107 protein-coding genes and 2 pseudogenes (1 of these 109 only partly in view) are annotated in these 112137 nt (G+C 61.0%); 59 read left to right on the top strand and 50 right to left on the bottom strand.

The window, feature by feature from the left end; all coding sequences use genetic code 11:
• Window positions 1–160 precede the first annotated feature (160 nt).
• The 3 genes from BFP93_RS13510 to BFP93_RS13520 are packed head-to-tail and all read right to left on the bottom strand — an operon-like array spanning window position 161 to window position 2196.
• Window positions 161–1000 carry a cache domain-containing protein gene (locus tag BFP93_RS13510; RefSeq protein WP_065886298.1) on the bottom strand — a complete coding sequence of 280 codons (840 nt, stop codon included), beginning with the start codon at window positions 998–1000 and terminating at the stop codon, window positions 161–163.
• 56 nt (window positions 1001–1056) lie between these two features.
• Window positions 1057–1527 (bottom strand): cyanase, encoded by a 471-nt coding sequence (cynS, locus tag BFP93_RS13515; protein WP_065893501.1) that lies wholly within the window; start codon window positions 1525–1527, stop codon window positions 1057–1059.
• A 27-nt stretch (window positions 1528–1554) separates the two neighbouring features.
• A complete protein-coding gene (locus BFP93_RS13520) occupies window positions 1555–2196 on the bottom strand; it encodes a carbonic anhydrase (RefSeq protein WP_065886300.1) in 642 nt (213 codons plus the stop codon).
• A 113-nt stretch (window positions 2197–2309) separates the two neighbouring features.
• Here BFP93_RS13520 and cynR point away from each other — a divergent pair, with 113 nt between their 5' ends.
• Window positions 2310–3176: a transcriptional regulator CynR gene (gene cynR, locus BFP93_RS13525; protein ID WP_065893502.1), complete on the top strand. Its 867-nt coding sequence runs from the start codon at window positions 2310–2312 to the stop codon at window positions 3174–3176.
• On the opposite strand, the gene BFP93_RS13530 is transcribed toward cynR, so the two are convergent.
• Window positions 3151–3924: a transporter substrate-binding domain-containing protein gene (locus tag BFP93_RS13530; RefSeq protein ID WP_065886302.1), complete on the bottom strand. Its 774-nt coding sequence runs from the start codon at window positions 3922–3924 to the stop codon at window positions 3151–3153. The two genes, cynR and BFP93_RS13530, sit on opposite strands and share 26 nt — an antisense overlap.
• 168 nt (window positions 3925–4092) lie before the next feature.
• Here BFP93_RS13530 and BFP93_RS13535 point away from each other — a divergent pair, with 168 nt between their 5' ends.
• The 4 genes from BFP93_RS13535 to BFP93_RS13550 all read left to right on the top strand — a co-directional run bounded on the left by BFP93_RS13535 (window position 4093) and on the right by BFP93_RS13550 (window position 7293).
• Window positions 4093–4692: a class I SAM-dependent methyltransferase gene (locus BFP93_RS13535; protein ID WP_065893503.1), complete on the top strand. Its 600-nt coding sequence runs from the start codon at window positions 4093–4095 to the stop codon at window positions 4690–4692.
• A gap of 137 nt (window positions 4693–4829) precedes the next feature.
• Window positions 4830–5963 (top strand): ribonuclease D, encoded by a 1134-nt coding sequence (rnd, locus tag BFP93_RS13540; protein WP_065893504.1) that lies wholly within the window; start codon window positions 4830–4832, stop codon window positions 5961–5963.
• Window positions 5960–6253: a YcgL domain-containing protein gene (locus BFP93_RS13545; RefSeq protein WP_057723020.1), complete on the top strand. Its 294-nt coding sequence runs from the start codon at window positions 5960–5962 to the stop codon at window positions 6251–6253. Before rnd ends, BFP93_RS13545 begins: the two co-directional genes overlap by 4 nt.
• 107 nt (window positions 6254–6360) lie before the next feature.
• On the top strand, window positions 6361–7293 hold the full coding sequence (locus BFP93_RS13550; protein WP_065893505.1) for a D-2-hydroxyacid dehydrogenase: 933 nt from the start codon (window positions 6361–6363) through the stop codon (window positions 7291–7293).
• 176 nt (window positions 7294–7469) lie between these two features.
• On the opposite strand, the gene BFP93_RS13555 is transcribed toward BFP93_RS13550, so the two are convergent.
• Window positions 7470–8054: a nitroreductase family protein gene (locus BFP93_RS13555; RefSeq protein WP_065893506.1), complete on the bottom strand. Its 585-nt coding sequence runs from the start codon at window positions 8052–8054 to the stop codon at window positions 7470–7472.
• 153 nt (window positions 8055–8207) lie between these two features.
• Here BFP93_RS13555 and BFP93_RS13560 point away from each other — a divergent pair, with 153 nt between their 5' ends.
• Both BFP93_RS13560 and BFP93_RS13565 read left to right on the top strand, forming a co-directional pair.
• Window positions 8208–8657, top strand: a complete 450-nt coding sequence (locus tag BFP93_RS13560) for a YcgN family cysteine cluster protein (protein ID WP_003172524.1) — start codon at window positions 8208–8210, stop codon at window positions 8655–8657.
• 12 nt (window positions 8658–8669) lie between these two features.
• Window positions 8670–9890 carry a hypothetical protein gene (locus BFP93_RS13565; RefSeq protein WP_065893507.1) on the top strand — a complete coding sequence of 407 codons (1221 nt, stop codon included), beginning with the start codon at window positions 8670–8672 and terminating at the stop codon, window positions 9888–9890.
• Window positions 9891–10031: 141 nt separating this feature from the next.
• Here BFP93_RS13565 and BFP93_RS13570 read toward each other — a convergent pair whose 3' ends face one another.
• From BFP93_RS13570 to BFP93_RS13585, 4 genes are all read right to left on the bottom strand, one after another.
• A complete protein-coding gene (locus tag BFP93_RS13570; RefSeq protein ID WP_065893508.1) occupies window positions 10032–10382 on the bottom strand; it encodes a YgaP family membrane protein in 351 nt (116 codons plus the stop codon).
• An 81-nt stretch (window positions 10383–10463) separates the two neighbouring features.
• The gene (locus BFP93_RS13575; RefSeq protein WP_003189607.1) at window positions 10464–10931 is read right to left on the bottom strand and encodes an RNA methyltransferase; all 468 of its coding nucleotides are present in this window, start codon (window positions 10929–10931) and stop codon (window positions 10464–10466) included.
• 174 nt (window positions 10932–11105) lie between these two features.
• Window positions 11106–11480 (bottom strand): YajD family HNH nuclease, encoded by a 375-nt coding sequence (locus BFP93_RS13580; RefSeq protein ID WP_003210675.1) that lies wholly within the window; start codon window positions 11478–11480, stop codon window positions 11106–11108.
• Window positions 11481–11539: 59 nt separating this feature from the next.
• Complete coding sequence (locus BFP93_RS13585; RefSeq protein ID WP_065893509.1) at window positions 11540–12226, bottom strand: spermidine synthase; 687 nt, start codon at window positions 12224–12226, stop codon at window positions 11540–11542.
• A 78-nt stretch (window positions 12227–12304) separates the two neighbouring features.
• On the opposite strand from BFP93_RS13585, the gene BFP93_RS13590 reads away from it, so the two are divergent.
• The gene (locus tag BFP93_RS13590; protein ID WP_065893510.1) at window positions 12305–12583 is read left to right on the top strand and encodes a hypothetical protein; all 279 of its coding nucleotides are present in this window, start codon (window positions 12305–12307) and stop codon (window positions 12581–12583) included.
• 65 nt (window positions 12584–12648) lie between these two features.
• On the opposite strand, the gene BFP93_RS13595 is transcribed toward BFP93_RS13590, so the two are convergent.
• The gene (locus BFP93_RS13595) at window positions 12649–14691 is read right to left on the bottom strand and encodes a S9 family peptidase (RefSeq protein ID WP_065893511.1); all 2043 of its coding nucleotides are present in this window, start codon (window positions 14689–14691) and stop codon (window positions 12649–12651) included.
• A gap of 24 nt (window positions 14692–14715) precedes the next feature.
• Here BFP93_RS13595 and BFP93_RS13600 point away from each other — a divergent pair, with 24 nt between their 5' ends.
• The 3 genes from BFP93_RS13600 to BFP93_RS13610 are packed head-to-tail and all read left to right on the top strand — an operon-like array spanning window position 14716 to window position 16603.
• Window positions 14716–15243, top strand: coding sequence for an MFS transporter (locus BFP93_RS13600; RefSeq protein ID WP_065893512.1), 528 nt, complete (start codon window positions 14716–14718; stop codon window positions 15241–15243).
• 30 nt (window positions 15244–15273) lie between these two features.
• Window positions 15274–16050, top strand: a complete 777-nt coding sequence (locus BFP93_RS13605; protein WP_065886314.1) for a class II glutamine amidotransferase — start codon at window positions 15274–15276, stop codon at window positions 16048–16050.
• Window positions 16051–16060: 10 nt separating this feature from the next.
• Window positions 16061–16603 (top strand): DUF2937 family protein, encoded by a 543-nt coding sequence (locus tag BFP93_RS13610; RefSeq protein ID WP_065886315.1) that lies wholly within the window; start codon window positions 16061–16063, stop codon window positions 16601–16603.
• Between the two features lie 62 nt (window positions 16604–16665).
• Here the strand turns inward: BFP93_RS13610 and BFP93_RS13615 are convergent, their stop codons facing one another.
• The gene (locus BFP93_RS13615; RefSeq protein ID WP_065893513.1) at window positions 16666–17580 is read right to left on the bottom strand and encodes a LysR family transcriptional regulator; all 915 of its coding nucleotides are present in this window, start codon (window positions 17578–17580) and stop codon (window positions 16666–16668) included.
• A 177-nt stretch (window positions 17581–17757) separates the two neighbouring features.
• Here BFP93_RS13615 and BFP93_RS13620 point away from each other — a divergent pair, with 177 nt between their 5' ends.
• The 3 genes from BFP93_RS13620 to BFP93_RS13630 are packed head-to-tail and all read left to right on the top strand — an operon-like array spanning window position 17758 to window position 20104.
• Window positions 17758–18498, top strand: coding sequence for a 5-oxoprolinase subunit PxpA (locus BFP93_RS13620; RefSeq protein WP_065893514.1), 741 nt, complete (start codon window positions 17758–17760; stop codon window positions 18496–18498).
• A complete protein-coding gene (locus tag BFP93_RS13625; RefSeq protein ID WP_065893515.1) occupies window positions 18495–19199 on the top strand; it encodes a 5-oxoprolinase subunit B family protein in 705 nt (234 codons plus the stop codon). Before BFP93_RS13620 ends, BFP93_RS13625 begins: the two co-directional genes overlap by 4 nt.
• On the top strand, window positions 19196–20104 hold the full coding sequence (locus tag BFP93_RS13630; RefSeq protein ID WP_065893516.1) for a 5-oxoprolinase subunit C family protein: 909 nt from the start codon (window positions 19196–19198) through the stop codon (window positions 20102–20104). The genes BFP93_RS13625 and BFP93_RS13630 overlap by 4 nt, the downstream gene beginning before the upstream one ends.
• Window positions 20105–20237: 133 nt before the next feature.
• Here the strand turns inward: BFP93_RS13630 and BFP93_RS13635 are convergent, their stop codons facing one another.
• From BFP93_RS13635 to BFP93_RS13645, 3 genes are all read right to left on the bottom strand, one after another.
• Window positions 20238–21416, bottom strand: coding sequence for a vWA domain-containing protein (locus BFP93_RS13635; RefSeq protein WP_065893517.1), 1179 nt, complete (start codon window positions 21414–21416; stop codon window positions 20238–20240).
• Complete coding sequence (locus BFP93_RS13640; RefSeq protein ID WP_003189627.1) at window positions 21416–22261, bottom strand: AAA family ATPase; 846 nt, start codon at window positions 22259–22261, stop codon at window positions 21416–21418. The genes BFP93_RS13635 and BFP93_RS13640 overlap by 1 nt, the downstream gene beginning before the upstream one ends.
• A gap of 148 nt (window positions 22262–22409) precedes the next feature.
• Window positions 22410–23486, bottom strand: coding sequence for a DUF748 domain-containing protein (locus BFP93_RS13645; RefSeq protein WP_065886322.1), 1077 nt, complete (start codon window positions 23484–23486; stop codon window positions 22410–22412).
• 125 nt (window positions 23487–23611) lie between these two features.
• Between BFP93_RS13645 and cysK the strand changes: the two genes are divergently transcribed.
• Both cysK and BFP93_RS13655 read left to right on the top strand, forming a co-directional pair.
• Window positions 23612–24586 carry a cysteine synthase A gene (cysK, locus tag BFP93_RS13650; RefSeq protein ID WP_065886323.1) on the top strand — a complete coding sequence of 325 codons (975 nt, stop codon included), beginning with the start codon at window positions 23612–23614 and terminating at the stop codon, window positions 24584–24586.
• A 250-nt stretch (window positions 24587–24836) separates the two neighbouring features.
• On the top strand, window positions 24837–25775 hold the full coding sequence (locus BFP93_RS13655; protein WP_065886324.1) for an aspartyl/asparaginyl beta-hydroxylase domain-containing protein: 939 nt from the start codon (window positions 24837–24839) through the stop codon (window positions 25773–25775).
• Window positions 25776–25844: 69 nt separating this feature from the next.
• On the opposite strand, the gene acnA is transcribed toward BFP93_RS13655, so the two are convergent.
• On the bottom strand, window positions 25845–28586 hold the full coding sequence (gene acnA, locus BFP93_RS13660; RefSeq protein ID WP_065893518.1) for an aconitate hydratase AcnA: 2742 nt from the start codon (window positions 28584–28586) through the stop codon (window positions 25845–25847).
• 191 nt (window positions 28587–28777) lie between these two features.
• On the opposite strand from acnA, the gene rlmM reads away from it, so the two are divergent.
• Both rlmM and tusA read left to right on the top strand, forming a co-directional pair.
• Entirely contained in the window at window positions 28778–29854 is a 1077-nt protein-coding gene (gene rlmM, locus BFP93_RS13665) for a 23S rRNA (cytidine(2498)-2'-O)-methyltransferase RlmM (protein WP_065893519.1), read from the top strand.
• A 126-nt stretch (window positions 29855–29980) separates the two neighbouring features.
• Window positions 29981–30226, top strand: coding sequence for a sulfurtransferase TusA (gene tusA, locus BFP93_RS13670; RefSeq protein WP_065893520.1), 246 nt, complete (start codon window positions 29981–29983; stop codon window positions 30224–30226).
• A 107-nt stretch (window positions 30227–30333) separates the two neighbouring features.
• On the opposite strand, the gene BFP93_RS13675 is transcribed toward tusA, so the two are convergent.
• Entirely contained in the window at window positions 30334–31737 is a 1404-nt protein-coding gene (locus BFP93_RS13675) for an MATE family efflux transporter (RefSeq protein WP_065893521.1), read from the bottom strand.
• Window positions 31738–31913: 176 nt separating this feature from the next.
• Between BFP93_RS13675 and pdxB the strand changes: the two genes are divergently transcribed.
• Window positions 31914–33056, top strand: coding sequence for a 4-phosphoerythronate dehydrogenase PdxB (pdxB, locus tag BFP93_RS13680; RefSeq protein ID WP_065893522.1), 1143 nt, complete (start codon window positions 31914–31916; stop codon window positions 33054–33056).
• Window positions 33057–33110: 54 nt separating this feature from the next.
• Here the strand turns inward: pdxB and BFP93_RS28895 are convergent, their stop codons facing one another.
• Window positions 33111–33284, bottom strand: a complete 174-nt coding sequence (locus BFP93_RS28895) for a PA1571 family protein (protein ID WP_163001695.1) — start codon at window positions 33282–33284, stop codon at window positions 33111–33113.
• A gap of 245 nt (window positions 33285–33529) precedes the next feature.
• On the opposite strand from BFP93_RS28895, the gene BFP93_RS13685 reads away from it, so the two are divergent.
• On the top strand, window positions 33530–35296 hold the full coding sequence (locus BFP93_RS13685; protein ID WP_065893523.1) for an ABC transporter transmembrane domain-containing protein: 1767 nt from the start codon (window positions 33530–33532) through the stop codon (window positions 35294–35296).
• A 64-nt stretch (window positions 35297–35360) separates the two neighbouring features.
• Window positions 35361–36116: pseudogene (locus BFP93_RS13690) on the top strand (Fic family protein); the annotation flags it as partial.
• A gap of 86 nt (window positions 36117–36202) precedes the next feature.
• Here BFP93_RS13690 and BFP93_RS13695 read toward each other — a convergent pair.
• On the bottom strand, window positions 36203–38131 hold the full coding sequence (locus tag BFP93_RS13695) for a transglycosylase SLT domain-containing protein (RefSeq protein WP_065893525.1): 1929 nt from the start codon (window positions 38129–38131) through the stop codon (window positions 36203–36205).
• A gap of 213 nt (window positions 38132–38344) precedes the next feature.
• Here BFP93_RS13695 and BFP93_RS13700 point away from each other — a divergent pair, with 213 nt between their 5' ends.
• Window positions 38345–40264, top strand: coding sequence for an ATP-binding cassette domain-containing protein (locus BFP93_RS13700; RefSeq protein ID WP_065893526.1), 1920 nt, complete (start codon window positions 38345–38347; stop codon window positions 40262–40264).
• A gap of 181 nt (window positions 40265–40445) precedes the next feature.
• Here the strand turns inward: BFP93_RS13700 and BFP93_RS13705 are convergent, their stop codons facing one another.
• The gene (locus tag BFP93_RS13705; protein ID WP_065893527.1) at window positions 40446–40892 is read right to left on the bottom strand and encodes a universal stress protein; all 447 of its coding nucleotides are present in this window, start codon (window positions 40890–40892) and stop codon (window positions 40446–40448) included.
• Window positions 40893–40999: 107 nt separating this feature from the next.
• Between BFP93_RS13705 and BFP93_RS13710 the strand changes: the two genes are divergently transcribed.
• The 7 genes from BFP93_RS13710 to BFP93_RS13740 all read left to right on the top strand — a co-directional run bounded on the left by BFP93_RS13710 (window position 41000) and on the right by BFP93_RS13740 (window position 49498).
• Window positions 41000–41437 carry a hypothetical protein gene (locus BFP93_RS13710; RefSeq protein ID WP_065893528.1) on the top strand — a complete coding sequence of 146 codons (438 nt, stop codon included), beginning with the start codon at window positions 41000–41002 and terminating at the stop codon, window positions 41435–41437.
• Window positions 41438–42008: 571 nt separating this feature from the next.
• Window positions 42009–44156 (top strand): fatty acid oxidation complex subunit alpha FadB, encoded by a 2148-nt coding sequence (gene fadB, locus BFP93_RS13715; RefSeq protein WP_065893529.1) that lies wholly within the window; start codon window positions 42009–42011, stop codon window positions 44154–44156.
• A gap of 29 nt (window positions 44157–44185) precedes the next feature.
• On the top strand, window positions 44186–45361 hold the full coding sequence (gene fadA / locus BFP93_RS13720; RefSeq protein ID WP_024074080.1) for an acetyl-CoA C-acyltransferase FadA: 1176 nt from the start codon (window positions 44186–44188) through the stop codon (window positions 45359–45361).
• Between the two features lie 96 nt (window positions 45362–45457).
• Window positions 45458–45694: a DUF1653 domain-containing protein gene (locus tag BFP93_RS13725; protein WP_065886336.1), complete on the top strand. Its 237-nt coding sequence runs from the start codon at window positions 45458–45460 to the stop codon at window positions 45692–45694.
• A gap of 114 nt (window positions 45695–45808) precedes the next feature.
• Window positions 45809–48430 carry a type I DNA topoisomerase gene (gene topA / locus BFP93_RS13730; RefSeq protein ID WP_065893530.1) on the top strand — a complete coding sequence of 874 codons (2622 nt, stop codon included), beginning with the start codon at window positions 45809–45811 and terminating at the stop codon, window positions 48428–48430.
• A gap of 249 nt (window positions 48431–48679) precedes the next feature.
• Window positions 48680–49201 (top strand): DUF6586 family protein, encoded by a 522-nt coding sequence (locus BFP93_RS13735; RefSeq protein WP_065893531.1) that lies wholly within the window; start codon window positions 48680–48682, stop codon window positions 49199–49201.
• Between the two features lie 63 nt (window positions 49202–49264).
• Window positions 49265–49498, top strand: a complete 234-nt coding sequence (locus tag BFP93_RS13740; RefSeq protein ID WP_026136850.1) for a hypothetical protein — start codon at window positions 49265–49267, stop codon at window positions 49496–49498.
• Window positions 49499–49521: 23 nt separating this feature from the next.
• On the opposite strand, the gene sulA is transcribed toward BFP93_RS13740, so the two are convergent.
• Window positions 49522–49995 carry an SOS-induced cell division inhibitor SulA gene (gene sulA, locus BFP93_RS13745; RefSeq protein ID WP_065886339.1) on the bottom strand — a complete coding sequence of 158 codons (474 nt, stop codon included), beginning with the start codon at window positions 49993–49995 and terminating at the stop codon, window positions 49522–49524.
• 10 nt (window positions 49996–50005) lie between these two features.
• Window positions 50006–50614, bottom strand: coding sequence for a transcriptional repressor LexA (gene lexA, locus BFP93_RS13750; RefSeq protein ID WP_017137423.1), 609 nt, complete (start codon window positions 50612–50614; stop codon window positions 50006–50008).
• Between the two features lie 264 nt (window positions 50615–50878).
• Between lexA and BFP93_RS13755 the strand changes: the two genes are divergently transcribed.
• Together BFP93_RS13755 and nagZ are read left to right on the top strand one after the other, a co-directional pair.
• Window positions 50879–51586: a TetR/AcrR family transcriptional regulator gene (locus BFP93_RS13755; protein WP_065886340.1), complete on the top strand. Its 708-nt coding sequence runs from the start codon at window positions 50879–50881 to the stop codon at window positions 51584–51586.
• A 135-nt stretch (window positions 51587–51721) separates the two neighbouring features.
• A complete protein-coding gene (gene nagZ / locus BFP93_RS13760; RefSeq protein ID WP_065893532.1) occupies window positions 51722–52732 on the top strand; it encodes a beta-N-acetylhexosaminidase in 1011 nt (336 codons plus the stop codon).
• Between the two features lie 101 nt (window positions 52733–52833).
• Here the strand turns inward: nagZ and BFP93_RS13765 are convergent, their stop codons facing one another.
• From BFP93_RS13765 to mfd, 3 genes are read right to left on the bottom strand one after another with little or no spacing between them, the layout of a single operon-like run.
• Window positions 52834–55524, bottom strand: coding sequence for a DEAD/DEAH box helicase (locus BFP93_RS13765; RefSeq protein WP_065893533.1), 2691 nt, complete (start codon window positions 55522–55524; stop codon window positions 52834–52836).
• A gap of 9 nt (window positions 55525–55533) precedes the next feature.
• Window positions 55534–56100: a CsiV family protein gene (locus BFP93_RS13770; protein ID WP_065893534.1), complete on the bottom strand. Its 567-nt coding sequence runs from the start codon at window positions 56098–56100 to the stop codon at window positions 55534–55536.
• Between the two features lie 11 nt (window positions 56101–56111).
• Complete coding sequence (gene mfd / locus BFP93_RS13775; RefSeq protein ID WP_065893535.1) at window positions 56112–59561, bottom strand: transcription-repair coupling factor; 3450 nt, start codon at window positions 59559–59561, stop codon at window positions 56112–56114.
• Between the two features lie 340 nt (window positions 59562–59901).
• Here mfd and BFP93_RS13780 point away from each other — a divergent pair, with 340 nt between their 5' ends.
• Window positions 59902–61365 (top strand): glyceraldehyde-3-phosphate dehydrogenase, encoded by a 1464-nt coding sequence (locus BFP93_RS13780; protein WP_065893536.1) that lies wholly within the window; start codon window positions 59902–59904, stop codon window positions 61363–61365.
• A 174-nt stretch (window positions 61366–61539) separates the two neighbouring features.
• On the opposite strand, the gene BFP93_RS13785 is transcribed toward BFP93_RS13780, so the two are convergent.
• A complete protein-coding gene (locus tag BFP93_RS13785; RefSeq protein WP_065893537.1) occupies window positions 61540–62073 on the bottom strand; it encodes a chalcone isomerase family protein in 534 nt (177 codons plus the stop codon).
• A 215-nt stretch (window positions 62074–62288) separates the two neighbouring features.
• Between BFP93_RS13785 and sthA the strand changes: the two genes are divergently transcribed.
• On the top strand, window positions 62289–63683 hold the full coding sequence (gene sthA, locus BFP93_RS13790) for a Si-specific NAD(P)(+) transhydrogenase (protein ID WP_065886348.1): 1395 nt from the start codon (window positions 62289–62291) through the stop codon (window positions 63681–63683).
• A 42-nt stretch (window positions 63684–63725) separates the two neighbouring features.
• Here the strand turns inward: sthA and BFP93_RS13795 are convergent, their stop codons facing one another.
• Together BFP93_RS13795 and BFP93_RS13800 are read right to left on the bottom strand one after the other, a co-directional pair.
• The gene (locus BFP93_RS13795) at window positions 63726–64448 is read right to left on the bottom strand and encodes a glycerophosphodiester phosphodiesterase (RefSeq protein ID WP_065893538.1); all 723 of its coding nucleotides are present in this window, start codon (window positions 64446–64448) and stop codon (window positions 63726–63728) included.
• Window positions 64449–64492: 44 nt separating this feature from the next.
• Entirely contained in the window at window positions 64493–65071 is a 579-nt protein-coding gene (locus BFP93_RS13800) for a PilZ domain-containing protein (protein ID WP_065893539.1), read from the bottom strand.
• A gap of 94 nt (window positions 65072–65165) precedes the next feature.
• Here BFP93_RS13800 and BFP93_RS13805 point away from each other — a divergent pair, with 94 nt between their 5' ends.
• The 3 genes from BFP93_RS13805 to BFP93_RS13815 all read left to right on the top strand — a co-directional run bounded on the left by BFP93_RS13805 (window position 65166) and on the right by BFP93_RS13815 (window position 68413).
• Window positions 65166–66416: a lipoprotein-releasing ABC transporter permease subunit gene (locus BFP93_RS13805; protein WP_065893540.1), complete on the top strand. Its 1251-nt coding sequence runs from the start codon at window positions 65166–65168 to the stop codon at window positions 66414–66416.
• Window positions 66417–66423: 7 nt separating this feature from the next.
• Entirely contained in the window at window positions 66424–67107 is a 684-nt protein-coding gene (gene lolD, locus BFP93_RS13810; RefSeq protein ID WP_167400612.1) for a lipoprotein-releasing ABC transporter ATP-binding protein LolD, read from the top strand.
• A 61-nt stretch (window positions 67108–67168) separates the two neighbouring features.
• Entirely contained in the window at window positions 67169–68413 is a 1245-nt protein-coding gene (locus BFP93_RS13815) for a lipoprotein-releasing ABC transporter permease subunit (RefSeq protein WP_065886353.1), read from the top strand.
• A gap of 108 nt (window positions 68414–68521) precedes the next feature.
• On the opposite strand, the gene BFP93_RS13820 is transcribed toward BFP93_RS13815, so the two are convergent.
• On the bottom strand, window positions 68522–69874 hold the full coding sequence (locus tag BFP93_RS13820; RefSeq protein ID WP_065893542.1) for a heavy metal sensor histidine kinase: 1353 nt from the start codon (window positions 69872–69874) through the stop codon (window positions 68522–68524).
• Window positions 69871–70551 carry a heavy metal response regulator transcription factor gene (locus tag BFP93_RS13825; RefSeq protein WP_065893543.1) on the bottom strand — a complete coding sequence of 227 codons (681 nt, stop codon included), beginning with the start codon at window positions 70549–70551 and terminating at the stop codon, window positions 69871–69873. Before BFP93_RS13825 ends, BFP93_RS13820 begins: the two co-directional genes overlap by 4 nt.
• Window positions 70552–70707: 156 nt before the next feature.
• Between BFP93_RS13825 and BFP93_RS13830 the strand changes: the two genes are divergently transcribed.
• Both BFP93_RS13830 and queF read left to right on the top strand, forming a co-directional pair.
• Window positions 70708–71220 (top strand): copper-resistant cuproprotein CopI, encoded by a 513-nt coding sequence (locus BFP93_RS13830; protein ID WP_065893544.1) that lies wholly within the window; start codon window positions 70708–70710, stop codon window positions 71218–71220.
• A 66-nt stretch (window positions 71221–71286) separates the two neighbouring features.
• Complete coding sequence (gene queF, locus BFP93_RS13835) at window positions 71287–72117, top strand: NADPH-dependent 7-cyano-7-deazaguanine reductase QueF (protein ID WP_065893545.1); 831 nt, start codon at window positions 71287–71289, stop codon at window positions 72115–72117.
• A gap of 138 nt (window positions 72118–72255) precedes the next feature.
• On the opposite strand, the gene BFP93_RS13840 is transcribed toward queF, so the two are convergent.
• Window positions 72256–72522 (bottom strand): DUF4404 family protein, encoded by a 267-nt coding sequence (locus BFP93_RS13840; protein WP_065886358.1) that lies wholly within the window; start codon window positions 72520–72522, stop codon window positions 72256–72258.
• A gap of 111 nt (window positions 72523–72633) precedes the next feature.
• Entirely contained in the window at window positions 72634–73242 is a 609-nt protein-coding gene (locus tag BFP93_RS13845) for a phosphatase (protein WP_065893546.1), read from the bottom strand.
• 247 nt (window positions 73243–73489) lie between these two features.
• Here BFP93_RS13845 and BFP93_RS13850 point away from each other — a divergent pair, with 247 nt between their 5' ends.
• A complete protein-coding gene (locus BFP93_RS13850) occupies window positions 73490–74128 on the top strand; it encodes an MlaA family lipoprotein (protein ID WP_370737799.1) in 639 nt (212 codons plus the stop codon).
• A 63-nt stretch (window positions 74129–74191) separates the two neighbouring features.
• On the opposite strand, the gene BFP93_RS13855 is transcribed toward BFP93_RS13850, so the two are convergent.
• Window positions 74192–74488, bottom strand: a complete 297-nt coding sequence (locus BFP93_RS13855; protein WP_065886361.1) for a PilZ domain-containing protein — start codon at window positions 74486–74488, stop codon at window positions 74192–74194.
• Between the two features lie 276 nt (window positions 74489–74764).
• On the opposite strand from BFP93_RS13855, the gene rssB reads away from it, so the two are divergent.
• Both rssB and rssC read left to right on the top strand, forming a co-directional pair.
• Window positions 74765–75946: a two-component system response regulator RssB gene (gene rssB, locus BFP93_RS13860; RefSeq protein ID WP_057722957.1), complete on the top strand. Its 1182-nt coding sequence runs from the start codon at window positions 74765–74767 to the stop codon at window positions 75944–75946.
• Window positions 75946–76428, top strand: a complete 483-nt coding sequence (gene rssC, locus BFP93_RS13865) for an anti-sigma factor antagonist RssC (RefSeq protein WP_017848891.1) — start codon at window positions 75946–75948, stop codon at window positions 76426–76428. Before rssB ends, rssC begins: the two co-directional genes overlap by 1 nt.
• Window positions 76429–76624: 196 nt before the next feature.
• Here the strand turns inward: rssC and tal are convergent, their stop codons facing one another.
• Together tal and dusA are read right to left on the bottom strand one after the other, a co-directional pair.
• Window positions 76625–77551 (bottom strand): transaldolase, encoded by a 927-nt coding sequence (gene tal, locus BFP93_RS13870; protein ID WP_065893548.1) that lies wholly within the window; start codon window positions 77549–77551, stop codon window positions 76625–76627.
• Between the two features lie 299 nt (window positions 77552–77850).
• The gene (gene dusA / locus BFP93_RS13875) at window positions 77851–78837 is read right to left on the bottom strand and encodes a tRNA dihydrouridine(20/20a) synthase DusA (protein ID WP_065893549.1); all 987 of its coding nucleotides are present in this window, start codon (window positions 78835–78837) and stop codon (window positions 77851–77853) included.
• Between the two features lie 172 nt (window positions 78838–79009).
• Between dusA and BFP93_RS29685 the strand changes: the two genes are divergently transcribed.
• Both BFP93_RS29685 and BFP93_RS13885 read left to right on the top strand, forming a co-directional pair.
• Window positions 79010–79285: a BrnT family toxin gene (locus BFP93_RS29685; protein ID WP_065893550.1), complete on the top strand. Its 276-nt coding sequence runs from the start codon at window positions 79010–79012 to the stop codon at window positions 79283–79285.
• Window positions 79263–79571 (top strand): BrnA antitoxin family protein, encoded by a 309-nt coding sequence (locus tag BFP93_RS13885; protein ID WP_065893551.1) that lies wholly within the window; start codon window positions 79263–79265, stop codon window positions 79569–79571. Before BFP93_RS29685 ends, BFP93_RS13885 begins: the two co-directional genes overlap by 23 nt.
• Before the next feature lie 145 nt (window positions 79572–79716).
• On the opposite strand, the gene BFP93_RS28430 is transcribed toward BFP93_RS13885, so the two are convergent.
• On the bottom strand, window positions 79717–80790 hold the full coding sequence (locus BFP93_RS28430) for a hypothetical protein (protein ID WP_141687973.1): 1074 nt from the start codon (window positions 80788–80790) through the stop codon (window positions 79717–79719).
• A 129-nt stretch (window positions 80791–80919) separates the two neighbouring features.
• Here BFP93_RS28430 and BFP93_RS13895 point away from each other — a divergent pair, with 129 nt between their 5' ends.
• Window positions 80920–81285 carry a DUF6124 family protein gene (locus BFP93_RS13895; RefSeq protein WP_065893553.1) on the top strand — a complete coding sequence of 122 codons (366 nt, stop codon included), beginning with the start codon at window positions 80920–80922 and terminating at the stop codon, window positions 81283–81285.
• Between the two features lie 147 nt (window positions 81286–81432).
• Window positions 81433–81651, top strand: coding sequence for a hypothetical protein (locus BFP93_RS29260; protein WP_083205664.1), 219 nt, complete (start codon window positions 81433–81435; stop codon window positions 81649–81651).
• Between the two features lie 100 nt (window positions 81652–81751).
• Here BFP93_RS29260 and BFP93_RS13900 read toward each other — a convergent pair whose 3' ends face one another.
• A complete protein-coding gene (locus tag BFP93_RS13900) occupies window positions 81752–82939 on the bottom strand; it encodes an MFS transporter (RefSeq protein WP_065893554.1) in 1188 nt (395 codons plus the stop codon).
• Window positions 82940–83364: 425 nt separating this feature from the next.
• Between BFP93_RS13900 and mqo the strand changes: the two genes are divergently transcribed.
• A complete protein-coding gene (gene mqo / locus BFP93_RS13905; protein WP_065886373.1) occupies window positions 83365–85011 on the top strand; it encodes a malate dehydrogenase (quinone) in 1647 nt (548 codons plus the stop codon).
• Between the two features lie 63 nt (window positions 85012–85074).
• Here the strand turns inward: mqo and BFP93_RS13910 are convergent.
• Window positions 85075–85912 (bottom strand): annotated as a pseudogene (locus tag BFP93_RS13910) (LysR family transcriptional regulator).
• A 99-nt stretch (window positions 85913–86011) separates the two neighbouring features.
• On the opposite strand from BFP93_RS13910, the gene BFP93_RS13915 reads away from it, so the two are divergent.
• Entirely contained in the window at window positions 86012–86911 is a 900-nt protein-coding gene (locus BFP93_RS13915) for a DMT family transporter (protein WP_065893555.1), read from the top strand.
• Between the two features lie 132 nt (window positions 86912–87043).
• Window positions 87044–87373, top strand: a complete 330-nt coding sequence (locus BFP93_RS13920; RefSeq protein ID WP_065893556.1) for a YXWGXW repeat-containing protein — start codon at window positions 87044–87046, stop codon at window positions 87371–87373.
• A gap of 127 nt (window positions 87374–87500) precedes the next feature.
• Here BFP93_RS13920 and BFP93_RS13925 read toward each other — a convergent pair whose 3' ends face one another.
• The 4 genes from BFP93_RS13925 to BFP93_RS13940 all read right to left on the bottom strand — a co-directional run bounded on the left by BFP93_RS13925 (window position 87501) and on the right by BFP93_RS13940 (window position 90665).
• Window positions 87501–87896: a PIN domain-containing protein gene (locus tag BFP93_RS13925; RefSeq protein WP_065893557.1), complete on the bottom strand. Its 396-nt coding sequence runs from the start codon at window positions 87894–87896 to the stop codon at window positions 87501–87503.
• Complete coding sequence (locus BFP93_RS13930) at window positions 87893–88150, bottom strand: AbrB/MazE/SpoVT family DNA-binding domain-containing protein (RefSeq protein WP_065893558.1); 258 nt, start codon at window positions 88148–88150, stop codon at window positions 87893–87895. The genes BFP93_RS13925 and BFP93_RS13930 overlap by 4 nt, the downstream gene beginning before the upstream one ends.
• Window positions 88151–88317: 167 nt before the next feature.
• Entirely contained in the window at window positions 88318–89691 is a 1374-nt protein-coding gene (ppnN, locus tag BFP93_RS13935; RefSeq protein ID WP_065893559.1) for a nucleotide 5'-monophosphate nucleosidase PpnN, read from the bottom strand.
• 149 nt (window positions 89692–89840) lie between these two features.
• Window positions 89841–90665, bottom strand: a complete 825-nt coding sequence (locus BFP93_RS13940; RefSeq protein ID WP_065893560.1) for an aspartyl/asparaginyl beta-hydroxylase domain-containing protein — start codon at window positions 90663–90665, stop codon at window positions 89841–89843.
• Window positions 90666–90928: 263 nt separating this feature from the next.
• Here BFP93_RS13940 and fabV point away from each other — a divergent pair, with 263 nt between their 5' ends.
• Window positions 90929–92122 carry an enoyl-ACP reductase FabV gene (gene fabV, locus BFP93_RS13945; protein WP_065893561.1) on the top strand — a complete coding sequence of 398 codons (1194 nt, stop codon included), beginning with the start codon at window positions 90929–90931 and terminating at the stop codon, window positions 92120–92122.
• Between the two features lie 36 nt (window positions 92123–92158).
• On the opposite strand, the gene BFP93_RS13950 is transcribed toward fabV, so the two are convergent.
• Window positions 92159–93361, bottom strand: coding sequence for an anthrax toxin-like adenylyl cyclase domain-containing protein (locus BFP93_RS13950; protein WP_083205665.1), 1203 nt, complete (start codon window positions 93359–93361; stop codon window positions 92159–92161).
• A gap of 207 nt (window positions 93362–93568) precedes the next feature.
• On the opposite strand from BFP93_RS13950, the gene BFP93_RS13955 reads away from it, so the two are divergent.
• On the top strand, window positions 93569–94192 hold the full coding sequence (locus tag BFP93_RS13955; RefSeq protein ID WP_065893562.1) for an HAD family hydrolase: 624 nt from the start codon (window positions 93569–93571) through the stop codon (window positions 94190–94192).
• Here BFP93_RS13955 and BFP93_RS13960 read toward each other — a convergent pair.
• Entirely contained in the window at window positions 94189–95094 is a 906-nt protein-coding gene (locus BFP93_RS13960; RefSeq protein ID WP_065893563.1) for a LysR family transcriptional regulator, read from the bottom strand. The two genes, BFP93_RS13955 and BFP93_RS13960, sit on opposite strands and share 4 nt — an antisense overlap.
• A 101-nt stretch (window positions 95095–95195) precedes the next feature.
• On the opposite strand from BFP93_RS13960, the gene BFP93_RS13965 reads away from it, so the two are divergent.
• Window positions 95196–96365 carry an aspartate aminotransferase family protein gene (locus tag BFP93_RS13965; protein ID WP_065893564.1) on the top strand — a complete coding sequence of 390 codons (1170 nt, stop codon included), beginning with the start codon at window positions 95196–95198 and terminating at the stop codon, window positions 96363–96365.
• A gap of 168 nt (window positions 96366–96533) precedes the next feature.
• Here the strand turns inward: BFP93_RS13965 and punR are convergent, their stop codons facing one another.
• The gene (gene punR, locus BFP93_RS13970; protein ID WP_065893565.1) at window positions 96534–97442 is read right to left on the bottom strand and encodes a DNA-binding transcriptional activator PunR; all 909 of its coding nucleotides are present in this window, start codon (window positions 97440–97442) and stop codon (window positions 96534–96536) included.
• Window positions 97443–97564: 122 nt separating this feature from the next.
• On the opposite strand from punR, the gene punC reads away from it, so the two are divergent.
• Both punC and BFP93_RS13980 read left to right on the top strand, forming a co-directional pair.
• The gene (gene punC / locus BFP93_RS13975; RefSeq protein ID WP_065893566.1) at window positions 97565–98749 is read left to right on the top strand and encodes a purine nucleoside transporter PunC; all 1185 of its coding nucleotides are present in this window, start codon (window positions 97565–97567) and stop codon (window positions 98747–98749) included.
• Window positions 98750–99022: 273 nt separating this feature from the next.
• On the top strand, window positions 99023–100525 hold the full coding sequence (locus BFP93_RS13980) for a nucleobase:cation symporter-2 family protein (protein ID WP_065893567.1): 1503 nt from the start codon (window positions 99023–99025) through the stop codon (window positions 100523–100525).
• Window positions 100526–100621: 96 nt separating this feature from the next.
• Here BFP93_RS13980 and BFP93_RS13985 read toward each other — a convergent pair whose 3' ends face one another.
• Both BFP93_RS13985 and BFP93_RS13990 read right to left on the bottom strand, forming a co-directional pair.
• The gene (locus BFP93_RS13985; protein ID WP_065893568.1) at window positions 100622–101554 is read right to left on the bottom strand and encodes a proline iminopeptidase-family hydrolase; all 933 of its coding nucleotides are present in this window, start codon (window positions 101552–101554) and stop codon (window positions 100622–100624) included.
• 92 nt (window positions 101555–101646) lie between these two features.
• Window positions 101647–102411 (bottom strand): LuxR family transcriptional regulator, encoded by a 765-nt coding sequence (locus tag BFP93_RS13990; RefSeq protein ID WP_065893569.1) that lies wholly within the window; start codon window positions 102409–102411, stop codon window positions 101647–101649.
• 182 nt (window positions 102412–102593) lie between these two features.
• On the opposite strand from BFP93_RS13990, the gene BFP93_RS13995 reads away from it, so the two are divergent.
• The 6 genes from BFP93_RS13995 to BFP93_RS14020 are packed head-to-tail and all read left to right on the top strand — an operon-like array spanning window position 102594 to window position 108751.
• Entirely contained in the window at window positions 102594–103481 is an 888-nt protein-coding gene (locus BFP93_RS13995; RefSeq protein ID WP_065893570.1) for a proline iminopeptidase-family hydrolase, read from the top strand.
• Between the two features lie 3 nt (window positions 103482–103484).
• Window positions 103485–104432, top strand: a complete 948-nt coding sequence (locus tag BFP93_RS14000; RefSeq protein ID WP_065893571.1) for an ABC transporter permease — start codon at window positions 103485–103487, stop codon at window positions 104430–104432.
• Window positions 104429–105286: an ABC transporter permease gene (locus tag BFP93_RS14005; protein WP_065893572.1), complete on the top strand. Its 858-nt coding sequence runs from the start codon at window positions 104429–104431 to the stop codon at window positions 105284–105286. The genes BFP93_RS14000 and BFP93_RS14005 overlap by 4 nt, the downstream gene beginning before the upstream one ends.
• Window positions 105283–106239, top strand: coding sequence for an ABC transporter ATP-binding protein (locus tag BFP93_RS14010; protein ID WP_065893573.1), 957 nt, complete (start codon window positions 105283–105285; stop codon window positions 106237–106239). The genes BFP93_RS14005 and BFP93_RS14010 overlap by 4 nt, the downstream gene beginning before the upstream one ends.
• Entirely contained in the window at window positions 106236–107255 is a 1020-nt protein-coding gene (locus tag BFP93_RS14015; RefSeq protein ID WP_065893574.1) for an ABC transporter ATP-binding protein, read from the top strand. The genes BFP93_RS14010 and BFP93_RS14015 overlap by 4 nt, the downstream gene beginning before the upstream one ends.
• Window positions 107237–108751 carry an ABC transporter substrate-binding protein gene (locus BFP93_RS14020; RefSeq protein ID WP_065886403.1) on the top strand — a complete coding sequence of 505 codons (1515 nt, stop codon included), beginning with the start codon at window positions 107237–107239 and terminating at the stop codon, window positions 108749–108751. Before BFP93_RS14015 ends, BFP93_RS14020 begins: the two co-directional genes overlap by 19 nt.
• 132 nt (window positions 108752–108883) lie before the next feature.
• On the opposite strand, the gene BFP93_RS14025 is transcribed toward BFP93_RS14020, so the two are convergent.
• From BFP93_RS14025 to BFP93_RS14040, 4 genes are all read right to left on the bottom strand, one after another.
• The gene (locus BFP93_RS14025; RefSeq protein WP_065893575.1) at window positions 108884–109624 is read right to left on the bottom strand and encodes a YciK family oxidoreductase; all 741 of its coding nucleotides are present in this window, start codon (window positions 109622–109624) and stop codon (window positions 108884–108886) included.
• 87 nt (window positions 109625–109711) lie between these two features.
• Entirely contained in the window at window positions 109712–110383 is a 672-nt protein-coding gene (gene mupP, locus BFP93_RS14030) for an N-acetylmuramic acid 6-phosphate phosphatase MupP (protein WP_065886405.1), read from the bottom strand.
• Between the two features lie 4 nt (window positions 110384–110387).
• The gene (gene ubiG, locus BFP93_RS14035; protein WP_003189760.1) at window positions 110388–111086 is read right to left on the bottom strand and encodes a bifunctional 2-polyprenyl-6-hydroxyphenol methylase/3-demethylubiquinol 3-O-methyltransferase UbiG; all 699 of its coding nucleotides are present in this window, start codon (window positions 111084–111086) and stop codon (window positions 110388–110390) included.
• Between the two features lie 29 nt (window positions 111087–111115).
• Window positions 111116–112137: the 3' portion of a TRZ/ATZ family hydrolase gene (locus BFP93_RS14040; RefSeq protein WP_065893576.1), read on the bottom strand. It continues 310 nt past the right edge of the window; only the last 1022 of its 1332 coding nucleotides appear in the window; its start codon lies off the right edge, out of view; the stop codon is at window positions 111116–111118.

Below are 112137 nucleotides of genomic sequence, written 5' to 3' on the forward strand. Positions count from 1 at the left end.
CGTCAGGGCGGAACCCTAAGTGGCCGTGACCGCAGAAACGGATATGTACTCGATCTGATCCAACATCCTGGTCGGCCCAGAGGCCGCCATCGGGAGCAAGCCCCCTCCCACATAAAGCCAACAGCGTACATATCCGTTAGATAGGTACTCGCCAGACGCATCAGGGACTGTAATACCCCACCGCCACCATCAAATGCCCGGCCTTGCGCACATAAGCATGCTTATTCTCAATCTTCCCGGTTACCGGGTTCTTCCAGCGGTATTTATATTCGCCCTGATCCTGTTCCCCCATCAACGCAAGGATCGGCTCCCCGACAGGCCGGCCATCCGGGTCGTTGACCTTGGCGAAATCGGTATTGATCAAACGCAGGTTGGTGCCGTGCGCCACATAGCGCCGGGTATCCAGGTCAACCACGAACACGTAGAGATCATCCTGCAGGAAACCACCCTGCAATGAGTTGATCGCCTTGAGCGTCCCCGCTTCGTCCTTCACCAGCGCGTTCACCGCCTTGTTGCGCAGCGCCCGCGCCTGCTCCGGCGTGGCCCGTGGCAGGTAATAGCCGACCGCCAGGATACGCTCGCCCACCCGCTGGTAAAACACGTGCTTGTGTTCGACCTTGCCGTCATTCCAGTTCTGCCAGCGATAATCGGCCTGCTGGATACCCTGGCCTTCGGGTGCGCTGATGGCGTGTTTGAACGAGGCTTGCAGGTCAGGCCCGAGGACTTCGGACACGTCGCGTCCGATCAAGGCCGAGGAGGGGCCGCCGCTGGCCAGCAGCACGCCTTTGGTGTCGACCACGAAGACGTAACGGTCCTGGTCGATGAATTCGCCCTGGCGGCTGAAAGCGGCCAACGCCTTGTCGCCATTGTTCTGGTAGTAAACCAGGGCCTTGTCCAGCAACGCCTTGGCCGCTTGAGCGTCGGCGTCATTGGCCGTGTCGGCGTGCACCTGGCTGCCGCACAACAGCAGCAGCCAGGCGAGTCGTAGCAGTGCGTTCATCTACCCGTCCCTCGGTCTTGTTGGAATGACAAGAGCGTAGACGGTTCGGCGAACGATCAGAAGGGTTTGGTTGGCAGATATTTACCGTCCAGGGTGATTACCGCGCGTGAACCTCCGTCCGGGTCTTCGACTTTCTTGATGTCGAGCTTGAAGTTGATCGCGCTGATGATGCCGTCGCCAAACTGCTCATGCACCAGGGCCTTGAGGGTGGAGCCGTAGACCTGCAGCATTTCGTAGAACCGGTACATCGTCGGATCGGTCGGCACGCCGCCGGGGAAGCTGCCGCGCAGGGGCACGCTTTGCAGCAGGCGGCTGGCGTCCTCGTCCAGGCCGAGTTTGGCGCACACCACGTCGGCGGCGTCCCTGGGCAGCGGATGCTGGCCGAGCAGGGCGGCGGTGACGAAGGCCAGGCTCAGGCCGGTGCCGTCGGCGAGGTCCTGCCAGGACAGGTCCTTGCGCGCCTTGAGGTCGATGACGGTGTCGGCCAGGGCCAGGCGAGGGGTTTGGGAAAAGTTCGATTGCAGCATGATGAAGTCCTCTTGGGTTGAATGGGTTCAGGCGGCGTGAGCGCGGGTGGTCGGGTGTTCGAGCAGGGACACGAAGCGTGCGCTGCGTCCGTCCAGTGCGTCGATGCCACCGGTTTCGATGTCGTATACCCAGCCGTGCAGGTTCAGCCGGCCTTGCTCCAGCGCCAGGGCGACGGACGGGTGAGTCTTGAGGTTAGCCAATTGAGCGACCACGTTTTCACGCACCAGGGCATCCAGGCGCGCCGCGTCCGAGACGTGCTGGCGGGCGGCGTTGATCACCTTGGCCGACTCGGCATGGCGCAACCAGTTGGCTACCGCAGGCAGGTGGTCCAGGCAGGTGCAGGTGGAGATGGCGGTCATTGCGCCGCAGTCGGAGTGGCCGCAGATCACGATGTCGCTTACGCCCAGTACCGCCACCGCATATTCGACCGTGGCCGATACGCCGCCCGGTTCCGGCCCGTAGGACGGCACGATATTGCCGGCGTTGCGGATGACGAACAGGTCGCCGGGTTCCTGCTGGGTCAGCAGTTCCGGGACCACACGGCTGTCGGAGCACGACACGAACAGCGTGCCGGGGTTTTGCGTGGTGGCCAGGTGTTTGAACAGGTCGCTGCGTTGGGCAAAGGCTTCGCGCTGGAATTTGCGAAAGCCGTCGATGAGGTGCTGCATGAGGGTTTCTCCTTGCGTGGCTGATGGGGCAAGGATGGAAGTTTTCGTCTATAGCGTCCAAGACCGGCTTATTATGGTTTCTATAAGCCCTGCCTATAGTTGGAGCGTCGTTGATGCTGTTGCGCCATATCCGTTATTTGCTGGCCGTTGCCGAGCACCGCAATTTCACCCGCGCGGCCCAGGCGCTGCATGTGTCGCAGCCGACCTTGTCACAACAGATCAAGCAACTTGAAGACACCCTGGGCGCGCCGCTGCTCGATCGTTCCGGGCGCAGCGTCAGCCTGACGGATGCGGGGCAGGCTTATGTACGCTTTGCCCGACTGGCCTTGCAGGACCTGGAGGCCGGCACCCGTGCGATGCATGACGTGCAGGACTTGAGCCGCGGGCATCTGCGCCTGGCGATGACCCCGACCTTTACCGCCTACCTGATCGGCCCGTTGCTGGCGCAGTTCCATGGGCTGTACCCGGGCATCACCTTGAGCGTCGAAGAGTTGACCCAGGACCGCATCGAAGCCGCGCTGGGCGAGGATTTGCTGGATATCGGCATCGGCTTTGCCGGCGAGCACGGGCCGGATATCGAGTGTGAGGCATTGTTTGCCGAGGCCTTGAGCGTGGTGGTGCGGGCGGATTCGCCCGCGGTGAATCGGTCGGCAGGGTTCGAGCAGCCGCTGGTCCTGCTCGATGCGGGGTTTGCCACGCGCCGCTATATCGATGACTACTGCCGCCGGCAGGGCGTAACACCGCGCATTGTCATGGAGGCCAACTCCATCGGCGCGATCATTGAAATCGTGCGTAACACTTCACTGGCGACCATCCTGCCCAGCGCCCTGGCCCAGGCCCAGGCCGGGTTGCACGCCGTGGCCATCGAGCCGCCGCTGCCGCACCGCACTGTAGGGCTGCTCAGCCGCAGGGGCGCCTATCGCAGCGCCGCGTGCGCGGCTTTTGTCGAGTTGATCAAGGCGCCGCCAGCCACTGACTGACAATGCCGTCATACACGCCGGTCGCCACGCTCAAGTGCAACCATTGGTCGACGTAGCTTTTCCAGGCCACATCGTCGCGCGGCAGCAGGAAGGCTTTCTGGCTGTACTGCATCTGCCGATCGGGGTTGACCGCGCACAGTCCCGGTTTTTGCTTTTGCTGGTAACGCGCTTCGCTGGCGTCGGTGATCATCACGTCGGCCTTGCCCGCCAGCAGTTCGTCGAAAATGCTTACGTTGTCGTGCAGGCGTATCTGCGCCTTGCCCAGCCGGGCGCGGGCAAACGCTTCATTGGTGCCGCCCGCCGGTTCGATCACGCGCACCTGGGGCTGGTTGATTTGCTCGACGCTCTGGTAGCGCTGCACGTCGGCGCAACGTACCAGCGGGATCTTGCCGTCGACACCGAGCGGCTGGCTGAAGAAGGCTTTTTTCTGGCGCTCCAGTGACACCGAAATCCCGCCGACGGCGATGTCGCAGCGTTGGGCCAGAAAGTCCGGCATCAGGGTCTTCCAGGTGGTCGGCACCCAGGTGACCGTCGCGTTGAGGCTCTTGGCCAGGGACTCGGCCATGGCGATATCAATGCCCTGGTAGCGGCCATCGGCACGCAGCGAGGTGTAGGGCATGTAGTCGCCGGTGGTGCACACCGTCAGCGTGCCACGCTCGATGACCTCGTCCAGGCGTGACGGGCTGGTATCGGCCAAGGCGGTGGTGGCCACGCTCGCCAGTACACACAGGGCTAGAGGAGCTTTCATGCGGTCGAGTCCTTGGGGCAGGTCGGGCGCACATTATTTCCAGCGCGGGGCAGGGTGGCAAGGTGCGGGATTGACGGCGTTGCGGCTTTCGACCTTTTTTTCACGTTGCAGTGGTTAAGCTGCCGATCAAGGTCGTTTTACTTCCGTTTTGTCCACCATGAGCCCGCGATGTCGCCACAACCTCCATCCTCCATCGAGACCGAATTCACCGAGCGCTATGACCGTGAGCATGCCAGGGTCTGTGGTGATACCGTTCCGCCTGGGCTGTTGCAGCGTCTGGCCGCGTGGCGCGATGCACGGTTGGTGCGCCATGCGTTGAAGGTCGCCGGGGAGCCCGGATTGATCCTCGACCTGGCCTGCGGCTCCGGGCGGTTCTGGCCGGTGCTGGCTGAGCACGTCAATCGGGTGATCCTGGCCTCGGACCCTTCCCAGGACATGCTCGACCACGCTCGCACCCATCACTCGGCGGCGTTGCTCAAACGCGTCAAGACATTCCCGGGCTCAGCGTTTTCCATTGGTCTGTCGGCGAATGCGGTGGATTGCATCTTCTGCCTGGAGTTGTTTCGCCATGCGCCCGATACCGAGGTGCGCCTGGCCTTGCTACGGGAATTCCACCGAGTCAGCCGCGACACGGTGATTGTGTCCGTGGACGCGCGTATCCCGGTTGAGGAAGAGTTTCGCCAGGCCGGTTTCAAAGTCTTGAATCAGCGGGAGTTCCTGCCCGGCTCCAAACTGTGGTGTGTCTACGTCCTGCGTAAGAGGGGATAGCTTCAGAGGGGATAGCTTCCGCCTGTCGGATTATTCTTCCTTTTCTGTCTGAGTTTTCGCGGTTGCCTGTGCACTGCGGATGCTCGCAAGTCCCTTTCGCGATATATACTGCGCGCCATTCTTCAAGGGAGAGCCGTGTGGCCATCGATATTCACTGGATCTGCGACAACGATAGCCTCGGCCAGCATTGCGCCCAATGGCAGCAGTTGCCATTCGTCGCCCTCGACACCGAATTCATGCGGGTCGACACCTTCTACCCCATTGCCGGGCTGATCCAGATCGGTGATGGCGTGCGCGCGTATCTGATCGATCCCCTGACCATCGACAACTGGCAACCCTTGGCCGCCTTGCTGGAAAACCCGGGCGTGATCAAGGTGGTACATGCCTGCAGCGAAGACCTGGAAGTGCTGTTGCGTCTGACCGGCAGCCTGCCGGCGCCATTGTTCGACACCCAGTTGGCTGCGGCTTACCTGAACCTCGGGTTCTCCATGGGGTACTCGCGGCTGGTGCAGGCGGTGCTCGATATCGACCTGCCCAAGGGCGAGACGCGCTCGGACTGGCTGCAGCGGCCCTTGTCCGAAACCCAGGTGAGCTATGCCGCCGAAGACGCCGTGCACCTGGCCGAAGTCTACATCCGCCTGCGTCCGCGATTGAGCGATGACAAATACGCCTGGGTACTGGAAGACGGCGCCGAACTGGTGGCCAACCTGCGCCGCGAAGTCGACCCGTACGAGGTGTACCGCGACGCCAAGCTGGCGTGGAAGCTGTCCCGCGCCCAGCTCGCCGTATTGCGTGAACTGTGCGCCTGGCGCGAGCAGCAAGCCCGCGCCCGTGACCTGCCGCGCAACCGCATCGTGCGTGAGCACTCGTTATGGCCCCTGGCCAAATCCCAGCCGGATAACCTCGCCGCCCTGGGCAAGATCGAAGACATGCACCCGCGCACCGTGCGTCAGGACGGCCAGTTCCTGCTTGACCTGATCAAGCGTGCGGGCAGCGTGCCCATGGACCAATGGCCGCCTGCCGTGCCTGAACCGCTGCCGGTCGATGCCGCCGCGCTGATCAAGCAACTGCGCGCCCTGGGCCAGACGTTCGCCGAGCGCCTGGACATGGCGCCGGAACTGATGCTGCGCAAGAAAACCCTCGAAGCCCTGGTTAAAAGTGGCTATCCCGATGGGCCTTACCAATTACCCGATTCGCTGCGTGGCTGGCGTCGCGAATTGATGGGCCAGGCGCTGCTCGACAGCCTGGCCAATGCCGGAGAACAGCCTTGAAACGTATTTGCTCGATTTATCGCAGCCTGAAAAAAGACGGCATGTACCTTTATGTGCTCAAGAGCGACGCCCTGGAGCGGGTGCCGGAGCCGTTGATGGTCGCCTTCGGCAAGCCGCATCACGCCTTCGACATGGTGCTGACACCCGAGCGCAAACTGTCGCGCGAGGACATCGCCGTGGTGCTGGAAAACCTCGACAAGCAGGGCTATCACCTGCAAATGCCGCCCGCCGAGGACGAGTACATCGAGCACCTGCCTGAAGAGCTGCTGCGCCGCAACGACCCGATGTGATCGATCAGCGCCCGTCTCAGGGCGCAGGCTTGAATGGAATTGTATTAGAGGACGGTGGCCGTAAGGATGCGGGCGGCCGTCAGCACTGTTTTTGAAAGGTTTGAACCATGCGTGTTCTGATTGCTGAACAGGATCACCCGCTCTACGCCCGATTGCTTCGCGAAACCGCGCCTGACCTTGAGGTACTGACCAGCGGCGACTCGGCCGAACTCTCGCGCCTGGCCGCCGATTCCCCGGTATGGCTGGGCCAGCCGGACCTGCTGGCGACGCTGTTGCGCCAGGGCCATCATCCGCAATGGTTGCAGTCGACCTGGGCTGGCATTACGCCCCTGTTGGCCGAAGGCCTGCCGCGTGATTATCGCCTGACCCGCGCGGTCGGCATCTTTGGCCAGGTCATGGCCGAATTCGTCCTGACCTACATGCTCGGCCACGAGCGTGAAGTGCTGGCGCGGCTGGTCAGCCAGGTCGAGCGCAAGTGGGACAGCCGCCAGGGCCAGAGCCTGGCCGGGCGCAAGGTGCTGGTGGTCGGCACCGGCGACATTGGCCAGCGTGTGGCGCAGTTCCTGCTGCCATTTGGCGTCAAGCTGTATGGCATCGCCAGCCAGGCCCGCGAGCAGGCGCCGTTTATCGAAGTCGCCGGGCTCGATCAATTGGGCCGGCTGGTGGGAGAGGTGGATTATGTGATCAACCTGCTGCCCAACACCCCTGACACCCATGACCTGTACGACGCCGCACTGTTCAAGCAATTCAAGCCGACCGCCTTGTTCATCAACGTCGGACGTGGCGTGGCGGTGGTGGATGCCGATCTGGTCGAAGCCCTCAAGGAGGGACACCTGGCCGGAGCGGTGATCGACGTCTGTCGCCAGGAGCCGCTGCCGCAACGCCACCCGTTCTGGACGGCGTGGGGCTTGTTATTGACCGGGCACAGTTCGGCCCCGACCTCGCCGGCAATGATGGTGGAGTTGTTTGTGCAGAACGTGCGTGCGTACCAGGCTAAACAAGCCCTGCGCGGGGAAGTGGATTTCGAGCGCGGCTACTGATACGACACGGTAAAAAAATGTGGGAGGGGCAAGCCCTAATGCCAGCCTGTAGGAGCGAGCTTGCTCGCGAAAAACTCATAGGCACCGCGTTCATGCAGAAAGCACGCGTTATCGTTGACGTTTTTCGCGAGCAAGCTCGCTCCTACAAACTGGCATTCATGGGTTCTGCGCATAACTCAGAGGTTGAAGTCACCTTCCGAAACCAGCTCGCTCAGCGGCTTGCGCGGGCTTGGCGCTTCGCGGCCTTGCAGGTACTCGGGCAGGCTCGACTTGTCGCCCAGCTTGCCCACCGCCACGGCGGCGTGCAGCGCATAGCCTGCGGGGATCTTCAGCGCCTTGCGGGTCAGGTCCTGATCGAAGCCGGCCATGCCATGGGTGTGCCAGCCGGCGAGGCTGGCTTGCAAGGCCAGGTGAGCCCAGGCGGCGCCGGTGTCGAAGGTGTGCCACAGGGCCGGGGTTTCTTCCGTGGCGCCGGGGGCGATGAAGTCGGTCTTCGAGGCGATGATCACCAGTGCCGACGCATGCTGCGCCCAGCCCCGGTTGAACTCATTGAGCAAACCCAGGAAGCGCTCCCAGTCCGGCGTGTCGCGGCGGGCGTAGAGAAAGCGCCAGGGCTGCGAGTTGTAGGCCGAAGGTGCCCAGCGCGCCGCCTCGAAGAAGCTCAGCAGGGTTTCCTGGGAAATGCTCTCGCCGGTGAAGGCGCGAGGCGACCAGCGTTCGGTGAACTGGGTGTGGATCGGATAGTCGGCAACACGGGTCATGAGCAGTTCCTGATCGTCAATTCGGCGCTCAAAACTACTGCGCAACTCCTAGACTGACAAGCGTTGTTACACCGCCAGTCGCAAGCGCTTGGCCCCAAGGGGCTTGGGCACTAGACTGGCGGCCTTTGAACCTTCCGATACTGATGCAGAGCCATGGCCGCCAAAGTCGAACCTTTCTGGATACGCAAAACCCTCGAACACCTCGACCAGGAGGAATGGGAATCGCTGTGCGACGGCTGTGGCCTGTGCTGCCTGCAAAAGCTCGAGGATGAAGACGACAACAGCGTCTATTACACGCGCATCGCCTGCAAACTGCTGGACCTGAAAACCTGCCAGTGCACCGACTATCCCAATCGTCGGGCGTCGGTGCCGGACTGCATCCAGCTCACGCCCGGGCAGGCCGACCAGTTCAAGTGGCTGCCGCCCACCTGCGGTTATCGCCTGGTCAGCGAGCGCAAGGATTTGCCATTGTGGCACCACCTGGTCTGCGGCGACCGCGACGCCGTGCACCACGAACGCATTTCCCAGTCCGGGCGCATGCTCAGCGAAGGCAGCGTGCCAGAGGACGACTGGGAGGATTACCTGATCTTCCGCGCGGGTTAACCAGGAGTGCGTATGAAGGTGGGATTCAAGCTGGCGGCATCGGCGCTGTTGCTGGCGCTGAGCACGTCGGCGTGGTGCGCCAGGAAAGTCGACCTGGATTACCACGTCAAACTTCTGCCCCAGAGCGATCAGGCCGAGGTGCGCGTGAGCCTGTCCCAGGGCTCTGCGGTGCGCAGCCTGGATTTCGACCTTGGCCGCGACGGCGACTACAGCGATTTCAAGGCCGATGGGCAATGGAAGGTCGATGGTCGTCGGGGTCACTGGCAACCCAGCGCCGACAAGGCCAGCCTGACCTACCGCGTACGTCTGGGCCACGCGCACAAACCCGGCACCTACGAAGCGCGCATGACGCCGGCCTGGGCGCTGTTTCGCGGCGACGACCTGGTGCCCACCGCACGGCTGGACCAGCAGGAGGGTGTCGAGCTGGTCGCGCGCCTGATCTTCGACCTGCCGCCGGGTTGGAACAGCATCGAGACCGCCTGGCCGCGTATCGGCAAGAACAAGTTCCGCATCGACAACGTGTCCCGCCTGTTCGACCGCCCCACCGGCTGGATGCTCGCCGGTAGCCTGGGCAGCCGGCGCATGCGCCTGGGGCAGACCGACGTCACCGTGACGTCGCCCAAGAGGCAGGGCATGCGGCGTATGGATGTGCTGACGCTGCTGACCTTCGTGTGGCCGCAAGTGGAAGCCGCGTTCCCGCGCCACCCGGCCAAAATTTTGGTGGTGGGCGCCAGCGACCCGATGCGCCGTGGCGCCTTTTCGGCGCGTGACTCGGTCTACCTCAACAGCCGCACGCCGCTGATCAGTGAAGACGGCAGCAGCCCGTTGATCCGCGAAGTGGTGCAGGCCATCGCCCGATTCAATGACCACGACAGCAGTGACTGGATCAGCGAAGGCCTGGCCGGGTACTACGCCATTGAACTGGTGCGTCGCGCCGGGGGAATCACCGATGAGCGGTATCAGGCGATACAGACGCGCCTGACGAAGGAGGGCAAGGCTGTGACCAGCCTGCGTGGCGAACACGTCAGCGGCGCAACAGTGTCACGGGCGGTGGTGGTGTTGCAGGAACTGGATCGCGAGATCCGCGTGAAAACCCATAACAAGCGCTCGCTGGATGACCTGGCGCAAGCGGTGATGCGCGCGGGCAGTGTGACCACGAAAGACTTTGTGCGACTGGCCGAGAATATCAATGGCGAGTCGTCGGTGGTGCTCGATAGCAAACTGCTGCACTGATCTCTGTAGGAGCGAGCTTGCTCGCGAAAAACTCACAGGCACCGCGATCATTCAGAAAGCACGCGTTATCGTTGACGTTTTTCGCGAGCAAGCTCGCTCCTACAAAAAGCCTTGACTGACTGGCATTAGGGCTCGCTGAACTCAGCCCGTGGTTTTCACCGCTTTTTCAGCCGCCACTTCAGCCTTGGTCTTCAAGTTCTTCAACTCCGCGCCCGCTCGCTCGATCTTGGTACGTACGCTGTTCATTTCCTGGCGGCCTTGCTCCAGCTTGTCCTTGAGCGAGCTGTGGCCGGTGAAACCGCGTGCCAGCGCCACGCCGCCAATCGCCACCTGGATCAGCCCGAAGAGCCCGCCACGGCGCAGGCCTTTGCCGACCATCATCACGCCACCGGCTACCGAGCCGATGCGTTCCCAGCCGTGCACATTCTGGGGGCGCTGCTCGTCCGGCTGCAGGTGTTCAATCACAGGTCGCAGGGTTTTGCTGTCGCTCATGATCCGTCTCCAACAAAGATAAGTGTCATTAGCTGACTGTTGGCGATGGCCGGATGTTCCCGCTATTTGCGTCCCCGGCTTTCAGTATTTGGGGCCCGAGCGGGTGTTATTGCCCTTGGCCAGGCGGTCGTAGAGCACCACATTGACGGTGGCGGCGAGGTTCATGCAGCCGGTGGTCGGGATGTAGACCACGTCCTCGCACCAGTCGCGAATCTCTTTGTCCAGCGAGCCGTCTTCGGGGCCGAAGATGTACAGCGCGCGGTCGGGGTGGGTGTATTCGGGCAGGGGGCGGGCGCCTTCCACCAGTTCCACGGCGACGGGGATGCAGCCCAGGGGCAGGATCTTTTTCAGGTCATCGATGCCGATCAGCGGAATGTCGTGATGCACCTTCTTGGTATCGGTGATGAAATCCCGCGCGCGCTCGTAACGCACGCCGGTATAGAACACCGAAGCCACGCCGTAGCAGCCGGCGGCGCGCATCACCGAGCCGACATTTTCCGGGGATTTGGGGTTATACAGACCGATGCAGCTGTAGCGTTTATTGCCCACGGGGAAGGGTGCCTTGCAGGAAAAACCGCGATTATACGGTCTTGGGCAGTGTGGTGCTTGGGCGATCGCTATCGGCGGCAAGTCGAATCGTCGCACCGCCCTCCCACAGGGGAATGCATTCCAAATGTGGGAGGGGGCTTGCCCCCGATGAGGCCGGTACAGCCAACGATGATCTCAGTCGTCTTTCTTCATCAACCCCGCCAACGCCGCAAACGGGTTGTGTGTCGCCTTGGCAATCGTCGGGCTGCTGGTGGAGCCTTCGCCGAAGTACTGCTGGTCGGTGTAGCGCGAGTGCTCGTTGTCATGGCAGTACAGGCACAGCAGTTCCCAGTTGGAGCCGTCCTGGGGATTGTCGTCATGATTGTGGTTGCGGTGGTGCACGGTCAGTTCGCTCAGGCGCTTGCCGGCGAATTCACGGGCGCAGCGGCCGCACACGTGGGGGTACATTTTCAGGGCTTTGTCGCGGTAGCCCATTTCCCGGTCGCGCTGGGCATCGGCAAGGATGCGGTCCAGCTTGGCGGTGTGGGAGGGCGGGTTGGTCGAGCTCATCATGGCTCCTGGCTATTGGGTGGTCACGGACAGGTTGATTCTAGCTAATCACAGCGCAATTAGCCCTTGAGCTTTTCCGCAATCCAGATGGTGTGCCGCGTGCCTTTGTTGCCATGGGCGAATACCTGCACTTCTTCGGCCTTGAAACCGGCCTTGCGCAGTTTGTCGCTGAACAGTTTGTCGGCGCTGGCCGACCACACGGCAAGCACGCCCTTGGGGCGCAGGGCCTTGGCGCAGGCGGCCAGGCCACCGGCGGAATACAGCCAGCTGTTGGCTTTTTGCGTGAGGCCTTCAGGGCCGTTATCGACGTCAAGCATGATCGCATCAAACCCCTGGGGCTCAGCCTGCAGCACCTTGGCCACGTCTTCCATGCGCACCACCGTGCGCGGGTCGAGCAAAGGGCGGCCGGACTTTTCGCCGAGCGGCCCACGGTTCCACTCCACCACGCCCGGCACCAATTCGGCCACCACCACTTCGGCGCTCTTGCCCAGGTGCTTGAGCGCCGAAGCCAGGGTAAACCCCATGCCCAGGCCACCAATCAGCACCCGTGAACCCGGGCGACCGGCGACCTTGCGGCACGGAATTTCCGCCAGGGCATCTTCGGAACCGTGCATGCGCGTGTTCATCAACTGGCCGCCGTCACCGCCCTGGATCTTGATGACGAAGTCCTCACCGTATTCGAACAGGCACAAGGCACCGCCGTTGTCGGGGATCGGAGTGGTGTCCAGCAGAACGAAACGTTTCATGGAAATCTCATTGGGAAGGGCATTCTTGCGCGGTTGGGAGTAGCCTTGTGACATTCCGGTCAGGCCATGGAGCCATCGATGAAGTGCAGCATTCTAACGGTCATTGTGCTTGGCGCGCTCACATTGGGTGCGGCGCAGGCGCAGGAGTTGCAAACCGTACCGGTCGCACCCGCGCCAACCCCCGGCGCGCCGGGCACGCCAACGCCCACGTTGTACCCGCAGGTCACGCCGCCCGCTGTGCCGAAGACCAACGGCTCGCCGCCCCTGGCGCCGATCGTGCTGCCGGCGCCGCCCAAGGACCAGACGGTCCCGGGGCTGCAGCAGAACGACAGCAAGCCGAAGACGCCCGGCGGTTAAAGCTGTTGCGAGGGCGTCCTGTGTTCAGACAGGGCCGCCCGACTAAGCTCTTCAATCATACGTTCCTAAATCAGCTCGAGCGCCTTGAACACGAAGGCATATTCGAGCGCCACGTCACGTAATCCCTGGTAACGACCGCTCATGCCGCCGTGACCGGCGCCCAGCTCGGTCTTGAGCAGCAGCAGGTTGTCGTCCGTCTTCGTGTCGCGCAGTTTGGCCACCCACTTGGCCGCTTCCCAGTACTGCACGCGACTGTCGTTGTAACCGGCAATCACCAGCATGTGCGGGTAGGCCTGGGCACGCACGTTTTCGTACGGCGCATAGGCCTTGATGCGCGCATACACCTCGGGCTCCTGCGGGTTGCCCCATTCGTCGTACTCGGTGACGGTCAGCGGCAGTTCCGGGTCGAGCATGGTGTTGAGCACATCGACAAACGGCACTTCGGCGATCGCCGCCTGGAACAGCTCCGGGCGTTGGTTGAGTACGGCACCGATCAACAGGCCGCCGGCACTGCCGCCGCTGATCGCCAACTGGTTGGCGGTGGTCAGGCCCTGGGCGATGAGGTGATCGGCGCAGGCGATGAAATCGCTGAAGGTGTTCTGCTTGTGTTCCTGCTTGCCGTTGCGGTACCAGGCTTCACCCAGCTCGCCACCGCCGCGCACGTGCGCGATGGCAAACGCCACGCCTCGGTCCAGCAGGCTCAGGCGTGCATGGGAGAACCATGGGTCCAGGCTCGAGCCATAGGCGCCGTAGCCATACAGGTACAGCGGCGTCGGCTGGCCGAGCTGGTCACGCTTGACCACCAGGCTGATCGGCACCTGGGTGCCGTCGGCGGACGTGGCCCACAGACGCTGGCTGACATAATCGTCGGCGTTGAACACACCGAGTACCGGGGTTTCCTTGAGCACCTGCTGTGCCCCGCTGGCCAGTTCCAACTGACGCACCTGAGCCGGACGGTTCAGTGCTTCATAGCGCAGGCGAATCCTGTCGCTGGCAAATTCCAGGCTGTTCTGTACGTAGAGGCTGTAAGCCGCGTCAGGCAGTTCCACGCGATAGGGCGGCACGCCCTCGGGATGCACTTCGATCACCGGAAGGCCGCCGATGCGCAGGCTCAGGGTCATGGCGCTGGCGTTGAGGCTGACGCCGTCGAGCATCACCTCGTCGCTGTGGGGGATCAGGTTCTGCCAGTCGGCTTCGGTCGGGGGCGTGCCGCTGTCAGGCGCGACGAACAGCGCGTAGTTGATACCGTCGCGGTTGCTGCGGATAAACCAGGTCCACTGGCCGTTCAACTGGCCGTGGTCGACATCGTATTCGTGATCTTCCACCCGCGGCGCCAGGCAGGTGAAGTCCAGGTGCGGCTGGTCGGCGTCGAGGGCCCAGATCTCGCTGGTGGTCTTGCTGCCCAGGGCCAGCAGCAACTGGCGCTCGGAGCTGGAGCGGTAGCAATGCAGGAAGAAGCGTCCGTCGGGTTCGTGGAACACTTCCTGCGCCGCCGTGCCGTCCAGGCGGTAGCGGTAAAGCTTGTGCGGACGATGAGTGTCGTCCAGTTCGCCGAAAAACAGCGTGATGCTGTCGTTGGCCCAGGTCATGCTGCCGTCGCAGTTGTCGAATGCCAGCTCACTGACCTTGTCGGTCGCCAATTCCTTCACGTACAGGGTGTAGATCTCTTCACCCGTGGTGTCGAGGCTGTAGGCCAGGCGCTGATGGTCGGGGCTGATGCTGAACGCGCCGAGGGAGAAAAAGCCGCCATTGGCCAGCACGTTCGGGTCCAGCAGCAATTCTTCGCTGCGCTCATCCACCTGGTTGCTGTCATCGGCCGGGCGCCGGCAGCGGTAGTGACGCGCGTATTCGTCACCGGCGGTGGTGCGCGTGTAGTACAGGTACGGGCCCCAGGGGGAGGGCAGGGACAAGTCGGTTTCCAGGATACGGCCCTTGATCTCCTCGAACAGCGTCTCGCGCAGTGCCTGCTGATCGGCCAGTTGGGTTTCCTGCCAGGCGTTTTCCGCTTTGAGGTAATCGAGGACTTCAGTGCTGTCACGTTCCTGCAGCCAGGCGTACGGGTCTGGGCCTGGGGCTTTGCGGGCAATCGGTGCGGTCGAAATAGGCATGGATAATTCTCTATCGGGCGGACGGTGGCCGGCATTGCAGCCGCGACACGCAAAAGCCGTTATCATAGCCGCCTCTTTGCCAGCCTTGCCATGGACACCATGACCGAGAACGACTATCTGACCGCTTGGGGCCTCTACGCCTTCGCCGCTTTGGGCTGCCTGTTGGTGTGGTGGCGCATGACCCGCTGGATCTGGCGCTGGCTGCGTGAGCCGCTGCAGTTACTGATGGCGGTGCTGTTGCTCAGCCCCACCATTGTCGACCCGATCAAGACCCAGTTCGCGCCCGCCGTGGCGATCACTGCCCTGGACCTGCTGCTCAAGGTCGGCAATAACGCCTGGCGCGCCATCTCCGACCTGTTCATGTACACCATGATCGTGTTTGCGCTGTACATCGTGTTCGTGCTGATCCGCTGGCCCATCGAGCGCGCCGCCAACGCCCGCCGTGAGCGCAAGGCCGCCACGGATGCCGCGCTGGCCGCGGAGCCTGAGGAAGACGAACCGTTCCGTCGCCCGGCCCCCGCCTCCGGCATGCGGGTCGAACCGCGCCTTTAACGTTGTCCGCCCTGCAGCGAGAGCCCTGGCATGTGTGAATTATTGGGCATGAGTGCCAACGTCCCCACCGATATCGTGTTCAGCTTCACCGGGCTGATGCAGCGGGGCGGGCGAACCGGCCCCCACCGCGACGGTTGGGGCATCGCCTTCTACGAAGGCCGTGGCCTGCGGCTGTTCCAGGACCCGGCCGCGAGCAGCGAGTCGGAAGTCGCCCTGCTGGTGCAGCGCTATCCCATCAAGAGCGAAGTGGTGATCGGCCATATCCGCCAGGCCAATGTGGGCAAGGTGAGCCTGGCCAATACCCACCCGTTCGTGCGCGAACTGTGGGGGCGCAACTGGTGTTTTGCGCACAATGGCCAACTGGCCGACTTCAGCCCCCGCGCCACCTTCTACCGGCCGGTGGGCGACACCGACAGTGAAGCGGCGTTCTGCGACTTGCTCAACCGCGTGCGCGAAGCCTTCCCGGAACCGGTGGACATTGAGCAGATGCTGCCGGACCTGATCGCCGCCTGCGCCGAATACCGCAGCAAAGGCGTGTTCAACTGCCTGCTCAGCGATGGCGACTGGCTGTTTTGCTATTGCTCGACCAAACTGGCGCAGATTACCCGGCGCGCGCCATTTGGCCCGGCCCGCTTGAAAGATGTCGACGTGATCGTCGATTTTCAGGCCGAAACCACCCCCAATGACGTGGTAACGGTCATCGCCACCGAACCGCTGACCGACAACGAAAACTGGACCCGCTACGAACCGGGCCAATGGAGCCTGTGGCGACGCGGAGAATGCGTCAGCCAGGGCGTTACCGAATAAGGAATCGACCATGTTGCTCAGCTATCTGCGGTTGGTGCTGTTTGCCATAGGCTTGTTGGTCGGCGTGCAAGTGCCGGGGTTCATCAACGATTACGCCAAGCGCGTCGAAGCCCACCTGATCGAGGCCCAGACGGGCCTGCGCGGGTTCGAGTCCACCGCGCAGCAGTTCTTCAACGGTGACATGCAAGCCCTGGTGGCGCATTACCGTGCCAGCGATGACCCGGTCTTCCAGAGCGACGCCAGCAGCCTGGGCGCGATGCTTGACCGTCAACTGGCGTTGGACAAGCAATTCCAGGCCATGCAGGGGCCTTGGTACATCCGCGCCCTCCAGGTGGCGGTGGCGGCTGATCCGGATATTCGCCTGGAAACCTGGAATGGCTACAGCTACCAGATCCTGCTGACGCCCGAGGCCATGGGCTGGGGCCTGGGCGGGGCGATGCTGCTGTCGTTCGGTATCGAATGCCTGTATCGCCTGATCGACTGGGTGGTGCTGGGCGGCCGGCGCCTGCGCCAGAGCCGGCCGATTGAAGAGCGGGATTTGAAAGGGCTCTAAGTCTTGACAATAATCCAGTGTGGGAGGGGGCAAGCCCCCTCCCACATTTGGACCCGGTTCAGTCAGTTGCTCAGTACCATCCGCTCTTTACCGACTTCCTCGGCATAGCGGGCGACGACCTTCTGGCACAACCCCACAATCTCCTCCACCAACTCCACCCCCACGCGCCACGACACTACCACCTGCAGGTTCGGCAGTTGCTGCGCCATCGCCAGCATCACCAGCTCGCCCCGTGCCAGCTCTTCGCTGACCAGCACCGGCGGCAGCGCGCCAATGCCAAAACCATCGCGCAGTAGCCGGGTGATGGCTGATACCGAGTTGACGCAGTTCATGCGCGGTGCGGCGACGCCGTTGGCTTGCATCAAACTCAATACATCCTGATGGGGGCAGGAGTTTTTCGAGTAGGTGATGATGCGTTCCTGGGCCAGTTCGGCGAGGGAGGCGTAATCGCGGTTATAGATCGACTGGCTGGCGACAATCCAGGCCATGGGGTGACTGCCCAGTTCCAGGCTGCGCACGCTCTCCAGGCGCAGCAGGTCGGTTTGCAGGATCAGGTCCAGGAAGCCTTTTTGCAGCTGATCGCTGAGGTTCAGCGCAGTATCGGCGACCAATTCGATTTCAACCCGCGGGAACAGGTTCATCAGTTCAGCGACCAACGGGCTGAGCCAGGTATGGATCACGGTGTCCATTGCGCCGATCCGAATGCGTCCGACCTTGCTGCTGGTGGTTTCCAGGGACTGCTTCAAGCCCTGCAGGGTCACCATCATCTGCTCGGCATAATCGAGCACCTTCAAGCCTTCCGGGGTCAAGCTCACACCGCGCGAATCGCGCAGGAACAGCTTTACCCCCAACTCGCTCTCCAGCACCGCAATGCGGCTGGAGATCGACGCCTGGGTGGTGAACAGCTTTTCGGCGGTCAGGCGGAAACTCTTGAGCTTGGCCACCCAGACGAAGGTTTCGAGGAACTTCAAATTCATGGGATCAACTTTTTCTTATGCATGGATCGGTTTTTATTAGTTGGACGCCGCGGCGTGCCGGCGCCAAAAATCGAGCCGTTCCACGATAAGCGTCGTTGGGGTTCAGGACAACATCGTTGCGAGATGTTGGTAAAAGATCCCACACTACAAAAAAACAAAGCCTACAGGAGCGACCCCGTGAGCCGCCTGCTATTGAATTGCGACATCGGCGAAAGCTTCGGCAACTGGACCCTGGGTCTGGACGCCGAAGTCATGCCGTTCATCGACTGCGCCAACGTGGCGTGCGGCTTCCATGCCGGCGACCCGAGCATCATGCGCAAGACCGTCAGCCTGGCACTCAAGCATGGCGTGCAAGTGGGCGCGCATCCGGCCTATCAGGACCTGCAAGGTTTCGGCCGCCGCTCCATGCAGTACACCCCCCAGGAAATCCAGGACCTGATGCACTACCAGATCGGTGCGCTGGACGGCATCTGCCGCGCACAAGGCGGGCGCGTCAGCTACGTGAAACCCCATGGCGCGATGTACAACGACATGATGGCAAACCCCGCCCAACTGCGTGCGGTGATCCAGGCCGTGGCTGCCTATGGCGACCTGCCGCTGATGCTGCTGGCCACGCGCGACGACAGCGCTGCCCAGGCCCTGGGCGACGAGTACGGCGTGACCCTGTGGTTCGAAGCCTTCGCCGACCGCGCCTATGATAGCCAGGGCCATCTGGTTTCGCGCCAGTTGCCGGGCGCGGTGCATCATGACGCCGAGACCATCGTCCAGCAGGCCCTGACCCTTTCCCGTGGTGAGCCGCTGGTCGCCAGCGATGGCAGCGCGCTGGTGCTGCAGGCCAATACCTTATGCGTGCATGGCGACAACGCCAGCTCGGTCGCGGCGGTGCAGCGTATTCGCCAAGCGTTGAAGCCAGCATGAAACCACGGATTGAAGTGGTGGCCATCGACTGCCTGATGGTGCGCCTGTTTGACGCGATTGCCGAAGCCAACATGCCGTGGATGCTCGCCGCCACCGAGCGCCTGCGCAGCGGGTTCGGCGCAGCATTAGTGGACTTGGTGCCGTCCTATACCACCTTGATGGTGCATTACGACCTCACGGCGTTGACCCCGACCCAGGCCCGGGCGTTGATCGAGCATGCCCTGACCGACCTGCAGCCCCAGGCCCAGGGCGCTGGCCGGTGCCATGTGCTGCCGGTGTGGTACGACCTGAGCGTCGGGCCGGAGCTTGGCTTGCTGTCGCAGCGCAGCGGGCTGGCGGTTGCTGAGGTGATTCGTCGCCACAGCGACCACCTGTATCAAGTGTTCGCCCTGGGGTTCGCCCCCGGTTTTGCCTTCATGGGACTGGTGGACGACATCCTCGCCACGCCGCGTCTCAACACCCCGCGCAAACGCGTAGCGGCCGGCAGCGTGGGCATCGCCGAAAGGCAAACCGCTGCCTATCCGGTCGTATCCCCCGGCGGCTGGAACCTGATCGGGCGCACCCCGGCGACACTGTTCGACCGCGAACGCGACGGCTACAGCCTGATGCAGCCCGGCGATACGGTGCGTTTCGAGGCGGTCGGCCACGCTGAGTTCGTCAACCTGGGCGGCGATGACACGCCTCTGGAGGCGCAGGCATGAGCCGCTTGATCATTGAGGCCAGCACACCGCTGTGCCTGTTGCAGGACGCCGGTCGTTTCGGCGTACGCCACCTTGGCGTGACCCAGGGCGGGGCGCTGGATTGGGTGTCGATGTCATGGGCCAATTGGCTGCTGGACAATGCCCTGGATGCGCCGGTAATAGAAATTACCCTGGGCGGTTTTACCGTGCAGGCCGAGGACTACTGTTTGTTGGCCCTGGCCGGTGCGGACCTGGGCGCCTTTATTGATGAACGGGCGATCAGCCCGGGGCGCAGCTTTATCCTGCAAAAGGGCCAGCGCCTGCGCTTCACCCAACCGTTCAAAGGCGCGCGGGCTTACCTGGCGGCACCGGGCGGGTTCGACGCGCCGGATGTGTTGGGCAGTTGCGCCACCGTAGTACGTGAGGAACTGGGTGGCGTAGACGGTTTCGGCAAGGCGTTGGCTGAAGGCGGGCGCCTGGCTTATTCCGGTACGGGCGGCGCAATGAAGGTGCAGGCCAAGCCGGATTTGCCATCCGGTGCATCACTGGACGTGATCATCGGCGCTCAGATCGGCCGGTTCAGCGGCCAAAGCCTGTTCGATGCGTTCAACACCGAATGGGCCCTGGACAGCCGCGCCGACCGCATGGGCATGCGCTTGCTGGGCACGCCGCTGCAGTACCAGGGGCCATCGTTGATTTCCGAAGGTATTCCCTTGGGCGCCATCCAGGTACCGCCGGACGGGCAGCCGATTGTGTTGCTCAATGATCGGCAGACCATTGGTGGTTATCCCCGCTTGGGCGCATTGACGCCGTTATCCTTGGCACGCCTTGCGCAGTGCCTGCCGGGCGAGAAAGTACGCTTGGCGCCGGTGGTGCAGGAGGTAGCGCATCGCCGTCACCTCGATTATTTGCACCGATTCAAATAACGCCGAGTTTCCAAATGTGGGAGGGGGCTTGCTCCCGATAGCGGTGTGTCAGTCAACACATCTGTGACTGAACCACTGCCATCGGGGGCAAGCCCCCTCCCACATTGATCTCCTGCGCTATCGGGATCGGCGTTTATTTGGACAAGAAGCGCATCCCTTCCTCAAGGCCGCGCAACGTCAGCGGATACATCTGATCCTCCACCAACTCCCGCACAATCGCCGTCGATGCCGTATAGCCCCACGTGTCCTTCGGATAGGGGTTTATCCAGATCAGTTTCTTGTACTTGGCCATGAACCGCTGCATCCACACATACCCAGGCTCCTCGTTCCAGTGCTCGACGCTGCCGCCGGCCTGGGTGATCTCATAGGGCGCCATGGACGCATCGCCGATGAAAATCACTTTGTAATCAGCGCCGTATTTGTGCAGCAAATCCTGGGTGGAGGTGCGTTCCGAGGTGCGCCGCTGGTTGTTCTTCCACACCGACTCGTAGACGAAGTTGTGGAAGTAGAAGTACTCCAGGTGCTTGAACTCGGTTTTACACGCCGAGAACAGTTCTTCGCAGATTTTCACGTGGGCGTCCATCGAGCCGCCGATGTCGAACAGCAACAACAGCTTGATGGTGTTGCGCCGCTCAGGACGCATCTGGATATTCAGCAGCCCGGCGTCGCGTGCGGTGTGGTCGATGGTGCCGTCGATGTCCAGCTCTTCGGCCGCGCCCTGGCGGGCAAATTTGCGCAGGCGGCGCAGGGCGATCTTGATATTGCGCGTGCCCAACTCAACCTGGTCGTCGAGGTTCTTGTACTCGCGCTGGTCCCAGACCTTGACCGCCTTGCCCTGGCGTTTGCCGGCATCGCCCACGCGGATGCCTTCGGGGTTGTAGCCACCGGAACCGAAGGGGCTGGTGCCGCCGGTGCCAATCCACTTGTTGCCGCCGGCGTGGCGTTCCTTCTGTTCTTCCAGGCGCTTTTTGAATTCCTCGATCAGTTTGTCGAGGCCGCCGAGGGACTGGATCTGCGCGCGCTCCTCATCGCTCAGCGAGCGTTCGAACTCCTTGCGCAGCCAGTCTTCGGGGATCAGCGCCTGCAAATGGTCATCGAGCTTTTCCAGGCCGTTGAAGTAGGCACCGAAGGCCCGGTCGAACTTGTCGAAATGCCGCTCGTCCTTGACCAGGATCGCCCGGGCCAAGTAGTAGAACTCGTCCATGTCGGCGAAGGTCACGCGCTGTTTCAGCGCGTTGATCAGGTCGAGCAGCTCACGCACCGACACGGGCACCTTGGCGGCACGCATTTCATTGAACAGGTTGAGCAACATTATCGATTACCGCGACGGCTCATGAATGCCAGACGTTCCAGCAACTGCACGTCCTGCTCGTTCTTCACCAGGGCCCCGGCCAGTGGGGGGATGGCCTTGGTCGGGTCGCGTTCGCGCAGCACCGCTTCGCCGATGTTGTCGGCCATCAGCAGCTTGAGCCAGTCGACCAGTTCGGACGTGGAGGGCTTTTTCTTCAGGCCCGGCACCTTGCGCACGTCAAAGAACACATCCAGCGCTTCGCTGACCAGGTCTTTCTTGATGTCCGGATAGTGCACATCGACGATTTTCTGCAGGGTCGTGCGGTCGGGAAAGGCGATGTAATGGAAGAAGCAGCGGCGCAGGAAGGCGTCCGGCAGCTCTTTCTCGTTGTTGGAGGTAATGATGATGATCGGGCGTTTTTTCGCCTTGATGGTCTCGTCGATTTCGTAGACGTAGAACTCCATCTTGTCGAGTTCCTGCAACAGGTCGTTGGGGAACTCGATGTCGGCCTTGTCGATTTCATCGATCAGCAGGATCACCCGCTCTTCGGACTCGAAAGCCTCCCAGAGCTTGCCCTTTTTCAGGTAGTTGCGCACGTCATGCACTTTGTCCACGCCCAGTTGCGAGTCGCGCAGGCGGCTGACCGCATCGTACTCGTAGAGACCCTGGTGGGCCTTGGTGGTGGACTTGATGTGCCAGGTGATCAACCTGGCGCCGAAGGACTCGGCCAGTTGCTCGGCAAGCATGGTTTTGCCGGTGCCCGGTTCGCCCTTGACCAGCAGTGGCCGCTCCAGGGTGATGGCGGCGTTGACGGCCAGTTTCAGGTCATCGGTAGCCACATAGGCCTGGGTGCCTTCGAACTTCATCGGTCATTCCTCGAATTCATCAATGCCCGACTATACCGCGCAGCCCCGGCGACTGTGAACGCAGACGGGTTATTCAGTCTCTGAATGGCCGGTCACTTCAATCTCCCGGCCAATGGGTAAATGTGGGAGGGGGCTTGCTCCCACAGTTTTAATCGGCGCTGGGCTTGGGTTGTTCGTAGCGGGCATTGAAGGCCTGGATAAAGCCGTTGCGCAGAATGGCAATAACCGCTGAAAACGCACTGACATTCTGCTGGTGCACGCTGCCGCTCAGTTCAACCCGGGTCGCGAACTGGTTCTTGCGCTGGTTCTTCAACACCGTCTCGCTGGCGCCGACCACGGCCTCCCAGATCGAGCGGAAGATGTTCTTGTCTTTGTTTTCCACATCCTGCTGCCAGTCGAAGACTTCGACATCGCGCAGCAGTGGCTTGATATAGCCGCGCAATTGGCCTTTTTCGGCCTGGGCTTCGATGACCACGTCGCCGGTACCGGCCTTGAAGTCGAATTTGCCGTAAGCCGAGGCGAAGTCATTCATGCGCTTGAGTTGCAGGTCGCGGGCACGAAAGCGGAACTCGAACTCTTCGAAATCACTCAGCGGGTCAAAGGTGGCGCTGGCTTCCAGCGGCGCCTGGCCTTGCAGCAGCGCCTTGCCCTCAAAGCGCGCGTCGCGCTTGCCCTCAACGTCCACCACGTTGGTCAGGTTGTAGAGGCTGGCGTTGACCCCGGTGGCGTTGATATTCACCTCAGGCTTGGAACTGAAGTTATGAAAGGCGATCTTGCCGTCTTCGATGCGCACTTCGTTGAGGGTGATCGGCAACAACTTGCTCAGTTGTTCCTGCCAGTCGGTGCCCTTACCGGTCTGGGACGCCTGCTTGTTGGCGCCGCCGTCGACGAAGTTGATTTCCGGGCGTACGAAATGCCCTTCGGCCACGACGGCATGGTCGTACCACAGTGAATGCCAGCTCACCGCGAACTCGATCAGCGGTGCCTTGACGAACGGCACCGGCACCTTGCCGTCCACCTTGACGATCTGCAGCCCGTTGATCCGGTAAGCGCCGCGCCACAAGGCCAGGTCCACATCGGCAATTTCGCCACGGTAATCGCCCATGTCGGCGAGCTTTTCATTCAGGTAGTTGCGCACCAGGTAAGGCAGCGCGATGTTTGCGGCAACCAGGACCAGCACCAGCCCGGCGACGGTCCAGAGCGGCCAACTGTAGCGACGTTTCATGGGGTAGTTCTCCTTGCTCGTAGGAGATGGACTGCTGCAAGCGGCGCAACGTTCCTGCGACTGGACGCCTAGTGGCACGAGGCATACCCTTGGGGCCTTTCCGACATTGCCAAACAGGACCCGTCATGAGCCGCATTTTTGCAGACAACGCGCACTCCATCGGTAATACGCCCCTGGTGCAGATCAACCGCATCGCACCGCGCGGGGTCACCATCCTGGCCAAGATCGAGGGGCGTAACCCCGGCTACTCGGTGAAGTGCCGCATAGGCGCCAACATGATCTGGGACGCGGAAAGCAGCGGCAAGCTCAAGCCGGGCATGACCATTGTCGAACCCACCTCCGGCAACACCGGCATCGGCCTGGCGTTCGTGGCGGCGGCACGGGGCTACAAACTGCTGCTGACCATGCCCGCGTCCATGAGCATCGAGCGCCGTAAAGTGCTCAAGGCCCTCGGCGCCGAGCTGGTGCTGACTGAACCTGCCAAGGGCATGAAGGGCGCCATCGACAAAGCGGGCGAAATCGTCGCCGGCGACCCGAGCACCTACTTTATGCCGGCCCAGTTCGAAAACCCGGCCAACCCTGCCATTCACGAGAAAACCACCGGCCCGGAAATCTGGAACGACACCGACGGCGCCGTGGACGTGCTGGTCGCGGGCGTGGGCACCGGCGGCACGATCACCGGTGTGTCACGCTATATCAAGCACACCGCAGGCAAGCCGATCCTGTCGGTGGCGGTGGAACCCGCCGTGTCGCCGGTGATTACCCAGGCGCTGGCCGGTGAAGAGATCAAGCCCAGCCCGCACAAGATCCAGGGCATTGGCGCCGGTTTCGTGCCGAAAAACCTCGATTTGTCGATGGTCGACCGCGTCGAGTTGGTCACCGACGACGAATCCAAGGCCATGGCCCGGCGCTTGATGCAGGAAGAGGGCATTTTGTGCGGCATTTCCTGCGGCGCCGCCATGGCCGTGGCGGTGCGCCTGGCCGAGAAACCGGAAATGCAGGGCAAGACCATCGTGGTGATTCTGCCGGACTCGGGCGAGCGTTACCTGTCGAGCATGCTGTTCAGTGACCTGTTCACCGACCAGGAAAACCAGGCGTGAATCGGCTGTAGGAGCGAGCTTGCTCGCGAAGAACGTCAACGATAACGCGGGTTTACTGATTCAACGTGGCGTTCTCAGGTTCTTCGCGAGCAAGCTCGCTCCTACAGGGGGGAGGCGTGTTGATCCAGGTCAGCCGGTCGGCAGGGGCCTTCTGCATAATGCGCCAAGTGTTTATCATGGCCGGCTGCTACGTCTGGTTTCCCCGCGACGGGAAGCTGTCGGCCAGGCGCTTATTTTCAGGAGTTGCTGCATGACCTTTTCTTTGGCCGCCAAACTGTCGGTGTTGCTGCTGTTTATCGGCAGTACGCTGTATGTGCACCTGCGCGGCAAGGCCCGTTTGCCGATGTTGCGTCAGTTCGTCAACCATTCGGCGCTGTTCGCCCCGTATAACGCCTTGATGTATCTGTTTTCCGCAGTGCCGTCCAAGCCCTACCTGGACCGCAGCAAGTTCCCGGAACTGGACGTGCTTAAGGACAATTGGGAAGTGATCCGCGAAGAGGCCATGCACCTGTTCGACGAGGGTTATATCCGCGCCGCCGAAAAGAACAACGACGCCGGTTTCGGCTCGTTCTTCAAGAAAGGCTGGAAGCGCTTCTACCTCAAATGGTACGACAAACCCCTGCCATCGGCCGAAGCCCTGTGCCCGAAAACCGTGGCGCTGGTCAGCAGCATTCCCAACGTGAAAGGCGCGATGTTTGCGCTGTTGCCGGGCGGCAGCCACCTGAACCCGCACCGTGACCCCTTCGCCGGCTCCCTGCGCTATCACCTGGGGCTGTCCACGCCGAACTCCGACGACTGCCGCATCTTCGTCGATGGCCAGGTGTATGCCTGGCGCGACGGTGAAGACGTGATGTTCGACGAAACCTACGTGCACTGGGTGAAGAACGAGACTGAAAAGACCCGTGTGATCCTGTTCTGTGACATCGAGCGACCGTTGAGCAATCGCCTGATGACCCGCATCAACCGTTGGGTCAGCAAGCAACTGGGACGCGCGACCGCACCGCAGAACCTGGACGACGAGCGCGTGGGCGGGATCAACCAGGCGTATGCCTGGAGCAAGACCTTCAGCGACAAGTTCAGCGGCCAGGTCAAACAGTGGAAGCGCAAGCACCCCAAGGCCTACCGCATTGCGCGGCCGGTACTGGCGGTGGTTGTGCTGGTGCTGCTGTGGAAGTGGCTGTTCGGCTGATCTGAAATCTGGAATGCCATCAATGTGGGAGGGGGCTTGCCCCCTCCCACATTTGGTCTGCAGCGATCTTTAGCTGGCGATCAACTGGCGCAGCACATAGTGCAAGATCCCACCCGCCTTGAAATATTCCACTTCATTCAAGGTATCAATCCGGCACAGCACCTCAACCTTCTCGCTGCTGCCATCTTCGCGCGTAATCACCAGCGTCAGGTTCATCCGTGGCTCGATCTCGGCATCGGTCAGCCCGAGGATATCGATCTTCTCCTTGCCGGTAAGCTTGAGCGCCTTGCGGTTCTGGTCCAGCTTGAACTGCAGCGGCAGCACGCCCATGCCCACCAGGTTGGAGCGGTGGATACGTTCGAAGCTCTCGGCGATCACCGCCTTGACCCCCAGCAGGTTGGTGCCCTTGGCCGCCCAGTCGCGGCTCGAACCGGTGCCGTATTCCTGGCCGGCGATCACCACCAACGGTGTGCCCGATGCCTGGTACTTCATGGCGGCATCGTAGATCGCCATCTTCTCGCCGGTGGGGATATACAGCGTGTTGCCGCCTTCTTCGCCGCCGAGCATTTCATTGCGGATACGGATGTTGGCAAAGGTGCCGCGCATCATCACTTCATGGTTGCCGCGACGTGAGCCGTAGGAGTTGAAGTCCCGTGGCTCCACGCCTTGTTCGCGCAGATAACGGCCGGCCGGGCTGTCGGTCTTGATGTTGCCGGCGGGGGAGATGTGGTCGGTGGTCACCGAGTCGCCGAGCAGGGCCAGCACGTTGGCGCCCTTGACGTCTTCGATCACCGGCAGCGGGCCGGCAATATCGTCGAAGAACGGCGGGTGCTGGATATAGGTGGAATCCGCTTGCCACACGTAGGTCGCCGCCTGCGGTACCTCGATCGCCTGCCACTGCTCGTCGCCGGCAAAGACTTCGGCGTATTCCTTGTGGAACATCCCCGTGGTGACCTGGGCCACCGCGTCGGCGATCTCCTGGCTGCTGGGCCAGATGTCCCTCAGGTACACCGGGTTGCCCTGCCGGTCGTTACCCAGCGGCTCGCTGCTGATGTCGATACGCACCGTACCGGCCAGCGCGTAGGCCACCACCAGGGGCGGCGAGGCCAGCCAGTTGGTTTTCACCAGCGGATGCACACGGCCTTCGAAGTTGCGGTTGCCGGACAGCACCGATGCCACGGTGAGGTCGGCTTTCTGAATGGCTTTTTCAATCGGCTCGGGCAGCGGCCCGGAGTTGCCGATGCAGGTGGTGCAGCCGTAGCCCACCAGGTCGAAACCGAGTGTGTCCAGGTAGTGAGTGAGGCCGGCCGCGTTGTAGTAGTCGGTGACCACTTTCGAGCCCGGCGCCAGCGAGCTCTTGACCCACGGTTTGCGCGTCAGGCCTTTTTCCACGGCCTTCTTCGCGAGCAGCCCGGCCGCCATCATCACGCTGGGGTTGGAAGTGTTGGTGCACGACGTAATGGCGGCGATGACCACGGCACCGTTTTTCAGGCGATAGGTGTTGCCTTCGTATTCGTAGTCGGCCTCGCCCACCAGGTCGGCATTGCCCACGGCGACGCCACCGCCGCCTTCGCTTTCCAGGCGGCCTTCTTCCTTGCTGGTGGGTTTGAATTGCAGGTCGAGGAAATCACTGAACGCCTGGCCCACATTGGGCAGGGCGACGCGGTCCTGCGGGCGTTTCGGCCCGGCGAGGCTGGCTTCGACGCTGCCCATGTCCAGGGCCAGGGTGTCGGTGAAGATCGGCTCCTGGCCGGCGTTGCGCCACAGACCCTGGGCCTTGGTGTAGGCCTCGACCAGCTTGACGGTTTCTGCCGGGCGACCGGACAGGCGCAGGTAGTCCAGCGTTACCTCGTCGACCGGGAAAAAGCCGCAGGTGGCGCCGTATTCCGGCGCCATATTGGCGATGGTGGCACGGTCGGCCAGGGGCAGATCGGCCAGGCCGTCGCCATAGAATTCGACGAATTTACCGACCACGCCTTTTTTGCGCAGCATCTGGGTCACGGTCAGCACCAGGTCGGTGGCGGTGATACCTTCCTTCAATTTGCCGGTGAGCTTGAAACCGATCACTTCCGGGATCAGCATCGACACCGGCTGGCCGAGCATCGCCGCTTCCGCTTCGATCCCGCCCACGCCCCAGCCGAGTACGCCGAGGCCGTTGATCATGGTGGTGTGGGAATCGGTGCCTACCAGGGTATCGGGGAAGGCGTAGGTGCGGCCGTCTTCCTCCTTGGTCCACACCGTGCGGCCCAGGTATTCCAGGTTGACCTGATGGCAGATGCCGGTGCCCGGTGGCACCACGCTGAAGTTATCGAAGGCGCTCTGGCCCCAGCGCAGGAAGGCGTAGCGTTCGCCGTTGCGCTGCATTTCGATATCGACGTTCTGCTCGAAGGCGTCGGCGTTGCCGAACTTGTCGACCATCACTGAGTGGTCGATCACCAGGTCCACCGGCGACAGCGGGTTGATGCGCTGCGGATCGCCCCCGGCCTTGGCCACGGCGGCGCGCATGGCGGCCAGGTCGACCACGGCGGGCACGCCGGTGAAGTCCTGCATCAGCACGCGGGCGGGGCGGTATTGGATTTCGCGGTCGGACTGGCGTTCCTTGAGCCAGGCGGCGATGGCCTTGAGGTCGGTGCCGGTGACGGTTTTGTTGTCCTCCCAGCGCAGCAGGTTTTCCAGCAGCACTTTGAGCGACATCGGCAGCTTGTCCAGGTCACCCAGGCTCTTGGCGGCTTCGGGCAGGCTGAAGTAGTGGTAGGTCTTGCTGTCTATTTGCAGTGTCTTAAGGGTTCTCAGGCTATCGAGGGATGACATTACATGACTCCTTATGATCCGCACGGCCACGGACCTGACGGGACGAACAGAGCGTTCAACTTAGCGCTGTTTTCATTAGCAGGCTAATAACTGGACTCTATCGCTGAGTCCAAGGTTCCGAACTCGGCTATCATGCGCGCGTTTTCATGACAGGTATTGCGATAGAGCAATCCAGTTGCCAGGAGATTCAATTGAACACCCTTTTTATGCACTGCCGCCCGGGTTTTGAAGGCGAAGTCTGTTCCGAGATCGCGGAACACGCCGCGCGCCTGAACGTGTCCGGCTACGCCAAGGCCAAGACCGGCAGCGCTTGCGCCGAATTTGTCTGCACTGAAGAAGACGGCGCGCAGCGCCTGATGCACGGCCAGCGCTTCGCCGAGCTGATCTTCCCAAGGCAGTGGGCGCGCGGGGTGTTTATCGACCTGCCGGAAACCGACCGCATCAGCGTGATCCTCGCCCACCTGCGCGCGTTTCCGGTGTGCGGCAGCCTGTGGCTGGAGATGGTCGATACCAACGACGGCAAGGAACTGTCGAACTTCTGCAAGAAATTCGAAGTGCACCTGCGCAAAGCCTTGCTTAACGCCGGCAGGCTGGTGGACGACCCGAGCAAGCCGCGCCTGCTGCTGACGTTCAAGAGCGGCCGCGAAGCGTTCATGGGCCTGGCCGAGTCGAACAACTCGGCAATGTGGCCCATGGGCATCCCGCGCTTGAAATTCCCGCGTGACGCGCCCAGCCGCTCGACCTTGAAGCTGGAAGAGGCCTGGCACCACTTCATCCCCCGCGAGCAATGGGACGAACGCCTGCACGGCGACATGACCGGTGTCGACCTCGGCGCGGCCCCCGGCGGCTGGACCTGGCAACTGGTCAACCGGGGCATGCTGGTGACCGCCATCGACAACGGCCCCATGGCCGAAAGCCTGATGGACACTGGCCTGGTGCAGCACTTGATGGCCGACGGCTTCACCTTCGTGCCCAAGCAGCCGGTGGACTGGATGGTGTGCGACATCGTCGAGAAGCCCGCGCGTAACGCCGCGTTGCTGGAAACCTGGATCGGCGAGGGACATTGCCGCGAGGCGGTGGTCAACTTGAAGTTGCCGATGAAGCAGCGTTATGCCGAAGTGAAGCGTTTGCTCGAGCGCATCGAAGAGGGCTTCAAGGCCCGTGGCATTCGTGTGGAAATCGGCTGCAAGCAGCTGTACCACGACCGTGAGGAAGTGACGTGCCACTTGCGCCGGTTGGTGGACGTAAAGAAACCCAAGAGACACTGATATCCAATGTAGGAGCTGGCTTGCCTGCCATGGCGGTATCACTGTCGAAATTGATGTTGAATGTGCCCCCGTCATCGGGGGCAAACCCCCTCCCACAGGAGAGCGGGTTGGTTTTAGGAGTGAAGTATGAGTCTTGAATTGCCTGTCGACGGCACCCTCGACGCCACCGGCCTCAACTGCCCGGAGCCGGTGATGATGCTGCACCAGCAAATCCGTGACCTGCCGCCGGGCGGCCTGCTCAAGGTGATCGCGACCGACCCGTCGACCCGCCGCGATATTCCCAAGTTCTGTGTGTTCCTTGACCATGAACTGGTCAGTCAACAAGAAGAGGCCGGCACGTACCTTTACTGGATCCGCAAAAAAGCCGATTGACCGCCGAACCCCTGTAGGAGCGAGCTTGCTCGCGAAAAACGCTGACGATCACGCAGCGCTTCTGGTTTAACCAGGCGTTCTCAGGTTTTTCGCGAGCGAGCTCGCTCCTACAGTGCGCGCGTGAGCGCGGTGCCTGCCCGGATGCGTCGGCGCGCACTGCGCGCCAGGCGAACCAGCAGCATGCCCGCCGCGCAACTCAGGCCCACGATCAGGCCCTGCCACAAACCGCTTGGGCCGCTGGGTTCGCCCAGCCAGTCGGTCAACCCCAGGGCGTAACCCACCGGCAACCCCACGCCCCAGTAGGCGAGCAAGGTCAGCAGCATGGTCACCCGCGTGTCCTGATAGCCGCGCAGCGCACCGGCGGCGGTCACCTGGATCGAATCGGAGAACTGGAACAGCGCCGAGAACACGATCAGCATCGATGCCAGGTGGATCACCACCGGGTCGGGGGTGTAGATCGCCGCAATCTGTTCGCGAAACACCAGCATCAGGCTGCAGGACAGGCAGGCATAGGCCAGCGCCGTACCCATGCCGACGCCTGCGGCAAAGCGTGCTTCACGCGGTTCGCCACGGCCCAGGGCCTGGCCGACGCGCACGGTGACGGCCATGCTCAGGGAGTAGGGAATCATGAACACCAGCGAGCTGACATTCAGCGCGATCTGATGGCCGGATACCACCGTGGCGCCCAAGTTGCCCAGCAGCAGGGCGATGACCGCGAAGATGCTCGATTCGGCAAAGATCGCCACGCCAATCGGCAGGCCGATTCCCAGTACGCGTTTGATCACCGCCCATTGTGGCCAGTCGAAGCGCTTGAACAACTCGCTGCTCTGATACGCCGCGCCCCAGCGCGTCCACCCGGCCATGCCGAGCATCATCACCCACATTGCAATCGCCGTGGCCCAGCCGCATCCCACGCCGCCCATGGCCGGCAGGCCGAGATGGCCGTAGATGAAGATGTAGTTCAGCGGAATATTCAGCGCCAGGCCAATCAGGCCCATGACCATGCTCGGCCGCGTACGGCCCAGGCCGTCACTGAAGCAGCGAAACACGTAATACAGCGCAATGGCCGGCATCCCGGCCGCGATGCCATGCAGATAGCCCATGGACGGCTCGATCAGGTCGGGCTCGACCTTCATCGCATGCAGTATCGGCTCGGCGCACAGCAACAACAGGCCGCCGCACAGGCCGACCACTACGGCCAGCCACAATGACTGACGCACCAAAGGCCCGATTTCGTTGAGCTTGCCCGCGCCAAAGCGCTGCGCGACTTTCGGTGTGGTGGCCAGCAGGGTGCCAGTCATCAGCAGGTACACCGGGATCCAGATCGAGTTACCCAGGCCCACCGCCGCCAGGTCCTTGGGGCTGACCCGCCCGGCCATCACCGCGTCGACAAAGCTCATCGCGGTGGTTGCCAGTTGGCCGATCATAATCGGCAGGGCCAGCGTCAGCAGGCCGCGCACTTCCCGACGGATGCGGGCGGGGCGGGTGAGGGTAGCGGTAGCGATGTTCACGTACAGGTGTCCAATCAAAAAGGCAGTCGCAAGGGCGGCGGATTCTACGCCTTGACGCAACGGTCAGGAAAAAACCTGTGTTGCTGATTTGTAATGCGACTACACAGGCACCCCATAACCCATGTGTCACTTCAATCCCATGCCTGTACACTGCTGATCCGCCAAAGGAGCCCGCCATGCTGATTGTTGCCGACGAAAATATTCCGCTGCTCGATGCATTTTTCCAGGGATTTGGCGAGATTCGCCGCGTACCCGGCCGTTCGATTGACCGCGCCACGGTGGAGCAGGCCGATGTGCTGCTGGTGCGTTCGGTGACCAACGTCAATCGCGCCTTGCTTGAGGGCTCCAAGGTGGGTTTTGTCGGCACCTGCACCATCGGCACCGATCATCTGGACCTCGATTATTTCCGCCAGGCCGGTATCCAGTGGTCCAGCGCACCCGGCTGCAATGCGCGGGGCGTGGTGGATTATGTGCTGGGCAGCTTGCAGACCCTGGCCGAAATCGAAGGGGCCGACCTCACCCGGCGTACTTATGGCATCGTGGGCGCCGGTGAGGTTGGCGGGCGGCTGGTCCAGGTGCTCAAGGGCCTGGGTTGGAACGTGCTGGTCTGCGACCCGCCACGACAGATCGCCGAAGACGGCGACTACGTGAGCCTGCAACAGATCATCGAGCAATGCGACGTGATCAGCCTGCACACGCCGCTGATCAAGTCCGGCAATGGCGCCACCTGGCATCTGTTTGATCGCCAGCGCCTGGAACAACTCAAGCCCGGTACCTGGCTGATCAACGCCAGTCGAGGCGCGGTGGTGGATAACGCCGCCCTGCGCGACGTATTACTTGAGCGCGAAGATCTGCAAGCGGTGCTGGATGTGTGGGAGGGCGAGCCGCAGGTGGATGCCGACCTGGCTGACCTGTGCGTACTGGCCACCCCGCATATCGCCGGCTACAGCCTCGACGGCAAGCAGCGCGGCACGGCGCAGGTCTATCAGGCGTTCTGTGCCCACCAGGGCCTGGAGCCGAGCATCCACTTGAGCGACCTGCTGCCGCAACCGTGGCTGGCCGAGGTGCACCTGAACGCGTCGACCGACCCGGCCTGGGCGTTGGCGACCTTGTGCCGCAGCGTGTACGACCCGCGCCGCGATGATGCGGATTTGCGTCGCAGCCTTGTGGGAACGGTGGACGAGCAGCGCAAGGCCTTTGACTTATTGCGCAAGCACTACCCGGAGCGCCGCGAGATTGATGGCCTCAAGGTGCGCATCAACGGCGAGTCGGCCGTGTTGTCCAACATCGTGACCGCACTGGGCGCGGTCTGCGTTTAGACAGCCGATAAAAAACCCGGCCACCTGGGCCGGGTTTGAAAGAGCGTCGGCGTTTCAGCCTTGCTGCGCAGGCTTGACCAGGCGCTGTTCCAGTTCGCTGCACGCTTGCTGGATCATTTCTTCGGTAATCTGCACTTCGCGGCCCTTGGCATCGATGTAAGAGCAAGGCAGCGCCTGCGGTTGGCGGATCACTTCAATCTTGGCATTGCTGCTGTTTTGCAAGGTCATGGCCTGTCTCCTCATCAGGTTGTGTACCTACTTTAATTCCCCCGCGTGACCGAGCTGTTACAACTCCATACACGTTCACCGGTTCGGACACCCAGTCCACCAGAAACCGGCACATATTTCCAGATCAGTCTTAGACCGATAGCCTCTAGCGGCCTCTATCGGCGGGCATAATTAACCTGACTCATTGTTATTTGCGCAAGTTCCCCCAATGTTGAGGGTTAGACTCCGTCAGTGGTGAAGCCCGTATGTTCTCAACCCGTCAACGCCGCGCGATCCGCCTGGCCAGCCGCTTTATCGCGCCCTACCGCTGGCAGGCGCTGGGCGCCCTGTTGGCGCTGATCGTCACCGCCGGTATTACCTTGTCCATGGGGCAAGGCATTCGCCTGCTGGTCGACCAGGGTTTCATGACCCAGTCACCGCACCTGCTCAACCAGTCCATCGGCCTGTTCATGCTGCTGGTGCTGGGCCTGGCGGTGGGCACGTTCACGCGCTTCTACCTGGTGTCGTGGATCGGCGAGCGCGTAGTGGCGGACATTCGCCGGCAAGTGTTCAACCACCTGATCTACCTGCACCCCGGTTTCTACGAGAACAACCGCAGCTCGGAAATCCAGTCGCGCCTGACCACCGACACCACCTTGCTGCAATCGGTGATCGGCTCATCACTGTCGTTGTTCCTGCGCAATGCCTTGATGGTCATTGGCGGTATCGTGCTGCTGTTCATCACCAACCCCAAGCTCACCAGCATTGTGGTGGTGGCGTTGCCGCTGGTGCTGGCGCCGATCCTGATCTTCGGCCGGCGTGTGCGCAGCCTGTCACGGCAGAGCCAGGACCGCATCGCTGATGTCGGCAGCTACGTGGCCGAGACCTTGGGCCAGATCAAGACCGTGCAGGCCTATAATCATCAGGCGCAGGACGAACAGCGTTTTGCCCTGACCGTGGAAGAGGCGTTTGCCACCGCGCGCAAACGCATCCTGCAGCGGTCCTGGCTGATTACCCTGGTGATCATGCTGGTGCTCGGCGCCGTGGGCGTGATGTTGTGGGTGGGCGGCATGGACGTGATCAGCGGGCGCATTTCCGGCGGTGAGCTGGCGGCGTTCGTGTTCTACAGCCTGATCGTCGGCAGCGCCGTCGGCACCTTGAGCGAAGTGCTTGGCGAATTGCAGCGGGCCGCCGGTGCGGCAGAGCGGATTGGCGAGCTGTTGCAGTCGAGCAACGACATCCAGGCGCCGGCCAGCGGCAGCGTACGCTTGCCGGAGCGTGTCAGCGGGCGCATGACGCTTGAGGACCTGCGCTTTTCCTACCCGTCGCGGCCAGACAGCTACGCCATCGATGGCCTGAACCTGACGATCAACCCCGGTGAAACCCTCGCGCTGGTGGGCCCTTCCGGCGCAGGCAAATCGACGCTCTTTGACCTGCTGCTGCGCTTCTACGACCCCCAGCAAGGCCGCATCCTGCTCGAAGGCAGGCCGCTGACCGAACTCGACCCGCTGGACCTGCGCCGCCACTTTGCCCTGGTCTCCCAGAGCCCGGCGCTGTTTTTTGGCAGCATCGAAGACAACATCCGCTACGGTAACCCCACCGCCACCCACGAACAGGTCGAGGCCGCTGCGCGTATCGCCCATGCCCATGACTTCATCCTGCAAATGCCCGACGGCTACCAGACCCACCTGGGCGACGGTGGCCTGGGCCTCTCCGGTGGTCAGCGGCAACGCCTGGCCATCGCCCGTGCCTTGCTGGTGGATGCCCCCATCCTGCTGCTCGACGAAGCCACCAGCGCCCTTGATGCCCAGAGCGAACACCTGATCCAGCAAGCCCTGCCGCAATTGATGCAGGGCCGTACCACCCTGGTGATCGCGCATCGCCTGGCCACGGTGAAAAACGCCGACCGGATAGCGGTGATGGACCAGGGCAAGCTGGTGGCCGTGGGCACGCATCAGCAGTTGATTGCGAGCAATCCGCTGTATGCGCGGTTGGCGGCGTTGCAGTTCAGTGATGGCGGGCAGGAGGAATGAAGCTGCAGTGTGCTTGCGCCTTAGGGCATCATAGGGCCTTTCGATAAATGATCTGGATGAGGATATGAGCCGTTATCAACCTCCGTTGACGCTGACGACAAAGATGCTGGCGCTGGTAGCCGATATCAGTGAGCAGATCGGTCAGCTCTCGGCGGGCAACGATAGCCGCCAGACGCCTCAGCTGAGGCGCGGTAATCGGATTCGCACCATTCAGGCTTCGCTCGCGATCGAGAACAATACGCTCAGCGTCGAGCAAGTCACCGCTGTCTTGGAGGGTAAGCGAGTACTGGGCCTGCCACGGGAAATCCAGGAAGTGCGCAACGCCTTTGCAGCCTATGAGGCGATGCCGCACTGGACGCCGAGTAATCGTGCTGACCTGCTCAAAGCCCACGAACTGCTGATGTTCGGATTGATAGACGATGCCGGACGGTTTCGTCACTCGGGGGTTGGCATTTATCGCGGCGAGCAATTGGTTCATATGGCGCCGCCTGCGAGTCGCGTTGCGCATCTGATCGATGATTTGCTGCAATGGCAGTCAGCTTCAGATTGGCACCCCTTGATCGCCAGTTGTGTATTCCATTACGAGTTCGAATTCATCCATCCCTTTGCAGACGGCAATGGACGAATGGGGCGGCTCTGGCAGACGTTGATACTCAGCCAATGGCGCCCGGCGCTGGCTTATCTGCCAGTGGAGGCGGTTATTCGGGATCAGCAGGATGCCTACTATGCTGCGCTGTCGGCGGCGGATCAGCAGGCAGAAGCGACGCCCTTTGTTGAATTCATGTTGCAAGCCCTGAGCCTGGCGCTGGCTGAGGCGGTGTAAAGCCGACTCTAAAAAAATGCCCGCATCTCTCAATACGGGCATTCCTCTTGAAGCTTCAAACTTGCCGCTTGAAGCTGCCCCTCTTACTGGTCATCAAAATACCGCTCATGCCAATCCACCAACGGCTGCGGCGAATTGAGCTTCTGCCCGTAGATCACCGAATAAGACAGCACGTTCTGCACATACTGGCGGGTTTCGTCGAACGGGATGCTTTCCACCCACACGTCGAAACTCAGGTGATCGGCACCGCGCAGCCATTGACGCACGCGGCCGGGGCCGGCGTTGTAGGCGGCGGAAGCGAGCACACGGTTGCCATTGAACTGGCTGTGCACCTGGCTCAGGTAGGCGGCGCCGAGTTGGATGTTTTTGTCCGGGTCCAGTACCTGGGCCGGGGAAGCCAGGGGAATGCTGAACTTGCGCGCGGTTTCCTTGGCGGTGCCGGGCATCAGTTGCATCAGGCCGCTGGCGCCGACGCCGGAACGGGCATCGTCCATGAAGGCGCTTTCCTGGCGGGTAATTGCGAACACCCAGCTTGAATGCAGGCCGCGCACCTTGGCTTCGCGCACCAGGGTGTCGCGGTGGGCCATCGGGAAGCGGATGTCCAGGTCGTCCCAATATTGCGCCTGGCTGATCGTGCGGATCGCCGGGAAGTACCACTTCATGTCGTAGGCCAGCTTCGCCTGCGCGACCATTTCATCACGGTTGAAGTGACGGCTGACGTGGTACCACTCGCGGCGGCCATCGACGATCTGGCCGCGGGCGTAGAACTCCAGGGCACGGCGCACGCCTGGGGTGTTGCGCACTTTATTGACCAGCGCCTGGCTCATCACCAGCGGCTTGTTGTTCAACTGGTAAGGGGTCTTGGAGCGGTCGGCGGCGAGGAAACCGTAGAAGTCGCGTTCCTTGGCGACGTTTTTATACAGCACCAGCGCCTGCGGGTTTTTCGGTTCGGCCAGCTCCAGGCTACGCGCCTGCCAGTAGCGCCAGCGGTTGGTGGTGGCCAGGTCCTGGGGCAGCTTGCGGGTCAGTTGGTAGGCATCTTCCCAGCGCGCCAGGCGCAGCAGCAGGCGCAGGCGCCATTCCGAAACGGTGTTGTCGCGCAACTCCGGGTCGTATTGGGTCATTACGTCCAACGCACGAGGGTCGTAGCGACGGGCGAGCGTCAGGCCGATTTCCCGGGCAATCGAAACTTTTTCGTCACGGGAGAAGTGCATGCTGCTGGCGTAGCCGTCCAGCAGGGCCATGGCCTTGTCCGGGTCCTGGCGGGCCAGGCGGCGCAGGCCCAGGCCCACGGCGTCGGACATGGCCTCGGTGGCCGGCAGGAAGCGCGCCGGGTCGCTGAGCATGTCGGGTTTTTGCGCCACGTCGATCATCAGGCGGCCCTGGGCGCCGAGCGTCGGCAGGGTTTTCACCAGGCTGTTGGCCAGTGCGTAGTTGCGTGCTTCGGCGGCAAGCTTGGTGCGGTCCCAGATTTTCTGCTCGGTCAACTGACCGTCAGAGGCCCACTGGCCGAAGGTCACATCGCAGGCGGCCGGCTGGGATTTGCCGGTCATCCACAGCTTCTCGGCGGTCTTGTAGCCTTCGGCCTTGAGGTTGTGGGTCAGTTGGTACTGGCCATGCAGGCAGTCCAGTTCGACGAAATTGAGCTTGGTATCGTAGTACTTTTCAAAGGTCTGCCAATCACCCCGGTCGGCCAGCCAGCGCAACCAGCGCAGCTTCATCCAGTTGGCCTGGGGCAGGTCGCCGTTTTTGGCGAGGAACTGTTCGATTTCCTGGTTGCTCGCGGTTTTAAGGCGTGCGGTCAGTTCGTCATACGCCAGGTACGGCGTCAGCGGGTAGTCGGCCAGGGCCTGGCTGTATTGCATGTAGGGGCCGCTGTCGCCCTTGGCGAGGGCGCGCTTGGCTTCATCGTAATATTGACGTTGGGTGGTGAGGTCCACGGCCTGGGCAGATTGAACGGCGGTGGTGGAAAGAAGCAGACAGGATAAAAAGTTGAAAAGGCGACTGCGCATGAGACGTCCGTGCAGAGAAATCACGACTAGCACCGGCATCGCCGACACTGATTGCCCCTAGCTTAGCCTTTTGCCAGCGACCGGCGAAAGCTTTGCCGGCCGGTTGGTTCAAGTTCGCGGCAAATGTCCTGCAGAACGTGTCGGCAGCGAAAATGCAGGCCGCATCCCACCCTCAACTCAGGTAGAATGCGCGCCCAGTTTTTGGAGAAGCGTATGACCCTGCTCAAATTCAGCGATGTGTCCCTTGCTTTCGGCGCTATGCCGTTGTTGGACAAGGTGTCCTGGCAGATCGCCCGTGGTGAGCGGGTGTGCATCATCGGCCGCAACGGCACCGGCAAGTCGAGCATGATGAAGCTGGTAAAAGGCGACCAGAAGCCCGATGAGGGCTCTGTCTGGCGCGCTCCGGGCCTCAAGATTGGCGAATTGCCGCAGGAATTGCCGGTAGCCGACGAGCGGACAGTGTTCGACGTGGTCGCCGAAGGCCTGGACGGCGTTGGCGAATTGCTTGCGCAATACCATCACCTGGCGCAGAACTGCGTCACCGAAGCCGACCTGGACAAGCTGATGCACGTCCAGCAAGACCTCGAAGCCCGCGATGGCTGGCGCTTGCAGCAACTGGTCGACAGCACCCTGAGCCGCCTGCAACTGCCGGCCGACAAGACCCTCGCCCAGTTGTCCGGCGGCTGGCGTCGTCGCGTGCTGCTGGCCCAGGCCCTGGTGTCCGAACCGGATCTGCTGCTGCTCGACGAGCCGACCAACCACCTGGATATCGGCGCCATCGCCTGGCTGGAAGAAGCCCTCAAGGATTTCCAGGGCGCCGTGCTGTTCATCACGCACGACCGTTCCTTCCTGCAAAACCTGGCCACCCGCATCCTCGAACTGGACCGTGGCGGCCTGATCGACTGGAACGGCGACTACGCCAGCTTCCTGGTGCACAAGGAAGCCGCACTCTCGGCTGAAGAGACCGCCAACGCGCTGTTCGACAAGAAACTGGCCCAGGAAGAAGTCTGGATCCGCCAGGGCATCAAGGCGCGTCGCACCCGTAACGAAGGCCGTGTGCGCGCGTTGAAAGCACTGCGGGTTGAGCGCAGCGAACGTCGCGAGCGCACCGGCAAGGCCAATATCCAGCTCGACACGGCCGACAAGTCGGGCAAGCAGGTCATGGTGCTGGAGAACGTCAGCTTCCATCACCCGGAAGGTCCGTTCCTGATCAAGGACTTCTCCATGGTCCTGGCGCGCGGCGACCGTATCGGTCTGCTGGGCGCCAACGGCACCGGCAAGACCACCTTGCTCAAGCTGATGCTCGGCGGTCTGCAGCCGACCAGCGGCACGGTGGAAGAGGGCACGCGTATCGACGTCGCCTACTTCGATCAGTTGCGCCACCAGTTGGACCTGGAGAAAACCGTCATCGACAACGTCGCCGAAGGTCGCGACTTTATCGACATCGACGGCCAGAGCCGCCACGTCCTCAGCTACCTGGGCGACTTCCTGTTCAGCCCGCAACGTGCGCGTACCCCGGTGAAAGCCTTGTCCGGTGGCGAACGCGCGCGCCTGCTGCTGGCCAAGCTGTTCAGCAAGCCGGCGAACCTGCTGGTGCTCGACGAACCGACCAACGACCTCGACGTGGAAACCCTCGAGTTGCTCGAAGAAGTGCTGTTGACCTTCAACGGCACCGTATTGATGGTCAGCCACGACCGGGCATTCCTCGACAACGTGGTCACCAGCACCCTGGTCTTCGAAGGCGAGGGCAAGGTGCGCGAGTACGTCGGTGGTTATCAGGACTGGCTGCGCCAGGGCGGCTCGCCGCGCCTTTTGGGCGTGACCGAAAGCAAATCCGGCAAGGCCGACCTGACCTCTGCGGTCGTCGCGCCCGTGGCCGCCGCCGCTCCGGCACAGGAAGCTGCGCCTTCGGCCAAGAAAAAGCTCAGCTACAAGCTGCAGCGCGAGCTGGAAGCCTTGCCGGGTGATATCGACGCCAAGGAACAGCAGATTGCCGCAGTAGAGGCAGAGATGGCTGACGCCGGTTTCTACCAGCGCCCGGCGGCGGAAACCGCCAACGTCATCGCCACCCTGGAGACGTTGAACCAGGAGTTGGAAGCGCTGGTTGAGCGTTGGGCCGAGTTGGATGCCTGAGTAATTTCAACGTATTAAAAAACCCGGTGCTCACTTGATGAGCACCGGGTTTTTTATATGAAATGCGATCCAAATGTGGGAGGGGGCTTGCCCCCGATAGCGGTGTATCAGTCACCAGATGCATCAACTGACAGAATGCTATCGGGGGCAAGCCCCCTCCCACATTTGATCTTCATCGGTCTTACTTGCTGGTGTCTTTAACCAACTTGACGGCCAGCACATCACACGGCGCGCCATGCAGCACATCATTGGCAGTAGAGCCCAGCAGCAGCGCCAGGCCATGGCGACCATGGCTACCCACCACGATCAAGTCGCAAGCCTTTTCCTTGGCCAAGTGATGGATTTCCTGGCGCGGTTGGCCGTATGTCAGGTGGCAGTCTTCCTTTTTCAGGTGCGGGTATTTGAGAATCAAACGATCCAGGCGCTCCTTGGCCTGGTCAAATTGTTGTTGCTGCAACTGGGAAAGGTCCATCGGCACGTCACCGCCAAAGGCCATGGCCATGGGCTCGACGATATGCACCAACGACAGTATGGCGCCATTGGCCAATGCAGATTCCTGCGCACGCTTGATCACTGGATCGCACTCTTCGGTCAGGTCGACGGCGACCAGAATATGTGTGTAGGGCATGGGGCGTTCCTCCAGGGGGACTGCAATAAGTTCAGTATGGCTGCTTTCCAAGCGGATGCGGTTGCGTCAGGTCAAATCCGCTCATCTAGAAATTCGGGAGTACACATATGACGGTCTGGATAGTGGTGTCAATCCTTGTCGTGGTGCTGAGCCCTTTGGCATGGCTGCGTCCCTCGCGCCATCAGAGCGGGCGCATGGCGCTGCGCATGGAGGCGCGCCGCATCGGGCTGGCCATGCAACTGGCGCCCCAGGCGTGGCCGCACTGGCTCAAGCAAGAGCCGCCGAGCCCCTGCGCGCAGTACTGCCGGCCACGACGCGGCAGCTCGCCGGCCATCTGGAGTTACTGGCAGTGGGAGCCGGGGGTATGGGTCAACCAATGGCGCGAGGTGTGCGTGGACGAGAAGTTGTTGCCGTATTTTTCAACGCTGCCGGCCAACGTCTACAAGGTCGAGGCGGACAAGCAGATGATCGCCTTGTACTGGGGCGAGAAGGGCGATGCGAGTGTGTTGAAGGATATTGATGCGCTGCTCAAAGCCCTGGCCTGACATAACCCACTCATTGTAGGAGCGAGCTTGCTCGCGAAAAACCCGAGAGCGACGCGTTAAACCTGAGTCCGCTGCGTTATGGTTGGCGATTTTCGTGAGCAAGCTCGCTCCTACAGAAAACCGGAAGGCCGGGCAATAAAAAGCCCGACTCATCATCGGGCTGGAGTTGGCCAGGCAGGCCGGTAAATCCTCAAGTTGCGGTTAGCCTAGCCGTCTATCCCTTTCTGTACAGGCTTTTCTCCTATCTTTCCTATTATTGATTCTGTGAATAGTTAAATATTGACGGGTTGCTATCCTGCGCTTCGGGTTCTGAACTGACTGGAAAGTCGCGTTTTTCCTAGTCTTTGGAGCGATTGACAATTGCCCGGAATTGGATGAAGGTGGCGTACCCAAATCAAACGGGCGTATGAATTGAGCGTTTGTCCTACAGACAGCTCTGACATAACCCCGACTATCGCACTGGCGGGTGTGCCTGGCGGATTGGCGTGAGCATTGATGCAGGTGTCAATGTCCAACCAGAGGCCAGCGTCCGGTGTGTACTGTTCAGCTTCCATATCGTGGAGATCAGTTGATGATTTACGAAGGTAAAGCCATCACGGTTAAGGCTCTTGAAAGTGGCATCGTCGAATTGAAATTCGACCTCAAGGGTGAGTCCGTCAACAAGTTCAACCGTCTAACCCTGAACGAACTGCGTCAGGCCGTAGACACCATCAAAGCAGATGCTTCGGTCAAGGGCGTGATCGTCTCCAGCGGCAAGGACGTGTTTATCGTCGGCGCTGACATCACCGAATTCGTCGACAACTTCAAGCTGCCCGATGCCGAGCTGGTGGCTGGCAACCTTGAAGCCAACAAGATTTTCAGCGATTTCGAAGACCTCAACGTACCCACCGTGGCTGCGATCAACGGTATCGCCCTGGGCGGCGGCCTGGAAATGTGCCTGGCGGCGGACTTCCGCGTCATGTCGGCCACTGCCAAAATCGGCCTGCCTGAAGTCAAGTTGGGTATCTACCCGGGCTTTGGCGGTACCGTGCGCCTGCCGCGCATCATCGGTGCCGACAACGCCATCGAATGGATTGCCGCCGGCAAGGAAAACCGTGCTGAAGACGCGCTGAAAGTCGGTGCTGTCGATGCAGTGGTTGCCCCGGACAAACTGGCCGAAGCCGCGCTGAACCTGATCAAGGGCGCCATCAGCGGCGAATTTGACTACAAGGCCAAGCGTCAGCCGAAGCTGGAAAAACTCAAGCTCAACGCCATCGAACAAATGATGTCGTTCGAAACCGCCAAGGGTTTCGTGGCTGGCCAGGCCGGCCCGAACTACCCGGCGCCGGTTGAAGCGATCAAGACTATCCAGAAAGCCGCGAACTTCGGTCGCGACAAGGCGCTGGAAATCGAAGCTGCCGGTTTCGTCAAACTCGCCAAGACCTCTGCTGCGCAGAGCTTGATCGGCCTGTTCCTGAACGATCAGGAACTGAAGAAAAAGGCCAAGGCCTACGACGAAATCGCCCGCGACGTGAAACAGGCCGCCGTACTCGGCGCCGGTATCATGGGCGGCGGTATCGCCTATCAATCGGCGTCCAAAGGCACGCCGATCCTGATGAAAGACATCAACGAGCACGGTATCGAGCAGGGCCTGGCGGAAGCCGCCAAGCTGCTGGTAGGCCGCGTTGATAAAGGTCGCATGACTGCTGCGAAAATGGCTGAAGTGCTTAACGGCATTCGTCCTACGCTGTCCTACGGCGATTTCGGCCACGTCGACCTGGTGGTCGAAGCGGTTGTCGAGAATCCGAAGGTCAAGCAGGCGGTATTGGCTGAAGTCGAGGCCCAGGTCAAAGACGACACCATCCTGGCCTCCAACACCTCGACCATTTCCATCTCGCTGCTGGCTCAGGCCCTCAAGCGCCCGGAAAACTTCGTCGGCATGCACTTCTTCAACCCGGTGCACATGATGCCGCTGGTGGAAGTGATCCGTGGCGAGAAGTCCAGTGAACAGGCGGTGGCCACCACCGTTGCCTACGCCAAGAAAATGGGCAAGAACCCGATCGTGGTCAACGACTGCCCGGGCTTTTTGGTCAACCGCGTGCTGTTCCCGTACTTCGGCGGTTTCGCCAAGCTGGTCAGCGCCGGTGTGGACTTCGTGCGCATCGACAAGGTCATGGAGAAATTCGGCTGGCCCATGGGCCCGGCGTACCTGATGGACGTGGTCGGCATCGACACCGGCCACCATGGTCGCGACGTCATGGCTGAAGGTTTCCCGGACCGCATGAAAGACGACCGTCGTTCGGCGATCGACGCGCTGTACGAGGCCAAGCGCCTGGGTCAGAAGAACGGCAAGGGTTTCTACGCCTACGAGGCCGACAAGAAGGGCAAGCAGAAGAAAGTGGCCGACCCGTCGGTGCACGAAGTGCTGGCCCCGGTCATCTACGAACAGCGTGAGGTGTCGGACGAAGACATCATCAACTGGATGATGATCGCCCTGTGCCTGGAAACCGTACGTTGCCTGGAAGACGGCATCGTCGAGACCGCCGCCGAGGCCGATATGGGCCTGGTGTACGGTATCGGTTTCCCTCCATTCCGTGGTGGTGCGCTGCGTTACATCGACTCGATCGGTGTGGCCGAGTTCGTTGCCCTGGCTGACAAATACGCTGATTTGGGCCCGCTGTACCACCCGACCGCGAAGCTGCGTGAGATGGCCAAGAATGGCCAGAGCTTCTTCGGTTAAGCGCCCAATCGACTAGAGCGAGAATATTTATGAGCTTGAATCCAAGAGACGTCGTGATTGTCGACTTCGGTCGCACGCCGATGGGCCGCTCCAAGGGCGGCATGCACCGCAACACCCGCGCCGAAGACATGTCGGCGCACCTGATCAGCAAGCTGCTGGAACGCAACGTCAAGGTTGACCCGAACGAGGTCGAAGACGTGATCTGGGGCTGCGTCAATCAGACCCTGGAGCAGGGCTGGAACATCGCGCGCATGGCGTCGTTGATGACCCAGATCCCGCACACCGCGGCCGGCCAGACCGTGAGCCGCCTGTGCGGTTCGTCGATGAGCGCGCTGCACACCGCTGCGCAAGCGATCATGACCGGCAACGGCGATGTGTTCGTGGTCGGCGGCGTGGAGCACATGGGCCACGTCAGCATGATGCACGGCGTCGACCCTAACCCGCACATGTCGCTGTACGCGGCAAAAGCCTCGGGCATGATGGGCCTTACCGCGGAAATGCTCGGCAAAATGCACGGCATCACCCGTGAAGCCCAGGACGCGTTCGGCCTGCGTTCCCACCAACTCGCCCACAAGGCGACCGTGGAAGGCAAGTTCAAGGATGAAATCATCCCGATGAACGGCTATGACGAGAACGGTTTCCTGAAACTGTTCGACTACGACGAGACCATCCGTCCGGACACCACCCTGGAAAGCCTGGCGGCGCTCAAGCCGGCGTTCAATCCCAAGGGCGGCACCGTGACAGCCGGTACGTCGTCGCAGATCACCGATGGCGCTTCGTGCATGATCGTGATGTCGGCGCAGCGTGCCCAGGACCTGGGCATCCAGCCGCTGGCGGTGATTCGCTCGATGGCCGTAGCGGGTGTGGACCCGGCGATCATGGGCTATGGTCCAGTACCGGCCACGCAAAAAGCCTTGAAGCGCGCAGGCCTGACCATCTCCGATATCGACTTCTTCGAGCTCAACGAAGCCTTCGCCGCACAGGCCCTGCCAGTGCTGAAAGATCTGAAAGTACTCGACAAGATGAATGAGAAGGTTAACCTGCACGGCGGCGCGATTGCCCTGGGCCACCCATTCGGTTGCTCCGGTGCCCGCATCTCCGGCACATTGCTTAACGTGATGAAGCAAAATGGCGGCAACCTTGGGGTTGCAACCATGTGCATTGGTCTCGGCCAAGGCATTTCCACCGTCTTCGAACGCGTTTAATCGTTCGCTTGACGGAAGCCGGGGCCCAGTGCCCCGGTTTTTGTTTTTTGGAATTTTTAATATTTTTTTCAACAAATTTTGTACGAGGGCCAGAGCATGAAAGTCGAACCGGGGCTCTACCAACATTACAAGGGGCCGCAGTACCGCGTTTTCAGCGTGGCACGGCACTCCGAAACCGAAGAAGAAGTGGTGTTTTACCAAGCACTGTATGGCGAATACGGCTTTTGGGTGCGTCCCTTGAGTATGTTCCTGGAGACCGTCGAAGTTGACGGCGAGCAGGTCCCGCGCTTTGCTTTGGTCCAGGCCGAACCCAGTCTTTTTTCAGGGCAATAACGGCAGGTCGCGCAGAATGCTGCGCTTGACCTCATCTTGTTGCCACTATATATAGCGTTGCCGCGACAGGCGCCAACTGCCTCTCACTTCTCGAATTCAGGAATTTTCCGATCCATGGGCAAATCGCTGGTCATTGTGGAATCCCCGGCTAAGGCCAAGACCATCAACAAGTACTTGGGCAACGAGTACGTGGTGAAGTCGAGTATCGGCCATATCCGAGACCTGCCCACCAGCGGTTCGGCTAGCGCCAGCAAGGAGCCTGCCGCCAAGCGCGGCAAGGCGGCTGCGGGCGAAGGTCCGGTGCTCACCCCTAAAGAGAAAGCGCGCAAGCAGCTGGTCTCACGCATGGGTGTTGACCCGGACCATGGCTGGAAGGCCAAGTACGAAATCCTTCCGGGCAAGGAAAAGGTCATCGAAGAGCTGCGCCGGCTCGCCAAGGATGCCGACACCATCTATCTCGCAACGGACTTGGACCGCGAAGGGGAGGCTATTGCCTGGCACCTGCGGGAAGCCATTGGCGGCGACGACAGCCGCTACAAGCGCGTGGTGTTCAACGAAATCACCAAGAAAGCCATCCAGGAAGCCTTCTCCAAGCCGGGCGAACTGGACATCGACCGTGTCAACGCCCAACAGGCCCGGCGTTTTCTCGACCGCGTGGTGGGCTACATGGTCTCGCCGCTGCTGTGGGCGAAAATCGCCCGTGGCCTGTCGGCCGGCCGTGTGCAGTCGGTTGCGGTCAAGCTGGTGGTGGAGCGTGAGCGCGAAATTCGTGCGTTCAACCCCGAAGAATACTGGGAAGTCCACGCTGACCTCGGCACCGCCAAGGGCAACAACGTGCGCTTTGAAGTGGCCCGCGAGAACGGCGAGGCGTTCAAGCCGCTGAACGAAGCCCAGGCCATGGCTGTACTGGAGAAGCTCAAGGCCTCAAGCTACAGCATCGTCAAGCGTGAAGACAAACCGACCAGCAGCAAGCCGTCGGCACCGTTCATCACCTCCACTCTGCAACAGGCCGCGAGCAACCGCCTGGGCTTTGGTGTGAAGAAGACCATGATGATGGCCCAGCGTCTGTACGAAGCGGGCTACATCACGTACATGCGTACCGACTCGACCAACCTGTCGCAAGACGCGGTGGCGATGGCGCGTACTTATATCGAAAGCGAATTCGGCAAGAAGTACCTGCCGGAAAAGCCCAACGTCTACAGCAGCAAGGAAGGGGCACAGGAGGCTCACGAAGCGATTCGCCCCTCCGACGCCAACACCGAGCCGAGCAAGCTCAGCGGCATGGAGCGCGACGCTGAACGCCTCTACGAGCTGATCTGGCGCCAATTCCTGGCCTGCCAGATGCTGCCGGCGCAATACTTGTCCACCACGGTCAGCGTGGGGGCGGGCGACTTTGAGCTGCGTGCCAAGGGCCGTATCCTCAAGTTCGACGGTTATACCCGCGTAATGCCGCAAATCGCCAAGCCAGGCGACGACGATGTACTGCCGGATATGGCGCAGGGCGATACGTTGAAGCTGATCAAGCTTGATCCGTCGCAGCACTTCACCAAGCCGCCGGCGCGCTATTCGGAAGCCAGCCTGGTCAAGGAGATGGAGAAACGCGGTATCGGTCGTCCTTCCACCTATGCGGCGATCATCTCCACGATTCAGGACCGTGGCTACGTGGCGCTGCACAACCGCCGCTTCTATTCGGAAAAGATGGGCGATATCGTCACCGAGCGTCTGTCCGAGAGCTTCTCCAACCTGATGGACTACGGCTTCACCGCCGGCATGGAAGAGAACCTCGACGACGTGGCCCAGGGCGAACGCGACTGGAAAAACGTGCTGGACGAGTTCTACGGCGACTTCAAGAAGAAACTCGAGGTGGCCGAGAGCCCCGACAGTGGCATGCGCGCCAACCAGCCGGTCATGACCGACATTCCTTGCCTCACCTGCGGCCGGCCGATGCAGATCCGTACGGCATCCACCGGCGTGTTCCTGGGGTGCTCGGGCTACAGCCTGCCGCCGAAAGAGCGCTGCAAGGCTACCGTCAACCTGGTGCCGGGCGATGAAATCGCCGCGGACGACGAGGGCGAATCCGAGTCGCTGGTACTGCGTGGCAAGCACCGTTGCCCGATCTGCAGCACGGCGATGGATGCCTATCTGCTGGATGAAAAGCACAAGCTGCACATCTGCGGTAACAACCCGGATTGCAACGGCTACGAGATCGAAGAGGGCACCTACCGCATCAAGGGCTACGAGGGTCCGAGCCTGGAGTGCGACAAGTGCGGCAGCGAGATGCAGCTCAAGACCGGGCGTTTCGGCAAGTTCTTCGGTTGCACCAACCCGACCTGCAAGAACACCCGCAAACTGCTGAAAAGCGGTGATGCGGCGCCGCCGAAGATGGACCCGGTGAAGATGCCCGAGCTCAAGTGCGAGAAGGTCAACGACACCTATATCCTGCGCGACGGTGCTTCGGGCCTGTTCCTGGCCGCCAGCCAGTTCCCGAAAAACCGCGAGACCCGTGCACCGCTGGTGCTGGAGATCGTGCCGCACAAGGACGAGATCGATCCCAAGTACCACTTCCTGTGTGAAGCGCCGAAGAAGGACCCGGATGGTCGCCCAGCCGTGATCCGCTATAGCCGCAAGACCAAGGAGCAGTACGTGCAGACCGAAGTCGACGGCAAGCCTACCGGATGGAAAGCGTTCTACGACGGTGGCAAGTGGAAGGTCGAGGACAAGCGCCAGGGCGCTTGATCCATCGGATGTTCTGAGGAGTCAATGTGGGAGGGGGCTTGCCCCCGATAGCGATATATCAGTCGATATCTATGTGACTGACACACCGCCATCGGGGGCAAGCCCCCTCCCACATTTGGATCTGCCTGGTCCTTAAGAGTGGAGGTTTGATCTGCCTGAGCGGCCGTTTATTGCACTTGCAGTAGTCTTGGCTGATCCGTGACACTGTTCAGCCAGCATCAGGCCTAATTCGTTGTGGAGATTGCCGTCATGGCCAACGAACTCTATACCCGTACCAATCAGAAAATTTACTTTGCGGGTTTGTCCCTGGAAGCCCTTGGCCGTGCCGAGGTGGGGAAGGAGATGAATGCCATTGCGCTGGTCCAGGCGGGGCGTGAAGCCGCTTTGTTTCACCTGTACGGCGCCTTGCTGGGTCTATGCCATGAAATCGCCGGGTTCTACCGTCTGCCCCAGGCAGGTTCGCCCCGTGCTGAAATGATCATGACCCGCGAAGTGTTGGAAACCATGGCTATTCCGGAATTGGCCGAGCTGGTGGAAATGGCCCAGAGTCCGGACAGTTGGCTGGCACGCCTGCTCAAGGCACATGCCGACATGTTCCAGCCGCCCCGCGTCCCCCATGTACCCAAGGGCGATGTGACGCAGCCATTGATCGTGGCGGTTGCATTGGAGGCAGATGAACCCAAGCCCTTGAGCCGCGAAGAGCTGGAAAGCTGGCGCCAGGAGCTTAAAAAGCTGGCATTGCGCTTTCGCGAAGGCCTGGCCGAGTGCTGAGCGGGCAAGCCTGCACGCCACAACACTGATATAATCCCGCGCTTTCGTGGAGAACAGACTTTTATGCCAACGTCCTTTCTGGAAATTGTTGAACTGCCTGACGGCCGAATCGAGCTGCGCCGGGCTGAGGACGAAGGTTCTCTGGTTACCCTGGACTTCTCCGAAGACGCAAAAGCGTTCCTGCAAGGCCAGCATGTGGAAGTGGCTAAAGCCATGTTGAGCGTTGGGGTGCAAATGGCCGGTCGCCTGGCTGAAGGCGAGCCGGAAAAGGACGATGGTCCAAGGGTTCTTCACTGAGCCCGTTGTAACCCGCTCATCCCTTATCCCAGTCGAATATTCAAACTCTGCGCATCACCTGTGTGTGCGGCACTGATCAACTGCTGCTTGGCCGTTGCGTTCAACGGGTTCAACCAGCTCACGACGGTATGGCTACGGCCCAGGCGCAAGGCTTCACACGTCAATTGTTGAGCACTTTGTGCGCCCCGTGGCTGCAGCAACAGAATTCTTTCACGATTGAGGCCGGCATCCCGTAGCCAGGCCTGGGTCAGGCTGGCGGGCGGGGCGATCAGGGTCAACCAGCGCGCGTCCTGCTCTTCACTGAGTTCGCGAAGGATCGGCGCCAGCAGGCTCAAGCAGCTCCCGGCAGCACCACGCAACGACAATTCACTGAATACCTCGGGTTCGCAGCTCCAGGGCGCTTCGACCGTTTCCTTGAGGATGGGCGCAAGCGGTTGAGCCATGAAGGCCTCGAACAGCGACAGTTGTGTGTGTTGTGGGGTGTGCACGAGCTGCATGATGTCTCCTTTAGCGGCGAATGACGCCGACACTCAAGCCTTCGATCACCAGGTCCTGGTCTTTGAGGTTCACTTCAATGGGCGCGAACTCCGGGTTCTCGGCCATAAGCCAGACCTTGCTGCCTTCACGCTTGAAGCGTTTGACGGTGACTTCATCGCCGATCCGGGCCACGACGATCTGGCCATTGCGGGCCTCACGGGTGGTGTGAACGGCCAGTAGGTCGCCGTCGAAAATACCCACGTCCTTCATGCTCATGCCATGCACACGTAGCAGGTAGTCGGCGCGAGGATGGAAGAAGGTCGGGTTGATGTTGCAGGATTCCTCGACGTGCTGTTGCGCCAGGATCGGCGCACCGGCGGCCACCCGACCAATGATCGGCAGTGTCGATTCGTCGGCCTTGGCTTCGAAGCCCGGGATGCGAATACCGCGTGAAGCCCCCGGGGTCATCTCGATCGCGCCTTTGCGAGCGAGGGCCTTGAGGTGTTCTTCAGCGGCGTTGGGAGACTTGAAACCCAGTTCCAGCGCAATTTCGGCGCGTGTCGGTGGATAACCGTTGTCATCAAGGCAGCGCTTGATAAAAGCCAGAATCTCAGCTTGGCGTGGCGTCAGTTTTAGCATGTTGATCGCTCTGTCTTTTTATACAGTGACTGGGATTATATACAGTGAATCGCGCTTGGCAATCATCCTTTTTTTGCGGCTCCGCTGGACGGTCATTCATCAGCTGCGCCGGGAGGCGAAGACAGCGCTGCCTACAGGCGGTGGAGGATGTGATTAAATAGCGACGAAACAGGTGACTGCCCGGCCGGAAAATGGGCGCGCAGGCTTGACAAGACATACCCTGAAACGTATGTTTCAAACAAGTGTTTGTCAGGCGGAGTAGCCATGGCCCAGTCGGAAACCGTTGAACGCATTCTCGATGCTGCCGAGCAGTTGTTCGCGGAAAAAGGATTTGCTGAAACTTCATTGCGGCTGATCACCAGCAAGGCTGGGGTCAACCTCGCCGCCGTGAATTATCATTTCGGCTCAAAAAAGGCCCTGATCCAGGCGGTGTTCTCGCGCTTTCTGGGGCCCTTCTGCGCCAGTCTCGACCGTGAACTTGAACGTCGCCAGGCCAAAGCCGACAACAAGCCCAGCCTGGAAGAGCTGCTGGAAATCCTCGTTGAGCAAGCGCTGGTGGTTCAACCACGCAGCGGCAACGACCTGTCGATCTTCATGCGTCTGCTGGGCCTGGCGTTCAGCCAGAGCCAGGGCCACTTGCGACGTTACCTGGAAGACATGTACGGCAAGGTGTTCCGTCGCTATATGTTGCTGGTCAACGAAGCGGCCCCGCGCATCCCGCCCATCGAACTGTTCTGGCGCGTGCACTTCATGCTCGGCGCCGCCGCCTTCAGCATGTCCGGGATCAAGGCATTGCGCGCGATTGCCGAGACCGATTTCGGCGTCAATACCTCCATCGAGCAGGTGATGCGCCTGATGGTGCCGTTCCTCGCCGCAGGCATGCGCGCCGAAACCGGCGTGACCGATCAGGCCATGGCCGTGGCCCAATTGCGCCCGCGCAGCAAATCCACACCGGCCCTCGCCAAGGTTTGACCGCTGCGGGTGTGCGTGGCCGCTTGCATCCGCTAAGCTAGCCGCCATGCCGATTTCAGCTATTTACGTGCAACCCGTTGTGCTTACCGTACCTGGTAGGAATGACGGGTTGTGCGCGTTATTTAAGGAAGGTTTATGACTGCTGCCCTGCAAGGTTCTTTGATGGTCGACGTTGCCGGTACCTGGCTGACGGCCGAGGATCGCCATCTGTTGCGCCAACCTGAAGTGGGCGGCTTGATCATTTTTGCGCGCAATATCGAGCACCCGCGCCAGGTCCGCGAGTTGAGTGCGGCGATCCGTGCGGTGCGCCCGGACCTGCTGCTGGCGGTCGACCAGGAAGGCGGACGCGTGCAGCGCCTGCGCCAGGGCTTCGTGCGCCTGCCGGCCATGCGCGCGCTGGCGGATAACCCCAACGCCGAGCACCTGGCCGAACAGTGTGGCTGGGTCATGGCCACCGAAGTACTGGCCGTGGGCCTCGACCTGAGTTTCGCCCCCGTGCTGGACCTCGATTACCAGCGCAGCGCCGTGGTCGGCACCCGCTCGTTCGAAGGCGATCCCGAGCGCGCCGCCGTGCTCGCCGGTGCCTTTATCCGTGGCATGAACAGCGCCGGCATGGCGGCCACCGGCAAGCACTTTCCCGGTCATGGCTGGGCCGAGGCCGATTCCCACGTCGCGATTCCCAATGACGAGCGCAGCCTGGAACAGATTCGCGCCAATGACCTGGTACCGTTCGCGCGCCTGAGCAAGCAATTGGCCGCCGTGATGCCGGCGCATGTGATCTACCCGCAGGTGGACAGCCAGCCGGCCGGTTTCTCACGCCGCTGGTTGCAGGACATCCTGCGCGGCGAGTTGCAGTTCGACGGGGTGATCTTCAGTGATGACCTGTCCATGGCGGGCGCCCATGTGGTGGGCGATGCGGCGAGTCGAATCGAGGCGGCACTGACGGCGGGTTGTGACATGGGGCTGGTGTGCAATGACCGTGCGGCTGCCGAACTGGCGCTGAGCGCGGCGCAGCGGATGAAGGTCACCCCGTCGGCGCGGATTGCGCGTATGCGGGGTCAGGCGATTGCCTCGACAGACTACAAGCAGGACCCGCGTTGGTTGACAGCGCTTACCGCGTTGCGGGATGCGCAGTTGATCGACTGAAGACGGCGTCGCGCCTATCGGGGGCAAGCCCCCTCCCACACATTGAATTGTTAATACATACAAATGTGGGAGGGGGCTTGCCCCCGATGGCGATCCAACAGTCAGCGTTTTTCCTGTTTATTGGGCAACGGCGCAAACAGCGCCTCGATATCCTCATTACCCAACTGCCAGTCCCCAGTCGTACGCCCATCCAGCACACCCGCTGCCAGATCGGACTTCTCCTTCTGCAAGTGCTGGATTTTCTCCTCCACCGTGCCCCGGGCAATCATTTTGTACACGAATACCGGCTTCTCTTGCCCGATGCGATACGCGCGGTCGGTGGCCTGGTTTTCGGTGGCGGGGTTCCACCACGGGTCGTAGTGGATCACGGTATCGGCTTCGGTCAGGTTCAGGCCGACGCCGCCCGCTTTGAGGCTGATCAGGAAAATCTGCAGCTTGCCGCCCTGGAAGTCCTTCACCGGTGTGCGCCGATCACGGGTCTGGCCGGTCAGCAAGGCGTAGGCGATGTCGCGTTTCTTCAGTTCGACCTCAATCAAGCTCAGCATCGAGGTGAACTGCGAGAACAGCAGAATCCGCCGCCCCTCGGCAAACAACTCCTCGAGCATCTGCATCAGGCTGTCGAGCTTGCCCGAGCTGCTGCCACGGGCGGGCAGGGTGGCGTCGTTGACCAGGCGCAAATCGCAGCACACCTGGCGCAGTTTAAGCAGTGCCTCAAGGATGATGATCTGGCTGCGGGCCACGCCCTTGCGGGTAATCTCATCGCGGACTTTTTTATCCATGGCCAGGCGCATGGTTTCGTACACGTCGCGCTGTGCTTCATTAAGATCGACCCAGTGGATGATCTCGGTCTTGGGCGGCAGTTCCGTGGCCACCTGCTCCTTGGTGCGGCGCAGCAGGAACGGCTTGATCCGACCGTTGAGGTGCTGCAGTCGCACTTCACTGGCGCGTTTTTCAATCGGCACGCGGTAATCGCGGTTGAAGCTTTTCACGTCGCCCAGCCAGCCCGGCAGCAGGAAGTGGAACAGCGACCACAGTTCGCCCAGGTGGTTTTCCAGCGGCGTACCGCTCAGGCACAGGCGCTGCCGTGCATTGAGCTCACGGGCCGCTTGAGCCGCCTTGCTGGTGGGATTCTTGATGTATTGGGCTTCATCGAGAATGAGCACGTGCAAGGGCAGGGCGGCGAGTTGTTCAATGTCCTTGGGCAGGAGGGCGTAAGTGGTGAGCAGCAGGTCGTAGTCCTGCAGGTTGGCGAAATGTTTCTTGCGCCCGGCACCGTACAGCGCTTGTACCCTCAGTTGCGGGGTGAAATGCGCCGCCTCATCGAGCCAGTTGGGGATCAGGCTGGTGGGCATCACCACCATGCACGGCCTGTCCAGGCGCCCGGCGGCTTTCTCCGTAAGAATATGCGCAAGGGTCTGCAAGGTTTTACCCAGGCCCATGTCATCCGCAAGAATTCCACCCACCTCCAATTGGCGCAGCGACTGCATCCAGCTCAGGCCCTCCAACTGGTAAGGGCGCAAGGTTGCGTTCAAGCCTTCCGGCGCCACGCAGGTGAAATCCTTGATGTCGCGCAGACGCTGGGCAAAGTTGCGGATCTTCTCGCCGCCTTCCCATTGCAGAGGCAGGTCTTCCAGCGGGTTCAGGCGGATCGCGTCGGCCTTGGCCAGGCGCAACGTGGTGGTGCCGGCTTCCTGCAGGTAGAACTCGCCGAGGGTCGCCAGCACCGGTTTCAAGCGCCCATAAGGCAGCGCCACCTGCAGCGGACCGTGGCCGTTGGGCAGGCCGGGAATATTCACCAGGATGAGTTCATCATCGCGACGTCGGGCGAGTTTTTCCGGATTGAGGATCTCGGTGTGGGAGCGCATCAAGTTGAGCAGGATCGGCAGCAGGCTCAGCCGTTCGCCGTTGACGATAATTCCCAGCTCCAGGTCGAACCAGTCACGCTCGGGGGCTTCATCGACGCTGGCGTACCAGTCGTCCACGGGGCTCAGGTCGAAACCGAAGTCTTCATCGATCTGCAACTCCCAGCCTTCGGCCCGCAGCGCGGGGGATGCGTTGAGGGTGAAATTCAACCAGGCGCTGTCATTGACCATCTCGAACAGTTCGCCGGCGCTCTCCGGCAGGGCCTTGCTCTGGCGCGTGGCGATCTTGAAGCCGAGCAGGCGCAGTTGCTCGCGATACGGTTGTTCCAGCTCCGGATGGCGCTTGATGCGCAGGCTTTGGGTTTCCTGGCGCACGATGATGTCGGCGTTCTTTTGCCCGCTGACGTAATTGCCCTGGTAGTTGAACGACAGCGCCGCGCGATGCTGGATGTAACGCTGCATCTTGCCATTGCGCGGCTCGAACGCGCTGAACTCCACGCTGGCCAGCCACAGGCGCGGCACGGGGCGCACGTCTTCCATGACCACCTGCGGCAGCACCACGCGATTGTCCAGTACCGCCTGGAGTTTGCCCAGCAGCTCGGCATCCTGGGCCGCCGCCGGGTAGGCCAGGGTTTCCTGGACCTTGAGCAGCACCGCCGCGATGTGTTTGCAATTGGTGTGCACCGGGCAGGTACAGCGGCTGTCCACCAGGATCAGCATGCCCTTGGCCGATTCGCGCAACGAGATGGTTTGCCGGTACACGTTGCCGCCCGAACCCTCGCAACTGGCGGTGATGGTGCTGTCGCCGGACTCGACGATGCGCACCCGATTCTCCAGCGCATAACGGCGCCCGCGCTCCAGGCTTTGCTCCTTGAAGCGATTGGCCCATGACGGGGCCAGGGGTTTGGTCAGCGATGACGTCAGGGGCATGGCGCTGGATCAGTCCTGCAGGTCGGGCGGTGGTGCGCTGGGGGGCTTGGCGGTCAGCGAGGTGATCTTGATCAGCAGCGCCAGGTGGCCGCCATCCAGGTAATTGAGCTGGTTGTTCTTGGTGCGCACCTCTTTCTGGCTCAAGTGTTCGCTGGCGATCACGCTGCCGTTGGCGTCGAACTGGTTGATCCAGAAGTAGGCATCGATGTCGGTGAAACGTCCCAGTTGCAGGTTCAGTACGCCTTGAATCGGGAATTGGCCGAATTGCTCCTGGCCGTCGGTGATGGCGATCCGCACCGGCTGCTCGCCCAGGTTCTGTTCCCAGGCTTTGTGCGCGAGCACGGTGTAGTTGGAATCGGCGCGCAGCTTGTCGACGATGTTACCCAGGCGCGGCGGGCTCATGCGCTCGCCCAGGCGCGGTGCACCGCCATCCCAGTTTTCCGGGGCGGCGCGGCTGTTGATCACCGGCTCCGCATTCTGGCGCACCAAGATCATTTCCACCTGGTAGGGGCTGTCGGCAAAGGCTGAAGGCGCGAGTACCACCAACAACAGGCTCAGAATGCGGAACACGCGCATGGAGGCGTCCTTCAAGCAGATTTCGGAATGAGGCGCTCAAACAGCGCCTCCAGGGTATTGAAGCGTTCTTCGGCGCGTTCCATCGGCACCATGAACTTGAACAGCGTAGCCCCTTCGAACTTGTAGCGGTTGGGCTGGCCCTGGATCAGCTTGATCAGCACCAACGGGTCCACCGGCGTCTGGGCTTCGAATTCGATACGCCCGCCCTGCGGCCCGGCGTCGACCTTCTTGATGCCCAACTGCTCGGCCTGCAACTTGAGCAGGGTCAGGCGCACCAGGTTCTTGGTCGGCTCCGGCAACAGGCCGAAGCGGTCGATCATTTCCACTTGCAGGTCCTTGAGGCCTTCTTCGTCGGTGGCCGAGGCGATGCGCTTGTACAGGATCAGCCGCGCATGCACATCCGGCAGGTAGTCTTCGGGAATCAGTGCCGGCAGGCGCAGGTTGATTTCCGGGCCACCGCCCAGCGGTTGATCGAGGTTCGGTTGCTCGCCCTTGCGAATGGCTTTCACCGCGCGTTCGAGCATCTCCATGTACAGCGTGAAACCCACCGCCTGGATCTGCCCGCTCTGGCCGTCGCCGAGCAGTTCGCCGGCGCCACGGATTTCCAGGTCGTTGGTGGCCAGCACAAAACCGGCGCCCAGGTCCTGGGTGTTGGCGATGGCTTCCAGGCGTTTTTCCGCATCGCTGGTAATTTGCTGGCGCGGCGGCGTCAGCAGGTAGGCATAGGCCTGGTGGTGGCTGCGCCCGACGCGGCCGCGCAGTTGGTGCAACTGGGCCAGGCCGAACTTGTCGGCGCGCTCGATGATGATGGTGTTGGCGCTCGGTACGTCGATACCGGTCTCGATAATGGTCGAGGCGATCAGCACGTTGAAGCGCTTGTGGTAGAAGTCGCTCATCACCTGTTCGAGTTCGCGCTCGCGCATCTGCCCGTGGCCGATGGCGATGCGGGCTTCCGGCACCAGTTCGGCGAGGTCGGCGGCGCACTTCTCGATGGTCTTCACGTCATTGTGCAGGTAATACACCTGGCCACCGCGCAGCAATTCGCGCAGCAACGCTTCCTTGACCGTGCTTTTGTTCTGCTCCATCACGAAGGTGCGCACCGACAGGCGGCGCGCCGGCGGCGTGGCGATGATCGAGAGGTCGCGCATGCCCGACACGGCCATGTTCAGCGTGCGTGGGATAGGCGTTGCCGTGAGCGTAAGAATGTCGACTTCGCTGCGCAAGGCCTTGAGTTGCTCCTTCTGGCGCACACCAAAGCGGTGTTCTTCGTCGATGATCACCAGGCCCAGGTTTTTGATCTTCACATCGTCCGACAGCAGCTTGTGCGTGCCGATCACGATATCGATCTTGCCTTCGGCCAGGTCGGCAATCGCGGCATTGACTTCCTTGGCCGATTTGAAGCGGCTCATCACTTCCACCGTCACCGGCCAGTCGGCAAAGCGGTCGCGGAAGCTGTTGTAGTGCTGCTGGGCGAGCAGGGTGGTCGGCACCAGGATCGCCACCTGCCTGCCGCCATGCACCGCAATAAAGGCGGCGCGCATGGCCACTTCGGTCTTGCCGAAGCCCACATCGCCGCACACCAGGCGGTCCATCGGCTTGGGCGCGAGCATGTCGGCGCGCACGGCTTCGATGGTGGTTTGCTGGTCCGGGGTTTCTTCGAAGGCGAAGCCGGCGCTGAAGGTGGCGTAGTCGGCTTTCGGGTCGGCGAACGCATACCCTTCGCGGGCGGCGCGGCGGGCGTAGATGTCGAGCAGTTCGGCGGCCACGTCGCGCACCTGTTCGGCGGCCTTGCGCTTGGCTTTCTGCCAGGTCTCGGAGCCCAGGCGATGCAAGGGCGCCAGCGCGTCGTCGCTGCCGGTGTAGCGCGCGATCAAGTGCAGGCTGGCCACCGGCACGTAGAGCTTGGCGCCTTCGGCGTACTCCATGGTGAGGAATTCGGCGGCCTGGTTGTCGATTTCCAGGGTCTGCAAACCGAGGTAGCGGCCGACGCCGTGGTCGATGTGCACCACCGGCGCGCCTTCGCGCAGCTCGGTGAGGTTCTTGATCACCGCATCGTTATTGGCGTCGGCGCGTTTTTCGCGACGGCGACGCTGCATCACGCGCTGGCCGAACAAAGGGCTTTCGGCGATCAGGGCCAGGGCCGGGTCATCCAGCAGCAGCCCTTCGTCCAGCGGCGCGATGGTGATTGCCAGGCGCTCGTTGCTTTTTACAAAATCCGGCCAGCTGTCGACGGTTTTCGGGCGCAGCTTCAGGCGCTCCAGCAACTCCAGCAGCACTTCGCGACGCCCGGCGGATTCGGCGGTAAACAGCACGCGGCCGGGGAAGTCGCCGAGGAAGTTGGACAGCGCCTCCAGCGGCTGTGTGGCTTTGGCCTGAATCGCCAAATCCGGCAGCGCCGCTGCGGGGAAGCGCTCGCGGCCGCTGCCGGCGTCCACATCCTGCTGGCTGGCGACCACGCGCGGCCAGTTTTTCAGGCGCGCGAAGCAGTCTTCCACCGGCAGGAACAGCTCGGCGGGGGGCAATAAAGGTCGGGATGGGTCGACGCGGCGCTCTTCATAGCGGTTGCGCACGTCGTTCCAGAAATTTTCCGCCGCCTGCTCGATGCCCGGCAGCGAGAACACCTGGGTGTCCTGGGGCAGGTAATCGAAGAGCGTGGAGGTTTCGTCGAAGAACAGCGGCAGGTAGTACTCGATACCGGCCGGCGTAATCCCGCTGCTCAAGTCCTGGAAGATCGGGCAACGGCGGAAGTCCACATCGAAGCGCTCGCGAAAGCGCGCCTTGAAGCGCGTGACCGCGTCTTTTTGCAGGGGAAATTCCCGCGCCGGCAGCAGCTTGATCGACTCGACCTTATCGATGGAACGCTGGTTTTCCGGGTCGAAGGTGCGCAGCGTTTCGATTTCGTCATCGAACAGGTCGATGCGATACGGCAACTTGCTGCCCATCGGGAACAGATCAATCAGTGCACCGCGCACCGCGAATTCACCGTGCTCGTACACCGTGTCGACGCAACGGTAGCCGCTGGCCTCCAGGCGCGTGCGCATCTGCTCCACATCAAGCTTCTGGCCGATGTCCAGCACCAGGCTGCTGCCGAGCAGGAACTTGGTCGGCGCCAGGCGATGCAATGCCGTGGTAATCGGCACCACCAGCACGCCGTGGGCCAGTTCCGGCAGGCGGTACAGGCTGGCGATGCGCTGGGAAATAATGTCCTGGTGCGGCGAGAACAGGTCGTAGGGCAGAGTTTCCCAGTCGGGAAAGTGCAGCACCGGCAAATCGGGGGCGAAGAAGCTCAGCTCCTGCTCCAACCGTTCGGCGCTTTGGCTGTCGGCGGTCAGCAGCAGGGTAAAGCGCTTGGCTGCGCTGGCAGCCTCGGCAATGGCCAGGCTCAGGGCGGCACCGGGCAGGTTGCCCCAGTGCTGTTTACCTGCCGCGGCAGGGAGTAGCGGTAGACGCAGAACGGGCACGGAAGGTTGAGCTCCAAGCGTTGCGACAAAGTCGGTAATTGTAACGGCCAGAGGTGCCGCCTGTCAGTTGCTGACTGTGCCTATTACGGTTTGTTGGAAATGTAGTGGCTAAGACAAACAATCGTGGGTTTTGACTCAATATGTAGTGCCAAAATGCGCGAATGTTTAGGAGGGTTACGGACAAGTCGGCCTGCTCGTCAAATGGGTGGCCTTCTGGAACCCGCGTATTTCCTGGGCTGTAGCGCGGTGGTATTTTTTTGCAAGGGGTTTTTGTTGCCTGTAGCGCATTGCTCAACGGTCAGTCGGGCGACATAATGTAGCCCCTTTTTTCAGCCCCTACATGTGGAAGGTTCCCGTGACTCAGAAGCCCGACCAGTGTCTTGGTGAATGGATCGACCGTGAAGCACTCGCTGAAGCGATGATTCCGCTTATCGGTCAGCTGTACCGCAATAACAATGTGGTGAGCTCGATCTATGGCCGCAGCCTGATCAACCAGTCCGTCATCGCGATTCTCAAGGCGCACCGCTTTGCGCGCCACCGTTCTGCCGACGACAGCGAACTCTCCGTCCACGAAACATTCCCACTGCTCAAGGCCATGAGCGAGCTCAAGCTCGGCGCGGCTTCGGTCGACCTGGGCAAGCTGGCCTACAAATTCCGCAAGGAAGGCGCAGGTCGCACTGCCGAGCAGTTCGTGCGTGAAGAAATGGCCGAGGTGATCGGCCAGCAAAGCGCCGCTGCCCGCAAAGGCACCGACGTGGTGCTCTACGGCTTCGGCCGTATCGGCCGCCTGCTGGCGCGCATCCTCATCGAAAAAACCGGCGGCGGCGACGGCCTGCGCCTGCGGGCCATCGTGGTGCGCAAAGGCGCCGAGAACGACTTGACCAAGCGCGCAAGTTTGTTGCGCCGCGACTCGGTACACGGTCCGTTCAACGGCACCATCGTTATCGACGAAGCAAACAACACCATCACCGCCAACGGTAACCTGATCCAGGTGATCTACGCGAAGAACCCGTCCGAGGTGGATTACACCCAGTACGGCATCAAGGACGCGCTGCTGGTGGACAACACCGGCGTATGGCGTGATGCCGAAGGCCTGGGCCAGCACCTGGCCTGCCCGGGTGTCGACCGCGTTGTCCTGACTGCGCCTGGCAAGGGCAAGCTCAAGAACATCGTGCACGGCATCAACCATGCCGAAATCACCGCTGACGACAAGATCGTGTCCGCCGCTTCCTGCACCACCAACGCCATCGTGCCGGTGCTCAAGGCTGTGAATGACAAGTTCGGCATCGTCAACGGCCACGTCGAAACCGTTCACTCGTACACCAACGACCAGAACCTGATCGATAACTTCCACAAGGGCGACCGCCGTGGCCGCAGCGCCGCGCTGAACATGGTGATCACCGAGACCGGTGCCGCCACCGCTGCCGCCAAGGCCCTGCCTGAGCTGGCCGGCAAGCTGACCGGTAACGCGATCCGTGTACCGACGCCGAACGTGTCGATGGCCATTCTCAACCTGAACCTTGAGAAAGCCGCCACCCGTGAAGAGATGAACGAGTACCTGCGCTACATGGCGCTGCACTCCGATCTGCACAAGCAGATCGACTTCGTCAATTCCCAGGAAGTGGTATCCACCGACTTCGTCGGCTCGCGCCATGCCGGTGTGGTGGACGCTGAAGCGACCATCAGCCAGGACAACCGCGTTGTGCTGTACGTGTGGTACGACAACGAGTTCGGCTACAGCTGCCAGGTGGTTCGCGTGATGGAAGACATGGCTGGGGTCAACCCGCCGGCGTTTCCGCGCTAAGCCTGAGTGTTGAATGAAAAGGCCCCGACTGGTTCGGGGCTTTTTTATGTCTGGGGGTTTTGTGGTGTCTGGGAGGGCCTCATCGGGGGCAAGCCCCCTCCCACATTGGTATGTGTTCGCAAATCAAACTGTGGGAGGGGGCTTGCCCCCGATGGCGGTGCTGCAGCCGACACATCAATCCAGCAACTTGTCGCGCAACTGATCAGACAACCCTTCAGGTGCCAGCCAGATACCCAGGTAAGCCCTCGCCAGTGCATCATCGCTACTGCTGAACACCACCTGACCATTAATCTCCAGGTTCAAACCCCGGCCCGGGCGAAAATCCAGGGCATAGCGGTCACCGCTACGAATATCCCGAAAGCGGGCGTGCAGCCTGGCTATTTCCGGATTCAAGCCGGCATTGGTTTGCTGGCGTTCCAGGGTGGCGCTGGCCGCCTTGATCACATCCGCGCGATCGATGTTGCGAAAGTAATACAGCACCAGGCGCAACGCTTTCTGTTGGTCCCAGGCTTGCCTTGCGGTCAGATCCGCCGGCGCGTACAGCGCCGCCGCATACACATCCGCCCAGAGATAGTTGAGCACCGCCTGGTTTTTCAGCGCCAACCCCTCGACCTGCGCGGGGAAGCCGGCCTGCTTGAGTCGGTCCACATCACTGGCCTGGGCCGTGATCGACAGCATCAGCATCAAACCGATAAAGAGTTGTCGCATAATGGCTGATCCTTGAATCGACGCTGATTTGCGCCCTGTTAGTATGGCAACACTGGCCTACGACGCGACCAAGGGTTAATGTGCGCGGCGTTGAGCCTTATATAGACTGTGCCCCGGTTCACACACTTGAGCCAAATTGTCCTTCATGCCCGCTGGCCGCGGCATGATTTAGCCAGGCGTCCAACCGTACGCCTGGCCTGTTCTGAGGAGTACGCATGGCTGTCTACAACTACGACGTGGTGGTACTGGGTTCCGGCCCGGCTGGAGAAGGCGCGGCGATGAACGCTGCAAAGGCAGGGCGCAAGGTGGCGATGGTCGACAGCCGTCGCCAGGTCGGCGGCAACTGCACCCACCTGGGTACCATCCCGTCCAAGGCGTTGCGTCACTCCGTGCGCCAGATCATGCAATTCAACACCAACCCGATGTTCCGGGCGATTGGTGAGCCGCGCTGGTTCTCGTTTCCGGACGTGTTGAAAAGCGCCGAGAAAGTCATCTCCAAGCAAGTCGCGTCGCGCACCGGCTTCTATGCCCGCAACCGCGTCGACCTGTTCTTCGGCACCGGCAGCTTCGCCGACGAGCAGACCGTCGAAGTGGTCTGTGCCAACGGCGTGGTCGAAAAACTGGTGGCCAAGCACATTATCATCGCCACCGGCTCGCGCCCGTATCGCCCGGCGGACATCGATTTCCACCACCCGCGTATCTACGATAGCGACACCATCCTGAGCCTGGGCCACACCCCGCGCAAGCTGATCATCTACGGCGCCGGCGTGATCGGCTGCGAATACGCCTCGATCTTCAGCGGCCTGGGTGTACTGGTGGAGCTGGTGGACAACCGTGACCAGTTGCTGAGCTTCCTCGACTCGGAAATTTCCCAGGCGTTGAGCTACCACTTCAGCAACAACAACATCACCGTGCGCCACAACGAAGAGTACGAGCGCGTCGAAGGCCTGGACAACGGGGTGATCCTGCACCTCAAGTCCGGCAAGAAGATCAAGGCCGACGCCTTGCTGTGGTGCAACGGGCGTACCGGCAACACCGACAAGCTGGGCATGGAAAACATCGGGGTCAAGGTCAACAGCCGTGGCCAGATCGAGGTGGACGAGAACTACCGCACCTGCGTGACCAACATCTACGGCGCCGGTGACGTGATCGGCTGGCCAAGCCTGGCCAGCGCCGCCCATGACCAGGGCCGTTCGGCGGCCGGCAGCATTGTCGACAACGGCAGCTGGCGCTACGTGAACGACGTGCCGACCGGCATCTACACGATTCCCGAGATCAGCTCGATCGGCAAGAACGAGCACGAACTGACCAAGGCCAAGGTGCCGTACGAAGTGGGCAAGGCGTTCTTCAAGAGCATGGCGCGTGCGCAGATCGCCGGTGAGCCCCAGGGCATGCTGAAGATCCTGTTCCACCGCGAAACCCTGGAAGTGCTCGGCGTGCATTGCTTCGGCTACCAGGCGTCGGAGATCGTGCACATTGGCCAGGCGATCATGAACCAGCCGGGTGATCTGAATACGCTCAAGTATTTCGTCAACACCACGTTCAACTACCCGACCATGGCCGAAGCCTATCGGGTAGCGGCCTACGACGGCCTCAACCGGCTTTTTTGAGCGGCTCCGGCCGGTGGCCTGAGCCGGCCGGGGAGACCGATTTCAGTAATTCCCGAGGGTGGCAGTGGCCAAACCGGGAAAGTCTGTAATCAGGCTATCTACGCCGAAGTCGGCGAGCCTGCGCATCAGCGCAGGTTCGTTGACCGTCCATACGGATACATGCAAACCCTGGCGCTGGGCTTTTTCCAGCCGCTCGGGGGTGCACAACGTCCAGTTCAACGCCAGGTACTCACAGCTATAGTTCTGCGCGACCTTCAGTGGGTCGAGCCAGGCGTATTCGGCCACCAGTCCGCGTGACAGGTCGGGGGTCAGTTCAATCGCCGCTTTGAGCACTTCCCGCGAACTTGAGGTGACGGTGACTTTGTCCATCAGGCCAAAGCGCACGGCCATCTCGCGGATCGCCAGCACGGTGGTGGCGGCGCGGGTACGCGAAGCGCTTTTGACTTCCAGCTGCCAGTGATCGAAGTCGCACTTTTCGAACAACTCTTCCAGGCGCGGGATCGGGCAAGGGCTGACCCAGCCCGGGCCGCCTTTGCGCGCATCCATCTTCACCAGGTCGGCTGCCGAGTACTCGACGACTTTGCCGCGTCGGTCGGCCGTGCGCTTGAGGGTAGGGTCGTGGATGACCATCAGTTCGCCGTCCATGGACAGGTGCAGGTCCAGTTCGCAGCGGCGTACGCCGTGCTTGAGGCATTCCTGAAAGCTGGTCAGGGTATTTTCCGGTGCTTCGCCTTTGGCACCGCGATGGCCGTAAATCAGGGTCACAGTTGCTCCTTTGCGCCAGGATGGCTGGCGTCGTGAATACGCATTCAGAGATCGTCGCTTTGTTCTCGCGCCAGGCGGCGTTCCTGGGCCTGTTTCTGCAGGATGTAACGTGCCAGCAGTTGGCGTTGGGCGTCGGTCATGGATTCGAATTCCGTGCCCACGTCAAAGCCGTCGCCCTTGGGATCGCAATGGGTCACCCGCGCGCGCAGCAGCAGGCCGAGCGCCTGGGGCATCAGCACCAGCTTGACCGCCAGGTGCGTGTCGGGCGCGAGCGGGGCAGGGTGCTGAAAGTCGATGCCGCCTTCGGACAGGATCACCGGCTGCGGCGCGCCCACCTCGTTGAGCAGCCCGCGGGCCATGACTTGGCTGAGCAGGTCCAGGCGCTTGTTCTGCACTTTGAGGAACGCCGCCAGGCTGCGGTCTTTTTCGTTGATCTGGCGCAGCAGGTGCTGGGCTTCGAACTCGCTGAGGTGCAATTCACTGAGCAGATTGAACAGCGGCGAATCATCCAGCAACACTTCCTTGCTCGCCGCGTCGGGCGCCGACAGGCTTTTGATTTGGAGTGCGATCATGTCGTCGATACGGTAGTATTCGCGGCGCTCTTCTTCATCTAATGTCGACATGGCGAACCCCAGGTAACGGTAATGGTCTGAGTGTAAAGCTGCTGATCAGACCCCGCCACCGGGACGTCTTCTTTTCCTCCGAACAAGCCCCGACATGTTCAGACCTCTCTTCGTATTTATCGGCACGCGTTATACCCGTGCAAAGCGTCGCAATCATTTTGTGTCGTTCATTTCCCTGACCTCGATGATCGGTCTCGCCCTGGGCGTGGTCGTGATGATCGTGGTGCTGTCGGTGATGAACGGCTTCGATCATGAGATGCGCACCCGCGTGCTGGGCATGGTGCCCCACGCGACCATCGAGGGCGATGCGCCCATCAGCGACTGGCAAAGCCTGGCCGCCAAGGTCAAGCAGAACCCCAAGGTGCTGGCCGTTGCGCCGTTTACCCAGATGCAGGGGCTGCTCACCAATGACGGCAAGGTGCAGAAAATCCTGCTCAATGCCGTCGACCCGGCCCAGGAGCGCAATGTCTCGATCATCGACAAGTTCATGCTGCAGGGCCGACTCGATGACCTGGCGCCCGGCAGCTTCGGCATCATCATCGGCGACAAGGCCGCGGCCAAGCTCGGCGTAAGCGTGGGCGACAAGCTGACCTTCGTCGCGCCGGAGGTCACCGTGACCCCGGCCGGCATGTTCCCGCGCATGAAGCGGTTTACCGTGGTCGGCACCTTTCACGTGGGCGCCGGCGAGATCGACGGCTACCTCGGCTTGACCAACCTCACGGACCTGGCCCGCCTGCACCGCTGGCAGCCGGACCAGGTGCAGGGCCTGCGCCTGAAGTTCAACGACCTGTTCGACGCGCCGCGCGGTGCCTGGGAAATCGCCCAGCACCTGGGCGAATCCCAGTACTACGCCCGCGACTGGACCCGCACCCACGGCAACCTGTACCAGGCCATCCGCATGGAAAAAGCCATGATCGGCCTGCTGCTGTTGCTGATCGTCGCCGTGGCCGCCTTCAACATTATCTCCACGCTGGTGATGGTGGTGAACGACAAGAAGGGCGACATCGCCATTCTGCGCACCCTGGGCGCCACGCCGGGGCAGATCATGGCGATCTTCATGGTGCAGGGCACCGTGATCGGCGTGGTCGGCACCCTGATCGGTACCGCCGTCGGCATTCTCGCCGCGTTGAATGTCAGCGCCGCCATCGCCCTGCTTGAAAAAGTGCTCGGTCACAAATTCCTCAACGCCGACGTCTACTTCATCGACTACTTGCCGTCCCAGGTTCAGGCCCAGGACGTGTTGATGGTGGGCGGTGCCGCGTTGGTCCTGAGTTTCCTTGCCACCCTGTATCCAGCCTGGCGCGCGGCACGTACCCAGCCAGCACAGGCATTACGTTATGAGTGAATCGGGCATGAGTGAAAAAGCAATCCTGAGCTGCCGCAACCTGGGCAAATCCTACGAGGAAGGCCCGGAATCGGTGGTCGTGCTGGCCAACCTGCAACTTGAACTGCACCCGGGCGAGCGCGTGGCGATCGTCGGCAGTTCCGGTTCCGGCAAAAGCACTTTGCTGAACCTGTTGGGTGGCCTCGACACGCCGTCCCAGGGCAGCGTGTGGCTGGCCGGTGAAGAACTCTCGGCCCTCGGTGAAAAGGCCCGTGGCCAGTTGCGCAACCGCTCGTTGGGTTTTGTGTACCAGTTTCACCACCTGCTGCCGGAATTTACCGCCCTGGAAAACGTGTGCATGCCGCTGCTGATCGGCAAGACCGCGATCCCCGAGGCGCGCCAGCGTGCCACCGCCTTACTGGAGCGCGTCGGCCTCGGCCATCGCCTGGAGCACAAGCCGGCCGAGCTGTCCGGTGGTGAGCGCCAGCGTGTGGCCATCGCCCGTGCGCTGGTGAACAACCCAGGCCTGGTGATGCTCGACGAGCCCACCGGCAACCTCGACTCCCACACCGCCCAGGGCATCAAGGACTTGATGCTGGAGCTGAGCACCCAGATGCGCACCGCGTTCCTGGTGGTGACCCATGACATGAGCATGGCCCGTCAGATGGACCGCGTACTGCATTTGCAGGAAGGTCATCTGGTCGCTATCTGAGTGGCTGCAAGCCCGGTTTTTCGAGGCCGGGCTTTTTTATTTTTTCAGGCGGTGCACGCGAATGTTCAGACCGTTATCGATTTTCATCGGCACGCGCTATACCCGCGCCAAACGCCGCAACCGTTTTGTCTCGTTTATCTCGATGACCTCCATGATCGGCCTCGCCTTGGGCGTATTGGCGATGATCGTGGTGCTCTCGGTGATGAATGGCTTCCAGCGCGAAATGAGCTCGCGCATCCTTGGCATGGTGCCCCACGCCACCATCGTCGGCGTAAAGCCGATTGATGACTGGCAGCCGGTGGCCGCTGCCGCGATGAAGAACCCGCAAGTGACGGCGGCGGTACCCTTCACTCAGATGGACGGCATGTTCTCCTACAAGGGCGCCATGCAGCCGATTGAGATCAGCGGCGTCGACCCGGCCCAGGAAGGCAAGGTGTCGATCGTGGCCAAGCACATCGTGCGCGGCAAACTGGAAGACCTGAAGCCCGGTGAGTTCGGAGTGGTGATCGGCGACATCACCGCACGCCGCTTCCGCCTCAATGTGGGCGACAAACTGACCTTGATCGTGCCGGAAATCAGCACCGCGCCGGGCGGCATCACTCCACGTATGCAGCGTTTGAACGTGGTGGGTATCTTCAAGGTGGGCGCCGAGCTGGACGGTTCCATGGCCTTGATCAACATGGCCGATGCGGCCGAAATACAGCATTGGCAACCCAACCAGGTGCAGAGCGTGCGCCTGGCGCTGACCGACCTGTACGCGGCGCCGAAGGTTTCGGCGGACATCGCCGCCAGCCTCGGCGCGGCGTATAAGGCCGACGACTGGACCCACACCCAGGGCAGCCTGTTCAGTGCGATGAAGATGGAAAAGACCATGATCGGCCTGTTGCTGCTGATGATTGTCGCGGTGGCCGCCTTCAACATCATCGCCACCCTGATCATGGTGGTGAACGACAAGGGCGCGGACATTGCGATCCTGCGCACCATCGGCGCCACGCCTCGGCAGATCATGGCGATCTTCATGGTGCAGGGCACGGTGATCGGCGTGGTCGGCACCCTGATCGGCGGCGTGCTGGGCGTGATTGCGGCGCTGAACGTGAGCGAACTGGTGGGCTGGCTGGAGCGGGTGAGCGGGCAGCATATCTTCAGTTCGGATGTGTATTTTGTCAGCAACTTGCCTTCCGAACTGCAAGGTGGCGATGTGTTGCTGATTTGCTCGGCGGGGTTTGTGCTGAGCTTCCTGGCGACGATTTACCCGGCGTATCGGGCCGCGAAGATCGAGCCGGCGCATGCGCTCAGGTATTCCTGAACCGATCGTTCCCTCGCTCTGCGTGGGAACGCATCCCGTGACGCTCTGCGTCACAACAGCGGACGCAGAGCGTCCAATGAGGCATTCCCACGCAGAGCGTGGGAACGATCATAGGTGAGGCAACTCAATCACAAACCGCGTCCACCGCGCCTCAGACTCACAATAAATCCTCCCCCCATGCGCCCGCACAATCGACTGGGTAATCGCCAGCCCCAGCCCCGCATGCTCGCTGCTGCCCTCGCGCCGCGCCGGATCGGCCCGGTAGAAGCGATCGAACAGCTTGGGTAACACATCTTTCGAAATACCTTCCCCGGTGTTTTCCACCGTCAGCTTCACGCCGCGCTCATCGTCTGCCAGGCGCACCCGCACTTCGCCGCCCGCCGGGGTAAACCTGAGTGCGTTCTCCAACAGATTGGACAGGGCTCGGCGTAACATGCCGCGATCACCGGGCGTGTGGGCATGGCCGTCGCACACCAGCGAAACCTGCGCGTCTTCGGCCAGCAGTGCAAAAAACTCCAGCAACGCCTCGACTTCATCAGCCAGTGCCAAAGGCTCGCGCTTGGGGTTCAGCAAACCGTGGTCGGCTTTGGCCAGGTACAGCATGTCGTTGACCAATTGCGCCATCCACTGCAATTCCTCCAGGTTGCTGTGCAGCGCTTCGCGGTAATCCTCCAGTGGGCGCGGCTGGGTGAGGATGACCTGGGTCTGGGTCAGCAGGTTCGACAGCGGCGTGCGCAGTTCGTGGGCGATATCGGCGGAGAAGGCTGAGAGGCGCTGGAACGCGTCGTCCAGGCGGCCCAGCATGGCATTGAAGGTCTGCGCCAACTCCGCCAGTTCGGCCGGCATCTGGTGCTGCGGCAAGCGTTGCGTCAGGGAATGGGCGGACACGCCGGCGGCGACTTCGCCCATGCGCCGCAAGGGTCGCAGCCCGCTGCGCGCCGCCCAGGCGCCGAGCAGCGCGGTGGCCAGGGCCGAGAGGCCGACGGTCAGCCAGATCAAGCGCTGCATGCGCTGCAGAAAATGCTGGTGGTGGGTGATGTCGAGTATCAGGGTCAACTGCGCTGAGCCAGGTTGGCCGGGGCTCAAGGGCGCGTTGTACACGCGATAGGCGGTGCCGGCCTGCTGCAGGCTGTGCAGGCCGGGTGCCTCGGGCAACGCCACGCCGGGTGCCTGGTCAAGCCAGCGCTGGCCGGCCGCGCTGATGCGCAAGGTGAGGTCGGGTTGATGGTTGAGGTCGGCGCGCAATTGGGGTTCGCGCCGGGCGAAGGCTTGCGGCGAGTCGACACCCTGCAACGTGTTGCGCAGCGTCACCAGCCGGCTGTCCAATTGCTGCTGGTCCAGCTCGATAAAGTGCGCCTCGCTGGCGTGGTTGAACAACACGCCGGCGAGCAGCGAAACCACGGCGGTGCACGCGGCAAACAGCAGTGCCAGGCGGCTGGCGAGGGACAGGCGCTGGATCACGTGAAGCGCTCCTCCAGTACATAGCCCATGCCGCGCACCGTGTGGATCAGCTTGTTGGGAAAGGCATCGTCGACTTTCAGGCGCAGGCGGCGGATCGCCACTTCGATGATGTTGGTGTCACTGTCGAAATTCATGTCCCACACCTGTGAGGCGATCAGCGACTTGGGCAGCACTTCGCCCTGGCGGCGCAGCAGCAGTTCCAGCAGGGAAAACTCCTTGGCGGTGAGGTCGATACGCTGGCCGCTGCGTTCGACGCGGCGGCGGATCAGGTCCAGGCGCAGGTCGGCCAGTTGCAGGTGGGTGTCCTGCGGCGTGCTGCCACCACGCCGTAACAGGCTGCGCACGCGGGCGAGCAGCTCGGAGAAGGCGAAGGGCTTGACCAGGTAATCGTCGGCGCCCAGCTCCAGGCCGTGCACGCGATCCTCCACCGCGTCGCGTGCGGTAAGAAACAACACCGGCATCTCCAGGCCTGCGCTGCGCACCGCTTGCAGGATTTGCCAGCCATCACGACCGGGCAGCATCACGTCGAGGATCAGCAAGTCATAGTCGCCGGTCAGCGCCAGGTGCTGGCCGCTGGTGCCGTCGGCCACCAACTCGGTGGTAAACCCGGCTTCGGCCAGGCCCTGGCGCAGATAGTGGCCGGTTTTTGGTTGGTCTTCGACAATCAGCAGTTTCATGGGCGGCTCGTGGCAACGGTGGGCGCCGGGCTTTATACCTTGGGCTCAAGGGTAAGGGGGCAACCTGACAAAGTTGTAATCTAGCAGTCAGTTGGCTGGCAGCGTGGCCATCTTAAAGTGCTCCCTCAGCGAGTCACCCATTGTGGAGAGTGAAAGATGGCGTTGCGTACACCTTTATTTGTGGCGGGCTGCCTGTTGGCGCTGAGCGTCGATGCCATGGCCGATGCGGCCCACACCTATGCGTTCGGCCAACCCGCTGCGGCTGACAAAGCCACACGCACAGTCGAAGTGACCTTGCAGGACATGGCCTTTTCACCCAAGTCCCTCGACGTCAAGGCCGGTGAGACGGTCCGTTTTGTGTTGGTCAATAAAGGCCGGTTGCTGCATGAGTTCAACCTTGGCGACGCGGCCATGCACGCCGAACATCAGAAGGAAATGTTGCAGATGCAAGCCAGCGGCATGCTCACGGCCACCGGTATGGGCGCCATGGACCACAGTAAAATGGAGCACGGCGCGATGAAGCACGATGACCCCAACAGTGTGCTGGTCGAGCCCGGCAAAACCGCCGAGCTGACCTGGACCTTTACCAGGGCCACAGGGCTTGAGTTTGCCTGCAATCTTCCCGGCCATTACCAGGCGGGCATGGTCGGCACGCTGACCGTTGAGTAAGGCGTTCCTTAAGGGCGGGAGCAAAGGCTGGTAGACTGGCGCGGTTTATTTAGCCAGGTTTCCGCCATGCATCCCGCAGCCGAACATTCGCCGCTGGGCAAGTCCAGTGAATACATCTCCACGTACACCCCTTCGTTGCTGTTCCCGATCCCTCGCGCGGCCAAGTGGGCCGAGCTGGGCCTGAGCGCCGAGACCCTGCCCTACACGGGTGTGGATTTCTGGAACTGCTTCGAACTGTCCTGGTTGCTGCCGTCCGGTAAGCCGGTGGTGGCCATCGGTGAGTTCAGCATCCCGGCCGACTCGCCGAACATCATCGAGTCCAAGTCCTTCAAGCTGTACCTCAATTCGTTGAACCAGACCGCGTTCGCCGACACCCATGGCCTGGAAGAGACCCTGCGCAACGACCTCAGCGCCGCCGCCGGCAAGCCGGTCAGCGTGCGCATCCGCAGCCTGGCCGAAATCGAGGCGCAAGGCGTGATGGCGTTGCCGGGCGTATGCATCGATGACCTGGATATCAACGTCAGCAGCTACGAACATCCGCGCCCGGAACTGTTGCGCTGTGATGACTCGCGTGTGGTGGAAGAGAGCGTGCACAGCCACCTGCTCAAATCCAACTGCCCGGTCACCAGCCAGCCCGATTGGGGCAGTGTGGTGGTGGAGTACCGGGGTGCGGCGCTGGATCACGCCAGCCTGTTGGCGTACCTGGTGAGCTTCCGTCAGCACTCGGACTTCCACGAACAGTGCGTGGAGCGCATCTTCCTGGACCTGCAGCGCTTGCTCAAGCCGCAGAAACTGACCGTGTACGCACGGTATGTGCGCCGGGGTGGGCTGGACATCAACCCGTATCGCAGCACCGAGGATGTGGCGTTCCGGAACGTACGCCTGGCGCGCCAGTAAGCCTGCACATAAAACCCAATGTGGGAGGGGGCTTGCCCCCGATTGCAGGGTTTCAGACACAGATGCTGTGACTGACACTCCGCTATCGGGGGCAAGCCCCCTCCCACATTTTGGATCTGCGCTAGGCTCGCGGGCAGGTTAGATGCCGATGTTGCCCAAGGTGATCATGATGTTGCGCAATGTCCCGGAAATGACCGGGTGTTCAGCGTCGAACTCTATGGCCGCTTGATTCACGTCGTCGGAAATGCTGGGCGACTGGGTAGCCGGCTCCAGTTCAAGTTGCACTTCAAACTTGGCGATCAAGGCTTCCAGCGCTTCGCGTTTTTCTTCCGGCAGCGGCGGTTCCTGTTCCAGCTGCCCGCGCAGGATCTCGACCTGTTCTTCCAGTTTTTTGCGATCAGGCATGACATTCTTTCCTTTTATCGATAGGCACTGGCATAGACCGCGGCACGCCGGGAAAGGTCTATGAACTGGCCTGTAGATTAATCCACCGGCGCCCACTGTGCATGATCCTTGTCAGGGCTTCTCGCCTTTGAGGCGGCGCAGGCGGATGTCGGCCAGGCAGGTGTCGAGCTCACCGAGGTGGTCGATCACCGAGTGCACGCCTAATCCATAGAGCGCCACGGTGGCCTTGCCGCGCTTGTGCTCGCGTTCCTTTTCGCTCAGTGCCTGCCATTGCTCCGGCGCCACGCCGCACAGCGAGCCGCAGGAGGCCAGGCCGATGGTCCACAGCCCGGCGTTCAAGCCCGATTGCAGCAGGCGCGGTTCGCCGCTGACCAGCACGCAGCCGTCCAGGCGATCGATGTTCAGTTCCATCAAGGCTTGCCAGCAGGCGTGGGGCGCCGGCCAGCGGATGGTGGAGGGTGAGGCGGCCTTGATCCACGCGGGCAGGGTCGCGGCCAGTGGCGTGGTGACAGACGGCGGCAGTTCATCCAGCCAGGTGCAGGGCACGCCTTGCTCTTTCAGGCTGCGCAGGATTTTCAGCGCGCCGGGTGTGGCCTGGGAGTCGGGGGAGGGTGAGTCGCGCCGGGCCTGGGAACCGAAATCCACCAGGCAGCCACTCAGGCCAAACAACACGGCAGTCAACGCGGGGGCAGTGGCGGCGGCGATTTCGGCATGTGGCATCTGAACGTCCCTGAAATAGCTGCAACGCTATCGGGGCGGCATGACAGGTGGATGACATCGGCGCGTATTTGTAGGAATTTTGTGCAAATTATGAAAGTCGTTTCCTTGCAGCTGCCTAAATCCACACTTCCGTCATATACTGGCCGCCTTATTCAGGGCATAGCGCCCATGACAGACTATTCAAGGAGCAAAAGCTATGCGCTGGAGCCAGTACTTCGCTCAGTTGTCGGTGTGTGCCACCGTCCTAATGGCACCGTTCGCCGCCCAGGCCGCGACGGAAGATGATCCATGGGAAAGCGTCAACCGCCCGATCTTCACCTTCAACGACACCGTTGACACCTACGCCCTCAAGCCAATCGCCCAAGGCTATCAGTTCGTCACCCCGCAATTCGTGCAGGACGGCGTTCACAACTTCTTCCGCAACATCGGCGATGTCGGCAACCTGGCCAACAACGTGTTGCAGCTCAAGCCGCACAATGCTGGCGTCGACACGGCTCGCTTGCTGGTCAACACCACGTTCGGCGTGCTGGGCTTTATCGATGTCGGCACCAAAATGGGGCTGCAGCGCAGCGATGAAGACTTCGGCCAGACCCTCGGCTACTGGGGCGTCGGCAGCGGTCCCTACGTGATGATCCCGTTGATGGGCCCGAGCACCTTGCGTGATGCGCCGTCCAAATACGTGGACAGCTACACCCAACCGTACCGCTACATGAACGATATCGGCTGGCGCAACAGCACCTTTGGCCTGAATGTGGTCGACGCCCGTGCCAACCTGCTCGACAGCGAAAAGCTGATCAGCGGCGACAAGTACACCTTTATCCGTAACGCTTACCTGCAGAACCGTGAGTTCAAGGTCAAGGACGGCAAGGTTGTCGACGACTTTTAAGCTGTGACGTTTTGAAATGAAAAAGGCGACCTTTGAACAGTCGCCTTTTTTTGTGCGCGTGGATCAGCGCATTTTCAAAATCTTCAGGCCCAGCTGCTGCTCATCGCCTACGGCCTTGGCCCACACCACCTCGGTATCAGCCTCAAGACCCCTGAGTGCGGCGTGCTCCGAATCGATGCGCACGGTCAGCAAGTCACCGACGCTGAACTGGCGAGGTGCCTGCACCTGCATGCCGGAGCTGGAAAGGTCCAGGCAGACCCCTGCAATTTCCTGCCCGGCGTGGATCAAGGACACATCGGCATCCACCCGCATGCGGATGAAGTCGCGTTTTTCCGCGTAGTCGCGCTCATGTTCGCTCACAGCATCCATCCTTACTTTGGGTTGTGGTCATGAGCGTTCTTATAACTCCCGGTGATTTGCCGTGTAAAGACGTTCGGCGACCATCGGCATGAGCTTGAAACCCCTCACGGATGGGAGTACCGTCTGCGCCTTAGAAGGGCACCTCTGCTTTACGGTTGTGCATGGGGTAAATCCCAATGCTTTGTAGGACAGAGAGGCTAGAAAGCGAATCCAGTACGTGAGCCCGGCCATTGTCGAGCCACCTACGCCAACCTAATTCTGGCGCCGTTTGCCCACATGCAAAAAACCAGTGCCACGCTGCTGATAATCGATGACGACGAAGTAGTGCGCGCGAGCCTCGCGGCCTATTTGGAAGACAGTGGCTTCAGCGTCCTGCAGGCCGGCAACGGCCAACAGGGTCTCCAGGTATTCGAGCGCGACCAGCCCGACCTCGTGATCTGCGACCTGCGCATGCCCCAGATGGGCGGCCTCGAACTGATTCGCCAGGTGACCGAGCGTGCTCCGCAGACACCGGTGATTGTCGTGTCCGGTGCCGGGGTCATGAATGACGCCGTTGAAGCCTTGCGCCTGGGCGCCGCCGATTACCTGATCAAGCCCCTGGAAGACCTGGCGGTGCTGGAACACTCGGTGCGTCGCGCCCTGGACCGTGCCCGCCTGCTCCAGGAAAACCAGCGCTACCGCGAAAAGCTCGAAACTGCCAACCGCGAGCTCGAAGCCAGCCTGAACCTGCTCCAGGAAGACCAGAACGCCGGTCGCCAGGTGCAGATGAACATGCTGCCGGTGAGCCCCTGGACCATCGACGATTTCCAGTTCGCGCACCAGATCATCCCGTCGTTGTACCTGTCGGGGGATTTTGTCGACTATTTCCGTGTGGATGAGCGGCGCGTGGCGTTCTACCTGGCCGATGTGTCCGGCCACGGTGCATCTTCTGCGTTTGTCACCGTGTTGTTGAAGTTCATGACCACGCGGTTGTTGTTCGAATCCAAGCGCAATGGCACCTTGCCGGAGTTTACCCCCTCCGAGGTGCTGGGCCACATCAATCGGGGCCTGATCAGCTGCAAGCTGGGCAAGCACGTGACGATGGTTGGCGGCGTGATCGATGAAGAAACCGGTCTTTTGACCTACAGCATTGGCGGTCACCTGCCGATGCCTGTTCTGTACACTCCTGACAGTGTGCGTTACCTCGAAGGGCGTGGCCTGCCGGTGGGCTTGTTCAATGAAGCCACCTATGAAGACCACATCCTGGAACTGCCGCCGACCTTCAGCCTGACGCTGATGTCCGACGGCATCCTGGACCTTCTTCCAGAGCCTACACTTAAAGAGAAAGAAGCCGCCTTGCCCCAAAAGGTCAAGTCGGCGGGCGGCAGCCTGGATGGTCTGCGGCAGGTTTTTGGATTGGCCACGCTAGGGGAGATGCCGGATGATATCGCCCTATTGGTGTTGAGCAGGAATCTTTGATGAGTACCGGAAGAATCCAATTCGCCGAGCAAGACGGGACCTTCGTCCTGAAGTTTGTCGGTGAAGTGCGCCTGACCCTGTGTTCGGCGCTGGATGCGACGATCGAGCGGATCTTCACAGCGCTGAACTTCTCGGCGATCGTGATCGATCTGACCGAAACCCGCAGCATCGACAGCACCACCCTGGGCCTGTTGGCCAAATTGTCCATTCTGTCGCGGCAGAAGGTCGGCCTGTTGCCGACGGTGGTCACCACCCACGAAGACATCACCCGTCTGCTGCAGTCCATGGGTTTTGATCAGGTGTTCAATATCGTTGACCGCCCGATCCCCTGCCCGGAATGCCTGACCGACCTGCCGTCGCAGGACCAGTCCGAGGAAATCGTGCGGATCAAGGTGCTTGAAGCACACAAGATCCTGATGGGCCTGAACGAGTCCAACCGCGAAGCCTTCCACGACCTCGTTAACGCTCTCGAGCGCCACTGATCCCCAATTGAAATGCGCTCAAATGTGGGAGGGGGCTTGCCCCCGATAGCGGTGTGTCAGTCAGTAAATACACAACTGACCCACCGCCATCGGGGGCAAGCCCCCTCCCACATTTAATCTGCGACTGGCTTGAGACTGGCTTTCACAAAAAAGGGCGGCACCCGCGAGAGTGCCGCCCTTTTTGTCGCCGTCCGTCTTACAACTTGGCAGTCAACAACGCTTCAAGCTTCTCCTGATCCCGAGCAAACTGACGAATCCCCTCTGCCAGCTTCTCAGTCGCCATCGCATCCTCGTTGGACTCCCAACGGAACTGCGCTTCAGTCATATGCACCCGCGCTTCACCGGCATGGCCCGGCGACAACTTGCGCTCCAGCTTGCCTTCATCCGCCGCCAGCTTCTCCAGCAGGTCCGGGCTGATGGTCAGACGATCACACCCGGCCAGCTCCTCGATCTGGCTCAGGTTACGGAAGCTCGCACCCATCACCACCGTCTTGTAGCCGTTGGCCTTGTAGTAGTTGTAGATGCGCGTCACCGACTGCACGCCCGGGTCATCGGAACCGGTGTAGTCGTTGCCGTTGGCCTTCTTGTACCAATCGTAGATACGGCCCACGAACGGCGAAATCAGGAACACACCCGCTTCAGCGCAGGCCACGGCCTGGGCGAAGGAGAACAGCAGGGTCAGGTTGGTCTGGATGCCTTCTTTTTCCAGCTTCTCGGCGGCGCGGATGCCTTCCCAGGTGGAAGCGATCTTGATCAGCACACGGTCACGGCCAACGCCGGCTTTGTCGTACAGATCAATCAGACGGTGCGCACGCTTGAGAATCGCGTCTTCGTCGAACGACAGACGGGCATCCACCTCAGTGGAAATACGGCCCGGTACGACTTTGAGAATCTCTTGACCCACCGCCACGGCAAAGCGGTCACTGGCCAGGCCAACGTCGCCGTTGCAGTCCTGCACACACTCATCCAGCAGCTTGGCATAGCCTGCGATCGACGCAGCCTTGAGCAACAGGGAAGGGTTGGTGGTCGCATCTTGCGGCTTGAGCTTGGCGAGGGTAGAAAAATCGCCGGTATCGGCTACGACTGTGGTGAATTGCTTGAGTTGTTCCAGCTTGGAAGTCATGGGCGTGCTCTGTCCTGTGGGTCTGATGACATTACCCGAGCGCTGGCAGGCGCTCAAGGGCGCAAATGCGTTCGGTCGTTTGCGCGGGGCAACAACCTGAAAACAGCCGTTAAATACCGGCCGTACTGCTCAATAGGAGGCCAGAATCGATGGCAGGTTCAACCCAACTGCCCGATAGCGCCTCCACAGCCACCGATACCTCCCCTGACACACACGGCACCCAATGTGGGAGGGGGCTTGCCCCCGATAGCAATATATCCGTCAACCCAAAACTACCTGACCCCCTGCAAGCCAACCAGTCACCGCCCCTCCAACAATTCCCCCGCCTGATCCAACAACGCCAACGGATCCGCCGCCTTATGAATATCCACCGACAACAACTGCCTGAACTTGCGCGCCCCCGGGAAACCGGTGCCCAGCCCCAACACATGCCGAGTAATGTGATGCATCGTCCCACCACTGGCCAAATGCTCCGCGATATAAGGCCGCAACTGCGCCAACGCCTCCGCCCGGCTGATCACCGGCGCCTCGCTACCAAACAACCGCTGATCCACCTCCGCCAGCAGATACGGATTGTGATAAGCCTCCCGCCCCAGCATCACCCCATCAAACGTCTGCAAATGCTCCTCGCATTGCTCCAGCGTCTTGATGCCGCCATTGAGATTGATCTCCAACGCCGGGAAGTCCCGCTTCAACTGCGCCGCAATGTCATAACGCAACGGCGGAATGTCGCGGTTCTCCTTGGGCGACAACCCTTCCAGAATCGCAATGCGCGCATGCACGGTAAAACTGGTACAACCGGCGTCCTTCACCGTCCCGACGAAATCACACAACTCGGCATAACTGTCCCGCCCATTGATGCCGATACGGTGCTTCACCGTCACCGGAATCGACACCGCATCGCGCATCGCCTTCACACAGTCCGCCACCAGGGCAGGGTGCGCCATGAGGATTGCGCCGATCATGTTGTTCTGCACCCGATCACTGGGGCAGCCGACGTTCAGGTTCACTTCGTCATAACCGGCGGCTTCGGCCATACGGGCACAGGCGGCCAAATCAGCCGGAACACTGCCGCCCAATTGCAGCGCCAGCGGGTGCTCGGCTTCGTTGTGGCGCAGGAAGCGCTCGTGGTCGCCATGGAGGATCGCGCCGGTGGTGACCATTTCGGTGTAGAGCAGGGCGTGTTTGGAGAGCAGGCGTAGGAAGAACCGGCAGTGACGGTCGGTCCAATCCATCATGGGGGCGACGGAGAAGCGGCGGGAGAGGGGAGCGGTTTGTAGGGGCATTGGGGATCTGAGCTAGCGTGCGGAAAGGCGAGCAGTTTATCAGGGATGCTTGTCAGGTACTCGGCGGGTTCTCACGGCTAGTTACTTAATCTCCAGTGACACCTAGAGCACATGCCGGCTAGGGTTTCGACGTAAACCTTGTGTTGGCTATTTATTGTGGCTACGATAATTTATGCAGATTACCTATGATCCAGCCAAAGACGCTCGCAACGTTTCAGAGCGTAGTCTCCCATTTGCGCTGGTGCGAGACTTTGAGTGGTCCACGGCCTTGATCCTGCAGGATGATCGATTTGACTACGGCGAGTGTCGTTATCGGGCGATGGGGTACATAGGGGGTCGGCTGCATGTCGTAGTGTTTACCCCACGGGGTGACGCGGTCCACGTTATCAGCTTTCGTAAAGCCAACAAACGGGAGGTCAAAAATTATGACCAAGAAACCCAGTCCTGAAATGGTCGATACGGCAAACCCCGAATGGTCGGCCGAGGATTTTGCCAAGGCCAAACCAGCCAGCGAAGTGCTTGTTGGGTTGTTTGGCAACGCTCAGGCGAAGGAAATGCTCAAGCCAAAGCGTGGCCGACCAAAGTCGGAAGCGACTAAAGAACACGTGAATGTTCGTTTTGATGCTGAGGTGCTGGAGAAATTCAGGGCTTCTGGGCCGGGCTGGCAAACGCGAATGAACGCAGCCTTGGCTGATTGGCTCAAGACGCATACGCCAGATGAGCTGAAGGCGTAGTAGCCAGAGATCGTTCCCAAAACAATTAGCCGCCGGTAAGGCGGCTTTTTTTGCATACTAATAAGTTCTCGACGAGCTGTAAATATATTTGTTCCGTTTCTGCTCTTGTTTGATATTGCCTAAGAGAAAGGTGGTAAGTGATATTTTAATTTCGCTGAAAGGCATAATCTTTGAGGTTGTCAAGTGATTTAAACAGCTCATCAGCTTTTTTATTGGTGTGGTGCTTTTTTATGTCTTCAACTATTAGTTCTGCATAGTCGCCCGCCTTTACATCGGTATCTGTGGAGACATGATATGTCATATTGCCTGTTTCAGATGTTATAAGGGTTATTAAATCTGCTGAGTCAAGGCATCGGATAAATGAGTTGAGAACAGCTGCATTTCCAAATTCTAAAATTTCACATACCTTCTGAACATCCAAGATTTTATCTTGCTCGGCATGAAGAATGCACGCGTAGGTAATGAAGTTTTCAGCGTCTCCCGATCTTGACACGAACATGGTTAAGTTCCATTGATTAGCTTGTCCGGGAGGGGCCGCCACCTGTTCCTGTTTTTCAACGCTGTCAGCAACTTGGTTGAATCTTGCCTCGAGTTGGCTGAACTTACTTGGAATACCCTCCATTAGTGCGCGCATTGCAATGTTTTTGCTGTCCATGTCTTTTAATAAAACATGAAAGTTTTGGAGGTTACCTGTTATCTCCCTTGAGACCTCTTCGAATGCTTGAGCGCTTTTCGCACCAGCTACAATTAATTCTCCTGAGTTTTGGTGGTGCTCGGCAATTTTCTCGCCCACTTTTCCCACGTCTTTAGATACTTCACTTACGCTTCCGAGACTGTTGGGCATATTGCTGTTTGATATAAATGAATGGAAAATGGGTACTACACCCAGTAGTAACGAAGTCATGGTTGCGGCGTTGCTCAAATATTGTGTGAAATCGCCTCTTTCAGTCCATCTGTCTGTCATTAAAAATACTGATATTGAGAGGAGAATCAAAATCACGTATCGATAGTGGATGCTGGGTAGATTGTTTTTTCTTCCATGAGTCACCGGATTAATTTGTGCGGAAAATTTGATGTCATTTTGATATCTTCCCCCATTGTTTTGGCAATTCGAGAAGCTTGTGGTGATTAATAGCGATTTAATCCCACTAATGGTGAATTTAGGAGGAGCACTAAGCTTCGTTGCGAACTGGTTGGTTGCTTTTAGGATTTTTCCCACCTAGTTATCGGCTTGCTCGTCAGACCTCTCATAGCTAACCTCCTCGAGCCGCTGCAAACCCAGCGGCCGGAGGTGGAAGTCCGAACTGCTAAGGCGTTTTAACTCCCATAAATATTTGGAGCTTCGCCCATGCACTACAACACACGCAGTTCTTCACTTGATCAAAGCGCATCTTCCGCCGATCCCAAGCTTCAAGCCGCAGCCCAGCGAGCAATCAGCCATCACTTGCCCCCATCCGACGACGCTGCCTCCACCGAACATCCAAGCAATAACCTCTTTCTCGTCAACCCAACCCTCGACCCCGAAACCCTCCTGGCCAACGCCGCCGAAAACCTAGCATCCGCCAACGAAATGGCCGCCACCCTGGCGTTCGATCTCGACGACTCCCAACGCGCCATCGCCCTGGGCATTCAGCAGTTGATCGAGTTGAGTTCGCTACTCGTTGACCGAGCCCAGGAGCAAGTTGCGCCTGTTAGCAAACCAGTCAAAGCCTGACAACCAACCCCGCCGCCTTACGCCAAGGCGGCAACCTGAACCCATCCTGTCCCCCTGGCAAAGTTTCATAATTCCCCGCGCCGTTGAGGTCTACGATTCCCTGCAAGCGAGGACCCCCGCGCCTCCAGCTCACAGGGAACTGCAACCATGATCTCAAACCTCGTAAAAGTCGCAATGATCACCGGCACGTTGCTGTTGAGCGCTTGTTCATCTTCATCCGCCGTGAGCAGTGACCCGTGCTTTTCAGGTGGATGCCAGGCGTTTGGGGACCACAGCCCCAGCAAAGCCGCCAGGATGAATTTTGGTGGCAGCGGGCTGGGGAGTAGTTATGGGGAGTATGGGTCGGGGTTGTTGCATGATGATTGATGGGGTGGTGGGTCAGTCAGTGGTGTGTTGACTGACCCATTGCTATCGGGGGCAAGCCCCCTCCCACATTGGAACTGTGATCGGCGCAAAATCGGCGGCGTTAGTTGCCGCCCTTCATACGACGGGCGATGAGGTAGAGGCCCAGGCCGATGAGGGCTGTTACCGCGCCGATGTAGCCGGTGCTTGTCCAGCCGAGCCCGGCCGTAATCGCTATGCCGCCAAGCCAGGGGCCCAGCGCGTTCGCCAGGTTGAACGCCGCGTGGTTGGAGGCCGCCGCCAAACTTGGGGCTTCGTGGGCGATGTCCATCAGGCGGATTTGCAGCGGCGCAGCCATGGCGATCATGGTGCCGACCAGGCCGATGCCCAGCAGTACGCTCCACAGTGAGCTGGCAGCGAAGGTGAAGAAAATCAGCACGGCCATCGACCACACCATGATCCAACCCACGGCCCGAAATTGCAGGCGATCAAACAGCTTGCCGCCGGCAATGTTGCCGATGATGCCGCCCACGCCAAAGGCTGCCAGGCCAAACGGAATCCACTGCGGCGACACTTTGGTCACTTCCAGCATGGTCGGCGCCAGGTAGCTGAATACGCAGAACATGCCGGCGAAGCCGATCGCGCCGATGGACAGGGCCATCCAGACTTGAGGTTTGGTGAAGGCGCGCAGTTCTTTGCGCGGGTCGCTGCGTTCTTCGTCGTGGCGGTGGGGCACGAATTGCCAGACCAGGGCGATGGTGAGCAGGGCGATCACGCTGACCAGGGCGAACGCCGAGCGCCAGCCCAGGTGCTGGCCGAGGAAGGTGGCGATGGGGTTGCCCAGCAGCATGGCCAGGGTCAGGCCCATCATGACGCGGGCCACCGCGCCGGCGCGTTTGTCGGTGGGCACCATGCTGGAGGCGACCACGGCGGCGATGCCGAAGTAGGCGCCGTGGGGCAGGCCGCTGATAAAGCGGAAGGCCACCAGCGAGCCGAAGGTGGGGGTGAAGGCGGTGGCGAAGTTGCCCAGGGCGTAGAGGCCCATCAGCAACAGCAGCATGTGTTTGCGCAGCAGCTTGGCGCCGAGGATGGCCAGCAGCGGGGCGCCGACCATCACGCCGAGGGCGTAGGCGCTGATGGCGTGGCCGACTTGCGGTTCGCTCAAGCCCAGGTTCTGGGCGATGTCGGGCATCAGGCCCATGATGGCGAATTCGCCGGTGCCGATGGCGAACGCGCCCACGGCCATCGCCGCTTCCATTTTGGCGGCGCTGCGCGCGGGCAGCAGGTGCCCGGGTGTTTGCTGGATAGACATGGATCGCTCTGTTTGGATGAGGTGCACGAAAGACAATCGCCGATGCTACGCAGGCGACTGTGAAGGTGTCTAGAACAGCCTCGAGCGCGAGAGTTCCGGGCCTGTGACCCCAGGTCGCGGCTGGCAGTCTTGACACGTGCGCAATAAAAGCCGCGATTTAGCGGTGTCAATCGGCCAAACGGCGCATAAACGCTGTTTGGCGTGATATTCTGCGCGCCGTCCTGGTCTAGGCTTTCCTTGGTGCGTACACCCGTATACGTCCCAGCGATTGGCTGTCGCCCAGGTAGCTGAAGCCAATAATGATAAGAAGTCAGCGCAGAAGGGACATAACAGTGAGGTCGATCCATCGGCCTTGTGTGCCCACCCTGCAGCCTTGAACAATCAGGGGCGGTGGGGCGGATGGCGTTTTATCATAGGTGCTACTGATGTTTAAAAAAGTAAACACTGCCCTGCTGGGGCTGGCTTTGTCGATGGGGATCACGTCCGTTCACGCGGAAGAGGCAAAGAAAGTCGATGTGCTGCTGATCGGCGGCGGCATCATGAGTGCGACCCTGGGTGTCTGGCTCAATGAGCTGGAACCGGACTGGTCGATGGAGATGGTCGAGCGCCTCGATGGCGTGGCCGAAGAAAGCTCCAACGGCTGGAACAACGCCGGTACCGGTCACTCGGCCCTGGCCGAGCTGAACTACACCCCGGAAGACAAGAACGGCAACGTTGAGATCCCTAAAGCGGTCGAGATCAACGAAGCGTTCCAGATCTCCCGTCAGTTCTGGTCCTGGCAGGTCCAGCAAGGCGTGTTGAAGAACCCGCGTTCGTTCATCAACTCCACACCGCACATGAGCTTTGTGTGGGGCGATGACAACATCAAGTTCCTGAAAAAACGTTACGAAGCGCTGAAGGCGAGCCCGCTGTTCGCCGGCATGCAGTACTCCGAAGACCCGGCGCAGATCGCCAAGTGGGTCCCGCTGATGATGGAAGGGCGTGACCCCAACCAGAAAATCGCGGCCACCTGGAGCCCGATCGGCACCGACGTGAACTTTGGCGAAATCACCCGCCAGTTCGTTGCCCACCTGCAAACCACCCCCAAGTTCGACCTGAAACTGTCGAGCGAAGTGCAGGACATCACCCGCAACGACGACGGTTCGTGGCGTGTGAGCTACAAAAACCTCAAAGACGGCACCAAGACTGAAACCGACGCCAAGTTCGTGTTCATCGGCGCCGGCGGCGGTGCCCTGCACCTGCTGCAAAAGTCGGGCATTCCTGAAGCCAAGGAATACGCCGGCTTCCCGGTTGGCGGCTCGTTCCTGGTGACCGATAACCCAACCGTCGCCGAGCAGCACCTGGCCAAGGCCTACGGCAAGGCTTCGGTAGGCTCGCCACCGATGTCGGTTCCGCACCTGGACACCCGCGTGCTGGACGGCAAGCGCGTGATCCTGTTTGGCCCATTCGCCACCTTCTCGACCAAGTTCCTCAAGGAAGGCTCGTACCTGGATCTGCTGACCAGTACCACTACTCACAACATCTGGCCGATGACCAAGGTCGGTATTCGTGAATACCCGCTGGTCGAGTACCTCGCCGGCCAACTGATGCTGTCCGATGACGACCGCTTCAAGGCGCTGCAGGAATACTTCCCGAACGCCAAGCAGTCCGACTGGCGCCTGTGGCAAGCCGGCCAGCGTGTGCAGATCATCAAGCGTGACGAAGAGCAGGGCGGCGTGCTGAAACTCGGTACCGAAGTGGTCAGCTCCGCCGACAACTCCATTGCCGGCCTGTTGGGTGCATCGCCAGGCGCGTCGACCGCAGCGCCGATCATGCTGACCGTGCTGCAAAAAGTCTTCAAGGACAAGGTAGCAAGCCCGGCCTGGCAGGAAAAACTGCACCAGATCGTGCCAAGCTACGGCACCAAGCTGAACGAAAGCCCTGAAGCGGTTGCCAAGGAATGGGCCTACACGGCCGGTGTGCTGCAACTGACGCCACCGCCAGCGATCCCGCAACTGGCTGCTCCACAGGCCACCGAGGCTGCCAAGCCTGCGGCTGAGCCGAGCAAGCCGGCGTCTGATCTTGCGCTGTAAGTAAGGCTTAAGCAAAAGCCCGCTGAACCGGTAACGGTCAGCGGGCTTTTTTGTGTACGGCGTTCAGACCCTGAAGTGCCTGACTTGCTCGTACAGATGCAGCGCCAGTGCATTAGCGGTGTCGCACAGCAGATACAGATGCTGGGCGGGGGAGGGCCGGCAGTTGCGTGATGTGTCTCAGCCCTTCGCCCATGCGGCTTTCCTCCATCAGGCCCACGGCCACGCCGCTGCGCACGCAAGCCTCTACTGCCGATGAGTTGGGGCTTTCCAGCAGTACGCGATGGTAAACCCCGTGATCTTTCAGCGCCTGTAACGCCGCCGCTCGATACGGGCAACCAGCGATGGGCACGGTGATGGGCAGCGGCGCGTTTGGCGGAGAACTGAACTGCTCGGCTGCCACCCATAGCGGTTGCACCGAGCCCAGGCGCTCACCCTGTGCCAGCGGCCGTGCGCTGACGGTGATTGCCAGGTCCAGTTGGTTTGCCGTGAACAGGCTCAGCAGTTCGCCACTGGTGCGCGCTTCGATTTCCATCTCAAGCAGCGGGTTGTCGGTGATCAGTCGTGGCACAAATGCCTGGATGAAGGCGGGCGCATAAGTGTCGGGCACGCCCAGGCGGATCTTGCCCTGCATGCGCTGGGGCATCAGGGCGATCAGAAGGCGGTCGTGGCTTTTGAGAAATTCGCTGGTTTCGTCCAGCAGTTTTCTGCCGTACAGCGTCAGCTCCACGCCCTGGTTGCTGCGGCTAAACAGGCGCTGGCCGACCTGGTCTTCCAGTTTCTGAATCTGCGTGGTTACGGTGGAAGCGCTGCGGTGCACGTGCTCGGCCGCTTCGTTGAAGCGACCAAAGCGCGCGACGGCATGAAAGGTACGCAGTAAATCGATATTCAACTGTTTGGCCATGGTTCGACTTTTACGGATTGATGGTGCAGGTTATTCAAATATACAGAAGAGTCTCCTGTCCCTAGCCTTGAAGTCAATCGACTAAGGCTGGAGGGCTGCATGAAGCGATCAACCCTGGGATTGCTGCTGTTGCAAGGGGCGTTTGTCCTGTCATGGAGTTCGGGCTATATCGGCGCCAAGCTCGGCACTCAGGAAGGCGGTGCGTTCAACCTGCTGTTTTGGCGATTCCTGTTGGTATCGCTGTGCCTGGGGCTGTTCCTGAACGTCAGGTTGTTAAAGGTTACATGGGCGCAGATCCGCCACTACGCGGTGATCGGTTGCCTGTCGCAGTTTCTGTACCTGAGCTGCCTCTATGTGGCGATCCAGAACGGTTTGCCGCCAGGCATAGCGGCAATCATCGCGGCGATGCAGCCGTTGATGACCGCAGCATTGTCGACGGGCAGCGCCACCGAGCGCAGCGGCGGTTGGCAATGGGTGGGGCTCGTGATCAGCTTTGCGGGCGTGGCAATTGTGATCGCCGGGCAGTACAGCCATAGCGCAACCGAGGTAAGCCTGGCCATGTACGGGTTGCCACTGGTCTCGGCGCTGGGGCTGACCCTGGCGACGCTGTACGAACGTCGTTCGGTGCAGAGCGAGAATGTCGGTTTGCTCATACCGCTGTTTATCCAATCGCTGCTGAGCCTGATCGGTTTCACCGGCGCTGTGTTGTACACCGATACCTTGAGCATTCCCCATGACACCGACGTACTGGTTTCGATTGTGTGGTTGACGGTGTTTTCCACCTTTGCCGCTTACTTGAGCCTGTGGCAACTGCTGCGTGTGATGACGGCTACCCAGGTTGCCGCGTTGGTCTACCTGGAGCCTCCGGTCACCCTCGTATGGGCGGCGTTGATGTTCGGCGACAGAATTCATGCCTCGGCCTACGCCGGCATCGCCGTGGTCATTGCCGGGCTGGTTTTATTGCGCCTGAAGCGACCGACCGTCGAGTGCACGTCTTGAGGCCGGTGGGTTCAGCAATCTGACAGACATCTCCTGTTAAAAATAAACCATGCCCAAGCAGGAGGCCTGGTTGCAACAAAGGGGGATTTCTTACTGATACAGATGCGGGGCGATTAGGCCCGAGGGTTTTGTATGTTGCTACGTTATGCGGCAATGGCGGCGGTAGTCGTCGCAGCATCCGGGTGTGTGCAAGAGCGTGTCGTGCATGAGCGTCGGCCGGTACAGCATGAGTATGTGGAAGTCGTGGCGCCCCAACCGCCGCCGGTGCAAGTGATCGAAGTCGAGCCGGCGGCGCGCGAAGGTTATATCTGGTCACGCGGTTACTGGCGCTGGCAAGGCGGGCGCTATGTGGCGGTGCACGGCCACTGGGAGCCGGTGCGCGAGGGATATCGTTATGTGCATCCGCATTGGGTACAGCGCAATGACGGGTATCACTGGCAGGTCGGTGGCTGGATTCGTTGACCGAGCGTCCTCTCCTGTCGTAGGAGCGAGCTTGCTCGCGAAAAAGCCACAGGCGCCGCGTGCTACCTGAATGTTCGCGTAATCGTTGGTGTTTTTCGCGAGCAAGCTCGCTCCTGCAAAAGACGGCCTAGCCGATACGTTTCATACCCGTCGCCTTGACCGCATTGAGGTCGAAGGTGGCGGTGTATTCGCAACCCGCCGCATGGGCGCAGCGTTCGATCAGGCAGTCGGCAAAGTCTGCCGTGTTCGCCACGAACTTGCGCAGGGCTTGCCAGATGATATCGGCGCGCTCAACCGTGAGCTCGCGAGTGTGCAGCAGGGTTTCCAGCACCATCACCACATCGCTTTTGGCCGACGCATAGCAGGACTGCAGGACCCACACCAACTCCACAACGGTCACCAGGCTGACAAAACCCGGTGATGTAGCGGTGAGTGATTCTATCAATCTGGACGCCTTGGCTGACTGCATGGGATCGTCCTGGGTGACGTAGCGCACCAGCACGTTGGTATCCAGGCCGATCATCCGGCGTTTGCTCCCCGGGCCGCGATGGCCTGGTTCATGTCCTCGATGGACACAGCAGTGGCAGGCTTGCTGATCAGTCCCTTGAGGTCGGTGACGGTTTTACTGGCGGCGATCATGGAAAACTTGCCGTCTTCCATTTCGACGAATTCCACCCGGTCGCCTGTTTCCAGGCCGAGGGCTGTCCTCACCTGGACGGGGATGGTGATTTGCCCTTTTGAAGTCAGTGTGGCGGTCGCCATAGTGAAGCTCTCCATCGTGATATTCCTTACCTTAGGGTAAGGAATGATGGAGGACAATATCCGTTGGTCCATAGGTGGCTCGCAGGTGTGGTGAGTCGTCCTCAAACCCTAGCTCGGACTCTCAATCCCCACACCTTTGGCCATGGGCCAAACCGATACAAACTATGACCGACCGCGCCCGCTCACTGCACCACGCGATAGCACGGCACATACGCCGCGCCGCCCGGCAGCTTCATGCGGTGCTGGGCGACAAACGCTTTAAGCAGCTCGTCCAGCGGTTTCATGATCGCCGGGTCACCGTGAATCTCGTACGGCCCGTTTTCTTCGATCAGGCGAATGCCCTTGTCCTTCACGTTACCTGCCACGATCCCCGAAAACGCGCGACGCAGGTTGGCCGCCAGTTCATGGGGCGGCAGCGCATGGCTCAGTTGCAGGCTGGCCATGTTTTCGTGGGTCGGGTCGAAGGGGCGCTGGAAACCTTCGTCGATCTTCAACAGCCAGTTGAAGTGGAACGCGTCGTTACGCTCGCGTCGGAACTGCTTCACGGCCTTGAGGCCCAGCGTCATCTGGCGCGCGACTTCGGCCGGATCGTCGATGATGATCTGGTAATGCTTCTGCGCCGCTTCGCCGAGGGTAGCGCCGACGAACGCGTGCAGTTGTTCCAGGTAAGGGGCCGCATGCTTGGGCCCGGTCAGCACCACCGGGAACGGCAGGTCGCGGTTGTCCGGGTGCATCAGGATGCCCAGCAGGTAGAGGAATTCCTCAGCGGTGCCGGCGCCGCCGGGGAAGATGATGACGCCGTGGCCGACACGCACAAAGGCTTCCAGGCGTTTCTCGATGTCCGGCAGGATCACCAGCTCGTTGACGATCGGGTTGGGCGCTTCGGCAGCGATGATGCCCGGCTCGGTCAGGCCCAGGTAGCGGCCACCGGTGATGCGTTGTTTGGCGTGGGAAATGGTCGCGCCTTTCATCGGCCCTTTCATCACGCCGGGGCCGCAGCCGGTGCACACGTCGAGGCTGCGCAAGCCCAGCTCGTGCCCGACTTTCTTGGTGTATTTGTATTCTTCGGTGTTGATCGAGTGGCCGCCCCAGCACACCACGATCTTCGGCTCGACACCCGCGCGCAGCGTACGGGCGTTGCGCAGCAGGTGGAACACGTAGTCAGTGATGCCCTGGGAGTTGCTCAGGTCGATGCGCTGGCTGTCCAGCTCATTCTCGGTGTAGACGATGTCACGCAAGGCGCTGAACAGCATTTCGCGCGTGCTGGCGATCATCTCGCCATCGACGAAGGCGTCGGCGGGCGCGTTGAGCAGTTCCAGGCGTACGCCCCGGTCTTGCTGGTGGATGCGCACTTCAAAGTCTTTGTAGGCATCGAGGATGGTCTTGGCGTTGTCGATATGCGCGCCGGTGTTGAGGATCGCCAGGGCGCACTGGCGAAACAGGGCGTAAACGCTGCCGCTGCCGGCTTCACTCAGTTGCTGGACTTCACGTTGTGACAGGGTTTCGAGGCTGCCCTTGGGGCTGACGGCGGCGTTGATGACTTGACGTTGGGGCATTCTGATTCCTTGAAAGCACAGCCACCGCATCCACGACAGGCGCGGTGGCTTGAGAATGATGGGCGCCGTATACGGTCGCACGAGACGGTTATTTACCTCAGGCGCAAGGCCGAGCGCAAATACCGTCCAGCCCCATCATGCCGCAGAACTTACTGGATCAGCTTCCAGTTTTTGTAGAAAACCCGACGCAGGGTAAATACCAGGCCGGCAAACCCCGCGATCACGGCGTTAAGCACGGAGGGCACCCGGGTTGGCCGCACGATATCAATGAACAGGCAGTAACGTTTTGCATCGTTCTTGTTGAAAGACGCATGCATCAGCGTGTCATCGAAGATAAACAATGGGTCGTCGTGCCAATAGTGCTTGTGCTTGCCCACCTGGATATACACGCCTTCGTGGTGCGGCGCCGGCGCCATGTTGTAGAGCACGCGGAACATCATGCGCAGGGGGCCGAAGTGGAACGATGTCGAGCGGTTCTCGTTGAACACCGACACGCCGATGGTCTTCACGAATGGCAGTTTCTTGCGCAGTTGCGGGATGTCCAGGGTGGTTTCGATGGGGCGACCGTACCACTGGAAAAACAGCATGCCGCGTTTCTTCTCGGCCATGCGTGCGTCCAGGTAACCGATGATTTCTTCCTTGCGGGCCATGGCGTCGTTAATGACCTGTTGCAGGTCTTCGCGCCAGGCCGGCGGCAGGTCTTGCATGGTGTAGACATGCCGATTGCGCTTGCTCAACAGATCGAGCAGGGTGTTGAACGGTGCCAGCACCCAGGTATTGCGGCCGTTGCCGACGAAATATTTCTTGATGGTGCCGCGGTCGTAGAGGCCGTTGCGCAAAAAATCATAAACACCGCAGAACAGCACCAGCAGCAGAAACACCAGGCAGATACGCGGGAAACAGTAGATCAGCAGCAGAACGCCGACGACCCAGGCGAGGGACACCAGCTTTTTGCCGACAGCATTTTTGCTCATGAAACCTGGCTCCAAACTTGAAACATAATGAAACAATATCGTCATGATAGGGGTTTCTGCCGTGCTTGGGCGTTTTAAATAGTTCGAAAAGTGTTAACGCGGTGCACAGTTTGTAACGGTCGTCAGGGTGGGTGGATTGAATTTTGAGAACGGAAGATTTGCGTCTATCGTGACGCTTCGGTTTTTCAGGCGTCATAGACCGGTACGATTGAAGTTGAATGGCCACCATTGGCCTTCGGCACCTTGGAAGAGGCAGAATTTTTATGATCATCAAACCGCGGGTTCGTGGCTTTATCTGTGTGACCGCTCACCCTGTTGGCTGTGAAGCGAACGTCAAGGAGCAGATCGAGTACGTCACCCAAAACGGCGCAATCGAAGGCGGCCCCAAGAAGGTGCTGGTCCTCGGTGCTTCCACCGGCTACGGCCTGGCCGCGCGCATCAGTGCTGCGTTTGGCTGCGGCGCCGACACCCTGGGCGTGTTTTTTGAGAAAGAAGGCGAAGAAGGCAAGCTGAGCTCCGCCGGCTGGTACAACAGCGCGGCGTTCGAGAAGTTTGCCGTGCAAAAGGGCCTGTACGCCAAGAGCATCAACGGCGACGCGTTCTCCGACGAGATCAAGCGCCTGACCATCGACACCATCAAGAAAGACCTGGGCAAGATCGACCTGGTGGTCTACAGCCTGGCCGCGCCACGCCGTACCGACCCGCAAGGCGTGGTGCACACCTCCACCCTCAAGCCGATCGGCAAGGCGGTGACCCTGCGTGGGATCAACACCGACAAGGGCGTGGTGGTCGACACGACGCTGGAACCGGCGACCCAGGAGGAAATCGACGGCACCGTGAAAGTGATGGGCGGCGAAGACTGGCAGCTGTGGATCGATGCCCTGCGCGACGCCGACGTACTGGCCGAAGGCGCCAAGACCACCGCGTTCACTTACCTCGGCGAAAAGCTGACCCAGGACATCTACTGGAACGGTTCCATCGGCGAAGCCAAGAAGGACCTGGACAAGAAAGTCCTGACCCTGCGCGAAAACCTCGCTGCACTCAAGGGCGACGCCCGTGTGTCGGTGCTCAAGGCCGTGGTCACCCAGGCAAGCTCGGCAATCCCGATCATGCCGCTGTACCTGTCGCTGCTGTTCAAGGTCATGAAAGAGCAGGGCACTCACGAAGGCTGCATCGAGCAGGTCTATGGCCTGTTCAAGGACAGCCTCTACGGCAGCGAGCCAAAGCTGGATCCCGACGGTCGCCTGCGTGCCGACCTGGCCGAGTTGGAGCCAAAGGTCCAGGACGCCGTGGCGGCGCTGTGGAACCAGGTCACCGACGACAACGTCAACGAGATCAGCGATTTTGCCGGCTACAAGGCTGAGTTCCTGCGCTTGTTCGGTTTTGAAGTCGATGGCGTGGACTACGACGCGGACGTGAACCCGACCGTCAAGATCAACGGTCTGGTCCAGGCGTAAATGATGTGATTGGCAGCGGCCTGGATCACAAAGTGATCAGGCTGCTGTTCGCCCGAGTTTGAGTTGAATAAGGTTTTGCGCGCGGATGAAGTCAGGCCGTCGCACCTCGACCACTTCTTTCTCCCAGAGTGGATTCAACGGCAAATGATAGCCGCTGTCCTTGGCGGTGTTAATGAATTCGGCCATTTCCCGAGCGTTACAGATGATGCTGATTTCATCGAATCTGCCCAGTTTCGCCGGCAGGAAAAAGGTCACCGGGTAATTTGCGCTCACGTCCGTGAACGGGTTGCCTGAATCCGCACTGTGGTGAACCACTGGCTCCGCATCACCCACCAGTTTGCGGTTGATGATGTTTATCATCTGCTGCAGTCGCGCAGTTGCATTGCCGAGATGGGGATCTTCTTTCTGATAGAAACTGTCCGCGCTTTTAAAGTCCGCGTGCAGTTCTTGCGGTACCTTTTTGTACCCACTGATTCGTTCCTTGAACACGCTGTGCGCGACACCCGATACGGGGAGCTTATCCTGGGCCCCGAAGTCACTCAGGTGCGGCGCGACCATATGCAGATCGTAGTCGGCGGTCAAAGGCTTGCCCTCTGCCTGCTTGGCCAGCACTTCAAGCGGCTTGTCCTGGTGGGTGATCAGATAGGTGTCGGCGGCGGGCGAAGCGCAACGGGCTTGAAACGTATAGCGTTGCCCGCTCGGCCCTTGGGCGCTGAGGTGCAGCGTACCGTTGGCGTCTTTTGCAGACAGCTCAGTGATAGCGCCCAGCTTCACCAATTCGTTAAGGCGGCCGCGCGAGAGTTTCAGCGGGATCGGGACTGCATGGCCTTGCGCGACACAATCCAGGATCTGCACGTTGGCGCCAGCGACTTTTTCCGGCGTGCCCTCCAGCTTGCTGAAGGCCTGGTCGATACAGATCAGACCGGCCTGCGGCCCCCAGTTGGCACTTTTGCCCTTGATGTGAAAATCCTTGGTGGGGTGTCCGGCTTCTATCAGTCCGGTAGCCACGGACTCGACTGGGCGTATGCCGATGGTGGAGTTGGTGGTCGCCGCGATCTGTTGCAAGGGTTCAAGGTGGCTTGAAACTATTCCTGTTTGCTCTTTTACCCGCTCGATCAGGGGGGTGTGCAGGCTGTCGGATTCTCCGGCACCTGCGTTTTTCTGAAGGGACTGTTTGCGGTGCAAGGCTTCCATGCTGAGTGCGGAGGGTGATGTAACACTGAGAGTCCTGGTTTTCATCGGAATACCTCTACGTCACGTCTAGCGGCAGTGCGGGATGATTCCGTTCAGTCACTGTTCTCCTTGATAGGGCTGACAGTAAAAGAGATTGGCTCCTTACGCAGAGGTTTGGTGAATTTTCAGAACGATCCTACGCGTGCTTGCCTTATGCTGCGGGTCCTGCGCATGCCAGACTGCCCCACTCATTGTGCAAACGAGAGCAAACCCATGACGATCCGTGCGGTAGTGTTTGATTTCGGTGGCGTGTTGTTTGACTGGAGCCCGCAGCATCTGTATCGCAAGCTGATTGCCGACGAGCAGGAACGGCGATGGTTTCTCGAGAATATCTGCACCCAGGCCTGGAACACCGAGCAGGATGCCGGCCGAAGCCTGGCTGAAGGCACCCGCAGCCTGATTGCCCAACATCCTGAACACCGGGCCTTGATCGAGGCTTATTACGCGCGCTGGCACGAAATGTTGCGTGGTGCGTTGCCGGAAGGGGTTGCGATTCTCACCGCGTTGCATCAGGCCAATATGCCGTTGTTCGGGCTGACCAACTGGTCGGCGCAAACCTTTCCCTATGCCCTTGAACGCTACCCGTTCCTGCAATTGTTCCGCGATATCGTCGTCTCCGGCCAATTGAAACTGATCAAGCCGGACCCGGCGATCTACCAGGCCAGTCTTACGCGGATCCGTGCCCATCTGCCGGACATCCAGCCCAATGAGGTGGTGTTCATTGATGATGTCGTCGGCAATGTCGACGCGGCCATCGCCCTTGGCTGGCAGGGCATCCACCACGTGTCGGCCGAGCGCACCGCCGCGCATCTGCGTGAACGTGGCGTGGCGTTCTAGCGCGCCCATTTCTCCATGACAAAATCGACGAAGGCCCGCAGCTTGGGCAGGCGATAACGGTCCTGGCGATACAGCAGGTGCATGGGCCGGCTGGGCAGTTTGTAGCCGGTCAGCAAGGCGACCAGCTTGCCGCTCTCCAGGTCCGGTTGCACCAGGGCATCCGCCAGCATGATGATGCCCATGCCGTTTACCGCCGCCTGGCGCAAGCCCTGGGAGCTGTTGATGGTCAATGAGCCGGCCACCGGCACCTCTACCTCGCCCGCGTCCCCGGTCATGCGCCACAGTTTGTCGGTGTCGCGCCAGTTGTCGGTCGCAGGGTAGGCGAAGGCCAGGCAGTCGTGTTGCTGCAGGTCCGCCGGAGTCTGCGGCGTGCCACGCCGCGCCAGGTACGCAGGGGACGCGCAGAGGGTGAGGGTGTAGGCCTGCAGGGGCCTGGCGATCACGCTGGAGGTTTCCAGTTCGCCGAGACGGATCGCCACGTCGAAGCCGCTGTCGACCAGGTCCATCCGCTCATTGCTCAGCACCACGTACAGGTCGATCAGCGGGTAGCGCTGGGAAAACTCGCTCAAGGCCGGCACGAGACGTTCGGTGCCGAACACGGGCGGGGCGGTGATACGCAGGGTGCCTTTGGGGGCTTCGCTGTGAATCTGCTCCGCCAGCAGCTCGGAGTCGGCCACCAGCCCCAGCACTTCCAGACAGCGCTGATAATACTGCCCGCCAAATTCCGTAAGGTTCTGTTTGCGGGTGGTGCGTTTGAGCAAACTGACGCCCAGTCGTTGCTCCAGCGCCCGCAGATGGTTGCCGACCATGGTGGTCGACATCCCGCACTCGTGCGCGGCAGCGGTCATGCTGCCGGTCTCGACGACTTTCACGTACACCGACATGGCTTGGAACAGATCCATTATCAAGTCCTGGTTTAAAGTAATTGCAGTAATTCGCAGTTTATCCAGCTGTGGTGGCTAACGATACTTAAACACCGCAACGATGCACTGGAGCCCGCCCCATGACTGCCGCCTGCCTGATGAGCACCTATCAACCCTTGGCCTTGAGTTTCACCCGTGGTTTGGGCACGCGTCTGTGGGATCAGCACGGCCGCGAATACCTGGACGCGGTTGCGGGCGTGGCCGTGACCAATGTCGGCCATTCCCATCCGCGGCTGGTAACGGCCATCAGCGAGCAGGCCGGCCTGCTTTTGCACACCTCCAACCTCTATAGCATTGACTGGCAACAGCGTCTGGCCCGGCGCCTGACCCAGCTGTCCGGGCTGGACCGCGCGTTCTTCAATAATTCAGGCGCTGAAGCCAATGAAGCGGCGCTGAAACTGGCAAGGCTGCATGGTTGGAAAAAAGGCATTGAGCAACCCTTGGTAGTGGTGATGGAGAACGCTTTCCACGGGCGCACGCTGGGCACCATGGCAGCCAGTGACGGGCCGTCGGTACGCCTTGGGTTTCAACGTTTGCCGGGGGATTTTCTGAGGGTGAGTTTTGGCGATCTGGACGCACTGGAACGTATCACCCAACAATTTAGCGCGCGTATCGCCGCCGTTCTGTTGGAGCCGATCCAGGGCGAAAGCGGTGTATTACCGGCGCCGCCCGGCTATCTGAAAGCGCTGCGCGATCACTGCACGCGCCACGGCTGGCTGATGATGCTCGATGAGATACAGACCGGCATTGGCCGTACGGGTGCCTGGTTCGCCTTTCAGCACGAGGGCATTGTCCCCGACGTAATGACCCTGGCCAAAGGCCTCGGCAACGGCATACCGATCGGCGCCTGCCTGGCCCGCGCCGGCGTCGCCGAATTGTTCACGCCGGGCAGCCATGGCAGCACCTTTGGCGGCAACCCGCTGGCGTGCCGTGTCGCTTGCACCGTGCTGGATATTATTCATGAGCAAGGCTTGTTGCAGAACGCTGCACGCCAGGGCGAACACTTGCTGGATCGCTTGCGCATTGAGTTGGATGGGCACCCGCAAGTGCGGGCGATTCGTGGCAAAGGCCTGATGATCGGGATTGAACTGGCCAGCCCTTATCGCGACCTTGCACACCGTGCCGCCCAGGAGCACGGGCTGTTGATCAACGTCACGCGGGGCAAGATCATTCGCCTGTTGCCGCCGCTGACCCTTGACGCCAGGGAAGTCGAGATGATCGTTCGAGCCATCACCCGACTGCTGGACTGAAAGGCAATCAAAATGTGGGAGGGGCAAGCCTTAATACCGTCTGTAGGAGCGAGCTTGCTCGCGAAAAACGTCAACGATAACGCGTGCTTTCTGAATGAACGCGGTGCCGGTAAGTTTCTCGCGAGCAAGAGCTAGGCGCTCCCCTCCCTCAGAATTCTGTGCTGCTTTTCAGATTCCATTCAGCCACTCCTGATTCAGGGTCTCGGTATCTCCCAGGTACTCCAGCAACCACGCCATGGCCGGCGACAGTTTGTTCTGCGCCCAGGCCACGCAGGATGGGCTGGCCGGGAAGGGGCGGTGCAGTTGCAGCGCCACCAGCTCGCCGCGCTCGACCCACGGCAGCACCTGATGTGCCGGGGCCATGCCGACGCACAAACCGTCGCGCAGGCAATCGAGCGCCGAGGACCAGTTGGGCACCACCAGGCGGCGCTGGTTATCCAGGGTCCAGGTGTCCCGTTTGGGCAGGTTGCGCGAGGTGTCGGTCATGCACAGTGAGGCAAAGGGGCGCAGTTGATCGTCACTGAGCAGGCCGCTGACTGCTGCCAGGGGATGTCTGGCGCTGACCACGCACAACCAGTTCAACAAGCCCATGTCACGAAAGCTGAAGTGGCTGGCCACCGGCACCGCGCTGGTGGCGCCGATCACAATGTCGGTGCGCTCGTCCGCCAGCGCATCCCACACGCCGTTGTACACCTCGTACTCCAGCAGTAATTCCACGTCGGGAAACTGTCGATAGAAGTCCAGCACCAGTTGCCGACAGCGGTGCGGCTTGACGATGGAATCCACCGCCACCTTCAATTGGCCGCTCCAGCCATTGGCCACTTGCTGGCACAGGCGGCGGGTGCCGAGCATTTTTTTCATCACCCCGCGCGCTTCGTCGATAAACAGGCGGCCGGCGGGCGTCAGCTCCACGTCACGGTGGCGCCGTACAAACAGCGGCACGGCCAGCCACTCTTCGAGCTGGCGCACCGTGTAGCTGATGGCCGACGGCACGCGATGCAGTTCCTGGGCGGCGGCGCTGAAACTGCCGTGGCGTGCGACGGCATCGACCACATCCAGGGAGTATTCGGACCACATGGCAGTTGCCTTCAAAATTATTGATAAGACTATTCAATTATTATCGCTTCACAGGAAAACTGCCAGCTTCATAATGGGCGCCAGTCAGCAAATAGTTTGATGGCAGGATCGACAAGGCTTCAATGAAAAATTCTTTTGGTTTCACGTGGTATCTGGCGGGGCTGAGCATGCTCGGTTATCTCGCCATGGACATGTATTTGCCGGCGTTTGGCGCCATGGGCGAGCAGTTGCAGATTGGCGCCGGGGCCGTGGGCGCCAGCTTGAGCATTTTCCTTGCCGGTTTTGCGCTGGGGCAGTTGCTGTGGGGGCCACTGTCCGACCGGCTCGGGCGCAAGCCGGTCCTGCTCATGGGGTTGAGCCTGTTTGTGCTGGGGTGCCTGGGTATGTTCTGGGTGCAGACGGCGCCGCAGCTCTGGGCATTGCGCTTTATGCAGGCGATCGGTGTGTGCTCTGCCGCCGTGAGTTGGCAGGCCCTGGTGATTGATCGTTACCCGGCGGACAAGGCTCACCGGGTGTTCGCCAGCATCATGCCGCTGATGTCGCTGTCGCCGGCGTTGGCGCCGTTGTTGGGCGCGATGGTGTTGAATCACTTTGGCTGGCAGGCGATTTTTGGCGTGTTGCTGGGTGTGTCGCTGCTTCTGCTGTTGCCGACAGTGTTCCTGCGCGCCGCACCGAAGCGTCAAACGCGCCACCCCGTGCGCCTGGGCTATGCACAGCTGCTCACTTCACGGGTATTTACCGGCAACGTCATGATATTTGCCGCCTGCTCCGCCAGTTTCTTTGCCTGGCTGACCGCTTCGCCGTTCATCCTCGGTGGCATGGGTTACACCCCGAGTGACATCGGCCTCAGTTACGTGCTGCCCACCCTGGCCTTTCTCGTCGGCGGCTACAGTTGCCGCAGCGCCTTGCAGCGCTTGCCGGGCAAAACCTTGCTACCGTGGTTGCTCGCTTTCTATTGCCTGAGCATGGTGACGTTGTACCTGGTTGCAACGTTGACAGTGCCGACCCTCACCACCTTACTGATTCCGTTCTGCCTGATGGCGCTGTGCAACGGGGCCAGTTACCCGATTGTGGTGGCGAATGCACTGATGCCGTTCTCGGAAAATTCCGGCAAGGCGGCCGCTCTGCAAAATACCCTGCAATTGGGCTTGTGCTTTCTCGCCAGTCTGTTGGTGTCATCAATGATCGAGCAGCCGCTGTTGATCACGGTGATTGTGATGCTGGCGACCGCACCGGTGGCGGTGCTGGGTTACTGGCTGGCGCGGCCGAAGGCGCAGTGCTCTGAGCTGGCAACTGATCTGAAGTGACAATGCGCTCGAAAATGTGGGAGGGGGCTTGCCCCCGATAGCAGTGGATCAGCCAGCACATTTGGCGCTGATATACCGCGATCGGGGGCAAGCCCCCTCCCACATTTGGATTGAGTTTTTTCAGCTTGAAAGCGTTCTGGCTCATGACGGCCGGATTGTTTTTGTAACGCCTCGGCAGGCTATCTTGTCTGAATGATTGTATACAACTCTATGGACATACAGTCTTAACATTGCATACAGTGAGCGCACAACAAAAACAGAGATGCGCTCACCATGACTATCCCGAAGGCGTCACCGCAGCGGCCCGAAGATGAAAATCTGGGGGTCGCCGCCAATATGGCCTACGGCCTGCAGCATGTGCTCACCATGTATGGCGGCATCGTTGCCGTACCGTTGATCGTCGGCCAGGCAGCCGGGTTGTCGCCAGCGGATATCGGCCTGTTGATCGCCGCGTCGTTGTTTGCCGGTGGCCTGGCCACGTTGCTGCAAACCCTTGGCTTGCCGTTCTTCGGCTGCCAGTTGCCGCTGGTGCAGGGCGTGTCGTTCGCCGGTGTGGCGACCATGGTGGCGATCGTTGGCAGCGACGGGGCAGGGGGCGTGCCGGCGATTCTCGGCGCGGTGATGGCCGCGTCGTTGATCGGTTTGTTGATCACCCCGGTGTTTTCGCGCATTACCCGGTTTTTCCCGCCGCTGGTGACCGGTATCGTCATTACCACCATCGGCCTGACCCTGATGCCCGTGGCGGCGCGCTGGGCCATGGGCGGCAACAGTCGCGCGGCGGATTTCGGCAGCATGTCGAATATCGGCCTGGCTGCGCTGACATTGGTGCTGGTGTTGCTGCTGAGCAAAATCGGCAGCGCGGCGATCTCGCGCCTGTCGATTCTGCTGGCGATGGTGATCGGCACGGTGATCGCGGTGTTCCTGGGCATGGCCGACTTCTCCGGCGTGACCCAGGGGCCCATGTTCGGCTTTCCCACGCCGTTCCATTTCGGCATGCCGACCTTTCATGTGGCGGCGATCATTTCCATGTGCATTGTGGTGATGGTGACGCTGGTGGAAACCTCGGCGGACATTCTGGCGGTGGGCGAGATCATCGACACCAAGGTCGACTCCAAACGCCTGGGCAACGGCCTGCGCGCCGACATGCTGTCGAGCCTGTTCGCGCCGATCTTCGGTTCATTCACGCAGAGTGCGTTCGCCCAGAACGTCGGCCTGGTGGCGGTGACCGGGGTGAAAAGCCGGTTCGTGGTGGCAACCGGCGGCGTGTTCCTGGTGGTGCTTGGCCTGCTGCCGTTCATGGGCCGGGTGATTGCCGCAGTGCCTACCTCGGTACTTGGCGGTGCCGGCATTGTGTTGTTCGGCACGGTGGCGGCCAGCGGTATTCGCACCTTGTCCAAGGTGGATTACCGCAACAACATGAACCTGATCATCGTCGCCACGAGTATCGGTTTCGGCATGATTCCTATCGCCGCGCCCAGCTTCTACGACCAGTTTCCCAGCTGGTTCGCGACCATTTTCCATTCGGGCATCAGCTCGTCGGCGATCATGGCGATCTTGCTCAACCTGACGTTCAACCACTTCACCGCCGGTAACTCCGACCAGCAGTCGGTATTCGTGGCGGGGACTGAGCGCAGTTTGTGCTTTCGCGACGTGGCGGCATTGCGCGACGGTGACTACTACCGGGGCGGCAAGCTGTTCGATGCCGAAGGCAAGGAGATTCCTTTGGTGGCGGATACCTTGAGGAAAACCGCCAAACCTGAAACCACTGAGGTCTGAATGTGGGAGGGGGCTTGCCCCCGATGGCGGTGTATCAGTCAAAACTCCAGTGGCTGACACACCGCTATCGGGGGCAAGCCCCCTCCCACATTGGAATTAGCCAGCCTTGAGGGCTTGGTGCGGCATTGAACATACTTCATCCAAGAACTTCACCACCGTCCCCATGCACGCCTGGCGTTCTTCCACGTGGGGCATGTGGCTGGAGTCTTCGAACAGCGCCCAGCGCACGTCGGGGATTTCGTCCAGGAACGGCTTGACCACCAGCGGCGTGGCCTCGTCGTGCCGGCCGGAGATCACCAGGGTCGGCACGTTGATCGCAGACAAGCGACCGATCACGTTCCAGTCCTTCAAGCTGCCGATCACATGGAACTCCGTCGGGCCGCTCATGGCGTGATACACCGTCGGGTCGGCATCGACCTGGGCGAAGGTGCGCGCGACTTCTTCCGGCCACGGGTTGACCCGGCACACGTGCTGGTCGTAGAAAATCCGCGAGGCGGCCTGGTATTCCGGGTCCTGGTAGGTACCGGCGGCTTCATGCTTGAGCAGGGTTTCATGTACACCTTCGGGCAACAGCTTGCGCAGTCGATTGGCCTCGCTGACCCAGGTGCGCATGCACGTCGGTGAGTTGGCCGGGATAAAGGCGCGCAGGCCCTTGGGCTGCAGAATCGCATGTTCGCTGCCGAGCATGCCGCCCCAGGATTGCCCGAGGATCGCGTAGTTGTCGCTGATGTGCAGGTGGTCGAGCAGGTTGTTCAATTCGTCGAGGAATAGCTCGACGGTCCAGAACGAAGCCGGTTTTTCCGGCAAGTGCGTCGAGCGACCATTGCCCAACTGGTCGTAGTGAATCACCGCGTGGCCGCTGGCGGCGACATCCTTGAACGCGTCGACGTAATCGTGGGTGCAGCCGGGGCCGCCATGGATGATCACCAGTGGTGTGCGGCCGGTGGACAGCTCGCCCGTGATGCGATACCACGTCTGATAGGCGCCGAAGGGGGCGTAGCCTTCGCGGACTTTGTCGATGAATTCCATTTCGTACCCTGCTCTGAAAAAATGATCAGGGCTACGATAGTCTGCACGCGACGTTTAGGTAACTAGCAAAACAGCTAGGTTTTAGATAAGGATCAATCGTCCAGCAACCGGTAGTGCGTGGCGCGCACCACCGCCTGCACGCGGTTCTTGGCGCCCAACTTGTGCATGGCCGACGCCAGGTGCAGGGTCACCACCGCCAGCGAACGGGTCAATTGCGTGGCGATCTCGGCCGCAGTCAAGCCTTCGGCCGCCCATTTCAGGCACTCGCGCTCGCGCTTGGTCAGATGGATATGCGGGTAGGTGCGCACTGCTTTGTTGAACAAAGGATAAGCCGCCTCCTGTAACGCGTGGCCGATCACGCTGAAGTCCGACAAGGTTTGCTGCGCATCTTTCAATACCGTGCTCGCCTTACCGGTGCGCAGCCCGGTCAGTGAAGCGAAGCCACCACGGGGCAGGTGGATCGGCACGCTGACGCCGCAGGTCAACTGTTGTTCGTGTAGGTAGGAGCAAACGGGTGCATGGCAGGGGTCGATGATCGTTTGCAGTGCAGTCTCGGCCTTTGCCTCATACGACCAGACAAACGGCGATACGCTGCGCAAGGCCAAGTGTTGCACCGGATCGATCTGGTAGAACCCTTCGCTGCACCACAAGGCGTGCCAGTCGGTCGGCGTGTTGCGCAGTTGCAGCACCGAGGGCGTGATCAGCACCCCGTTGAGGTCGATGGGCACCGGCGTGTAGTCGTACACCAGCGCATCGAAACCCAGCTGTTGGGCGAGGATAAACGTATTGTCTATCTGCTCGTCCAGGCTCCTGCCCGGCATCAGGCGATTATTGAAGGCAGTTAGCCTGGCCAGCATCCGTTCTGCTCCCGAATTCATTTGAATCTCGACTTGCTGCAAGTAGAATGCCACGCCCCGGCGAAGGACTGCCAGGCCAAACCTATAAGAAACGCTAGGTTATGGACGCGCGGCATCCTCGGTAGTGTTGACGTACAAACGGCCACTACCTGCCAGGCCGATACAACACAAGGAATGTATGCATGTGGCGTGAAATTGCCCCCGACCAGCAGTACAACGTGCAAGTCGACGGCCATAATCTCGTGGTCTACAGCTTTGGCGAAGGCGATGAGGTGCTGCTGTGCCTCAACGGCGGGCCGGGCCTGCCGTGTGACTACTTGCGCGACGCCCATGGCTGGCTCAAAGACCATAACCTGCGAGTGGTTGCATTCGACCAGCTTGGCACGGGCGCATCAGCCAGACCGAGCGATGTTTCCCTGTGGGAAATCCGCCGTTATGTCGAAGAAGTCGAGACCGTGCGCCAGGCACTGGGCCTGGGCCCCGTGCATCTGCTCGGGCATTCCTGGGGCGGTTGGCTGGGTATCGAGTACGCCATCCATTACCCCGATGCGCTGAAAAGCCTGATCCTCGAAAACACGGTCGGCGATATTCCCCACCTGTCCCGGGAACTCGAACGCCTGCGCGGCGCCCTTGGCAGCGAAACCGTGGCCATGATGCAGCGCCATGAAGCCATGGGCACGCTCGATCACCCGCAGTATCAAGCCGCCATCACCTTGCTCAACTATCGTCACGTGTGCCGCCTGGACGAATGGCCGGAGCCGGTCAAACGCTCCCTCGGCGACTGGAACATGGGGCCTTACGAAACCATGCAGGGGCCCAACGAATTCCTTTATATCGGCAACCTCAAGGACTGGAACCGCATTCCTGAAATGGCCACGTTCAAGATGCCGATATTGATCACCACCGGCCAGCACGACGAACTCACGCCGGCCTGTGCCATGCGCATGAAGATGGCGGCCCGGCACGCCGAACTGCACGTATTTCCCAACAGCAGCCATATGCCGTTCTACGAAGAACCCGAGGCGTATTTTCCGGTGCTGCTGGACTTTCTCGCCCGCCACCGAGGCTGACGAATGAACCTCGCGCGTTACCGCTTTGTACTGTCCCGGCCCCTGCAATTGTTGCCGGTGCTATTGGGCATCAGCCTGATCACCTTTGTGCTGGTGCGCTCGATCCCGGGCGATCCGGCGCGCGCGCTGCTGGGTTCGCGCAGCACGCCGGACGCGTTGCTGAAAATCCGCGCCCAGTACGGCCTCGATGAACCGTTGTGGCTGCAATATTTCTACTTCCTGAAGAACCTGCTCAAGGGCGACCTTGGCCAATCGCTGCTGTACAAGGTCGACGCCCTGAAGCTGATCGTCACGCGTATTGAACCGACGCTGGTGCTGGTGCTCGGCAGTGTGCTGCTGGCGCTGTTGATCGCGGTCCCGCTGGCGACACTGGCGGCGCGCAATAAAGGCGGCTGGCCAGACAACCTGATCCGCGTATTCACCACGGTCGGCCTGGGCATGCCGGCGTTCTGGCTGGGCCTGATGCTGATCCTGTTGCTGAGTGTGCAGTGGGGCTTGTTTCCGGTGTCCGGTTACGGTCGCACCTGGCTGGACAAGGCCCATCATATGGTCCTGCCGTGTCTGACCATTGCCCTGGCGCTGTCGGCAGTGCTGGTGCGCAATTTGCGCGCGAGCATGTTGGTGGAACTGCAGGCCGATCATGTCACCGCAGCACGGGCGCGGGGGCTGTCGGAAGCCGCCGTGTTCCGCCGCCATGTCGTGCCCAACTCCCTGGTGCCGGCGGTCAACCTGCTGGCTGTGAACATCGGCTGGCTGATCAGCGGCACGGTGGTCATCGAAAGTCTGTTCGCCATTCCGGGCATTGGCCAGTTGCTGGTGCGCGGTATTTTTACCCGCGACTACATGGTGGTACAGGGCGTGGCGATGGTGCTGGCCTGTGCGACGGTGGTGGTCAACTTCATCGCCGACGTGGTCACGGTGGCCCTCGACCCACGGGTGAAAATGCAATGACCAGCCGCCCATTGATAGCGCCCTGGCGTTTGCACCTGCGCCTGGGTTTTCGCAATGGCCGGCTGACCGCCGCGTGGGGCCTGTTGATACTGCTCACGTGGCTGACCCTGGCGCTGTTCGCGCCGTGGATCGCGCCCTACGACCCGATTGCGCAGAACACCGATATGAGTCTGCTGGCGCCCGGTGCTGCGCACCTGTTCGGCACCGATAACTACGGTCGCGACGTGCTGTCGCGGGTGATCTGGGGCGCGCGCATCGACCTGCAACTGGCGATTGTCGGGGTGATCTTTCCGTTCATGATCGGCACCTTCATCGGTGCAATCTCCGGTTATATCGGCGGGCGCCTGGACAGCGTGTGCATGCGCGTGATCGATGTGGTCCTGGCGTTCCCGTTTCTGGTGTTGATGCTGGCGATCATGGCCATTCTCGGGCCTGGACTGCAGAGCTTTTACATCGCCATGGCGCTGGTGGGCTGGGTCTCGTATGCACGGTTGATCCGCTCACAGATCCTGGTGCTCAAGGAGAGTGATTTTGCCCTGGCCGCCAGGAGCCTGGGGTTTGGTCATGGGCGTATTCTGTTCCGGCATTTGCTGCCCAATGCCATGTTTGGCTCGATCGTGTTTTCCATGTCCGACGCGGTGCTGGTGCTGCTCAACGGCGCTGCGGTGAGCTACCTGGGCCTGGGCGTGCAGCCACCGACCGCCGAATGGGGCACGATGGTCGCCGAGGGCCAGGCCTTTATCACCACCGCCTGGTGGATCTGCACCTTCCCGGGCGTGGCCATCGTGACCCTGGCCATGGGCTTCAGCCTGCTGGCCGATGGTGTGGCGCAAGTCCTGGGGGATCGTTCATGAGCCTGCTGCAAGTGCGCGACCTCAGCGTGATCGCCGATAACGCCGGGCATGCGCTGACCCTGGTCGACCGCGTGTCCTTTGACCTGGCCGAGGGTGAAATCCTCGGGTTGGTCGGTGAAAGCGGTTCGGGCAAGACCCTGGCCTGTCGCGGCCTGATGCGCCTGCTGCCATCGCCCAACTTGCGCGTGCAAGGCGGCACGGTACACCTGGCCGGCCAGGACCTGCTGCGCCTGAATGAAGCCGGCATGCGCGCCGTCCGTGGCGGGCAGTTGGGCATGATCTTCCAGAACCCCAGCAGCCATCTGGACCCGTTGATGCGTATCGGCGAGCAGATCGCCGAAGGCATCCGCCTGCATCAAGGCGCCTCGAAGAAAGACGCGCGCCGGCAGGCCATCGACGTGCTGCGCCAAGTGGGCATTCCCGACCCGCAGGCCCGTGTCGACAACTATCCCCATGAGTTTTCCGGCGGCATGCGCCAGCGCGCGATGATTGCGGTAGCGCTGGGGTGCAACCCGAAGGTGCTGATCGCCGACGAACCCACCACGGCCCTGGATGTGACGGTGCAGGCGCAAATCCTGCGGTTGTTGCTCGACCTTCGCGACAGGCGTGGCCTGTCGATCATCATGATCACCCACGACCTCGGCGTGGTCGCGCAAAGCTGCGACTCCATCGCGGTGATGTACGCCGGGCGCCTGTGCGAACACGGCAGCAAATACGAACTGCTGGCCCAGCCACGGCACCCGTACACCGCCGGCCTGATCGATTGCCAGCCGGCCCACAGCAGCGGCCATGCGTTGTTGCGCACCATCCCTGGCCAGCCGCCGCTGCTCGACGCATTGCCGGGCGGTTGCCGCTTCAACCCGCGCTGCCCGCAGGTCGGCGCCCTGTGTACCGAACTGTTGCCGGAAGGCGCGCGAGTTGCCTGTCACTATCCCCTCGGAGGGCGCCCATGAGCCTGTTGCAGATCAAGGACCTGGAGGTCCGCTTTGCCGCATCCGGCGGTGGCCTGTTCGGGTTGAGCAAGCAGTGGGTGAGGGCGGTGAACGGGGTGTCGCTGAATCTGGCCGCCGGTGAAACCCTCGGGCTGGTGGGCGAGTCCGGCAGCGGTAAAAGCACGTTGGGCCGGGCAGTTTTGCACCTCAACCCGATCAGCGCCGGGCAAGTGCTGTTCGACGGTGTCGACATGGCCCGGGGCAGCGCCATCGATATTGCGCGCTTGCGCCGGGAAACCGCGATGATCTTCCAGGACCCCTACGCCGCCCTGAACCCGCGTCACAGCATCGGTGAAACCCTCGCCGAAGTGTTGCGGGTGCAGCGCAAGGTCGCGCCGCAAAACATCCGCGCCCGTGTCGATGAACTGCTCGAGCTGGTTGGCCTGCGTCCTGAACTGGCCTCGCGCAAACCCGGCTCCCTCAGTGGCGGCCAGTGCCAGCGCGTGGGCATCGCCCGAGCGCTGGCGGTGGAACCGCGCTTGATCGTCGCCGACGAATGCGTGGCGGCGCTGGATGTGTCGATCCAGGGCCAGATCATCAATCTGCTGCTGGAACTGCAACAGCACATGAACCTGGCGATCCTGTTTATCGCCCATGACCTGGCCATCGTGCGGCGCCTGTGCGACCGCGTGGCAGTGATGTACCTGGGCAAGATCGTCGAGGAGGGTCCGGTGGAAGCAGTGTTCACTGCGCCGCGCCATCCCTATACGGCGGCGTTGATCGAGGCGATTCCGCAGATTGACCCCCATCGTCCGTTGCCTGCGCAGCCATTGCCCGGCGAACCACCCAGCCCGCTGAATTTGCCCACAGGTTGCGCGTTTCACCCGCGCTGCCGCTATGCCCAGGCCATGTGTTCCGTGGTGTTGCCGCCCACCCATTCAGTGCATGAGCATCGGTACAGTTGCGTGCTTGAACACCCTTTGCCCCTTCCTGCCCATCATGAACAAGGAGTTATGACATGCAATCGCGCCATTTGAAATTGCTCGCCGCCGCCACGCTGACCGCCTGGTCCCTCACTGCCGGCCTGGCCCAGGCTGCTGGCGTACTGACCATCGGTTGCCGTGAAGACAGTACCACCTTTGACCCGATCAAAAGCGCGCAGAACCGCGATACCTGGGTATTTGCCAACGTCTACGACACCCTGGTGCGAGTGGACAACCTGGGCACCAAAATGGAACCGGGCCTGGCGCAAAGCTGGGAGATTTCCAAGGACGGCCTGACCTACACCTTCACACTGCGCGACGCGAAGTTCTCCGACGGCTCGCCGATCACCGCCAGCGACGCGGCGTTCAGCCTGTTGCGCATCCGCGATAACAAGGCGTCGCTGTGGAGCGACCCGTTCAGCCTGATCGACACCGCCAAGGCCCGCGATGGGAAAACGCTGGTGGTGACCCTGAAAACCCCGGCGGTGGCGTTTCTCTCGCAATTGGCGTCGCCAACGGTGTCGATCCTGTCGGAAAAAGCCATGACGACAATGGGCGAAGACGCCTACTCGGAAAACCCGGTGACCTCCGGCGCCTTCACCGTGGACGAATGGCGCAAGGGCGACCGCGTGATCCTGAAGAAGAACCCGAACTTCTGGCAGGCCGGCAACGTCAGCCTGGACGGGGTGGAGTGGGTGTCGGTCACGGACGACAACACACGCATGCGCATGGTGCAGAACAACGAGCTGGACACGGCGATCTTCGTACCGTTCTCCCGGGTTGAAGAGCTGAAGAAAGACCCGAACGTGGTGATCCATGCCGACCCGTCCACCCGCGAAGATCACCTGCTGATCAACCACGCGCATGGCCTGCTGGCCAAGCCAGAAGTGCGTGAAGCGCTGGACATGGCCATCGACAAACAATCGCTGGTGAAGACCGCCACTTACGGACAAGGCACCGTGGCCTATTCCTACATCCCGAAAGGCTCGCTCTATCACTACGCCAATAACCTGCAACGCCCGTATGACCCGACTGCGGCGAAAAAGCTGCTGGCCGATGCAGGCGCCAAGGACCTGAAGCTCAACTACGTGGTCAACGCCGGCAACGAAGCGGACGAGCAGATTGCGGTGATCATCAAGGATCAACTGGCCAAGGTCGGCGTCACCGCCAACCTGCAAAAGGTCGACCCGACCCAGAGCTGGCAGATGCTGGTGGACGGCGAGTACGATATTTCGGTGATGTACTGGACCAACGACATCCTCGACCCGGACCAGAAGACCACTTTCGTGCTGGGCCATGACACCAACCAGAACTACATGACCCGTTACCAGAACGACAAGGTCAAGGCCCTGGTGGCGCAGGCGCGCATCGAGGCCGACCCGGCCAAGCGTGAACAGATGTACGTGGAGTTGCAGAAACTGGCGAAACAGGACGTGAACTGGATTGACCTGTACTACAGCCCTTACATCAATATCTCACGCAAGAATGTGAGCAACTTCCTGCAGAACCCGCTGGGCCGCTTCACGCTTGAGGAAGTGGTGAAAAACTGACGAGCGCTGCAATACCAATGTGGGAGGGGGCTTGCCCCCGATAGCGGTGTCTCAGCCAACAGATTCATGGGCTGATCCACCGCAATCGGGGGCAAGCCCCCTCCCACATTTTGCTTCAGGTTGTGTCAGGAGTTACTGGGCGTCGAACGCCTGCCCATTGATCCCCGCACTGTCCGGCCCCATCAGGTACAGGTACACCGGCATGATTTCTTCCGGCGCCGGCCGTTCCATCGGGTTTTCCCCTGGGTAGGCCTGGGCTCGCATGCTGGTGCGCGTACCGCCCGGGTTGATGCTGTTGGCGCGCACGGCGGCGACGTCTTCCAGCTCGTCGGCCAGGGTTTGCATCAAGCCTTCAGTGGCAAACTTCGACACACCGTAAGCGCCCCAATACGCGCGGCCCTTGCGTCCGACGCTGCTGGAAGTGAACACCACCGACGCATCCTGGGACAGCTTTAGCAGCGGCAGCAGGGTACTGGTCAGCATGAACATCGCGTTGACGTTGACGTGCATCACCCGCATGAAGTGCTCGCCGGACAATTGTTCGATGGGCGTGCGCGGTCCGATGATCGAGGCGTTGTGCAGCAGGCCGTCGAGGCGGCCGAATGCCTTTTCGATCATCGCTGCCAGCTCATCGTATTGATGGGGCAGGGCGGTCTCCAGGTTGAACGGGATCACCACCGGTTGCGGCTGGCCGGCGGCTTCGATTTCGTCATACACCTGGGCCAGGTTGGCCTCGGTCTTGCCCAGCAGCAGCACGGTGGCACCGTGGGCGGCGTAGGTTTTCGCCGCAGCCGCGCCGATCCCGCGGCCGGCACCGGTGACCAGGATCACCCGGCCTTTGAGCAGTTCTGGAGGGGCAGAATAATCAAACATACATAACCTCACATTCGAAAACGCCGAAGATCAACTGTGGGAGGGGGCTTGCCCGCTCCCATATTGGATCTTCATCGATCAGTTAAATCAGCAACTGCACACCGCGCTATCCAGCACCTTGCGCAGCTCCAATGGGTGGTCCACCACCACATCCGCCCCCCAGTGACGCGGGTTGTCGTCCGGATGGATATAGCCGTAGGTAACTGCCGCCGTCCGGGTGCCGGCATCGCGACCGGATTCGATATCACGCAAATCATCGCCCACGAACAACACGCTGGCCGGGTCGAGGTCGAGCATCTTGCACGCCAGGATCATCGGCTCCGGGTCGGGCTTGCTGTTCTTCACGTGGTCCGGACAGATCAGCACGGCCGAGCGTTCGGCCAGGCCCAGTTGCTGCATGATCGGCTCGGCAAAGCGCAGCGGCTTGTTGGTGACCACGCCCCAGACCAGCTTGGCCTTCTCGATGTCTTCCAGCAGCTCGGCCATACCGTCGAACAATTTGCTGTGCACCGCGCAGTCCTTGAGGTAGCGCTCAAGGAATTCCTGGCGCAGCGCTTCGAAACCTGGCGACTCCGGGTCCATCGAGAACGTCACGGCGACCATCGCCTTCGCGCCACCGGAGATTTCATCGCGGATGTGCTGGTCGTTGACCGGCGGCAGGCCACGGTCGGCGCGCATGGCCTGGCAGATGGCGATAAAGTCCGGCGCGGTGTCCAGCAGGGTACCGTCCATGTCGAAGAGAACCGCTCGCAACTTCACAGGCTTACTCCTCGCGCAGGGTCTGGATCATGTAGTTGACGTCAACGTCGTTGGCCAGCTTGTAGTGCTTGGTCAGCGGGTTGTAGGTCAGGCCGATGATGTCCTTGACGGTTAGCCCCGCCTGGCGGCTCCACGCGCCCAGCTCGGAGGGGCGGATGAATTTCTTGAAGTCATGGGTGCCGCGCGGCAGCAGCTTCATGATGTATTCGGCGCCGATGATCGCGAACAGATAAGCCTTGGGGTTGCGGTTGATGGTGGAGAAGAACACCTGGCCGCCGGGCTTGACCATGCGGAAACAGGCGCGGATCACCGAAGACGGGTCCGGCACGTGTTCGAGCATTTCAAGGCAGGTGACCACGTCGAACTGTTCGGGCATTTCCTCGGCCAGGGCTTCGGCGGTGATCTGGCGGTATTCCACGCTTACGCCGGATTCCAGCTGGTGCAGCTGGGCCACGGCCAGCGGTGCCTCGCCCATGTCGATGCCCATGACGGTTGCGCCGCGCTGGGCCATGGCTTCACTGAGGATGCCACCGCCGCAACCGACGTCCAGCACCTTTTTGCCGGCCAGGTTGACGCGTTCGTCAATCCAGTTGACCCGCAGTGGGTTGATGTCATGCAGCGGCTTGAACTCGCTCTCACGGTCCCACCAGCGGTGGGCCAGGGCTTCGAATTTGGCGATTTCGGCGTGGTCGACGTTGCTCATGGTGAATCCTCTGAATCTGATAAATCGGTTTATTCGCTGTGCCCGCTGATGCGTTGGCCCCAGGCAATGGCCGTGGCGGTCAACTGTGCTTCATCCATGCGGGTCAATCGTCGGTCGTCGAGCAACTGCTTGCCGGCGACCCAAAGGTGTTTCACACAATCGCGACCGGTGGCGTAGATAAGCTGTGAGACCGGGTCGTAGATCGGTTGTTGCGCCAGCCCCGAAAGGTCGAAGGCGACGATATCCGCAGCCTTGCCGACTTCCAGCGAGCCGATCTGGCTGTCCAGGCCCATCGCCCGCGCGCCATTGAGGGTGGCCATGCGCAGCGCGCGATGGGCGTCCAGCGCAGTGGCCGAACCGGCGACGGCCTTGGCCAGCATCGCGGCGGTGCGGGTTTCGCCCAACAGGTCAAGGTCGTTGTTGCTGGCGGCGCCGTCAGTGCCTATAGCCACATTGACGCCAGCCTGCCACAGGCGTTCAACCGGACAGAAGCCGCTGGCCAGTTTCAGGTTCGATTCCGGGCAGTGGATCACGCTGGTGTTGCTTTCTACCAGCAAAGCCAGGTCCTCCTCGCTGATTTGGGTCATGTGAACGGCTTGGAAGCGCGGGCCCAGCAAGCCAAGGCGACCCAGGCGGGCCAGTGGCCGCTCGCCCGTCTGTTCCACGGCCTGCTGCACCTCGAAGGCGGTTTCGTGCACGTGCATATGGATTGCGGCGTCCAGCTCTTCAGCGATGATCCGGATCTTTTCCAGGTTGTCATCGTTGACGGTATAAGGCGCGTGGGGGCCGAACGTGATCTTGATGCGTGGATGATGCTTGAGGTCGCCGAACAGCTCGATGCCTTGGCGAATCGCCTCATCGGCGGTGATGGCGCCCGGGATCGGGAAGTCCAGGATCGGAATGGCGATCTGCGCGCGCATGCCGCTGTTGTGCACGCAATCGCTGGCGACCTTGGGGTAGAAATACATATCGGAGAAGCAAGTGATGCCGCCCTTGAGCTGCTCGGCGATGGCCAGATCGGTGCCATCGCGCACGAAGGCTTCATCGACCC

The sequence above is a fragment of the Pseudomonas sp. 44 R 15 genome (genome assembly GCF_900004965.1).
Classification (GTDB): Bacteria; Pseudomonadota; Gammaproteobacteria; order Pseudomonadales; family Pseudomonadaceae; genus Aquipseudomonas; species Aquipseudomonas orientalis_A.

Excerpts from the sequence above, each read along its gene's own strand:
- BFP93_RS13990 (WP_065893569.1), bottom strand. The coding sequence starts at position 102,411 with ATGCTGGCCAGGCTAACTGCCTTCAATAATCGCCTGATGCCGGGCAGG.
- mqo (WP_065886373.1), top strand. The coding sequence starts at position 83,365 with ATGTTTAAAAAAGTAAACACTGCCCTGCTGGGGCTGGCTTTGTCGATG.
- BFP93_RS13995 (WP_065893570.1), top strand. The coding sequence starts at position 102,594 with ATGTGGCGTGAAATTGCCCCCGACCAGCAGTACAACGTGCAAGTCGAC.
- BFP93_RS13705 (WP_065893527.1), bottom strand. The coding sequence starts at position 40,892 with ATGCCCTACACACATATTCTGGTCGCCGTCGACCTGACCGAAGAGTGC.
- BFP93_RS13530 (WP_065886302.1), bottom strand. The coding sequence starts at position 3,924 with ATGAAAGCTCCTCTAGCCCTGTGTGTACTGGCGAGCGTGGCCACCACC.
- BFP93_RS13930 (WP_065893558.1), bottom strand. The coding sequence starts at position 88,150 with ATGGAGAGCTTCACTATGGCGACCGCCACACTGACTTCAAAAGGGCAA.
- fabV (WP_065893561.1), top strand. The coding sequence starts at position 90,929 with ATGATCATCAAACCGCGGGTTCGTGGCTTTATCTGTGTGACCGCTCAC.
- BFP93_RS29260 (WP_083205664.1), top strand. The coding sequence starts at position 81,433 with ATGATCTCAAACCTCGTAAAAGTCGCAATGATCACCGGCACGTTGCTG.
- BFP93_RS13555 (WP_065893506.1), bottom strand. The coding sequence starts at position 8,054 with ATGACCCGTGTTGCCGACTATCCGATCCACACCCAGTTCACCGAACGC.
- BFP93_RS13940 (WP_065893560.1), bottom strand. The coding sequence starts at position 90,665 with ATGAGCAAAAATGCTGTCGGCAAAAAGCTGGTGTCCCTCGCCTGGGTC.
- BFP93_RS13980 (WP_065893567.1), top strand. The coding sequence starts at position 99,023 with ATGACTATCCCGAAGGCGTCACCGCAGCGGCCCGAAGATGAAAATCTG.
- BFP93_RS13765 (WP_065893533.1), bottom strand. The coding sequence starts at position 55,524 with ATGCCCCTGACGTCATCGCTGACCAAACCCCTGGCCCCGTCATGGGCC.
- BFP93_RS13535 (WP_065893503.1), top strand. The coding sequence starts at position 4,093 with ATGTCGCCACAACCTCCATCCTCCATCGAGACCGAATTCACCGAGCGC.
- BFP93_RS13815 (WP_065886353.1), top strand. The coding sequence starts at position 67,169 with ATGTTCAGACCGTTATCGATTTTCATCGGCACGCGCTATACCCGCGCC.
- BFP93_RS13610 (WP_065886315.1), top strand. The coding sequence starts at position 16,061 with ATGTTGCTCAGCTATCTGCGGTTGGTGCTGTTTGCCATAGGCTTGTTG.
- BFP93_RS13560 (WP_003172524.1), top strand. The coding sequence starts at position 8,208 with ATGGCCGCCAAAGTCGAACCTTTCTGGATACGCAAAACCCTCGAACAC.
- cynR (WP_065893502.1), top strand. The coding sequence starts at position 2,310 with ATGCTGTTGCGCCATATCCGTTATTTGCTGGCCGTTGCCGAGCACCGC.
- queF (WP_065893545.1), top strand. The coding sequence starts at position 71,287 with ATGCATCCCGCAGCCGAACATTCGCCGCTGGGCAAGTCCAGTGAATAC.
- BFP93_RS13710 (WP_065893528.1), top strand. The coding sequence starts at position 41,000 with ATGACGGTCTGGATAGTGGTGTCAATCCTTGTCGTGGTGCTGAGCCCT.
- topA (WP_065893530.1), top strand. The coding sequence starts at position 45,809 with ATGGGCAAATCGCTGGTCATTGTGGAATCCCCGGCTAAGGCCAAGACC.
- BFP93_RS13805 (WP_065893540.1), top strand. The coding sequence starts at position 65,166 with ATGTTCAGACCTCTCTTCGTATTTATCGGCACGCGTTATACCCGTGCA.
- BFP93_RS13885 (WP_065893551.1), top strand. The coding sequence starts at position 79,263 with ATGACCAAGAAACCCAGTCCTGAAATGGTCGATACGGCAAACCCCGAA.
- BFP93_RS14005 (WP_065893572.1), top strand. The coding sequence starts at position 104,429 with ATGACCAGCCGCCCATTGATAGCGCCCTGGCGTTTGCACCTGCGCCTG.
- BFP93_RS13550 (WP_065893505.1), top strand. The coding sequence starts at position 6,361 with ATGCGTGTTCTGATTGCTGAACAGGATCACCCGCTCTACGCCCGATTG.
- BFP93_RS14010 (WP_065893573.1), top strand. The coding sequence starts at position 105,283 with ATGAGCCTGCTGCAAGTGCGCGACCTCAGCGTGATCGCCGATAACGCC.
- BFP93_RS13695 (WP_065893525.1), bottom strand. The coding sequence starts at position 38,131 with ATGCGCAGTCGCCTTTTCAACTTTTTATCCTGTCTGCTTCTTTCCACC.
- BFP93_RS13900 (WP_065893554.1), bottom strand. The coding sequence starts at position 82,939 with ATGTCTATCCAGCAAACACCCGGGCACCTGCTGCCCGCGCGCAGCGCC.
- BFP93_RS13635 (WP_065893517.1), bottom strand. The coding sequence starts at position 21,416 with ATGTTGCTCAACCTGTTCAATGAAATGCGTGCCGCCAAGGTGCCCGTG.
- lexA (WP_017137423.1), bottom strand. The coding sequence starts at position 50,614 with ATGCTAAAACTGACGCCACGCCAAGCTGAGATTCTGGCTTTTATCAAG.
- tal (WP_065893548.1), bottom strand. The coding sequence starts at position 77,551 with ATGACTTCCAAGCTGGAACAACTCAAGCAATTCACCACAGTCGTAGCC.
- cysK (WP_065886323.1), top strand. The coding sequence starts at position 23,612 with ATGAGCCGCATTTTTGCAGACAACGCGCACTCCATCGGTAATACGCCC.
- dusA (WP_065893549.1), bottom strand. The coding sequence starts at position 78,837 with ATGCCCCTACAAACCGCTCCCCTCTCCCGCCGCTTCTCCGTCGCCCCC.
- BFP93_RS13840 (WP_065886358.1), bottom strand. The coding sequence starts at position 72,522 with ATGCCTGATCGCAAAAAACTGGAAGAACAGGTCGAGATCCTGCGCGGG.
- BFP93_RS14020 (WP_065886403.1), top strand. The coding sequence starts at position 107,237 with ATGCAATCGCGCCATTTGAAATTGCTCGCCGCCGCCACGCTGACCGCC.
- BFP93_RS13655 (WP_065886324.1), top strand. The coding sequence starts at position 24,837 with ATGACCTTTTCTTTGGCCGCCAAACTGTCGGTGTTGCTGCTGTTTATC.
- BFP93_RS13700 (WP_065893526.1), top strand. The coding sequence starts at position 38,345 with ATGACCCTGCTCAAATTCAGCGATGTGTCCCTTGCTTTCGGCGCTATG.
- nagZ (WP_065893532.1), top strand. The coding sequence starts at position 51,722 with ATGACTGCTGCCCTGCAAGGTTCTTTGATGGTCGACGTTGCCGGTACC.
- BFP93_RS13685 (WP_065893523.1), top strand. The coding sequence starts at position 33,530 with ATGTTCTCAACCCGTCAACGCCGCGCGATCCGCCTGGCCAGCCGCTTT.
- BFP93_RS13755 (WP_065886340.1), top strand. The coding sequence starts at position 50,879 with ATGGCCCAGTCGGAAACCGTTGAACGCATTCTCGATGCTGCCGAGCAG.
- BFP93_RS13585 (WP_065893509.1), bottom strand. The coding sequence starts at position 12,226 with ATGAAACGTTTCGTTCTGCTGGACACCACTCCGATCCCCGACAACGGC.
- BFP93_RS13625 (WP_065893515.1), top strand. The coding sequence starts at position 18,495 with ATGAAACCACGGATTGAAGTGGTGGCCATCGACTGCCTGATGGTGCGC.
- fadA (WP_024074080.1), top strand. The coding sequence starts at position 44,186 with ATGAGCTTGAATCCAAGAGACGTCGTGATTGTCGACTTCGGTCGCACG.
- BFP93_RS13825 (WP_065893543.1), bottom strand. The coding sequence starts at position 70,551 with ATGAAACTGCTGATTGTCGAAGACCAACCAAAAACCGGCCACTATCTG.
- BFP93_RS13785 (WP_065893537.1), bottom strand. The coding sequence starts at position 62,073 with ATGCGACAACTCTTTATCGGTTTGATGCTGATGCTGTCGATCACGGCC.
- fadB (WP_065893529.1), top strand. The coding sequence starts at position 42,009 with ATGATTTACGAAGGTAAAGCCATCACGGTTAAGGCTCTTGAAAGTGGC.
- sulA (WP_065886339.1), bottom strand. The coding sequence starts at position 49,995 with ATGCAGCTCGTGCACACCCCACAACACACACAACTGTCGCTGTTCGAG.
- BFP93_RS13925 (WP_065893557.1), bottom strand. The coding sequence starts at position 87,896 with ATGATCGGCCTGGATACCAACGTGCTGGTGCGCTACGTCACCCAGGAC.
- tusA (WP_065893520.1), top strand. The coding sequence starts at position 29,981 with ATGAGTCTTGAATTGCCTGTCGACGGCACCCTCGACGCCACCGGCCTC.
- BFP93_RS28895 (WP_163001695.1), bottom strand. The coding sequence starts at position 33,284 with ATGACCTTGCAAAACAGCAGCAATGCCAAGATTGAAGTGATCCGCCAA.
- lolD (WP_167400612.1), top strand. The coding sequence starts at position 66,424 with ATGAGTGAAAAAGCAATCCTGAGCTGCCGCAACCTGGGCAAATCCTAC.
- BFP93_RS13580 (WP_003210675.1), bottom strand. The coding sequence starts at position 11,480 with ATGAGCTCGACCAACCCGCCCTCCCACACCGCCAAGCTGGACCGCATC.
- BFP93_RS13630 (WP_065893516.1), top strand. The coding sequence starts at position 19,196 with ATGAGCCGCTTGATCATTGAGGCCAGCACACCGCTGTGCCTGTTGCAG.
- BFP93_RS13570 (WP_065893508.1), bottom strand. The coding sequence starts at position 10,382 with ATGAGCGACAGCAAAACCCTGCGACCTGTGATTGAACACCTGCAGCCG.
- BFP93_RS13845 (WP_065893546.1), bottom strand. The coding sequence starts at position 73,242 with ATGCCACATGCCGAAATCGCCGCCGCCACTGCCCCCGCGTTGACTGCC.
- BFP93_RS13770 (WP_065893534.1), bottom strand. The coding sequence starts at position 56,100 with ATGCGCGTGTTCCGCATTCTGAGCCTGTTGTTGGTGGTACTCGCGCCT.
- BFP93_RS13800 (WP_065893539.1), bottom strand. The coding sequence starts at position 65,071 with ATGTCGACATTAGATGAAGAAGAGCGCCGCGAATACTACCGTATCGAC.
- BFP93_RS13920 (WP_065893556.1), top strand. The coding sequence starts at position 87,044 with ATGTTGCTACGTTATGCGGCAATGGCGGCGGTAGTCGTCGCAGCATCC.
- BFP93_RS13605 (WP_065886314.1), top strand. The coding sequence starts at position 15,274 with ATGTGTGAATTATTGGGCATGAGTGCCAACGTCCCCACCGATATCGTG.
- BFP93_RS13590 (WP_065893510.1), top strand. The coding sequence starts at position 12,305 with ATGAAGTGCAGCATTCTAACGGTCATTGTGCTTGGCGCGCTCACATTG.
- rssC (WP_017848891.1), top strand. The coding sequence starts at position 75,946 with ATGAGTACCGGAAGAATCCAATTCGCCGAGCAAGACGGGACCTTCGTC.
- ppnN (WP_065893559.1), bottom strand. The coding sequence starts at position 89,691 with ATGCCCCAACGTCAAGTCATCAACGCCGCCGTCAGCCCCAAGGGCAGC.
- BFP93_RS29685 (WP_065893550.1), top strand. The coding sequence starts at position 79,010 with ATGCAGATTACCTATGATCCAGCCAAAGACGCTCGCAACGTTTCAGAG.
- BFP93_RS13915 (WP_065893555.1), top strand. The coding sequence starts at position 86,012 with ATGAAGCGATCAACCCTGGGATTGCTGCTGTTGCAAGGGGCGTTTGTC.
- acnA (WP_065893518.1), bottom strand. The coding sequence starts at position 28,586 with ATGTCATCCCTCGATAGCCTGAGAACCCTTAAGACACTGCAAATAGAC.
- BFP93_RS13645 (WP_065886322.1), bottom strand. The coding sequence starts at position 23,486 with ATGAAACGTCGCTACAGTTGGCCGCTCTGGACCGTCGCCGGGCTGGTG.
- BFP93_RS13985 (WP_065893568.1), bottom strand. The coding sequence starts at position 101,554 with ATGGAATTCATCGACAAAGTCCGCGAAGGCTACGCCCCCTTCGGCGCC.
- BFP93_RS13895 (WP_065893553.1), top strand. The coding sequence starts at position 80,920 with ATGCACTACAACACACGCAGTTCTTCACTTGATCAAAGCGCATCTTCC.
- cynS (WP_065893501.1), bottom strand. The coding sequence starts at position 1,527 with ATGCTGCAATCGAACTTTTCCCAAACCCCTCGCCTGGCCCTGGCCGAC.
- BFP93_RS13735 (WP_065893531.1), top strand. The coding sequence starts at position 48,680 with ATGGCCAACGAACTCTATACCCGTACCAATCAGAAAATTTACTTTGCG.
- BFP93_RS13615 (WP_065893513.1), bottom strand. The coding sequence starts at position 17,580 with ATGAATTTGAAGTTCCTCGAAACCTTCGTCTGGGTGGCCAAGCTCAAG.
- BFP93_RS13950 (WP_083205665.1), bottom strand. The coding sequence starts at position 93,361 with ATGAAAACCAGGACTCTCAGTGTTACATCACCCTCCGCACTCAGCATG.
- BFP93_RS14025 (WP_065893575.1), bottom strand. The coding sequence starts at position 109,624 with ATGTTTGATTATTCTGCCCCTCCAGAACTGCTCAAAGGCCGGGTGATC.
- ubiG (WP_003189760.1), bottom strand. The coding sequence starts at position 111,086 with ATGAGCAACGTCGACCACGCCGAAATCGCCAAATTCGAAGCCCTGGCC.
- pdxB (WP_065893522.1), top strand. The coding sequence starts at position 31,914 with ATGCTGATTGTTGCCGACGAAAATATTCCGCTGCTCGATGCATTTTTC.
- BFP93_RS13725 (WP_065886336.1), top strand. The coding sequence starts at position 45,458 with ATGAAAGTCGAACCGGGGCTCTACCAACATTACAAGGGGCCGCAGTAC.
- BFP93_RS13965 (WP_065893564.1), top strand. The coding sequence starts at position 95,196 with ATGACTGCCGCCTGCCTGATGAGCACCTATCAACCCTTGGCCTTGAGT.
- BFP93_RS13955 (WP_065893562.1), top strand. The coding sequence starts at position 93,569 with ATGACGATCCGTGCGGTAGTGTTTGATTTCGGTGGCGTGTTGTTTGAC.
- BFP93_RS14015 (WP_065893574.1), top strand. The coding sequence starts at position 106,236 with ATGAGCCTGTTGCAGATCAAGGACCTGGAGGTCCGCTTTGCCGCATCC.
- BFP93_RS13640 (WP_003189627.1), bottom strand. The coding sequence starts at position 22,261 with ATGAAGTTCGAAGGCACCCAGGCCTATGTGGCTACCGATGACCTGAAA.
- BFP93_RS13595 (WP_065893511.1), bottom strand. The coding sequence starts at position 14,691 with ATGCCTATTTCGACCGCACCGATTGCCCGCAAAGCCCCAGGCCCAGAC.
- BFP93_RS13520 (WP_065886300.1), bottom strand. The coding sequence starts at position 2,196 with ATGCAGCACCTCATCGACGGCTTTCGCAAATTCCAGCGCGAAGCCTTT.
- BFP93_RS13740 (WP_026136850.1), top strand. The coding sequence starts at position 49,265 with ATGCCAACGTCCTTTCTGGAAATTGTTGAACTGCCTGACGGCCGAATC.
- sthA (WP_065886348.1), top strand. The coding sequence starts at position 62,289 with ATGGCTGTCTACAACTACGACGTGGTGGTACTGGGTTCCGGCCCGGCT.
- BFP93_RS13510 (WP_065886298.1), bottom strand. The coding sequence starts at position 1,000 with ATGAACGCACTGCTACGACTCGCCTGGCTGCTGCTGTTGTGCGGCAGC.
- punC (WP_065893566.1), top strand. The coding sequence starts at position 97,565 with ATGAAAAATTCTTTTGGTTTCACGTGGTATCTGGCGGGGCTGAGCATG.
- BFP93_RS13850 (WP_370737799.1), top strand. The coding sequence starts at position 73,490 with ATGGCACCGTTCGCCGCCCAGGCCGCGACGGAAGATGATCCATGGGAA.
- punR (WP_065893565.1), bottom strand. The coding sequence starts at position 97,442 with ATGTGGTCCGAATACTCCCTGGATGTGGTCGATGCCGTCGCACGCCAC.
- BFP93_RS13780 (WP_065893536.1), top strand. The coding sequence starts at position 59,902 with ATGTGGAAGGTTCCCGTGACTCAGAAGCCCGACCAGTGTCTTGGTGAA.
- BFP93_RS13565 (WP_065893507.1), top strand. The coding sequence starts at position 8,670 with ATGAAGGTGGGATTCAAGCTGGCGGCATCGGCGCTGTTGCTGGCGCTG.
- BFP93_RS13960 (WP_065893563.1), bottom strand. The coding sequence starts at position 95,094 with ATGGATCTGTTCCAAGCCATGTCGGTGTACGTGAAAGTCGTCGAGACC.
- BFP93_RS13830 (WP_065893544.1), top strand. The coding sequence starts at position 70,708 with ATGGCGTTGCGTACACCTTTATTTGTGGCGGGCTGCCTGTTGGCGCTG.
- BFP93_RS14000 (WP_065893571.1), top strand. The coding sequence starts at position 103,485 with ATGAACCTCGCGCGTTACCGCTTTGTACTGTCCCGGCCCCTGCAATTG.
- rssB (WP_057722957.1), top strand. The coding sequence starts at position 74,765 with ATGCAAAAAACCAGTGCCACGCTGCTGATAATCGATGACGACGAAGTA.